Source organism: Enterococcus sp. AZ167 (assembly GCF_051714025.1).
Taxonomy (GTDB): Bacteria; Bacillota; Bacilli; order Lactobacillales; family Enterococcaceae; genus Enterococcus_D; species Enterococcus_D casseliflavus.
The window spans coordinates 57,672-173,014 of the sequence record NZ_JBIORB010000002.1; the positions used below are offsets into that span (position 1 = coordinate 57,672).

The following is a 115,343-nucleotide window of genomic DNA, read 5'->3' on the forward strand; positions in this document are numbered from 1 at the left end:
TGGCCTTTCGAACGGATATCGATGCACTGCCGATCAAAGAAGAGACAGGTGTTTCCTTTGTTTCCAAACATGAAGGGAAAATGCATGCCTGCGGTCATGACGGCCATATGGCAACGATGCTAGGGTTTGCTAAATATTTAGCAACACATCCTGAAGTGATTCGTGGAACGATCGTTTTGATTTTCCAACCAGCCGAGGAAAGCCCCGGTGGCGCTCAATTGATGATCGATGAAGGCATCTTACGAGATTTTGGCGTGGAAAAAATCGTGGGGCTGCATGTCTTCCCAGACTTTCCCGAAGGAGTCATTGCGAGTCGGAAAGGTCCGATGATGGCCCGTAACGGCGAGATCAATCTAACGATCAACGGCACGAGTGCCCATGGTGCCCAGCCTCATCAAGGACATGATGCCATTTTAGCCGCGGCTGCGATTATTCAAGGATTGCATTCGATCATTTCACGCAATATCAGCCCGCTTTCTGCTGGGGTCATCACTTTTGGGAAGATCTATGGGGGAGATGCGGAAAATATCATTCCCGGCAAGGTCGTTTTAAAAGGAACGATGCGGGCGTTTGAAGATGAAGTCTATGAAACGATGACGCGCAGAATCACCACCGTCGCACAAGAAATCGCCAAAGGATATGATTGCACGGCGGATGTCGAATTCGAACATCTTTATCGTGTCGTGGACAATGATCCTGAGATGGTGGAAGTGTTGGAAAAAGTGGTCGGGGAGAGCTACCGAGAAACACCACCATATATGTTGGCAGAGGATTTTTCGATGTACCAAAAGGAGATCCCAGGTGTCTTTTTCTTTGTGGGTACCCGAAATGAAGAAAAAGGCTATGTCCACCCTTTACACAGCAGCAAAATGAATTTTGACGAAAAAAATCTATTGCAAGGCATCGAATGCTACGTTCGTTTGATCGAGGCATTGAACGAGCCGACAGACAAGGAGTAAAGCGATGGCAAAAGAAATCAAGAACAATCACTTATACATTGACGGTTGTGATACTGTTGAGCTGGCAAAAACCTTCGGAACCCCCCTTTACGTGTATTCCGTTTCGGAGATTCGCGAAGAATGCCAAAAGATTCAGGCGCAGTTTTTGACGCGCTACAGCAAGACACGGGCAGCCTATGCCGCTAAAGCTTTCTGCACCACAGCAATGCTGCAAGTGATCAAGTCAGAAGGACTCTCATTAGACGTGGTTAGCGGTGGAGAGCTGTATACAGCAATCCAAGCTGATTTTCCAGCAGAACACATCGAGTTTAACGGGAATAATAAATCGATTGAAGAATTAGCAGCTGCCCTTGATTATGGCGTAGGACGGATCATCGTTGATGGCATTCAAGAAGTCGGCTTGATCCGCGCGTTATGTCAAGAAAAGCAAGTCGTTGCTAAAATTTTGTTGCGCATCACACCCGAGGTTTCGGTCAGCACCCATCAATTTATCTCGACCGGACAAAAAGATTCGAAATTCGGGATTCCTTTAGATGAAGAAATCTTATTTCCGTTAGTGGAAGAAGTGATTCAAGCTCCTGAATTGGATTTCTATGGCCTGCATTTTCATGTCGGCAGTCAATTGTCGGACAATCGCTCACATCTAGCGGCAGTTGATGCGGCTTTGGCCCTTGTCCAAACCATTCATGAACGCTTTGATTATTGGATCAAAGAACTAAATGTTGGCGGCGGCTTTGGCGTTCGATACACAGATGCAGATATTCGCCAACCCTACAGCTACTTTTTAGATCCTGTGATGGAAAAAATCGACGCCTTTTATGCGCAGCACCAGAGCGAACGCCCGACCATCGTTATTGAACCTGGGCGCAGTATCGTCGCAGAAGCAGGTATCAGTTTGCACACCATCGGCAGTATCAAGACATTGCCAGGAATCAGAACATACGCCAGCATTGACGGTGGCATGACAGACAATATTCGTCCTGGTCTTTATCAGGCAACTTACACTGGGATCTTAGCCAACCGCGCTTCCGAAGCTGCGACACAAAAGGTCACCATTTCTGGCAAAGCTTGTGAGAGCACGGACATCTTAGTAAAAGACCTTGCATTACCGCCCGTTGAAACTGGGGATCTGTTTGCTACGTTCGCAACAGGAGCTTATGGCTATTCGATGGCCAGCAGCTACAATAATTTACAGATTCCTGCAGTCGTCTTTGTGGAAAACGGCCAAGCGGAATTAGCCGTTAAACGCCAGTCCTACGAGCAAATGCTGCAAAATGAAGTGGTTCCTTCGTTTCTAAAAGAGGGAGCTTCCAGCAAGTAAAATTTTGAAAAGCAGGTGACAACATGACGATTCCTTATACAAAAATGCAAGGTGCAGGAAATGATTTTATCGTAATCGATAACCGCACATTGAAATTCTCCCATGAACAACTGTCGCAATTTGCTGCTCAGGTTTGCCATCGGAAATTTTCTGTTGGCGCGGATGCAGTCATGGCTGTGGATTTTCCCACAGGAACCGCTGATTTTCGGATGCGGTTTTACAATGCTGATGGGACCGAAGCAGAAATGTGCGGCAACGGCGCTCGCTGTATTGCCCGTTATGCCTTTGAGAAGGGAATTGCTGGCGAGCAGATGACCATCGAAACAGTTGCTGGCGATGTCCCCGCATGGCGCTTGTCGGCAAAACACTACAAAGTAACCTTGAATCCACCCACCGTGACTACATTTGATCAAGCGTACCCGAATCCAATGGTTTCATTCGTGGACTATGTGGAATTGGGTGATCCAGGAATCCCTCATGCGGTGGTTCACTATCCTGGTCTGGCAGAAACTGAGTTGGAACAGCTGGCTGAACTTGCCAAAGAGATACGCTATTGGGAGGTTTTTCCCAAAGGGGCGAATGTCAATTTCTATGAAGAAGATGACAAGGGTGATCTGATCGTTCGCACGTATGAACGAGGGGTGGAAGGTTTTACCTATGCGTGCGGCACAGGTTCTGGTGCCACTGCGTATGTCGTGACCAAACGTCACCAGCAATCGGCAGCGAATGTCTTGCTGCACGTGTTGGGTGGCGAGTTAACGGTAGAAGTTGATGTTGATCAGGGCGCATTAGAATTGATCGGCGATGCGGTTATGGTATCTGAAGGCTTGATTTTAGATGAGAATTTGGCTCTGTAAACACTGTGAAAATTATTGCAAAAAGATGATATTTTCGTGAAAAAAAGAATTGACATTCATTTGAGGCTATCGTATAGTTAAACACAACTTAAAAACACGCGATGATAAGAAGAGTAAGTCAGTTTCGATTGGATCAGAGAGCTCGGATTGGTGAGAAAGAGCACAGCCGTTTGACTGAAGATGGCCTTGGAGCGTTTGGACGTGAGCAAAAGCAAGCGTGCAGCGGGATTGCCCGTTACAGCAAAGCAGTTGATAAACTGATAAGGTTGGCAGCTTGTGCCAATGAATTAAAGGTGGTACCACGAACATGGTTGTTTCGTCCTTTCTCTATGATGGAGAAAGGACGTTTTTTTATTATAAAAAGGGGGAACTAAAAAATGAAACAGTTGAAAAAGGGAATCGTTGGGTTAGTTGCTGCTGCTGTCTTAATTACATTGGCAGCTTGTGGCAATACTAGCAGCACAGAGGATACACAGTCTGCTGAAAACAGTGTAGATGCAGTGGAAGAAAAAGTCGTTGGAGTGGCACCAGGACCATATGGCGATATGGTGACAGAGATGATCTCTCCATTACTGGAAGAAAAAGGGTATCAACTAACGACCAAAGTGTTTAATGATTATATTCAGCCGAACAATGCCTTGGCGAATGGCCAAATCGATGCCAATTTGTTTCAGCATACGGCCTATCTAGAAAAATTTTCGGCAGATAACCAGTTATCTCTTACGGCATTACAAAAAGTGCCAACATTGGGAATGGGCATCTATTCGAAGCAACTGTCCAGCTTGGATGAGTTAGCAGACGGGGCGACTGTTTCGATTGCCAATGATGCCTCAAATTTAGCTCGGACCTTGCAACTGTTAGCTGCCAATGAGTTGATCACCATCGCAGACAATATCGACGAAACGAAGTCAACGGTGAATGATATCGAAGAAAATCCGAAGAATCTGACATTTAAAGAATTAGACACAGCCCAATTGGCTCGTTCGTTAGATACAGTCGATTTAGCTTTAGTACCAGGAAACTTCGCTTGGGCAGCTTCTCTTGATCCTGCAGATGCTTTGGCGTTGGAGTCGTTGAAAGAAGAATATAAAAATGTCTTTGTGGTGTCCACCGAAGAAGAAGACAGTGATTTTGCTAAGGCAGTTACGGAAGTATTAGAAAGTGATGCATTTAAAGAAGCGATTGCCGAATCACCGTTCAGCAACTTTGATCAACCGAAATTTTGGACTGAGTAAGAAGGGCATATCTTATGGCAAAAATAGAAGTAAAACAAGTATCAGTGACATTCACTCATAAAAAACAAATCAAAAAAGCAGTGGATTCCGTTGATTTTTCCGTTCAAGCTGGAGAAGTATACGGGATCGTCGGATTGAGCGGGGCTGGGAAAAGTACCTTGGTTCGTACGTTGAATCTACTGCAGGTGCCCTCTAGCGGTCAAATTCTGATTGATGGTCAAGACATCACGCAAGCCAAAGGCAAACACTTGCGTGAAGTACGACAAAAAATCGGGATGATCTTTCAGCATTTCAATCTGATCCATAATCGAACCATCAAGGAAAATTTAGCCTTTGCTTTGCGCGCTGGTGATTATCCGAAAGATCAGCAAGAAGCGAGGATCAAGGAACTGTTGGAAATGGTGGATCTGCCTCACAAAATTCACGAGTATCCGAATAATTTGTCTGGGGGAGAAAAGCAACGAATCGGCATTGCACGAGCGATTGCCAACGAACCTGAGATTTTGTTGTGTGACGAAGCTACCAGTGCGTTAGATGTTGAAACGACTGAAGAAATTTTGAAATTATTGATCCGAATCAAGGAACAGACAGGCATCACCATCGTCTTTATCACTCATGAATTGGATGTTGCCCGTAAGTTTTTTGATCGGGTGGCAGTGATGGAAAAGGGGCGCATCGTTGAAGAACAAACGACCTATGGCTTGTTCAGTCAGCCTAAACAGCCTATTACGAAAAAACTGGTAGGCCGCTACTTGGATCTGACGCTTCCTGAAGAGATTCTAGCATCTTTCACGCAAGGCGACTTGCTGGAATTGCGCTACCAAGGTGAGTATACGTTAGAACCGCTGATTTCGACTGTAGCGAAAGCCTACGATGTGTCGATCAATATCATCCATGGGAAAATTGAGTATATCAAAAAAGATGTGATCGGTATTTTGTATATCTATTTGACGGGACCTGCCGAAGAAGCAGCAAAAGCCCAAGAACACTTAGCTGCGAACGTCTTTTCTCTAAGAAAGATAGGTGAGAAAAATGGCTGAAACGATTGAGATTTTAAAAACAAACCTGCCTCAAGCACTATGGGAAACATTCTTTATGGTGGGGACCTCAGCAATTATAGGAGTAGTTTTCGGCTTATTAATTGGATTAGTCCTGTTTTTAGTCGGCAGTAACCTTTTTCATAAAAATATTTTCTTGCATCATCTGGCCGATTTTGTCGTCAATGCAATCCGTTCGCTGCCATTTTTGATCTTATTGATTACGCTGATTCCGTTATCAGCGATGCTGATCGGTGATCCTTATACCCCAGCGGGTGGTGCGATTGCTTTATCGATTGCCGCGATTCCTTTTTACGCCCGAATCGCTGAATCCGCATTTGCCGAAATCGACTATGGCGTCCTTGAAGCCAGCGTCGCTTCTGGAGCATCGACGGGACAGATCGTTCGCGAAGTGATTTTACCAGAAAGTCTGCCAGCTTTGATTCGTGGATTTGTGCTAACTTTGATCAGTCTTTTAGGCTACTCAGCGATGGTGGGAACAATTGGCGCAGGCGGCATTGGCGATTTAGCAATTCAGTATGGTTATTATCGCTATGAAACGGCGATTTTGATTGTGGTGATTCTCCTGCTGATTCTTCTGGTACAAATCATCCAGTGGGTCGGCGATGCTTGTGCGAATCATTTCTCAAAATAATATCCAACGCTTTGTAGTTCCTTTTCGAATACACTTGAGTTATCGCTTCTGTTATTACTCTACAGAAGCGATTTTTTTTACTTACAGGTCACTGATTTTTGGTTGCACCTCTAATGGTTTTTCGGTATGCTGATGGTGAGTTGTTTTTTTACAGCGAAAATTATATTTTAAAGGAGCAACACTATGACTCAAATTCCTAACTGTCCAAATTGCCAATCTGAATACGCTTATGAAGACCGTGGGCTGTTTGTTTGTCCTGAATGCGGAAACGAATGGCAAGAGCAACAAGCGATGGAAGAAGCACCCGTATATAAAGATGCCAACGGCAATATTTTAGTCGATGGCGATACAGTAACGGTCATCAAAGACTTGAAAGTCAAAGGCGCATCTGACGCCATCAAACAAGGAATGAAAGTGAAAAACATCAAATTAGTCGAAGGCGACCACAACATTGATTGCAAGATCGATGGCTTCGGCGCAATGAAACTAAAATCAGAATTTGTAAAAAAAGGTTAAAAACAAAATCTTCCAGTCATCTTCATAATTTTTTCACCACTTTAATGGTAAAATAAGGTCAAAGATTAAAAGGGGGAATTTTATCGTGTATGGTATGGGCGGATACGGGTTCGGCTTTTTTTATGACCCGACTTTCATTCTTGTAATTATCGGTATGGTGATTTCGCTAGCAGCGTCAGCGTACGTCAAAAGTACCTTTAACAAATATGACAAAGTCAGAAGTAAAAATAATATTACCGGCACAAAAGCGGCGCAGTACATCTTGCAAAGCCAAGGAATCAATAATGTGGGTGTGCAAGCGATCGCTGGTGATTTGACGGATAATTACAATTCTGGCAACAAAATGCTGAGTTTATCGCAATCCACTGCACAATCAACTTCGGTAGCAGCAATCGGTGTTGCGGCCCATGAGTGTGGACACGCAGTCCAAGATGCCAAAGGTTATTTTCCTTTGCGTTTGCGTCATGCGATCGTACCGATCGCTAATATCGGAACCAGCATCTCGATCCCATTGATTTTGATTGGGGTCCTATTACGAGGATCGTTTCTGATCAACTTAGGCTTGTTGGCTTTCTCATTGGCGTTTATTTTCCAATTAGTGACCTTGCCAGTCGAGTTCGATGCCTCAAAACGGGCGATCCGTATTTTGGCAGATGGTGGCTTGTTAACAGAAGATGAAGTACCACAAGCAAGAAGAGTGCTCTTTGCCGCAGCGTTGACGTATGTCGCAGCTGCCGTAGCAACCTTATTGCAGCTCTTACGTTTGATTATTTTATTCGGTAATAACAACCGTCGGAATTAGAAAATGGAAACAAATAATAACAAAGTGGCTCAATCAAGATTTCTTGGTTGAGCCGCTTTTTGTATGGAATATTATGATTTAACGAAAACTTTTGACAGGTGCTCTGTCCAAAAATCAGTAAAATCTTTGATGGTTCCATCTTTATTTAGCTGTGCCTGTTCAAATACTGATTTATTCTTACCGAATGGATCAATTGCGATAATTGTTCCAATCCCAGCACGCTTGGCAGCAAGCAAACCTGAATAAGCATCTTCGATAACAAGACAATCTGCAGGAGCTAAGCCCAATTTGCCAGCCGCTTTAAGAAAAATATCCGGTTGCGGTTTTCCAGGAAAAGAGCCATCGTCATAGACGATCTTATCCCAATCAAACCAGCGAGCTAAATCGAAAGTATCAAAATAAAAAGCAACATTCTCTTTAACAGTAGCGGTGGCGATCGTTAATGGAATCTGCTGGTCAGTCAGCTGATCAAGAGTCGCTTCAAGCCCCTTTGTCAATTGGAGATCGTTCTTATTTTGCAAGCAAAGCATACGATAATAGCTTTCTTTTTCTTCTGACAATACGGCGATCTCAGAGGCGGTCAAATGTTCTGAAATGAAATGTTTTAAAATCTCCGTATTCGTTCGACCATGGATATTTTTTAAAATATCCTCATCTGATAAACCATCTTTTGTATGATCATGAATCATGTGCAGCCAAGCAGCTTCATGTAGATGAGAGTCCAAAAACATTGTTCCGTTGAAATCAAAAATAATCCCTTTCATAGTTACGCTCCTATAGTGGTATTTTCGGTTGAATCAGCAATTTGCAGATCGACATATTGTGCATAGTGCTCTTGAACCTCTCGCGAGATCTGGCGATCCGTAATGAGTAAATCGAAATCATGTAAATTATAAAACACATAAAAATCATCGCGATTGAACTTTTTGTTATCAACGAGCAGATATTTCTTGCGAGAATTATTTAATGCGATCTGCTGCGCTTCTCCTTCTTCTGTACTGTAAGTAGAAATTGCTTCGTTGTGAACGCCATTTGAACTGATAAATGCTTTTGTAAACTTTAGTCTTCTTAAATTGTCGTTGGTGATTGGTCCAACAAATGCGCCGGTATTTTTACGGAAATCACCACCAATTAGTAAAATTTCTGGTCCATCTGCTTGCGCAAGAATATCAAAAACCGGGTAATTGTTTGTAATAATCCGAATTTTCTTGTTCAGTAAATGGGTCGCCAAAAGTTCGATTGTTGTACCTGGTCCTAAAAAAATTGTTTCGCCTTCTTGAATTGAGGAGGCTGCTGCGGCAGCAATTTCTTTTTTTTCTTGAATCTGCAGAGTGGCTTTTTCGGTGTGAGAAAGTTCTTGATCTAAAGTGTAGGAAAGACTTTGCGCCCCTCCATGGACACGTAGCAGCTTGCCCGATTTTTCTAATTCATCTAAATCTCTGCGAACGGTCATATCAGAAACATCTAATTGATTGATGATTTCATTAACGGTAAGGATTCCTTTTTTATTGACCATTTCTACGATAGTAAACAATCTTTCTTTTTTCAGCATCGTCTTCACCTCTAATTTAAGGATAATCTACCATATAATCGGATAACAGTCAATCTGTTTCAAACAAAAACAAACAATTATTTGCGTGATACATGTTTATTTCAATGGTTTTTATCATTTTTTTCGATTTTTGTGATTATTTATGTTTGTTTTTGTTGACAAATGTTTTGGATGCGATTACAATTCAATCAGTTAGAAAGTGTGGAAACTGATTATAGATTTGAGGAGAGATGTACATGCTTAAATTACCAGAAGATTTTATTTTTGGTGGAGCCACAGCAGCCTATCAGGTTGAAGGAGCCACTAAGGAAGGCGGCAAAGGCGCTGTTGCTTGGGATGATTTTTTAGAGGAACAGGGTAGATTCAGTCCCGATCCGGCAAGTGATTTTTATCATCAATATGCAAAGGATATTGAATTGTGTGAACGATTTGGTGTGAATGGGCTAAGATTATCCATTGCATGGAGTCGAATTTTTCCTGATGGTGATGGGGAACCGAACCCAGAAGGAATCGCTTTTTATCATCGTGTGTTCGAAGAATGTGCGAAAAGAAACGTAACGCCGTTTGTGACATTGCATCATTTTGATACCCCTAAACGTTTGTTTGACCAGGGAGATTTTTTGAATCGAGAAACAATAGAAGCATTCGTTTCCTATGCCATTTTTTGTTTTCATGAATTCAAAGAAGTGAAAGTGTGGAGTACCTTTAATGAAATCTATCCTGTTGCGACCAATCAATATTTGTTAGGCGTTTTCCCGCCAGGAATCAAATATGATTTTACAAAAATCATCGCCTGTCTTCATAATATGATGGTTGCCCATGCACGTGTAGTGAACTATTTCAAAGAAAACGAACTTCCAGGCGAAATCGGTGTCGTTCACTCATTGGAGACGAAATATGCGGCAACAGATGCTCCAGAAGATAAGCATGCAGCCTTTTTAGACGATGCATTGTCGATCCGCTTCTTATTAGATGCTACTTATTTAGGCTATTATTCAACTGAAACCTTGACTGCTCTTGATGAGATATGTGAAGCAAATCAGGCCAGCTATCATTTTCCTGAAGAAGATTTTGTCGAATTGAAAAAAGCCTCCACGCGTAATGACTATTTAGGGATCAATCACTACCAATGCCATTTTGTCAAAGCTTACGATGGAGAAAACGCGATCCATCATAATGGCACGGGTGAAAAAGGGACCTCTGTTTATAAAGTGAAGGGGATCGGAGAACGCATTTATAAAGAAGGAATTCCTCGAACAGATTGGGACTGGCTGATTTATCCAGAAGGGCTTTATGACTTGTTGTTGCGAATTAAAAGCGATTACCCGCATTACAACAAAATCTATATCACTGAAAACGGCATGGGGTATAAAGACCAGTTTGAAGATGGCATCATTATGGATCAGCCGAGAATCGACTATTTGAGAGTCTATTTGGAATCCTTAAGCAAGGCGATAACAGCTGGGGTAAATGTGAAGGGATATTTTTTGTGGTCGCTTATGGATCTTTTCTCATGGACAAATGGGTATAACAAAAGGTATGGCTTGTTTTATGTTGATTTTGAAACCCAGAAGCGTTACCCGAAAGAGTCAGCATACTGGTACAAATTAGTTAGTGAAACCAAAACGATTATTTAATAAGTAATAATGGAGGAAGAAAAGATGAATAAAGAGGAATTACAAATGCTTGGTTTTGAGATCGTTGCTTATTCAGGGGACGCTCGCAGTACATTATTGAAATTATTGAAAGAAGTAAGACAAGGGAACTTTGAGCATGTTGATTCAGCACTGAAAGAAGCCGACGAAAATTTAACCCTTGCACACAATTCGCAAACGAAAATTTTAGCGGAAGAAGCATCGGGAAAAGAGATGGAGATGGGATTCATTTTTATCCATGGACAGGATCATTTAATGACCACTTTGTTGCTGAGAGATCTGATTCAAGACTTTATTGCACTGTACAAGCAGAATCAAGGATAGGAGAAGAACGCTATGGATGGAATCATTAAACAAATCGAAAAAGGGAAACCGTTTTTTGAAAAAATCTCACGCAATAGTTATCTGGGAGCCGTTCGTGACGGATTTTTAACAGCGATGCCGGCTATTTTATTCTCAAGCATATTCATTTTGATTGCTGCGGTTCCTGAGATTTTTGGTTACCAATGGCCTGAAGCTGTCTCCACTTGGTTGTGGAAAGTCTATAATTATTCGATGGGGGTTGTAGGGTTACTTGTTTCAGCAACCACTGCTCGCTGCTTGGCTGATTCGATGAATCGCCGCTTACCGAAAAACAAAGTAATCAACACGACTTCTGTGATGCTGGCTTCTGTGGTAAGTTTCCTGTTGTTAAGCGTCTCTCCAATCGAAGGCGGATTTTCAACGGAATACATGGGGACAAAGGGGCTTTTGGCGTCCTTTGTCGCTGCATTTTTAACAGTTAATTTATATAAGTTTTGTGTGCTGAAAGATATTACCATTAAGATGCCTAAAGAAGTTCCTGGTACGATTTCGCAAACCTTCCGAGATATTTTTCCTTTCTCTTTTTCAGTATTTGCGGCCGTTTTAATTGATTTAGGTATTCGGCAAATTTTCCAAATCTCATTTGCAGAAGCAATCATTACTGTGCTGCAGCCATTATTCACAGCAGCCGACGGTTATTTAGGAATCGCTATTATCTGGGGAGCGATGGCGCTATTTTGGTTTGTCGGTGTTCATGGACCGTCGATCGTGGAACCAGCAATTGCAGCAATTATCTATGCCAATGTGGAAACCAATCTGCAATTGTTCAATTCCGGTGAGCAAGCTTCAAAAGTACTGACAGTCGGTTTAGGAAATTTTGTAGGAACTATGGGAGGAACTGGGGCCACATTGGTCGTTCCTTTTATCTTCTTACTCTTTGCTAAGTCTAAACAATTGAAGGCAGTCGGGAAAGCTTCCTTTATTCCAGTAAGTTTTGCTGTCAATGAACCATTGTTGTTTGCAGCACCCATGATTTTGAATCCTTATTTTTTCATTCCGTTTTTGTTAACACCAGTTGTAAACGTTTGCTTGTTTAAGTTTTTTGTCGATGTGCTAGGCATGAACAGTTTTATGTACGTTTTACCTTGGGCAACTCCGGCACCGATCGGTTTGGTTCTAGGAACAGGCATGGGGGTGTTAGCCTTTGTTTTAGCAGCGGTTCTAATCGTCGTTGACTTCCTGATCTATCTACCATTTTGTAAAGCATACGATGCTGTTTTAGTAGAGCAAGAAGCACAAAAAGCGGAAGTGATCGCAACCGAAGAAGGTGCTTCTGCTGCTATACGTGAGGAAGTACCTGTGGCAGCGAGACAAATTATCAGCGATACAAATAAAGAAATCAATGTGTTGGTGCTTTGTGCTGGAGCAGGGACAAGTGCGATGTTAGCTAATGCTTTAAAAGAAGGTGCATCTGAATCGAAAGCACCGATCAGTGCAATGGCGGGTGCTTATGGTTCTCATTACGAAATGCTGAAGGATTTTGATATGGTGGTCTTAGCACCGCAAGTCAATTCTTACTATGATGATATCAAAGAAGATACCGATCGCTTAGGAATCAAGCTGGTTGCGACAAAAGGAGCAGAATATATCGGATTAACGAGAGATCCTGAAAAAGCCGTTCAATTTATTCTGAGCCAATTTCAATAAAGGAGGAGCAAATGAATGAAAAAGGGAGCTTGGTTGCGTAAAGTCGCTTTATTTGCAGCTGTGATAGGGACTTTGGGGGCTGTTTCAAAAACAGTTGAAGCATCTGCCAGCGAGTTTATTCGCGGAGCAGATATTTCAATCTTGTCAGATATGGAAAAATCTGGTGCAAAATATTATGAAGATGGTATTTCAAAAGATGCCTTAGAGATTCTAAAAAATAATGGTGTCAACTATGTTCGACTGCGTTTGTGGCAGGATCCTTATAATAGTAACGGAGAAAGTTATGGGGCAGGGACAAATGATCTGGAAACGACGATTGCCCTTGCAAAACGAGCAAAAAGTCTTGGACTCAACGTGTTGCTAGATTTCCATTACAGTGATTTTTGGGTTGATCCTGGGAAACAGAATGTTCCTAAAGCGTGGCAAGATCTGAACTTTGAAGAAATGAATACGGCATTGTATGACTATACAAAGAACGTTCTGTCGGAAATGAAGCAGCTAGACGTTTATCCTGATATGGTTCAGATCGGCAATGAACTGAATAGTGGCATGCTCTGGCCTTATGGCAAGTCTTGGGGAGAAGACGGGGGAGAGTTTGATCGATTGGCTACTTTTTTGAAGTCTGGTGTCCAAGCTGTTCGAGACACTCAACCTAAAACAACTCCAGTAATGCTCCACTTAGCTGATGGTGGCGATACAGGAGCATTTACTTGGTGGTTTGATGAAATCACCAGTCGGGGTGTGTCATTTGATTTAATTGGAGTATCGTATTATCCGTATTGGCACGGTTCAATGAATGAACTTCAAACCAATATGAATACGATCAGTCAACGGTATGGCAAAGAAGTGATCGTAGTTGAAACAGCTTATGGGCATACAACAGCGAATGCAGATACTATGCCAAATGCCTTTGGCGAAGCCGAAGCAGCGGCGGGGGGATATGAACCAACGCCGTCAGGACAAGCAGAGTATTTGCTGGATCTAGCCGATCGTATTCAAGCGGTGCCGAATGATCGCGGGGCGGGCTTCTTTTACTGGGAACCTCTTTGGTACAACGGAAACGTGAGTTGGGCAACACAAGCAGGTATGAATTATCTCGGTGTTCAATCCACTATGGGAAACGAATGGGACAACCAGGCGATGTTTGATTTTGCTGGAAACGCCTTGCCAAGCTTGCGTGCGTTTAAACAAGCAGGGACGCAAACAAATCTGGTTAAAAATGCAAGTTTCGAGAGCGATGGACCAACGACCAGTCCTTCTGATTGGCAAACGTGGTTTCAACAAGGAACAGCTGAAGGTACGATCAAAACGGAAGCAGGGACTTTTTTTGGAGACTACAAATTAACTTTTTGGAAGGACCAAGCTTACGAGGCATCAGCTTATCAAAATATTAGTGGCATCAGCGATGGAACTTACACATTGAGTGCCTACGTAATGTCTGGGGGAGAGTTTGATACCAATCAGTTATATATCAAAAATTATGGTGGAGCGGAACTAAATACTGCGGTTGATAAAACCAGTGAATGGACAAAAATTACAATCAAAGACATTCCAATTACAACAGGTGTTTGTGAAATCGGGGTTTATAGCAAGGCTTCAGCAAATGCTTGGACGAACGTTGATTTTGTTTCGTTGGTGAAACAATAGTCTAAGGATTGCTGCGATTGATCCTCAGAGCTCCCTTTCAACCGCATCACTAGCGTAGAAGGCAGGAATCGAACCTGCACCTCGTCTTTGCCAAAAATAACCAGAAATACGTTCCGATCATTTTTACCAAAACGAGTAAAGCGCCAGACTTCATCTACACTTTGTATTATGCCAAAGAGAGTTCAACGATTTCGTAAGAAGCAATGAAAAATTTGCAAAAAGTTGTGCAGAAAACATGAAGGTTGTTTAAGAAAGAATAACCATAGAATTTAGTCGAGAAAAAGAAGGAACCAGCTGTATCAATAAGTAAAGCGGTTTGTCTGGAAACTTCGTTTTTTTCTGAAAAAATCAAATAAAGTTTTCTTGACATTTGCTAGGTGAGAATGTATCATTCTGTTTGGGCACTCTTTACAAGAGTCAGAAAGTGATTTAGAATTTTCGCTCCCTATTCATTTATGGATAGGGAGCTTTTATTATTTTCTAAATGCTTTTCCTGTAAAATAGATTAAAGGAGTTTTTCAGTTTATGACAAAATATATTTTTGTAACCGGCGGTGTGGTTTCTTCTATTGGTAAAGGGATCGTAGCAGCATCATTAGGACGTCTGTTGAAAAATCGCGGCTTGAAAGTAACGATTCAAAAATTCGATCCGTACATCAACGTCGATCCAGGAACGATGAGCCCATACCAACATGGTGAAGTATTCGTAACCGATGATGGAGCAGAGACCGACTTAGACTTAGGTCACTATGAACGCTTTATCGATATCAATTTGAACAAATACTCAAATGTAACAACTGGAAAAATCTATTCAGAAGTTTTGCGGAAAGAGCGTAAAGGAGAATACTTAGGCGCGACTGTTCAAGTGATCCCGCATATCACCAACGAGATCAAAGAAAAAATCATGCGGGCAGCCAAAATGACTGATTCAGATGTGATCATTACAGAAGTCGGCGGTACAGTAGGGGATATTGAATCATTACCATTTCTAGAAGCTTTGCGTCAAATGAAGGCAGACGTAGGTTCAGACAATGTGATGTACATCCATACGACGCTGATTCCTTATTTGAAAGCAGCAGGCGAAATGAAAACCAAACCGACACAACATAGTGTGAAGGAACTGCGCGGCTTAGGGATTCAACCAAATATCTTGGTCGTTCGGACAGAACAACCCGTAGGACAATCAACGAAAAACAAATTGGCACAATTCTGTGACGTGGCACCAGAAGCCGTGATCGAATCTCGTGACGTTGAGACCCTTTATTCGATCCCATTGGCACTGCAAGCGCAAGGCATGGATCAAATCGTGTGTGATCATTTGAAACTGACTGCACCAGCTGCTGACATGACCGAGTGGCAAGCATTGGAAGAAAAGGTACTGAATTTGAAGAAAAAAGTACGCATCGCATTAGTCGGAAAATACGTGGAATTGCCAGATGCTTATCTATCAGTTGTCGAAGCTTTGAAACATTCTGGTTTTGCCTTTGATGCTGACATCGAGATCGATTGGATCAAAGCCCAAGAAATCACACGAGAAAACGTGGATTCTTACTTAGGTGAAGTAGACGGTATTCTCGTTCCTGGTGGATTCGGTGATCGCGGGATTGAAGGAAAAATCGAAGCGATCCGATATGCTCGGGAAAACGATGTGCCATTCTTAGGGATTTGTCTAGGGATGCAAATGGCTTGTGTGGAATATGCCCGCAATGTCGTTGGCTTGGAAAATGCCAATTCCGCAGAAACCGATCCTGAAACAGCCAACAACATCATTGATTTGATGGCTGACCAAGAAAACATCGAAAACTTAGGTGGGACATTGCGCTTAGGCTTGTACCCATGTAAAGTGAAAAAAGGCACCAAAACAGCTGCAGCTTATGACGGAGAAGAAGTTGTTCAAGAACGTCACCGTCATCGTTATGAATTCAACAACAAATACCGTGAAATCTTTGAAGCAAACGGGATGGTTTTCTCAGGTGTATCACCAGACAATCGTTTGGTTGAGATCGTTGAGATCCCAGAAAACAAATTCTTCGTGGGTTGCCAATTCCACCCAGAATTGATTTCTCGTCCAACTCGCCCACAACGCTTGATCAAAGCCTTTGTTGGAGCTTCATTGGATAACCGCCAACCATAATAATCGCTAGCGGCAAACCAAGCAATGAATGTGCGAAACTCCTCATCTCAAGATGGGGAGTTTTTTTGAGTTGCGCCATCCCAGTAGTCCGTAAAAGGTTGAAACTTGCATGAGCGTTGGTAGAAGGTATCCATTTCTGCACACAAAAAACTTCCGTCAAAACGACCGGAAGTTTTTGGCTGATGCATTATTTTTTTCGCTAGCAGTTTGAATGAAATCCGCCAGCGGGAAACCCATGTTGATTTGCTGGTGCCTAGAGAGGATTATTCTTTTAGCTTATACCCTTGATCTAAGAGCATTTCCTCTGTACGTTCCATGCTGATCCCATTTTCGGTGTTTCCTTCGAAACTAACCCCAGGCAATTGTTTCGCTGAATCATAATCCAACTCATCATAATTGATGGTCAATGATTCAGTCGCTTCACTATCTGTATAGTCGAGGGAATAGTCCAACCCTTTGACTTGCTGATACTGTTCTGCAATCGGATCAAGCACGGTTTGTGCTTCTTCTTTAGTCGTTACCCCGATCGCTGAATAAGGCATGACATTGTTCGCAGTCTGAGTTTTTACTTTATCGCCTTCATAAGTGAAGACCAGTTCCATCGAAACCCCATTTTGATCCATTGTGAATGTTTTGGTTTCTTCCTTGGCCCCCGAGCTACAGCTTGCCAAGAAAAGAACTCCGATGACTGCCAAAAATCCAATAAGCGCTTTTTTCATTTTATCCCTCCTTTTTTACATAATAATATAGCCGCTTTCACAAGGCTATTCTTATGCTCAAAAGAGAAGAAGAAAGGATTTGCTGGAAGATTATGATAAAATAACGAAAAAATATGTGAAATTTTTCTCGAATTTTCACATGCCGATTTGTTATCTAACGACCACAGACAGAAGAGCAAAACCTTACAGAATCCTAGACTTTCAGAAAAGATGATGAAAATGCTGGATTTTTATATTTGTGCAATCTTTTTTTGAAAAGAGAAATTCCTCTTTTTAGTAGCAAATACCGCAAATCTTTGCTAAAATAGCATTGTCGGTTAAGCATTGCTTAACAAATAAAGTTTTTCAAAACTTAGGAGGAATTTTTTATGCCAGTAGTATCAGGAGCTGAATTCTTAAAAGCTGCTCGTCAAGGCGGATATGCAGTCGGCGGATTCAACACAAACAACTTAGAATGGACACAAGCGATTTTAAAAGCTGCTGAAGCGAAAAAAGCGCCAGTTCTAATCCAAACTTCAATGGGTGCTGCCAAATATATGGGCGGATACAAAGTTGCTAAAGACATCGTTACAAACTTGGTTGATTCAATGAACATCACTGTTCCAGTTGCAATCCACTTAGACCACGGTGATTATGATGCAGCAATGGAATGTATCGAAGTTGGTTACACTTCTGTTATGTTTGATGGCTCTCACTTACCATTTGAAGAAAACTTGAAATTGGCTAAAGAAGTTGTCGAAAAAGCACACGCAAAAGGCGTTTCTGTTGAGTGTGAAGTTGGTTCAATCGGCGGAGAAGAAGATGGAATCATCGGTTCTGGCGAATTAGCTGACATCGAAGAATGTAAACAAATGGTTGCAACTGGTATTGATTACCTAGCTTGCGGAATTGGTAACATTCACGGTCAATACCCTGAAAACTGGAAAGGCCTTGCTTTTGACCACTTACAAGCAATCGCTGATGCAGTAGGTTCTGATGTACCATTAGTATTACACGGTGGTTCTGGTATTCCTCAAGACCAAATCGAAAAAGCAATCTCAATGGGTGTTTCTAAAGTAAACGTAAATACTGAATTCCAATTATCATTTGCTAAAGCAACTCGTGAATACATCGAAGCTGGCAAAGATAAAGAAGGTAAAGGATTCGACCCTCGTAAATTATTAGCACCAGGTGTTGCTGCAATCGTTAAAGATGCAGAAGAACACATCGACTGGTTCGGTTCAGCTGGTAAAGCTTAATCTTAATCAAAGATCAAAACTCTTAGAATCACCGATTCTAAGAGTTTTTTTGCTTTCCAAGAAAATATTCTTGATGCGGGGATCAAAAATATCCTGCATCTTTTTTCTTTGAGTGATCTGTGCTAAAATTGGAATGGTACACATAAATTAAAAAAGAGTATAGGTGGAATTCCATGAAAAAAATTGTCATCAACGGCAATCGTCCCTTAAAAGGTGAAGTCACCATTAGCGGCGCAAAAAACAGTGCTGTCGCATTGATCCCGGCAGCGATCTTAGCTGATTCACCGGTCATTTTAGAAGGAGTGCCTGACATTCAAGATGTGCACTCATTAATTGAGATTATCGAAATCATGGGTGTGAAGACCCATTTTGAAAACAATACGCTAGAGATCGATCCGACAAACATCGTTTCGATCCCGATGCCTAACGGAAAAATCAATAGTCTACGAGCTTCTTACTATTTCATGGGGGCATTGTTGGCGAAGTTTGGTGAAGGCGTCGTTGGATTGCCTGGCGGCTGCTTCTTAGGTCCGCGACCAATCGATTTGCATATCAAAGGCTTCGAAGCACTTGGCGCAAAAGTCACCAACGAACATGGTGCTATGTATTTGCGTACCGAAGAAGAAGGCTTGACTGGCGAACGGATCTTCCTAGATATGGTCTCCATCGGAGCAACCATCAATGTGATGCTGGCAGCAGTAAAAGCCAAAGGCAAAACGATCATTGAAAATGCCGCACGAGAACCTGAGATCATTGATGTTGCGACCCTTTTAAATAATATGGGGGCGAAAATCAGAGGTGCAGGTACCAATGAAATTCGTATCGAAGGCGTGGAAGAATTGCACGGTTGTCGCCATTCCATCATTCCAGACCGGATCGAAGCAGGAACCTACCTTTCTTTAGCCGCAGCAGCGGGGGAAGGCATTACTGTCAAAAATGTGATTTATGAGCATTTAGAAAGCTACATTGCGAAATTGGAAGAAATTGGCGTACGAATGGATATCAGCGAAGATGAAATCTATGTGCATCCCTCAAAAGACTTGAAACCAGCGACTGTGAAAACCTATCCTTATCCAGGATTTGCCACAGACCTGCAACAGCCGATCACACCATTATTGCTAAAAGCAAACGGAACATCGGAGATCATGGACACGATTTACGCCAAACGGGTCAACCATATTCCTGAATTAGCACGAATGGGCGCACAAGCAACGACAGAAGGCAACATGATTTTTGTTAGCGGACCGAGCCAATTGCACGGAGCAGAAGTTGTCGCTTCTGATTTACGAGCAGGAGCTTGCCTTGTCATTGCCGGATTGATGGCGACTGGCACGACCAGCGTCTTTAATGTCGAGTATATTTTGCGCGGCTATGATCATATCATCGAAAAACTAACGGCTCTTGGAGCTGATATTCAAATGATAGAGGAGTAATTATGAGCGATTATCTTACGATGGCAGAGTTGGAAAACAAAACCTTAAAAGAGATCTACACCTTTGCCAAAGAGTTTCGAATTCCTTATTACAGCCAGATGAATAAAAAAGAATTGTCATTGGCTGTGATACGGGCGCAGGCGGAAAAACAAGGCTTCTTTTATATGGAAGGAATCTTGGATATCGTAGGCCAAGAAGGCTACGGTTTTTTACGCCCAATCAACTACGGACCGAGTGCAGAAGATATCTATATTTCTTCATCACAGATTCGTCGGTTTAGTTTGCGTAATGGTGATAAAGTCGCCGGTAAGGCGCGCCCGCCCAAGGAATCTGAGCGCTATTATGGATTGATGCACGTTGAGTCTGTTAATGGCAAAGATCCAGAAGATGCCAAAGAGCGTCCGCATTTTCCAGCGCTGACGCCGCTTTATCCGAATCGTCATTTAAAATTAGAAACAACGTCAGGACGCCTTTCTACGCGGATGATCGACATGCTGTCGCCAGTGGGTTTTGGACAACGGGGACTGATCGTTGCTCCGCCTAAAGCTGGGAAAACCAGTATCTTGAAAGAAATTGCCAATGGGATCACTGACAACTATCCTGAGGTGGAATTGATCGTTCTTTTGATCGACGAGCGCCCAGAAGAAGTGACTGATCTGGAACGCAGTGTCAAAGGAGATGTTGTTTCTTCAACCTTTGACCTGCAGCCTAGCAACCATACCCGTGTTTCTGAATTGGTACTAGAACGGGCGATGCGTTTGGTAGAAGACAAGCGTGATGTCGTGATTCTGATGGATAGTATCACTCGTTTGGCAAGAGCCTACAACTTAGTGGTACCTCCAAGCGGACGTACACTAAGCGGCGGGATCGATCCAGCTGCTTTGTACAAACCAAAGAAATTTTTTGGTGCTGCCCGTAATATTGAAGAAGGCGGCAGTTTGACGATTCTTGCCACCGCACTGGTGGATACCGGCAGCCGCATGGATGATGTCATCTATGAAGAGTTTAAAGGAACCGGCAATATGGAGCTGCAGCTTTCTCGCAGCTTAGCAGAACGTCGGATCTTCCCAGCGATCGACATCAAGAAATCTGGTACCCGTAAAGAGGAATTGCTGATGAGCAGCGAGCAATTGGAAGAAACCTGGCGCTTACGCAACAACATGTTGGGGGATTCCTTGGAGTTCACAGAACAATTCATTCAATTCTTGCGTAAAACAAAGAACAATGAAGAGTTTTTAGCGGCTTTTCATGATGTCCATTTCGGAGACAAACGGCAAAAAAGAAATATAAAAAGATAATTGCATCTAAAAACCAAACATGGTAAGATAGTCATGTTGTAAAATCGACAAATCAACTCTGGTGAAGCAAATGAGCCAGGGCAAAGGAGAGAAGAAGAAATGAAACAAGATATCCATCCAGATTATCATCCAGTTGTATTCATGGACTCAACTACTGGTTTCAAATTCTTATCAGGTTCTACAAAGAATTCTCAAGAAACTGTTGAGTGGGAAGACGGCAACACGTATCCATTGATCCGTGTCGAAGTAACTTCTGATTCACATCCATTCTACACTGGACGTCAAAAATTCACACAAGCAGACGGACGTGTGGACCGTTTCAACAAAAAATACGGTCTCAAAGACACAAACGCTGCAGAATAAGACAAATAACTGCAAATGTTGTTTCGACAACATTTCAGAGGTTTCCCTTTTACGAGGGAAACCTTTTTTGTTTTTATAGGTAATAGACACGCAACTGCTAAAGCGAAAGAAACCATTCAGAATCTGTTACAAGTAAAGTAAGAGGACTCAATAGATCAGTAAGACAAGAATGTGGAAATTAGCACTATAACGAATCCTATCTAAAAATTTTCTTAAATGAAGCAGTGATCAAGAGTGATTTGTTTTAACCTTCGATTGTTATTGAATATTCAAGCTTCAATTGACTTTTAGCTTAAATAAAATTATCATTAAATTAATAATATCCCTATATAAGTTTATTATTTTGACTTATTTCACCGAATTCAAACGATTTTTTGAGAAAAGTAGATTTTTCCTCTCTTAAGAACCAGTTTTATTCTACATAATTAAAGACCACTTACTAGCTAAGCTTTAACTAATCACATCCAAAACAATCAAGAAAGGAAGAGACATGTTTTCATTTAAGAAAAAGAAGGAAGTTATTAATTTACCAGAACTAAGCAACTTTAATGAACGTACATACCCGAAAAAATTGAAAAAGATTGTGGCTCAATTAGAAACCTGTAAATCTGAGGATTTGAATTATATTGCTGAATGTATTTTATAAAAGATGGGATATACCGTCCAAAACATCGATGGTTACAAAGATGGTGGTATTGATGTGTATGCTTTTTCTAATAATAAAAAGGCAATAGCGGTCCAATGTAAAGCTTGGAATCCGCAAAAGACAACGGAGCGGATCAGTAAGCCACTCGTTGCCGCATTTAAATGGATTTTTCCAGACAAAGGGTTTCCCAATGGGCTTTTCATCACTACACATTTTTTTACAGATCAAGCATTAGAAATAGCCGGTGATAATCTACTGTTGGTTGACAGAAAAAAGCTGATTGAGCTGCTTGCGCATTTTTATCCAGAAATGATCAGTGAGTTATTTTATTATAAAACCTTGACTGAATTAGAAGAATGCAAGAGTTGTAAAAATGGGAAGAAGTTGAAACTTTATAATAAGAAGAAACGCAACTATTACTATATCTGTGAAACATGTGGAGAGTATAGCTCGTTTAATTATTCATCATGAAAAAAAACAAGAGAAAAGCGTAATGAATGAACGGATATCCGTTATTCATTACGCTTTTTTCGCGACTTATGTCACAGTCATTTTTTTTCTCAAATTAATTTTAACAAATGTGTCCTATACGTCGGGTGTAATGACTAAAACAGCCTCGTTTGTTTCGGTAGGTTCGTAGCCAGCTTCCCGTGTTTTTGACGACTTAAAGTGTATTTGAATAGAAGAAAACGTAAGAAATGGCAATCAAGCAAACCAACAATAAACCAGAGAGTGACAGAAAAAGCAGCATGATTCGTTTCTTCTTCAATCCAAGTACAAGTATCACTACATTCAATAGAAAGAAAACAAGTAAAATCGCTAAATATTCCATAACTGGTCCTCTTTTACGTTTTTATTTATCTTACCAGAGATTGGCTGCTTTTCCTAGCAGAAATTGGCTGAAAATGGCTTATTCAAGCGTCTTTCAAAATACTGTAAGTTAAATGAATTAAGGAAAACCAAGAGAACTTTTATGGCTCTGAGACGCTTGCGGCTTGTTTTTGCCAAGCATCATATTTTAACAATAAGTACTCGATCACAAAGAAAAGTGTGGCGGTCGTTTCAAAGGGAGCGATCGCATTTTCGGTTGACTGGATCTCTGGATTTAAAAAGAAAATCGTTTCAGAACAGAGTTTAGAAACCGTTGAGTTTCTCAGCTTCGTGATCCCGATCGTGTTGATGTTGCGCTGTTTCAGTTGCTTTGCTAGTTTGACAACGGTGGGTGACTCACCATTTAAAGTAATCAAAATCACTAAATCATCTGGCTCGATGATGCGATAAAATTGTTCATTGACTGAGATCGCACCAAAATCGTAGACAAGTAGTCCATTAGGCAAAAATAAGAGTTTCATATAATTGGAAACAAGGTTTTGAATGTCCCCTGAACCATAGACAAAGATTCGTTTGGCATGAGCCATCATCTTGCACAATGCTGTAAAATCTTTCTTTTTTAAATTTTCAATCGTTTGAATATGATTGTCGAGAATTTCGCCTTCAATCTCAGAGAGTAGGGCATTTTCTTGTTGTACCTCGTTCTTTAAATGGTATTTGAATTCTGAAAAGCCATCAAAGCCGATTTTTTGACAAAAGCGCATAATCGTCGTCCTAGAAACGATGCACTCCTTGGCTAAATCATTGATGGACATTGCCAAGCAGTGCTTTTTGTGAGTTGTGATGTAGGACCAGATCAAAAAGTCATTCTCGGTTAATCTTGACTGGTAGGTAGTGATACGGTCTTGCAGCATAGGCTATCTCCTCATTTTATCTCTCCATTGATTCTGTGTGACAATTCACATTTTATGTGAAAAAAACCTTTCAAATGTGAGAAACTTTTAAACAACGGAAAAGGGTTTCATAGCATCATTTTAATAGTAAAATGAGAATCAGTAAAGCGCTTAACTAAAAAACGTGAAGGACGAAAAACTATGATGAAAAAAATACAAAGGTTCGGCGGAGCGATGCTGGCACCGGTCATGCTGTTTTCCTTTTTTGGGATCGTTATCGGCTTTTCTCTGCTGTTTTCGAATCAAACGATCATGGGGGACATCGCAGCACCGGATACCCTCTGGTTCAAATTTTGGAATGTGATTGCAGCAGGAGGCTGGACACCCTTCTTCCAATTGCCACTTCTATTTGTAGTAGGGCTGCCGATCAGTCTAGCTAAAAAATACGCCGCCCGTGCTACGATGGAAGCACTCGTTACTTATATCGCTTTTAATTATTTTGTAAATGCAATTTTAACTTTGTGGCCAGAATCATTTGCGGTGGATTTAGCTCAAGGGGCAACTGCTGGTTCTGGGTTGACATCGATTGCGGGAATCATCACCTTAGATACCGGCATGATGGGCGGCTTGCTGATTTCGGGAATCGTTGTCTATCTCCACAATCGCTTTTATGAAAAAGAATTGCCAGAAATGCTGTCGAATTTCAGTGGCTCAGTCTTTGTAACCATGATTTCCTTATTTGCCATGGTTCCTTTGGCAGTACTCATGTGTTTTGTCTGGCCAGTTATCCAAGAGGGAATGAGAAGCATGCAAGGCTTTTTCATTGAATCAGGAAACTTCGGTGTCTTTATTTATCAGTTCTTGCAAAAAATACTGATTCCAACAGGCTTGCATCACTTTGTTTATGCACCGTTTGCCTATGACAGTACGGTTGTCGAAGGGGGAATGGCCGTTTATTGGGCCTCCCACATTGGCGAGTTCCAAACTACTGCGTTTTCGCTGAAAGAGCTCTATCCGTTTGGTGGTTTCTCACTATCAGGAATGTCGAAAGTCTTTGGAACGGCAGGTCTGAGTTTAGCGATGATCCAAGCGGCTCGGCCTGATAAAAAGAAAAAAGTGATCGCATTGATTGCACCGGCAGCATTGACGGCTATTTTGACCGGAATCACTGAACCAATCGAGTTTACTTTCTTGTTTGTTGCACCAGCATTATGGTTTGTTCATGCTTTACTGGATGCTTCGATCGCCACAATCTCCTATGCTTTCGGGGTTGTCGGGGACTTTGGCGGCGGATTGATCAACTGGTTAGGTCTAAATTGGCTGCCCTTGTGGAAATTTCACAGTTCAACTTATATTACCCAAATCATTATCGGGCTGATTTTTACCGCTATCTGGTATTTTGTGTTCTCCTTTATGATCAAGAAGTTCAACTTAAAAACGCCTGGACGTGAGGATGATACTGCAGCAATGCAGTTGTATACAAAAGCAGATTATGACAACAAAAAGCAAGATGAAAAATTACCAAAACATGTGCGGCAAGCACAGGCCTACATGCACTTGGTAGGTGGAAAAGACAATGTCATTGATGTAACGAATTGTGCGACACGCCTGCGTTTGACTGTTAAGGATGCCGCCAAAGTTGCAGATAGTACGCAGTTTCAAGAAGCAGGTGCCTCAGGACTGGTCAACCCGGGAAATGGCGGCATTCAAATCATTGTAGGATTAACGGTACCAACGGTTAGAGAATCATTCGAAGAACTAATGGCCGAATAAAACAGAATCACAAGGAGGAACAAGTACCATGAGTAAGAAAAAAAGTTCAATTTTAATTGCAGGTGGCGGAAGTACCTATACACCATCGCTGGTTATGATGTTATTAGAAAGTCAAGAGCGCTTTCCAGTTAGAAAAATCAAATTCTATGACAACGATGAAAAGCGTCAAGAAACCGTAGCAAAAGCTTGTGCAATCATTATTGCTGAGCGAGCGCCAGAAGTGCAGTTCGAATATTCAACCGATCCAAAGGAAGCTTTTACGGATGTGGATATCGTGATGGCACAGCTTCGTGTCGGCAAATATGCTATGCGGGAACAAGATGAGAAAATTCCTTTCAGGCATAATGTTGTCGGACAAGAGACCTGCGGACCTGGTGGTTTAGCTTATGGCCTGCGCTCGATTGGACCGATCTTAGAACTAGTCGACTACATGGAAAAATACTCGCCAGATGCCTGGCTTTTGAACTATTCTAACCCAGCAGCAGTCGTTGCCGAAGCGACCAGAAGATTCCGACCAAATTCAAGAATCATCAATATTTGTGATATGCCAGTTTGTTTGGAAGATATCATGGCGCGAGTGATTGGGTTGAAGGATCGGAAAGAATTTGAGACGAGCTATTTCGGCTTGAATCATTTTGGTTGGTGGACCAGCATCAAAGACCATGACGGCAATGACTTAATGCCACAGATCAGTGCGCATGTTCAAAAGTACGGCTACACCGAACAAACACAAAAAGGCCAGCATAAAGAAAGCAGTTGGCTGGAAACGATGTGGGCGGCTAAAGATCTGCACGAAATTGAACCAGAATTTTTATCGAATACCTATCTGAAATATTATTTGATGGCTGATGAAACGGTGGCTCATGCGGACAAAGAGTATACCCGTGCCAATGAGATTATTGACGGACGAGAGAAGTATGTGTTTGATGAATGCCGACGAATCGTTGCAAACAACACAGCAGTTGATACAACATTTGCCTCAAACGAACATGCGTCCTTTATTACAGACCTTGCTTGCGCACTAACCTTTAATACGAAAGAACGCATGATTCTTATTGTTGAAAACAACGGCGCAATTGCCAACTTTGCCCATGATGCAATGGTGGAACTACCTTGTCTAGTTGGAAAAGATGGCTACGAAGTCTTGTCGATCGGTGATATTCCAACATTCCAAAAGGGATTGATGGAGCAGCAGATCGCATCTGAAAAATTGGCAGTTGATGCTTGGGAACAAGAGTCTTACCAAAAATTATGGCAGTCCTTTACTATGAACAAAACTGTACCAAGTGCGAAAGTCGCCAAAGAAATATTAGATGAAATGATTGTGGCGAACGAACCATATTGGCCAGAACTAAAATAGGTCCAGCAGGTAAAAGGAAAGGGATCGGCTGAAGGAATTTCCTTCAGCCGATCATAAACAAAGAATGGAAATCAAACACAAATTTCAAGTAATCTATTTTGTTCAATATGCAACGATGGCGATTTTGATGACACAAATCGTTCCTTTTTTAACTGAGCAAGGCTATGATGCGCTTGAAAGAGGCTGGTTTTTAGCCTCCTACAGCATCACGACAATTCTTTTTCAGTTAGTGATCGGCTATTATTCGGACAAGAGCAAACGATTAAAACGTATTTCGATGCTTCTGATGATCTTTCTGGTTTTCTTCTCCATTAGTTTTTATTGGTTAGGAAAAGACCACTGGCTGATCCATCTTCTGGTATTGGCTATTGCGGGTGGATTAGCCAATACAACAGCAACGGTGCTCGATAACTGGGTATTATCGGAGTCCAGTACTTCAAAAAGAATTGCTTCAATCAAAGCAAACGGCTCTTTAGGGTGGAGTATGATGAGTGTCTGCGTGCCATTCTTTTTATTTTCCAATAATTATCGCTGGTTTAGTTTGCCGCTGCTCCTCTTTTTGCTTATCAATTATACATTTTCACGAACGATCCCAGAGAAAAACGCCTTACCGCAAAAGCAAGGAACAGCAACAAACAGCGGTGTCTCGCTGGCAGACATTCTTCTGTTATGCAAAGACCGACGCTTTTTGGTTTATACGGGACTGTTCTTTCTCTTGTACTTGACAATCGTTGCGAACAATACGGTCGTTATCGACAAGCTGATTACAATGGAAAGAGGCAGTGAATTTGTTGGTCTGAAATGGTCGATCCAATCCTTTTGTGAAATTCCAGCGTACCTTTTGCTGAATCGCATGATTGCTAAATGGAAAAATGAGCGCTTGATTTTGATTGCAGGCATATTTTTAACCTTACAATTTTTTGTCTATTGGCTTGCTAGTAGCCCATTCTTACTTTTGGCAGCCAGTTTTCTGCAGTTTTTCACTGTACCGGCATTTACCATCGGCAGTCGAATGATTATCAGTGCTATTACACCGCCAGCTGTTTTTTCTTCTGGACAACTGATATCGATCAGTGTGTACATTGGTGCGGCATCGTTTCTTTCGCCATTAGCTGGCGGCTTTCTTTCGCAGGTGCTGTCCCTCGATACTGCCATCTTTATCTTTGGTTTATTGCCCTTCGTAGCTTTTCTTATCTATTCTAGCTGTCAGAGAACACTGTCGGCAATCTAAGGAGGAATTACGGATGCTTTTTAAAAGAAAAATAGAAATTTGTGCACCGGCAACAGGCCGACTGCTACCGATCGAAGAAGTACCAGATGAGGTATTTTCGTCTAAAATGATGGGAAATGGATTTGCCGTTTCTCATCATCACGGAAAAATCTATGCACCAGCAGCCGGGACGGTTCGAACGATTTTTCCAACACAGCATGCCTTAGCCGTTGAGTTGGTGGATGGCCGTTCCCTTTTGATCCATATGGGAATTGAAACAGTGGCGTTAGCAGGGGAGCCCTTCACGATCGCGGTCCAAGAAAACCAGTCAGTCACGACAGGTGAGTTGCTGGCAGAAATGGATGTAGCAGCAGTTGAGGAAATGGGCAAAGAGACCATGGTGATCGTTGTCTTCATGGAGGAACAAGGCGGGAATTGCCTGCGAACAGATGGCGATATTCAGCAAGGAGAGGCTGTTTTTCACTTGAAATAACCGAATAAAAAAGGAGCGCATTCTCTTAGTTTCAAAGAGAGGCGCTCCTTTTTCTTTACGAACCCGTAGAAATATAATTCTTCAAACCTACTCGCCAAAAGAAGAAGGCGGGAAAGGCAAAGAGTAGACAAACCAAGGGTGATAAGATCCACCAAGGATTAGTTACGCGACCAATGACATACAGAAACGGATAATACTGAAACCAAGCCATCGGCACGACGTAGGTCAATAAACGCAAGACGTGTTTTCCGTAGATACTGAAGGGGTAGCGGCCGAACTCGCGGGCACCATCGGTAAAAATATTCATAAATTCAAGTCCTTGGATCGTAAAGAAGGAAATGGCGGCATACACTAAGAACAATAGGGCGAAAAAGAGGGCGCCGCAGACGATCATCAGAAAAAGAGTCAGGACATTTCCAAAATGCCAAGCAATTCCACTATTAGGAATCGCATAAGCAAACAACAGCAAGGCTTGAATAAAACGGCCGAGACGCGAGAATTCCATTTTGGAAGCTAAGACTTGAAAAATCAAGGAGCGAGGGCGCACGAGTGCTCGATCGAACTCGCCATTACTGATCATTTGCGGAAAAAGATCGAACCCGCGAAAGAAGCATTCCGCAATCGAAAAGGCAAACAAAACCGTTGCAAAGGAAAGTAGGACTTCCTCAAAGGTAAAGCCATCCACTTGATGAAACCGGGTAAACATAAACCAAATGCCTAAAAAAGCAGTAAAGGAGCCTAGAAATTGTCCCAAAGCGGTTAACACAAAGGAAACTTTATACTGCATCTGACTTTTGAGATGGATACAAAAATAATGCCAATAAACCATATTCCTTAACCTCCTTGCACAACGACACGTTTGAGCGCCTGCTGCAGCCAAATTTTTCCGATCACGATCAAAAGTACGAGCCAAAAGGCTTGTAAGAGCAATGCTGAAACCAGCGCCAAGTCAGTCAGATCCCCGTTGTAAATTCGCAGCGGGACGTTTTGCATGGAAGCAAAAGGCAGTAGTTCCACGAATTGGCGAAAAGGCTGCGGAAAGAAAGGCAGAGGAATGACCCCACCAGCTAAAAATTCACCGATGGAGCTGATGACGACCCGCACCCCGATGGAGGATAATGTATAAAAAGTCGAGATGTAGACCAGCTGCGACATAGCGATCACTACACCTAAACTCAGCGCCATGGACAAAAGAAACAAGAACAAGGCAACGATGTTTGCTGGCAGAATTAAACGATAAGGTGCTGGCAGTAAAAAGGCAATCACAAAAATCGGTCCGCAACGCAAGACGGCTTTTGCTAAGCGATTGGCAGCCGATTGGCAAAACCAGCGATTGTATAGATCCATCGGCCGCACAAGTTCATAGGCAATCGACCCTGTGGTGATGGTGTTGAAAATTTCTGCCTCAAAGAACCACAACATAAATAAAGACAAGAAGGCTTGCTGGAGCCAAACATAGGAGACGGTTTGTTGAAAGGTCATGGGAAAGGCACTAGGATCTGCTTGGTAAAAGGCGTGGAATGCCAGAATTTCCATCAAGCCCCAAGCTAGTTGCGTAGCCATCCCGGCAATCGCCGCCGAGCGGTATTGCAAGGTGTTGATAAAGCGGATGCGGAAAAATGCCTGATACTTCCTCATATCTGATACTCCTGATACAGCTTGGCGACCATTTCTTCGGCGGTGATACTGGCAACGGCCAAATCGGTGATCTCGACTTGATTGCTGAGCAGACTGAGCAGCTGAGCGACTGACACTTCTTTGGGATCAAGTTTCAGAACAAGGCGACCAACGTCTTTTTGAAGCAGCTGGACGTTTTCTGGCAGATGAGGTTCATTCCCTTGATAGTCGATCTCCAGCGTTTTGACATCAGAAAAACGATGCTTTAGTTCATCGAGGCGACCATCCAGCAAAATTTGCCCTTTGCCGATTAACAGAATTCGCTGTGTCAGCGCCTCGATATCTTGCATATCGTGGGTCGTCAGGATGACTGTGGTGCCTTTTTCTTGGTTTCTTTTTTTAATAAACTGACGCACGGCAATCTTTGATACAGCATCTAAACCGATGGTGGGTTCATCAAGAAATAAGATTTTGGGGTCATGGAGTAAGGAGGCGGCGATCTCACAGCGCATACGCTGACCGAGACTCAAGGACCGAGCAGGGGTTTTTAAGATCTCACCTAAATCTAGTAAGGTGACTAATTCTTCTAGGTTGCGCTGATAACTAGCAGCGTCGACTTTGTAGATATCACGGATCAAATCAAAGCTATCATTGACGGGGACATCCCACCAGAGTTGACTGCGCTGCCCGAAGACGACGCCGATGTCTTTGACATGTTGAATACGTTCTTGCCAAGGCGTACGACCATTGATGTGACAAATGCCTTGATCAGGGGTCAAAATCCCGCACATGATTTTTATGGTGGTACTTTTTCCAGCACCATTAGGCCCGATGTAGCCAACCATTTCGCCTTCATTGATGGTAAAGCTGATGTCTTGCAACGCATGGACGGTGGTGGTTTCACGAGAAAGAAAGGCTTTGGCTGCTTGGCGAAAGCCGCTTTTTCGCTTGGATACTTGGAAGGTCTTGCTGAGGTGTTCTACTTGGATCATTTGGATTCACTCACTTTCTTTTGACAAACGCGACAAAAAGAGCATTCGAAATCGAATACTCGCAACGAGTTGGTCCAAACGAACATGGTTGGGGCAGCGGTTCGTCAGCCAAACAAAAGTAGGAACAGTGTAGCATAAGAGAGCGCTTTTTTCAAATACTACTTATATTTTTTTGAGAGCAGCGAAAGAAAAAACGTGGTTTGTTGGATAAAATACGCAAAATAACTGTTTTTATTTTTTATTTGTTGTAAATACTGAGGAAACTCAGTATCATTAGAAACAAGCCGATAGCGGCTAAGCAGTTTCTGGATATATGGGGAACCAAGTGATGGGCTGTGTCATGGTTTGTCGTAACCCAATCCTGCAAAATGCAATGAGCAAACGATGGAGGAGAGCATGAAAGCAGTAAAGAACTTATTTATTTTGATTGGCTTATTCTTACTAAGTCAAGTAGGGATGACCGTATTCAGTGTGGTAAAAATCTATTATTTGGAAGCCGGAGAACCGAGGATTCCTGCGATGATGAGCTATGGGTTGATTGCCTTGCTTTTGGCAAACATTGGCCTACTGATGTATTTGGCTCGGAAGCTAGGACTTGCCACCTTTGACTTTGGCTGGTCAACGAAGCGCAACTGGCTATGGATCATCGGTGGTTTTGTTTTAGGTCGAGTCGTTGCTGTTGGTGGTACCATGTATCTGCAGTATATATCGGATCAAGAGGCGACCGCGAATGATGCATTGTTAGGGGAACTGTTTACAGGCGAAAATCCGCTTTTGATCTTCCTATTGATCGCTGTGGCGGCGCCAATCATGGAAGAAATCGTTTTCCGTGGTGGGTTTATCGGCCTTTTATTCAAGAAATACCCGATAGTCGGGATCATTTCAAGTGTAGCCGTTTTTAGTATCATCCATTCCGTCACCAATCTGGTCGAGTTTTTGATTTATGGTGCTATGGGACTGATAATGGCGTTGATTTATGTAAAAACTAAGCGTCTAGAAACAGCCATCGCCATGCATTTTCTCAATAACGCCTTGGCGGCGATCGCAATGATCTTGCTAGGATAAGAAAGTCAGCAAAAACCACCAAATCAAAACGATTCGGTGGTTTTTGTTTACTCTGGCAGCTGTCCTTGTTCAAAGGGCAATTGCGCCAGTTCTTCTGCAGTAAAGAGGAGGTCGCCTTCATCTTCGATAGAAAATGCGACACCAGCTGCTGATTTTTGATAGACGCGCGCTTTATTCATATTACGAAGATAAAGATCCTTGCCTGCATTTAATTCTGGTGCAGCTAAATTGTCTTCGCGATTACTGCGAATGACGATTTTGCTTGTTTGCGTGCCAAAATGAAAACCGCGATGACCAAAAGCCGTTAATTGACTGGCATTTTCGCTGCTGTATTCTTTATAACCCGACAGACGGCCCGTTTTTACCAGCGGCCGATCGATCGTATAAGTGATCAAGTATTCCGTATCTTCAGGCAGCTGAATCACTTGTCCGGTTTCCTGATTCGTTATCTCAGTGGCAGGCAAGTGGTACTTTTTAATAGAAGTGATCGCTAGGTCTTCTTTTGTGAAAAAGACTGGATCGATCCAAAATCCTGCCAGCAAAATCGTACTTAAGCTAATACTGAGAACAGTCAAAAGGGCGATCAATACGAGGCCAATTCGTTTGCGGTGGGTGGTCAGATTGAGTTCTTGGACCATCTGTTTGTCTTCTTTTAATAAATAGTCCAAGGTCAATTCAAAATAGTTGCTCAGCTTGACTACTTGATCTAGATCAGGATAGCTCTTGCCGTTTTCCCATTTTGAAATCAGTTGCCGAGTGACAAAAAATTCCTGCGCCAATTGTTCTTGCGTGAGATTTCGTTTGGTGCGTTCTTCTTTAATAATTTTCCCAATATCCATGTGTCTGTTTTGCCTCCATCATTCTTCTTATATATTATAGCAAACTCTTTTCTATGCGAACGAGGATCTATGAAATTAACGATGCAACAAAGGGTAACATCCTTTATTTATCAATGTTTCTACTTGTTGCACTGTCTTTCTATTCTGGAAGCTTTCAGTGCTGGTCATAAAAAGAAAGGGCCAGTAAAGTGAAGGATGTTTGATCAAATTTGACAGAGAAAGGAGAAACGATTGAATGAAGACAAAACAACCTATGGTTCCAATTGCTACATCCAATTCATCGCTTCCTTACTGGTGATTCTCGTTCACTGTGGTCGACTGGCAGAAAACAACGGGCTTCATTTTTTGTTAAAGAGTCTCTTATGTCGTTTGGCAGTTCCTTTTTTTCTGCTGCTGAATGGCTATTTTTTTCAAAAGAGTACCTGTTCATGGCAGCAATGGTGCAAACGACAACTCAAGCTTTACTTGCGTTGGTCGATCGTGTATCTTCCCTTAGGCTGGTTTTATTTAGGGCAGCAAAATCTTGCTGATTCATTACGGGTCATCGGTTTGGCTACTGGCTTTTTTACAGTAGGGGTCTGGTACCATCTTTGGTATTTTCCAGCGTTGCTCTTTGGCATGTGGTTAGTACGAAAAACTCGCTTTCTTGGCTATCGGCGGCAGTTTTTACTGGCGATCAGTTTGTATGTGATTGGCTGTCTTGAAACGTACAGCAGTTATTTAAGTGGACCTTTATTGGTATGCTATCAAAGCTATCGGACACTATTTTTTACAACGAGAAACGGACTCTTTTATGGGTTTTTATTTTTACTGTGTGGGGTTTGTTTAAGAGAACACCAAAAACACCCTTTTTTTACGAAGCATCTTGGCAGAAAACTCGCGGTCTCTCTTTGCTTATTAGGCATTGAAGGTCGACTGGTGTATCTCAATCAGGGGGACGATAAGAATTTCATGCTGTTTTTTGTGCCGACGACTCTTTTTTTCCTTGCTTGGCTGATCAAGCAGCAACCCCCAAAGCGGACTTGGCAAGCAAAACAAGCAGCTGAGGCTAGTCGATTGATCTTTCTGAGTCACCCGCTGTTTCTAGAAACCGGGAAGGTCTTTTTTCACTCGCAGGGTTTCCGTTGTTCTTTTATACGATAGCATTAACGGGAGCCTTTCTTGGTTTGAGGAAAGTGGGCAGCCGTTTGAAATCCTATACTGTTGGTTTTGCTAAAAAAACAGTTGATGAAAAGAAAAGCGTCTAAAGTATTGCTGTACCAAGGATAATACCAAATTACGCCTTTTTTAAATAGCAGTAGAGTTCTAAGTTTTTCTTCATTTCAGACCCTAGACGTAGGCTTTGCAAGAAAACCTATAGTACAATTACAGCAGTCAGAGGGAAAAAATCCCTGAAAAAGAGATCAACACTTGGAGGATATAGTGATGAAAAAACAGACTCGAAAACCAGCGATGATTTTAGCGACTCTCTTGGTATCTAGCCAAGTTTTATTAGCAGCACCACAAGTTTTTGCTGACGAAACCAATTCAACGACCAGCAGTTCCACTGCAACGAGCAATTCTACCGCAACGACAGCCACTACCGATAGTCAAACAAGTACTTCTGACAGCAGTTCAGATCGTTTGCAAGTCAATGCCGTGGCGATCGGAAATGCCTTGACGAAAGCACAAGAAGACTACACACTTGAACGTCTGGGCATTCAAGGCGAAACACCGATTTATACGACAAACGGTGCTGACTTGATGAAATACATTCCCGATGGTGGCTTTACCGCAGATTGGGCGGTCTATAGCTCGGTCAGAATGCAGACGCTAGAAAGCGGGGCAGGAATCACTGTCGATATCGCGACACCAGATAACATTACCCGCATCACCGCAGCCCAGTATCAAAATGCGGCGCTGACGGCAGGGATCACTGATGCGAAGTTAACGGTTGCTTCTGCTGTACCGATCGACGGTTCCGGTGCGTTAGCTGGGGTTTACAAAATCGTTGAAGAATCAGGCGGCGTCATCAATCAGAATCGAGTAGCTGTAGCTCAAGATGAGATGGATGTGCTTTCTACGATCACCGAAGAGAACAAAGACAAAGAAGGCTATTCCGATGAAGCTTTGAATGCTGCGCAAGAACAAGCGAAAACCGATTTGGCTGCTCAAACCGCAGATGGTACGGAATTGACTCAAGCAGACATTCAAGAGACAGTAGAAAAAGCCTTGAAGGACAACGGACTTGAAGGAATCGTTACGGAAAATCAAATTTCTGAATTGACCTCTTTAATGAGCGACATGCGAGACAACAATATCTTCGATGACTTCATCAAAGAATTGGATCTGTCAGAAGCTCGCAAGCAAATCGAAGAAACCTCTAAGGGCCTTTGGGAAAATATCAAGAGCTTCTTTAGCGGCATCTGGTCTTCGATCACCGGTGTCTTCGGCAATGACTCAAATGAATCAAATAACAGCAGCGAATCAACCGTTGATTCTGGACAATAAGCATTTTACAAAATAACGTATTTCGCTTGTATTAAGAAAAAAGAGAAGCGCGCAGGGGAAGGTGCAGGGACGCTAGTGCACATCTGAGTGCTAACGATGTCCTCTGCTTTCTTTGCTAAAACAGGAGCAGTCTTTATTAAAAAAAGAAGGAGGGCAATCAGATGAATTTTTTAGGCAACGTGATTTGGTTTGTCTTTGGCGGCTTGATCGGTGCGATCTCATGGTTTTTGGCTGGGTGTTTATGGTGTATCACCATCATCGGCATTCCCATTGGTCTGCAATGTTTTAAGTTTGCGACGTTGTCACTCGCACCATTTGGGAAAGACATCGTTTACCGTGGCGGTGGCGTGTCCGTGATTCTAAATATTTTATGGTTGATTTTTTCTGGTATACCACTGGCTTTAGGCCATTTAGCTAGCGCAGTCATTCTAGCCATCACGATCATCGGCATTCCATTTGCGGCGCAATCATTGAAAATGGCGCGCTTAGCGTTGATGCCCTTTGGAGCAGAGATTGTGTCTAGTCGTTATTGATTTACCTAAAAAAAGATAGTCTTAAAAAACCACAAGTTTTTTTGCATATCAACTGTGATTCACAAAAGAATTAGCGAAACGCAGAAAAATTTAAGTTTTTTCTTCCCTTCTCAGGGTTCTTTGATTTTTGAAATGGAGCGCCGAATTTTGGCAATCGATTGTTGTGCTTTGTCTCGATTAATAAACATTAAGATGACATAGAGGGAATCCATGATGCTCAGTTGAGCGATTCTGGATGCCAATGCCTCTGAGCGAAACTCAGTTTCTTCGGAAATAGAGATGAAAACCACGTCGCCGAGTTTGGCTAAAGGGGAAGCAGCATGGCTAGTAATGACGATAATTTTGGCACCATTGTTTTTGGCAACTTGAGCTAGTTCAATGGTTTCTCTTGATTTTCCAGTATGAGAGATAAAAATGCCGCAATCATCTGGCGTCAACAATGAAGCCTCCATCAGTTGGATGTGATAATCACTGCTGTGAAAAACAGTGATCGGCGAGCGCAAAAATTTGTGATAGGCATCGGTTGCCACGATCTCTGAACCACCAACGCCGAAGAAAAAAAGTCGTTTAGATTGATTGATCATTGCAGCAGCAAGCTTTAAATCTTCTTCTTTCAAAAGATTTTTGGTATCAGTCAATGTGGTCATATTGGAATCAAATACTTTTTGAGCCATAGTCAATTCATTATCAGACTTCTGGATATTTTCATGGATCGAAATGGCAGAAAAATCATTTTCCTGCATCAGCATTGCCATTTTGAAGTCTTTAAATCCGTTGTAACCGAGTTTTTTTGTGAATTGAAAAAAGGTCGAATCAGCGATGCCTAATTCATTGGATAAATCACTGATTGAACTGTGGCTGACTTTACTAGGATTTTCCAAAATGTAGTCGGCAATCGCTTGTTCTTTGAGACTTAAGTCTTTATAAAGCGTTTTTATTTGCAGGCGAATCGAAACAGTCAAAGACGGTTACCTCCTTTATATGAACATTATTATCTTTGTATTGTTACGTTACCTCTTTTAAAGAAAAAAAGCAAATAAAAATTATTTTTATTTTTTATATTTACAAAAAAATATTTTTTTGTATAATGAAAGTATGAAATGGAGGCGCTGTCATGGAGATAGGAATTATCGGACTTGGAAAAATGGGATTGAACTTGGCCCTCAATTTAAAAGATCAAGGTTATCAAGTAAAAGGGCTGGATCTTTCGATACATGCGCAGAAAACAGCGCAAGAAGCTGGAATTACACTCTATCAAACGCTAGCTGATTTGACGAATTCTTTTAGCGGCCGACGGGTTTTATGGTTGATGCTTCCTGCGGGAACTGTGACTGAGGGGATTCTTGAAGAACTATGGCCCCTTGTATCAGCGAAAGACATCGTGATTGAAGGCGGAAATTCTAATTACAAAGATTCGATTCGCCGAGCAGCCTGGTTTAAAGAAAAAGAGGTGCATTACTTTGATTGTGGGACTTCTGGTGGGGTTTCCGGAGCTAGAAAAGATGCATGTTTGATGATTGGCGGGAATGAAATCGCTTTTTCAGAGGTGGAATCTTTGTTTGCAGATGTGGCTGTTTTAGGAGGCTACCTTTATGCAGGGGAATCAGGAAGCGGTCATTTTCTAAAGATGGTCCATAACGGTATCGAATACGGAATGATGCAAGCCATCGGTGAAGGCTTTCAATTGATTGAACAAAGTGCCTATGACTTTGATTTGGCTTCCGTCGCAGAGGTATGGAATCATGGATCGGTTATTCGCAGCTGGCTGATGGAAATCGCAGCGGCCCAATTTAATGAGAGCCCTAAGTTGGAGGAATATCGCGGGGTTGTTGCAGCTTCTGGTGAAGCTAGGTGGACTGTGGAAACGGCTTTGGAGATGAATGTTGCTGTACCGACGATCGCTATGAGTTTGTTTATGAGAAATTTGTCCCAAGAAGAAGACAGTTTCTCAGCAAAAGTCGTCTCTGCGCTAAGGAATGGTTTTGGTGGTCACGAGATTGTTGCAAAAGAGTAAGGAGGAAGAATATGGAACAGTTTAAGATCGCTATAGTGAATTCCAGCAGCTTTGGAAAAATCTTTCCGCAACATATCGAGCGGTTGAAAGCAATCGGAACTGTCAGTCATTTCACGTTCGATAGCGAAATCAATGGGAAAGAATTAGCAGAAAAGCTTAAGGGATACAACATCATTATAGCAAGTGTTACCCCATTTTTTACCAAAGAGTTTTTTGAGTATAAAGATGAATTGCTACTGATCACACGCCACGGGATCGGCTATAACAATATTGATTTAGAAGCAGCGAAGGACCACCAAACGATTGTTTCGATCATTCCAGCTTTGGTCGAGCGAGATGCAGTAGCAGAAAATAATGTGACCAATCTATTGGCGCTTCTGCGCTGTACAGTTGAATCGAATACAAAGGTCCGCGAAGATCAATGGGAAAAACGAGCGAACTTTGTCGGACGCGCATTATTTAACAAGACGGTAGGGGTGATCGGTGTCGGCAATACTGGAAGTTGTGTAGTAGAAATATTGAGAAATGGTTTCCGCTGCGAGGTTTTGGCATACGATCCATATAAGTCCGCTTTGCATATTCAAAGCTATGGCGGAAAAAAAGTCGAGCTAGACGAGCTGCTAGCAAAATCAGATATTATTTGTCTATGTGCTAACTTGACGGAGGAAAATTATCATATGATTTCCTTTGAAGAAATTTCAAAAATGAAAGATCAAGTATATCTCTCCAATAGTGCCCGTGGCGCACTTTTGAATGAAGAGGCAATTGTAAGCGGATTAAAAAGTGGGAAAATCGCTGGTCTTGCCACCGATGTCTTAGAGGAAGAGCCTGGTCATAAAGATCATCCGTATTTAGCTTTTGAAAATGTAGTTATGACACCGCATACATCGGCTTATACTATGGAATGCTTAGAAGAGATGGGAAACAAATGTGTAACGGATATTGAACGAATCGTTAAGGGGCTGCTGCCAGACCGTGCTGTTCAAGCGGAAAGTCGGTTTTTGGCTGTATAAAGGAGAGTGAAACTCGTGCTAACGGATTTAAAAGTAAAGGTTGGACCGCAAGTTTATCGTTACCATGAAGGCGCGATCGACTATGTGCCGGAAGTATTAAAAGAGTACAAAGTAAAACGACTGCTGCTCGTACATGGAACGGTTTCATGGGAAAAAGCAAAACCAAAATTACTCTTTTTAGAAGATGCGCATTTGGAAATTTTTTATCATTGCTACACGGGAGAATGCAGCTATTATGGCGCTGGGCTGATTGCTGATCTTGTTGAAGAACTGGCGATAGATTTTATTCTGGGGGTTGGCGGCGGGAAGTTAGCCGACTTAGTGGGATATGCAGCACATGTAGTCAATCGACCCTTTGGACTGATCCCAACATTGGCCAGTAATTGTGCACCATGGACACCCTTGTCTGTCATGTATAAAGAGTCGGGAGAATCTGAAGGAAAGTCGGAACACTATTTAAGACAGGCTGCTTTTTTGATTACCGATCCGACGTTAGTGATCGATGCACCAGTCTCCTACTTCATCGCCGGTTTAGCAGATACGTTGGCAAAGTGGATTGAATCGGAAGCAATCTTAGCCCAACCACATTTGAAAAATGAGCCCTTCTTGCAAATGGCAGGCTATACAGCAAAATTATGCGAAACAGCTATTTTGACACAATCGAAACAAGCGATTGAAGATATGAAGCGGCAGGAAGTGACAGACGCCTTTTGTCACTTGTCGGAGATCGTTATTGCAGTTGCTGGAATGGTAGGCGGGCTAGGCGATAAATATGCCCGCAATGCAGCGGCGCATGCGATGCATGATGCCATCAGTAAATATCTGCCTGAAAGTCATCGTTTTCTTCACGGGGAAAAGGTTGCCTATGGGATGTTTTATCAATTAGCCCTTGAAGAAAAATGGACGGTCATCGATCAGTTGATCCCCTTTTATCAAGAATTGCACTTACCAATGAGTTTACATCAAATGGGTATTTTTCCTGAAGATGCACAAGTCATCGATCAGTTGGTGCAGTTCATAGATTCGAAAGAAAAAGTACACTTGATTCCAGTCTTAATCACCAAAGAACGCTTGAAAGAAGCTGTTCTTGATTTAGAAAACTATTTGAAAGAAGTTTAGGAGGAGGAAAAATGGATACATTAAGTGTTACACAAAGTTTACTGATTGCGCTATGGGTTGCAGCAGTCATGTCTCGTTGGCTCGGCGGAGGCGCCACACTGACTTTACGTTTTTCACCATTGATGACGGGATTAGTTGTCGGACTGGTGATGGGAAATGTGGCTCAAGCCATGATCGTTACTGCCGCTTTACAAATGATTTACATGGGGGTATTTTCTCCTGGCGGATCCATGCCGGCGGAACCTTCGATTGCTGCGGCGATTGCTGTACCGGTAGCTTTGCTAGGAAATCTGCAACCAGAAGCAGCGATTGCTGTTGCCGTTCCTGTTGGGTTGCTAGGGAGTTATTTGTATCAGTTCCGTTTCTTTATCAATACCTTCTTAGGAAAGTATACGGATAAAGCAGTAGAAGATCTTAATGCCAAGGCAATGACGCGTTCAATTATTTTATACCCAACGCTGGCTTCATTTATTTTATTTGTTCCGCTGGTATTTATTGCACTTTATTTAGGCGCTCCACTGATTGCTGATGTCATCAATGCTCTTGAGGGGACAGTCGTTATTCATATTTTAGAAGTAGTCGGCGGCGGATTGGCAGCGATCGGGATTGCAACTACCGTCTATGTGATCGGTCGAAAAGATTATATGGTCTTTTTCTTCTTGGCCTATTTCATGAGTGTAGTTTTCAGTTCGCTGGAAATTACCATGGTCACCTATGCGATTTTTGGCATTTTGATCGCGTTGATTTTTGTTCAGTCACAAAAAGGAAAATTGGTCCCAGCCCCAGAAACGAATACAGCATCACCATCCTTTGATGATGACGATGACTATGATGACGGGTTCTAATCGATAAGGAGGAGCAGTAATGACCGAAACAATTCAAAAAGCGCAAGGCGCACCAGAAGAAATCACGAAGAAAGATGTCACAAAAGCATACCTAAGATGGCATTTCGCCAATGAGATCCCGCATTCATTTGAACGGTATTTATCACCCTCGCTTTTATACGCCATGATGCCGATTTTGCGCAAACTTTACAAAGACGATGAGGCACTGAAAGCTGCCTACAAACGCCAACTGCTGTTTTTCAATACCCAGCTGAGTTGGGGGGGCGGAGTCATCACTGGATTAATGTCTTCGATGGAACAGCAGCGAGCCGAAGAAGAGTATGAGAAAAAAGAAATTTTGATGCAAGATGATTTGATGTACAACACGAAAGCTGGTTTGATGGGTGCTTTAGCAGGAATCGGGGATGCCATCGACTCAGGAACCGTTCAATATATCTTTATTGCGATTGCTGTTCCTTGGGCACAGCAAGGAAGTCCACTAGGTGCGTTGTTCCCATTCATTTGCTTTGCACTGTATCAAGTTTCTCTAGGAATGTTTTTCGCCCGTCAAGCATTTTCGATGGGGCGCAATGCAACTGGTTTGATGCAGAGTACAGGCGTCCAAACCGCAATTGAAACACTGTCGGTTCTCGGTTTATTTATGATGGGGGTTCTGGCTGGAAACTATGTCAAAGTCAGTTCTTCGCTACAGTTTGATATTTCTGGACGAGAATTTATTATCCAAGATATCCTTGATCAGATTGTACCAGGGATCTTGCCGTTAGCAGTTGTAATGGGCGTCTACTGGTTCTATACAAAGAAAGGATTAAAAGTCACGCAAGCATTACTATGGCTGACCTTGATTCTGATTATTTTAGCCGGTGTCGGTATTTTATAAGAAAAGGAAGTGGAAAAAATGGGTGTAGTAAATTTAGCACGAGTAGATGAACGATTGATCCATGGGCAGGTCATGATGACCTTGTCACAAAAAAGCGGAGTCAACTCGATTTTTGTAGTGGATGAGGTAGTAGCTAAGGATAAGTTCATGCGGGAATTATACAAAAATGCCGGTAGCCGCACAGGGCAAAAAACGATCGTCGTTACACCAGAAAAAGCCAAATTTTACTGGGATGAATACAACTTCAAAGATTACAACTGTATTTTGATCGCTAAAACCGTCAGTGTGATGTACGACTTAGTCAAACACGGCGTGCCAATGAAAGAATTGAACATAGGCGGTATCGCCCAAAAAGATCCCGAGAAAGATCTCTTGGTAACGAAATCTGTTTATTTAAATCAAGCTGATGCGCAAAAACTCAAAGAAATGAACGAAGCGTACGGTGTGGAATCAATCTATTTTCAAGCAACACCTTCTGCACCGAAATCAACCCTTAAAGATGTGTTGAAGCAGTTCAATTTGTAATCATTGAGCGCGTTCGTCATCTGTTGAAGAGGAAGGCGGAGGATCTTATAAAAATAGAGTTCCTCCGTCCTTGTCAGTAATTTGTGAATAGGAGAATTCGCCATGAATCAAACAGAAACATTTCGTGATTGGCTTTTTCGTTATCGGTATGTCTACCGATCGCGTTCCACGGATAAAAGCAAACAAAGATTTTTGAAGGCACTCATCGCAGATATCATTCCGTTTCGCAAAGATCTTCAGGTGATTGAGTATGATCACACGAAAAAAAACGCCTCACGCAATTTGTATGTTGGCGATCTGACCAAAGCAAAACGGATCATCTGCACATATTATGATACACCGCCACAGCATTTTGGCGATTACCATTTTTTTGATCGGCAGGAGCAAGGGCGCAAAACAAATCAATTTATTCTGACTGCTTCAGCAGTGATGATTCTTTTTGGGTTGTTGGGTACCTGGCTTTATATCCACTTTGCATCAGGGAGATTTCCCTTGTTGTCATGGCAAACAGCGCTTTTTGCTTTAGGAGTCGGTATTTATTTTCTGCTATTAAATCGCGTAAGCCGCGGGGCAGGATTTGAGCAAAATCTGACCCGCAATACGTCCTCTATCTTAGCGCTGCTGTCACTGATCAGTCAAAACAGTCAAACAGCGACTGCTTTTGCGTTTCTTGATGAAGGAAGTTTTGGAGAACGCGGGTTGGAAGTGTTACGTGATTCAGTAGGGCCGAATGCGAAGATTTATTATTTAGATTCTATCGGCGCCGATGCTCCGATTCGAGCTATCGGCAAGCAATTCAATGAAGGGCAACTGCAGCAGCTGGCGATCGAACACAGTAGTGAAGCGATGGGCAGCATCAACTATCTGTTTTGTGCAGAAAAGCAGCAGGATCAGACGTATGTGTTGCCTAGAAAACAATTAAAGCAAAAAGAGCTGAATAGTAGGAATATGCAAAAAGTCCTTGCGTTATTTGGTTAGGAAGCGAAAAAAGGAGGAACAACATTTGTTAGGAATCGTATTGGCAACTCACGGACAGCTGAGTACTGGTTTTAAAGATGCTGCAGAGGTGATCATGGGCAGTGTCGAAAATATTGCGGTCGTTAATTTGAACCACGGAGAGGATATTCAACTTCTGGGAAACAAAATCCATGAAGCGATCCACGAAACAGATCAAGGGGACGGTGTAGTGGTGTTTGCTGATCTATTGAGTGCGAGTCCCTACAATCAGTCGGTTGTAACGATCAATCAATTAGAAGAACCTCTTCAGGAAAAGACGTATGTGATCGGCGGAGTGAATCTGCCGATGGTATTAGAAGCGATCAATCACCAATTTTTGGCAACACCGATTGAACAGGCGGTGGCAGCAGTGATCGAGCAAGGAGAAAATAGTGTAGCGCTTTGGCACAATTCTTCAGCAGGTGATAGTAGCGAAGAAACTGATGAGGACGATGATTTTTAAAAACGAAAGGATGACAGCAAATGCAATGGGGGTTTCGATGGTACGGGGAAGGGGATACGATCCCGTTAACGAATATTCGACAAATTCCAGGAATGCACGGCATTGTAGGAACACTTCTGAATAAAATGCCCGGAGATGTCTGGGAGATTTCCGAAATCAACGCACTAAAAGCATCAATTGAAAAAGAGCATCTTTCGCTTTTAGGGATTGAGAGTGTGGCGATCCACGATGCGATCAAAGCTGGAACAGAGGAACGGGATCACTACATTGATCAATATATTCAAACGATTCGGAATTTAGCAGCTTGTGATGTACATATGATCTGCTATAGCTTCAAACCAATCTTCGGCTGGGCCAAAACAAATCTATTTTATCAAAACGAGGATGGTAGCTTCTCCTTGCTCTATGATCAAGCCGTTGTGGATGATATGGAACCTAGTGAGATGTATACGCTGATCCATAGCCAATCAAAAGGCTTTCAATTGCCAGGTTGGGAAGAAGAACGACTGAAAAAGTTCCAGCGTTTGATGGCAACTTATGAAGGGGTCACTCAAGAGATCCTCTTTGATAACTTAAGCTATTTCTTAAAGCGGATCATTCCTGTGTGTGAAGAAGTAGATGTGAAAATGGCGATCCATCCCGACGATCCACCTTGGGAAATTTTTGGCTTGCCACGAATCACCAAAAATTTAGAGGACTTGAAAAAAATCATGGCCATCGTGGATTCGCCTTATAACGGGGTAACGTTGTGCACCGGTTCGTTAGGTGCCGATCCAGAAAACGACATGGTGGAGATCGTTCATGCCTTAAAAGGACGCATCAACTTTGTTCATTTCCGCAATGTGTTGTTTATGGGGGAACGTAAATTTAAAGAGTCCGCCCATCTGTCCACCGAAGGATCATTAGATATGTATGCCATCATGAAAGCCTTGGTTGAGGTCGGTTTTGATGGCGTCATCCGTCCAGATCACGGGCGGACGATCTGGGGGGAAGTGGCGATGCCAGGCTATGGTCTATATGATCGCGCGATTGGGATCAGTTATCTTCAAGGGCTTCATGAAGCCGTCTTGAAAGAGCAAATGCAATCGAAGGAAACGAAGGGAGGAAAGAGTGTATGACACTCGATGAACAATTGGCAAAAACAAGGGTATTGCCTCTTTACACTGCAACGGATCTTACCTATTTGCCAGTAGTAGAATCACTGTTGATCGAACATGAACTACCCTTTATTGAAGTGACCTTCCGCAGTGACCTTGCTTTAGCAGCGATTGAAAAACTCTCTCAATCGGGCAAATTGATCGTAGGCGCAGGCACGGTACGCACCTTAGAACAAGCGAAAGCAGCAGTTGAGAAAGGGGCGCGCTTTATTGTTTCCCCTGCTCTTGTACCTGATGTGGTAGAATTTTGTCTTGCCGAAAACATTCCAGTGTTTCCAGGAACAGCTACCCCAAATGACATTCAACGAGCAGCGGCTTATGGCTTATCAGTTGTGAAATTTTTCCCCGCAGATATCTACGGGGGCTTGCCGGCAATCAAAGCCCTCAGCGGTCCGTTTTATGATATTCGATTTGTCCCAACTGGTGGAATCAACCTCGAAAATATGCAAGACTATTTATCTGATCCACAAGTGCTAGCAGTTGGCGGCTCCTTCATTCTTTCAGAATCACTAGTAAAAGAAGGTCGGGAAAAGGCTGACAGCCATTTGGCGCATATAAAATCATTGCTAAGTTGAGCAGTCAGCTGAAAATAAACAAGGTAAAGCAATGGGTGCCAAAGGATTTTGGTACCATTGCTTTTTTATTCGCAGAAAAGTAAAGGAGGTTATAGGATGAAAAAGATAAAACTGGTGATTTTTGATATGGACGGTTTGATGTTTGAAACAGGTCGTCTAGCTTACCGCGCCTATTTAAGAGCCGCGGAGGAATATGATTTTGAAGTTTGCCAAGAAGTTTATTATTACCTGACTGGCAGAACGGAAGCAGATATTCGTAAAGGGATGCAGGATCTTTATGGCAGTACGGTACCAACGGATCGGTGGCGAGCAGCGATGAATCGTCAGAAAGAAGTGATTTTAGCTGAAGAAAAACGGGTATTCAAAAAGCCCGGCCTTCTTGAACTGTTGGAAGCATTAAAAAAACAAGATTGCTTGATAGCCGTGGCATCCTCTTCATCGAAAGAAAAAATCAAGGCGTACTTTGAAATGGAACAGATGCCAGATTGGTTTGATACGGTGGTTTCTGGGGATCAAGTGCGAAAGGGCAAACCTGATCCAGAAATCTTTCTAACAGCTTGCCAACATTTAGGCGTAAAGCCTGAAGAAGCCTTGGTATTAGAAGATTCTCTAGCTGGCATAAAAGCCGCAAAACAAGCCGAGATCCCAACTTTTCTGATTGCGGATGATTTGAGTGCTTTGCCAGTCAAGAAAAATGGGAAGTATCCTTTGCTTAAACAGCCAAAACTTGAGCAAGAAGTAGCTGCACAGGTGAAAACTTTTTCTGATCTGACGGAAGTCAAAGACTGGCTCGTCGTGAATCATTTTTCTTGGGATTGATCGATATTCCAAGAAGTATCAACAAAGCAAAAGGGTATGAAGCAAGAAAGTACGGTGTTTTAAAACAGGCATAGTTTTGTGGAATCAGTAAAACAACAAAGGTTCATTTTGACAATTGGTTTTTTCCTGCTCATTTCTCTATGAAGAAGGGGGAGTTAGAGCGTTTTTCACTAGTTTCTAGGAATGAGGCAAAAGGCTGGCTAGATAAACGAGTAAGATTGTAGCAGCTCACTTTACAGCTAAGTGAAGCTGCTTTTTTTACGCTATTCCTTCAGCAACGAAAAATGAGCATTGTGTTTTAAACGGTATTCTTTTGGCGTCAGTGAGGTCAATGCTTTGAAATTTCGATTGAAGGTTCGCACATTTTGAAAGCCTGCTTGTTCTGCTACTTCCGTAATCGGCAAGAGACTATGGGTCAGCAAAAAAGAGGCATGGCGTATTCTTGCTTGATTCAAAAGCCGAGGAAAGGTGCTTTTCAATTTATCGGTGATCATTCTGGAAACGTAGACGCTGCTATAACCGATACTGCCGCTTAGTTTTTCGAGCGTCAGTTCTTCTTTGAAATGGGATTCGATGTAAACAAGTAGCTGGATCAGGATATCCTCTTGATTTTTGGCTGGTAATAAAGTCGTTTGGTGTTCAAAAAGGTAAAGGACTTGATACAGTGCCGATTTTCGTAAATAGAGGGAATCCGTTTCAAATAAAGGATAGTAGAGCTGCTTGGCAACAGAGGAATCAATGGTGATCACTGGATCTGACAAAGCGAAATCTTTCGTTTTGGCGTAAAAATCTGGAATATACTCAGGTGAAAACACAAGAATATGCAATTGTGATTCCTTAGGGGTTTCAATCGCATGAGTCTGATAAGGCATGACTAATAACACTTGGCCTGTCGTAAGGACATAGGGACTTTCTTCGATTTTGACAACCGCTTCGCCGTCACTACAAAAAAGCAATTCAAAGGAACGATGAAAATGTTCCATGTAATTAAGCGAGTAGGGATGGTAACTGGAAACGCCTAGGTATTCGCCGAAATGGTATTCTTCTAAAATGGTCACGCGATCTATCCTCCATTTTTTGTCTATCGATGTGTGGAAATCGTCCTGCGAATGATAGCGATTTCATTCTATAATTATGACAGTTCAGCTGAAGAAAGTAAATAGAACAATGATTAGTGAATATTTTTAAAATGAGCTGCAGCAGCAAATTTCTTTTTTTTTGTTAGGTATATTAGTAAAGAAAACTTACTAACTGAATGAAGCTCATTCCTACTGACACTCAGTTGAATCACAAAATGCCAAAAAGGGAAAGAGGAGGAAATTTTTTTGATTACCAATCCGATACTAACAGGCTTTCATCCAGACCCGAGTATTTGTCGTGCAGGTGAAGATTATTACATTGCTACGTCGACCTTTGAATGGTTTCCAGGTGTGCGCATCTTCCATTCGAAGGATTTGAAGAACTGGCGCTTGATCAGTACACCAGTCAATCGTGTCAGTCAGTTGAATATGCTGGGAAACCCTGATTCTGGGGGCGTTTGGGCGCCAAACTTAAGTTACAGTGATGGTCGTTTTTGGTTGATTTATTCAGATGTCAAAACACAATCTAATAGTTGGAAAGATGTGAACAATTATTTGATCACCTGTGAAACCATTGATGGGGATTGGTCAGAACCAATTTATATGAATTCTTCTGGTTTCGATCCCTCGTTATTTCATGACGACGACGGCAAAAAATATTTTCTGAACATGGTTTGGGATTATCGCCCGACAAACCATTCCTTTTACGGGATCGCTCTCCAAGAGTTTGATTGGCAAGCCAAGAAATTGGTGGGGCAGCCCAAAATCATCTTCAACGGAACAGAGCGCAAATTGACTGAAGCACCGGTTATGTATAAAGTGAACGGCTATTATTATTTATTGACGGCAGAAGGCGGCACCAAGTTTGAACATGCAAGTACCATCGCTCGTGGGACGCACATCGAAGGGCCTTATGAAGTTCATCCTCAAAACCCTCTGATCAGTTCCTGGGGACAGCCAGAGATCCTGCTACAAAAAGCTGGCCATGGTTCATTTGTGAAAACGCAGACCGATGAATGGTATTTTGTTCACTTAACAGGGCGAGCGCTGAAGTATCCCGAAACGCCCCTCTTAGAAAATCGCGGCTATTGCCCGCTCGGACGAGAAACAGCGATCCAGTCTGTTTATTGGGAAAATGATTGGCCGTATATCACAGGCGGAAACTTTCCAAAAGAGGAAGTCCCACAGCCACAGCTTCCCGAACATCCGTGGGAAACAGAATCAGGCTTTGATGATTTTGAAGAGGCGTCGTTGGCACCAGTGTTTCAAACCTTGCGGATTCCTTTTTCTGAGGAAATCGGTAGTTTGACCGCACGACCAGGGTACTTGCGCTTGTATGGGCGAGAGTCGTTCAATTCCTTGTTCCATCAAGCACTGGTGGCAAGAAGATGGAGCGATTTTCGTTTCGAAGCAACGACTGCCGTCGAATTTTCACCGACCTCGTTTCTACAGTTGGCAGGCATGACGAATTACTACAATACACAAAACTGGTCGGCGATCTACATCACTCATGATGAGACGAAAGGAAGAATCATCACTGTATTGGCAAGCGAGAAGGGCCAACTGAAGAGTCAAAAAGCACCAGAAGTTGTGATACCAGCCGATGTACAAACAGTCTACTTCAAAACGATCGTTAATTATGACCACTATCAATACGCGTACTCGTTTGATCAAAAAGAGTGGCAGGTCATAGATCAGCTATTTGACAGCTTGCAATTGTCTGACGACTATGTAGCAGAACATTACGGTGGGTTCTTTACAGGGGCTTTTGTAGGGATGTTTGCGATCGATACGACCGGCAATCGTTTGGCGGCTGATTTTGATTCATTTGACTATCAAAAAATCGAGGAGGAAGAAAGATGAAAAATTGGAAACGGGTCTTACAAACAATGTCATTGGCGGGCTTAGCAGCTTTTATGCTTAGTGGCTGCGGGAATGGTTCTGGAAACAGCAGCTCAGATAATAGCGCAACGGGAAGTAGTGGCAAGGATGAACTTGTGGTTTGGACCTTTACTTCAGAATTATCAACGATGATCAATGATTACTATTTGCCGGCGCATGACGACTTGGCCTATGACATTCGGATCGTGGAGATTCCGTCTGACCAATTCGAGACCAAGCTCGATCCGATTCTCGGTTCCAAAGATGCACCAGATGTGATTGCTTTAGAATCTGCCTTTGTCAAAAAATATGTGGAATCAGGCATGATGGCAGACCTTGGTTCACTGGGGCTTGATGAAGCCGCGGCAGATACGTATCAATATGTCAAAGACGTAGGGACTTCAAAAGACGGGGTTCTTCATGCCTTGGCTTGGCAAGCTGCTCCTGGCGGGTTTTATTACCGGGAATCGATGGCAGAAGAGCTGCTAGGGATCGATGATCCAGCGGCTGCGCAAGCGGCATTGTCAGACTATGACAAGTTCTATGAGCAAGCCAAAGCAGTCAAAGAAAAAAGTGGTGGAACCACCTATATGATCTCTAGTGTCCAAGATTTGGCAAAGCCTTTTTATGGACAACGCGAACATGGCTGGGTTGAAGACGGCAAATTAGTGATCGACGACAGTTTGTATGACTTGTTGGATGTATCACGAAAATTTGTAGGAGAAGGCCTGACACAAGATACAGAAGGACAATCAGAAGCTTGGTTTGCTGGAATGAATGGCGACAATGTATTCGGTTATAGTTTGCCGACATGGGGGCTGCACTATTGGTTAAAACCAAATGCGACAGCTGCCGATAACTCCAGCTCAACAGAAGGGGACTGGCGCATGATCCAAGGACCGTCGTCGTGGTTCTGGGGCGGCACATGGATCGGTGCTACGGCAAATTCTGAGATGCAAGAAGAAGCTGCGCAATTGGTGGCTTACTTGACCACAGATCAAGCATTTTTAAAACAATGGGCTGAAGATACCGGTGATTTTGTATCAAATGAGCGAGTCGTTGAAGAAATTAAAGGCGAATATGAAGAGGAATTTTTAGGCGGTCAAAACCACTATGCAGAATTTGCCGATATGGTTCAAGACATCAACGCGAAAATTCTGACCGAGTATGACCAAACGATTGAAACCCTCTTTACGGATAGTTGTTTGACACCATATTCAAAAGGTGAAGTGGATCAGGAAACGGCAATCCAAAACTTTAAAGATGCGGTCGTCAATGCTTATCCAGATGTTCAAGTAGATTAGGTGTTGTTGAAACCGGCACCGAAGACGGGGTCGGTTTCAACCTTTTCTAGGTACTATGCGCTGCTTAAAGGGCTTGTCTTTACAGGCAGAAGTTGGCAGTAGAAGAAAAAAATATCAGGGGGATTACGATGCAGAATAAGAGAAGATTTGAACAGTATCATCGCTATGGGCTATTATTTATCGCACCATTTTTTCTAGCATTCTTGGTTTTTCAGCTTTATCCAATTCTCTATACGATTTACCTAAGCTTTACGGATCTAAAAGGGTGGAATCCAGCTGCCAATCTTGTCGGACTGGATAACTATTTTGCGATTTTTCGCAACCCGTTATTTTTAAAATCGATCAGCAATACCTTTATTTTGTGGGGCGTAAACTTTGTCCCTCAAATTGGCTTGGCTCTGTTGCTGGCGGCATGGTTTACCAATATCAAGTTGCGCTTGCGGGGGAAAGGCTTCTTCAAAGTCGCTTTTTACTTACCCAACATCATTACTGCCGCTTCAGTAGCAATCTTATTTTTCGTTTTGTTCAGTTTTCCGTTAGGTCCGATCAACCTAGTCTTGCAGCATTTCGGTGTTTTGGACCAGCCCTATGACTTTTTCCGTAGTGAAACGGGCACTCGGCTGATCGTTTCCTTTATCCAATTTTGGATGTGGTATGGTCAGACCACGATCGTTTTGGTTTCGGGCATTTTGAGCATTGATGATGCTCTTTTTGAATCAGCAATGGTCGATGGAGCCAATGATGGTCAAATTTTCCGCAAAATCACGCTGCCTTTGTTAAAACCAATCTTGCTTTATACATTGGTGACATCTTTGATTGGCGGCTTGCAAATGTTCGACATTCCTTTTTTGCTGACAAACGGCAATCCCAACAATAGTGTCTTAACGATCACGATGTTTATCTACAACCAAGCCTTTACCGGGAGTCGGAATTTCAACGTTGCCGCAACCGCGTCGGTGCTATTACTGGTACTTTCAATCGTATTAAGCACGTTATTGTTTCAATTTTTCAAAGAAAACAGCAAAGTGGGGCGAAAATAAATGGAAAATAGCTATCGAGCAAAACGATTGTTGATCTATGTCTTTTTGGTGTTGCTGACCATCTTAAGTATTCTGCCCTTTTGGGTCGTCTTAGTCAATGCGACCCGTTCAGCAGAACAGATCCAGCAAGGGCTGTCCTTGTGGCCAGGCGGTAATCTCCAATACAACTGGTCCGTCTTAATGGGCAGAGGCTTCAATGTTTTCAATGGGTTTAAAAATAGTTTCTTGATTGCGGCTGGCGCTACCGTTCTCAATGTATATTTTTCGGCATTGACAGCATATGGCGTGATCGCCTATGAGTTTCGTGGCAAGAAAGTCCTGTTTGCTGTCATTCTTGGGCTGATCATGATTCCTCAGCAAATCAGCATGATCGGTTTTTATCAATTTATGAATCGCTTAGGGCTCTTAAATAATTTTCTGCCATTGATTTTACCAGCGATCGCATCACCTGCTACCGTTTTTTTCTTAAAGCAATACTTAGAAACGATCTATCATCCTGATTTGGCAGATTCTGCTCGTTTGGACGGAGCCGGCGAAATCAAAATTTTCCATCGCATCATGTTGCCCTTGATGAAACCGGGCTTAGCCACCATGGCGATTTTCTCGTTCGTGACCTCGTGGAATAATTTCTTGATGCCCTTGATCTTGATCAACGATACGGAAAAGTATACGTTGCCGATGCTGGTCCAATTGCTGAAAACTGATGTTTACCGTACTGAATTTGGCAGTATGTATCTAGGGATCTCATTAAGTATTATTCCTTTATTGCTGATTTACCTGTTTCTATCGAAATACATCGTGGGCGGTGTGACGGCTGGCGGAATCAAAGGATAGCGAGACCTTTTTACCAAAAGAAAACGCTGGACTGAGTCTTCAGTCCAGCATTCATTTAATGGATCACACGGGAGAGATCAAGTGCCGCAAAGCGCAAATTGTTGATATTCAAGAAATGTTTCGCCACTAAAACATTGCCGCCAAATAGCGGGGCCTGATCGCCTAATCGACTGTTTTTGATCTTCGTGTTTTTGGTGAACTGGCTGGTCAATTTTTGTTGCAGCGCCAGTAATAAATCAGGAATTTTGCGATAGACCGAGCTGTTGATATAGACTTCTTCGGGATCAGAAAAAGTGATGACATTGTTTAGCCCAATACTAAGAAACTCAACATTTTGTTGCGCCAATTCGACTGCTGATTTTTCTCCGGCATGATAGGCTTGTGCAAAGGTATCCGAATTAACGAACGCAGTTTTTGTATAGTGACTGTAGGTGTCAAACAAGACTTTGTTCGACGCGTATTGCTCTAAGCAGCCTCGATTGCCGCAAGGGCACAAGTTGCCGTGAGGAAAGAGCGTAGAATGGCCAACTTCCCCCGCCATGCCGTGAGTACCGGTTTGTAGCTGCCCATCAACGATGATTCCGACACCGATCCCACTATGGACGCTGACGCTCAGTAAATTCGTGGAATCAGAAGAAAAACAGTACTCGCCTAAAGCCGTTAGGTTGGCTTCGTTTTCTATATAGACCGCCGTATTGTATTTTTGGCTCAAAGGGGCGATCAAATCAAAGTGTTCCAAGTCGTAGTAGGGGGCAAAGGTGACCGTCTGATTATGAACGATGCCGTGGATCGCCAAACAGATTCCTACTAATCCATGAGTGGTTTGCGGCATTTGCGGCCAAAACTCTTTCATCATGGAATCGATCGTCGCTAGTACATTTTCTTTGGTGATCAATTCATGGGAATGGTCGGCAGAGGCGATCATCTCGCCATTGATATAAGAGAGCATCCCTCGAACATAGTTATAGCCGATGTCAAAGGTAACAGCTAAGCTGCTACGGTGATTGAATTGCAATTGAATCGGTTTGCGACCACCGATCGAAGTGGAATCACCAATGCCGACTTCGCGCACGAAGTCCGTGTCGATCAGTTTTTTGGTTATTTGAGAAACAGACGCTTTATTGAGATGGGTCAAATTTGACACTTCCGCTCGTGACACATTTTCATTGTCAATGATCGTCTTCAATACAGCCGCTTCATTTTGTTCGCGTATGCCCATTTTATTGATAATCATGTGTTCTCCTCTTCGTAGATGTGATTAGTGTTAGTTTACCGTGCAAATTAATATTGTGCAAGCTGAAGAATAAAGAAAAGACGCAGAATGTAGGAGCAGCAGTTTGAGAAGGAAAAACCATGAAAGATTCGTTGAAAGCGCTTGACAGGAATGCGAGAATCGTTTACTATCCAATTAGTTAGTTTTGAATGCTAATTAACCGTTTGAGAGTCAATGGTTAACTGCTTCAAACAGAGGAAGGAGTGAAGAGATGGCTTATTTTTTAGGGTTGGATCTAGGAACAAGTGCGTTAAAAGGCTTAGTTTTTGATCAAACCGGGGAACTCCAAGGAACAGCAAGTGCTGATTATCCATTGTCCTCCCCTAGACCGGGGTTCAGTGAGCAAGAGCCGGTGCATTGGCAAGAGGCGGCAGATAAGGTGATCAAAACCTTGATCCAGCAGATTCCAACGCTGCAAAAGGAATTGATCGGCGTCAGCTTTTCTGGGCAAATGCATAGTCTTGTTTTATTGGATGAAGAAAACCGAGTCATTCGTCCGGCAATATTATGGAATGACGTTCGGACCACCAAACAATGCCAAGCGATCATGGCATCCTTTGGAGAGGAAATAAAAGCAATCACCAAGAATGTTGCTTTGGAAGGGTTCACCTTACCAAAAATTTTATGGGTCCAAGAACACGAGCCTGAACATTGGCAACAAGTTCGTCACATGATGCTGCCAAAAGATTACTTGGCTTTTTGGCTGACTGGGAACTATTCGATGGATTATTCCGATGCAGCAGGTACGTTACTGCTGGATATCGAAAAGAAGTGCTGGTCTGAAGCCATTCTAGAAAAATTCGTAATCGCATCGGATTTACTGCCGCCGCTTTTTGAATCAGCAGCGCCTGTAGGGCAAATGCGAAAAGAGCTGCAAGAAGCCTTTGGGTTTGAACAAGAGGTGACGATCTATGCAGGTGGCGCAGACAATGCCTGTGCTGCATTAGGTTCAGGGATCATCGCCGAAGGTGTCGGCATGGTGTCGATTGGCACGAGCGGTGTGTTCTTATCCTTTGAAGAAGCGCAAGAGGTTGATTATCAAGGAGATCTACACCTCTTCCGTCATGCGATCAAAGACAAGTTGTATTCAATGGGGGTCACGTTAGCCGCTGGTAATTCCTTAAGCTGGTATCGTGATACGTTTGCCCCTAACCAATCGTTTCAGGAATTGCTTTCAGCGATCAGTGAGGTAAACCCAGGGGCAGAAGGCCTGCTGTTTACGCCTTATATCGTGGGCGAACGCACACCGCATACCGACAGCCAAATCAGGGGTAGTTTTATCGGCATCGACACACGGCATCGCGAAAAGCATTTCAGTCGTGCGGTCTTAGAAGGGATCACCTTCTCTTTGAAAGATTCCCAAATGATCATGGAAGAACGGGCACAGCGGAAATTCACCCAGATCGTTTCTGTGGGGGGCGGTGCGAAAAATGCCGAATGGCTGCAAATGCAAGCCGATATTTTTAATGCAGAAATGCTGACTTTGTCTACTGAGCAGGGTCCAGGTATGGGAGCAGCAATGCTGGCAGCAATCGGCAGCGGCATTTATCCAGATGCAGGTGCCTGTGTTAACGCCTTTGTCAAATACGGCAAGGCCATTGCACCGATTCCTGAAAATGTCGCCAAATACCAAGAAATTTATGCGATCTACCGCACCGTCTACCAACAAACCGCACCTATCTGCCATGCATTGGCGCAAATCGAGTAGCGTAATGGCAGCAGGCAATCTACATGATCAAAGCGAGGAATCGTTTTTGGTTCTAAATGATTGGAAACAAGTAAGTTAGTTTATTACACTAAAAAATATAAAATGGAGGCAACAACAATGACTTATTTCCCAGAGATCGAAAAAATCCGCTACGAAGGTCCTAAAACAGACAATATGTTTGCATTTCGCCACTACGATGCCGAAGAAGTTGTTTTAGGCAAGAAAATGAAAGATCATCTACGTTTTGCAATCGCCTATTGGCATACGATGACGCAAGACGGCTCTGATCCTTTCGGCGCACCAGTCAACAAACGGACGTGGATTGGTGACACCGAAATGGAAACGGCGAAAAATCGAGTAGAAGCCTTCTTCGAGATTTGCGAAAAATTAGGGGCAGAGTTCTTCTGTTTCCATGATGTTGACGTGGCACCTGCAGGAGAAACGTTAGAAGAATTTTTCCAAAACTTAGACGAAATCACCGATTTGATCAAAGAAAAAATGGAACAAACGGGAATCAAACTATTATGGAATACAGCAAATATGTTCTCACATCCTCGTTTCAATAACGGCGCTGCTTCCACCAATAATGCGGAAGTTTATGCGTATGCGGCAGCCCAAGTCAAAAAAGGCTTAGACATCTCGAAAAAATTAGGCGGCGAAAACTATGTCTTCTGGGGTGGCCGTGAAGGTTATGAAACCTTGTTGAATACAGACATGAAATTTGAACAAGACAATATCGCCCGTCTATTCAAAATGGCGATCGCTTATGGCGAAAAAATTGGTCATAAACCGCAGTTCTTATTAGAGCCGAAACCAAAAGAACCATCAAAACATCAATATGATTTTGATGCAGCGACAACGATGGCCTTCATTCAGCACTACGGCTTAGAAGGAGATTTCAAATTAAACCTAGAAGCCAATCATGCAACATTAGCTGGCCATACCTTTGAACATGAAATCGCCGTTGCCCGTAGCTATAACGCATTAGGCTCACTGGATGCCAACCAAGGAGATATGCTGTTAGGGTGGGATACGGATGAATTCCCAACCAACGTCTTTGACTCGACACTTGCTTTATACGAAGTCTTAGAAAACGGCGGCATCGCACCGGGAGGAATCAATTTCGATTCTAAAGTCCGTCGTTCGTCATTTGAAATGGAAGATCTGTTGTTAGCCCACATCGCTGGTATGGATACGTATGCCCGAGCGTTGAAAGCAGCAGCGAAACTAAAAGAAGACCGCTTCTTAGACGAGTTGAAGGAAAAACGGTACGCCTCTTTCCAAGAAGGTATCGGAGCGAAGATCGTTGCTGATGAGGAAAGCTTAGAAACACTGACAGATTACGCATTGGCACATGATCAAATCGAATTAGAATCCAGCCACATTGAATATGTGAAATCTCGTTTGAATGATTACCTGTTTTAATAAGAAACGACTGTCGTTCTGAGGAGCGGCAGTTTTTTCACCAAAAAAATATCTTTTGGCAATTGTTACGAATCAACCAACTTATGATACGATAAAATGTAACCGATTTATTTCGGTTTAGGAAATGAAGGAGGCAACTTGATGTTTCACACAAACTTAGATCCTTTCCCAGAAAACTTCTTATGGGGGGCAGCTTCGGCGGCCTATCAAATTGAAGGAGCATGGGCAGAAGACGGTAAAGGTCCGTCGATTTGGGACACCTATGCCCAAATTCCTGGCAATACTTTTGAGGAAACCAACGGCAAAGTGGCGATCGATCATTACCATCGGTACAAAGAAGATGTTGCTTTGATGAAGCAAATGGGCTTGAAAGCCTATCGCTTCAGCGTGGCGTGGTCGCGAATCTTGCCTGATGGCGAAGGCGCGGTCAATGAAGCGGGTGTGGCGTTTTACGAAAAGCTGGTGGACGAATTGCTTCGGCAAGGAGTAGAGCCGATTTTGACGCTGTATCATTGGGACCTTCCCCAGGCTTTGCAAGACAAATACCAAGGATGGGAAGGCCGAGAAACAGCAGAAGCATTTGAACGGTATTGCCGGATCCTTTTTGAACGCCTAGGAAAGAAAGTCACCTATTGGGTCACCATGAATGAACAAAATGTCTTCACTTCTCTTGGGTACCGTTGGGCGGCACATCCGCCAGGCTTGAAGGACTTAAAACGGATGTATGCAGCCAATCATATCATCAACCTTGCCAATGCTAAGGCGATCAATTTGTTCCATGAGCTGGTTCCTCAGGGCAAGATCGGTCCAAGTTTTGGCTATGGCCCGATGTATCCGTTTAGCTGTGACCCAGAAGATGTGCTGGCAGCAGAAAATGGCGAAGCCTTCAACAACGCATGGTTTTTAGATGTCTATTGCAAAGGTGAATACCCGAAATTTGTGTACAAGCAATTAGCCAAAGTTGGCTTGGCTCCTGAAGTCACTCCAGAAGATCAAGCACTATTAAAACAGGCAAAACCTGATTTCTTAGGAATCAATTACTATCACGGTGGGACGTCCCAGCAAAACAATTTGCAAAAGCAGTCAGCTGAAAAGAAAGAATTTTCTAAAGTCGATCCGTATTTGATGCAAGCGGCAGCTGGTGAGTTCTCACCCGAAGAAACCATGTTTGCGACAGCAGAAAATCCTCACTTGAAAAAAACGGATTGGGGCTGGGAGATCGATCCCGTTGGTTTCCGTGTAGCTTTGCGGCGCATCCAAGCCAATTATGACTTGCCGATTTTTATTACTGAAAATGGGTTAGGTGCTATCGATCAATTGACAGAAGACAAACAGATCCATGACCCCTACCGCATCACCTATTTGCAGGAACATCTGGTTGAACTGCAAAAGGCCATCACGGATGGGGTTGAGTTGATCGGCTATTGTGCTTGGTCCTTTACAGATCTACTGAGTTGGTTGAATGGATACAAAAAACGCTATGGGTTTGTTTATGTCGATCGCGACAATCAAAGCGAACGTCAGTTGGCGCGCATCCCGAAAGATAGTTTTTATTGGTATCAAGAGGTGATTCGCACCAACGGGGCAAGTTTGACAAGTGAAACATGATGTAACGAAGGAGTAGCTGAAAATGGAGGTTGGAAAATGCGTAAAGTGTTGATCGTTGACGATGAAGCATCGATCCGAAATGGGCTACCTCTGATCATCGATTGGGAACGTCTGGGGTATCAAATCGTCGGGTCGGCGGAAAACGGCGAAGCTGGCTTGGCAATGATCCGCGAATTGAAGCCAGATGTTGTGATCGCTGATATCCGTATGCCGGGAAAAAATGGTCTTGAGATGGTGCAAGCAGCATCGGAGGAAGGACTTTTGTTTTTTGCCATTATTTTATCCGGCTACTCAGATTTTGACTATGCCAAGCAAGCGTTGCAACTGGGCGCTGTGACCTATTTGCTGAAACCAGTTGATGAAGAAGAGCTGATCGGTATTTTGACGAAAATCGATCAAAAAGCTAAGACCGATCAGCAGAAAAATCAGAAGAGTCAGTTGATGGAGAAATTGTTTGGCGGGGATCAAACGGGAATCAAAGACGCACAAGCCATCAAGCTATTGCGTCTTTCCGAGGAGGCAGATGCCCAAAAGCTGGTTGAGAAATTGCAGGAGCAAGTGGCGCAAGTCGTCACCTTGATCCATCGACATCATCGGTATTTGGTTTTGTTAAACGAGGAGCGCTTTCCCGACGAGGCGATCGATGCGTGGTGCCGTAAAAAAATGGCTCACCAAGAAATCTTGATCTCCCGCTGGTTTGCGGCGCAAGATAACTTGAAGCCATTGATGATCGATATCCAGACATTAAGTAAATTGATTTTCTTATTTCCCAATCAAGTCATTTCTCACCATGTTTTGGATACGACGCAAGAAGCAGAAGAACGAAGTGATTTGCGTGAAGAATTAGTTAAGGCGATTTTGGCAAACGATCCGTTAGAACAGCCGTTATCCCGCTATTATCAAACCTTTTATCATTCATTGGCATTGGAAGAAGAGATCAAATGGCAAATCAATGGTGACATCGAATGGCTGCAGCATCAAATCAGTGAAAAAGTAGCCTTAGCAATCGAATGGTCGACAGACGAAGTGCATCAGCAGATTTTTCTCGCCCAGACGTTTCCAATGCTGCAAGAGGTGATCACCGCAAAACTAGCAGACTTGCAAGCAACAGTCGCCAGCAGTTTGAACCAAATCGATATCATTGCAGAATTGATCCAATACACGAAAAAGCATTATCAAGAAGATTTGACCTTGAAAAAAATCGGGGAACGTTTCAATTACAATAGTGCCTATCTAGGCAAGAAGTTTCGCAAAGAAACTGGGAAAAATTATTTGGCGTTCTTGGATGAAGTACGAATGGAAAAAGCGGTGGAAATCTTGCGTCATTCCAATCTAATGGTCTACGAAGTTGCTGAATTGGTGGGCTACAGCAATGTTGATTATTTCTACAAAAAGTTCAAACAATACCATCAGGTTTCACCGAATGAGTTTCGGAAAAATGAATAACCACAAAGATGTCCGTGATTTTCTACGGACATCTATTTTTTAGGGTAACGATGACTAAATTGCTTGGTAGGCGTTCTTTTTTTTCTTTTATATAATTTAAATGAAACTGTAAGCGCTTTTCGAACGGAGGAGGAGAAATGACAGATGTACGCCTGTGCTTTGATGTAGGGGGGACCTATATCAAATTCGGGGTTTTTACCGAGAAGAATCAATGGCTGGACCGAGGCAAAATCAAAACCCCGAGTAATACGCGGGATGAATTTTTTGCTGCCTTAGCTGCCAAAATAAAAGAAGTCGAGCAAGTGCATGTCATCGAAGGGATCGGGCTGAGTTTTCCTGGTTTCATTGATTCAGTCAATGGCCGAGCGATCATGGCGGGGGCGTTGGCTCCTTTACACGGCTGTGCTGTTGTACAAGAGCTGCAGCAGCGTTTAAACAAGTCCTATCCGATCTGGATCGAAAATGATGCGAAATGTGCTGCTTTAGCAGAACTTTCTACCGGCAATGCTGCTGACGTACAAGATTTTGTCATGATCACATTAGGCACCGGTATTGGTGGCGCGCTCGTTCATCAGCGCCAGTTGATTCACGGACATGGGTTTCGGGCAGGAGAATTTGGAATGATGATCACTGATTTTCAAGCATCTTCTTTTGCGACCCTCCATGATCTAGCTTCAACGAGAGGACTGATTGCTGCCTATCGGCGGGCAAAAGCGATTCCTGAATCAGAGGAGATTTTAGGCGAAACCATCATGCAGCAGTGGTCGAGTGATCCTGAAACGCAGGAGATCCTGAAACAGTGGGCACGTTATGTCGCACTTGCGATTTACAACCTAGCTGTCACGATGAATCCCGAAAAAATACTGATCGGCGGCGGCATCAGCCAACACCCTGATCTATTAGCTATAATCAAACAAGCAATCAATGAGAACCCCCATTGGCCAGATTTCCAAGTGCCGATCGAGACTTGTCGTTACTATAATGATTCTGGTCTGTTAGGGGCGTTGACATTGATCCAACAAGGAGGAAAAAAATGAAATTTTCAGATGGCGGTTGGTTATTTCGTGAAGGATTTGATGTGAAATTTGCGGTACATGTCTACGATGCCCGTAAAGAAGAAAACAAATTGGTTTTATATCTGCCTTATAGCTATGTTGGGCATAAAGGGGCAACGCTGGATGGCGGATTGTTAACGATGGAAGTCACTACCCCTAGAAGCAATATCATTGGGATCACCCTCTATAACTATAAAGGGGTCCAAGCCAAAGCCCCCGATTTTGAATTGATGACAGAAGCGATCACTCCTGATATTTCAGAAGACGAGCAATCCTATGTTTTTCGCTCGGGAGACTTGCAAGTCGTAATCACCAAAGAGGAAAATGTGACAGCTTCGTTTTATTACAAAGAACAGCTGATTACCCAAAGCAAGCCTCGCAGCAAAGCCTTAGTGATCGATCCGCAAGCAAATACCCATATCAGCGAGCAGTTGACTCTGGATGTGGGAGAAACGATCTATGGTTTAGGGGAACGCTTTACTAATTTCGTGAAGAATGGCCAAAGTGTTGATATTTGGAATGCCGATGGGGGGACTGGTACAGAGCAAGCTTATAAAAATATTCCTTTTTATGTAAGTAATAAAGGGTATGGCGTCTTTGTCAATTCACCAGATCGGGTGCAATTCGAAGTGGGGAGTGAAAAAGTTTCGCGTGTTCAATTCAGCAATCCAGGACAATCGCTGCAATACTTTGTGATTGCCGGTGATGAGTTAAAACAAGTGATTCAGCGCTACACTGATTTGACGGGGAAACCGTCGCTGCCGCCTGCATGGTCCTTTGGTTTGTGGCTAAGTACCTCGTTCTTGACGGATTATGATGAACAAACCGTGACGTCTTTTGTAGACGGTATGGCAGAACGTGATATCCCTCTTGAGGTCTTTCATTTTGACTGCTTATGGATGAAAGAATACGAGTGGTGCAACTTCACATGGGATGAACGAACTTTCCCAGAACCTGAAAAAATGCTGCAGCGCTTGAAAGCCAAAGGATTGAAAATCTGTGTCTGGATCAATCCTTACATTGGGCAAAAATCACCCTTGTTTGATGAAGGGATGGCGAATGGCTACTTTTTGAAACGCGCCAATGGAGATGTCTGGCAATGGGACAAATGGCAAGCTGGTTTGGCGGTCGTCGACTTCACCAACCCTGAAGCGATCGCTTGGTACAACAGCAAGCTGCGTGCCTTATTAGACATGGGGGTGGATTGCTTCAAAACGGATTTTGGTGAACGGATTCCCACCGATGCGGTGTACTATGATGGCTCTGATCCAGAAAAAATGCACAATTATTATGCCTATCTATACAATAAGGTCGTCTTTGACTTGCTGAAAGAAGTCAAGGGAGCAGAAGAAGCCATCGTTTTTGCGCGGGCAGCTTCGGTTGGTTCGCAACGTTTGCCTGTACACTGGGGCGGTGACAGTACCTCGGATTATCCATCGATGGCAGAGTCGCTGCGAGCAGGTCTATCCTTTGGATTAGGCGGCTTTGGGTATTGGAGCCACGATATCTCAGGGTTTGAAGCTGGCTCAACTCCAGACCTCTACAAGCGCTGGACACAATTTGGACTGCTGTCTTCCCATAGCCGTTACCATGGCAGCTGGGAATACAAAGTGCCATGGGTCTATGATGACGAAGCCGTGGCGGTAGCTAAAGCCTTTACCAAGTTAAAACTGTCATTGATGCCTTACTTGCAAGCCCAATCGGTGCTAACCGCTCAAACGGGGATTCCGATGATGCGGGCAATGGTCTTAGAGTTTCCTGAAGACGAGATGACCCATCATTTGGATCGCCAATACATGCTGGGGGAACACCTTTTAGTGGCACCCATTTTTAATGATCAAGGAACAGTCTCCTTTTACGTACCGAAAACGAAGGGGCATTGGATCGACTATTTATCTGGCAAAGCATACGAGGGCGGACGCTGGTACCAAGAAACCTATGACTATTTCCACTTGCCACTGTTAGTCCGACCAAATCAAGTCATTATCGAAGGCCATGAACAAACCAAAGCAGTCTATGACTATGCCCAACAGCCAACGATCCATCTTTTTGATCCGCAAGACAAGACCGCTGCCGCTATCTATGATCACCACGGTGAGTGGCTTGGCGAGGTGGCTGTCGAAAGAGTCGATCAAGAACTGATTGTCAAGCTGACTGGCATCCAGCAAGCATTCTTGCAGATACACACGACTGCTGGAAAAACGAGCCATGAGCTGACGGCTGACCTAACCACGATAAAGGAGTTCTAGATGCCCATGCGAACCATCACGAATCCAATTTTACCTGGATTTCATCCAGATCCCAGTATTTGCCGTGTCGGTGAAGACTTTTATCTGGTGACGAGTACCTTTGAATATTTTCCTGGATTACCAATCTATCACAGTAAAAACTTGGTAGACTGGCAGCTGATTGGTCATGGACTTTCGCGACCTGAGCAGTTGCAGCTACCGACGAAAAACCCCAATGCTTTTGGTCTATATGCCCCAACCTTGCGTTTCATCAAGGACCGCTTTTACCTCGTTTGTACCAACGTTGGCGCAAACGAAGGAGGAGAAGGCAATTTTCTGATTTGGACGGATGACATCGCTGGTGAATGGTCTGACCCGATTTGGCTGGACACCCCTGGGATCGACCCAACAATTTTCGCAGATGACGATGGACAGACCTATTACTTAGGCACCCATAAGGAGATCTATCTGCGGACGATCGATTTGGCTTCTGGAGATCTAGGCCCGCGGCAAAACATTTGGACGGGCAGCGGAGCGGCTGATCCAGAAGGCCCCCACTTGTATAAAAAAGACGGTTATTACTACCTGTTGATCTCCGAAGGCGGAACGTCCTATGGGCATATGCTGACCATGGCCCGCAGCCGTTCCTTGACGGGACCCTATGAAGCATGCCCCAACAATCCAGTGATGACCAATCGCAGTACGAATCTGCCACTGCAAGCCGCAGGGCATGCGGATCTCGTGCAAGATACTAAAGGCAACTGGTGGGCAGTCTGTCTAGCAGTACGCCCCATCAGCTATCCTTTGAGGCATTTGTTAGGGCGGGAAACATGCCTACTGCCAGTAGACTGGTCAAACCCATGGCCGGTGTTTGGCGAAGAAGGTCATTTACCAGAAACCATTCAGGTAGACACAGCGGCGGCACCAAAGGAAACACAAAAGAAGAGCAGCAAGCCTGATTACGTGACTTTATTCGAATGGGACCCGACGTTGATTGAAGAAGAGCCGCATGGCTTCTTGCTGCATCCTAATCAGACGGGTCTGTCTGATCAAGGCAAACTCGCGGCTGTGTTCCAACGGCAAACCGCCTTTGATCAACAATTTCAAGCAACCTTTGATTGTCGGCAACTAACGGATGGACAAGCGGGATTGACGGTTTTCTTAAATGCCACCCATCACTATGAGGGCTACTTGGAAAAAACGGCGTCCAGTCAGCAGCTAGTTTTCCGCCGACAAATCGGTTCCCTATGGAAAGTGGAAAAGAAACTGCCTTATGCAGCAGATACAGTCACCTTGCAGCTGAGCGCCGATAAAGAAACTTATCGTTTTTCTGTTGTTGATGAGCAAGGACAAGCACAGCCTTTAGGTAGGGGAGAAACAAAATATCTGACTACTGAAGTTGGTGGTGTCTTTACTGGGATCATGGTAGGCTGCTATGCTAGCGCCTCTTCATCACAACAAACCCTTCGTGTGCGGGATTTCTAATCAATCAAAAGCCCCCCTTCGATTTCTGAAACAGGAATCGAAGGGGGGCTTTGCTGTTTTAGTGAGGAGAAGATGAATCTTGGCTTAGATCGTGGATCCGCAAGGTGACTTGTGTGCCGCTACCCAACACACTCTCGATCGTCAAGCCGTATTCAGGTCCATAAAACATTTTGACCCGATGATTGACGTTGGCTAGCCCAATGTTCTTTTTGGCATGGGTGGAGGGCGTCTTGATTTTTTGCTGCAAGTGTTCGAGTTTTTCTGGCGGTATCCCGGTACCGTTGTCTTGTACCACGATCACCAGATCATGGCCGTCTTTGGTGATCGTCAAACGAACAAACCCTGGATAGGTGATGCCTTCCAAGCCATGGGAGATGGCATTTTCCACCAATGGTTGAATCAGGAGGGGCAATATTTGGACTTCTTTTTGGTCGATCTCATTGGAGACTGAATAAGAAAAGTTGACTCGATCGCCAAAGCGCATCCGCTGGATCTTGACATACACGTGAACCGCATCTAAGGACTCTTCTAAGCTCGTTCGCTTGGTTCCGTGGGTTTCTAGCGTATAGCGCATCGATTTTGCCAGTAACTTGATGGCATAAACGACGTCAGAATTGCCAGAAGTCAGCGCCATCATACGAATCGTTTCTAATGTATTGAACAAGAAGTGGGGGTTGATCTGTCCCGCTAAGATATTAAATTCCATTTGCTGCTGCTGAGTCAACAGCTCTTGCTGTGCCAAACGTGAACGGTAGATCTCTTCTTCTTTTTTCTTGATTCGTTGAATGATCTTATGGAAATCAAGAGAGATCTGAGAAATTTCGTCTTCGCCGCTAATATTTTGAAAGAAATCATAATCCTCGATCGAGGCAAAGTAGACCGCCTGCTGCAGTTGAGAGATTCGCTTGGTAAAGAATCGAGTAAAGAGAAAGACGATGATGAAAGTAGTGATCAAAATCACCAAAACGATCGTGCTCCACCGGATCAGATTGGCGCGTAGATTGCTGTAGGCATTGGTATCCGCACTATAAATCGTGATGATATCTTCTTTGTTACTCATGGGTAAGGTGCTTTTGGTGAGCATCACCTTGGTACCATCATTTTTTAAAAAGGCAGCACTCGTTTGCGGCTCAGAAAGAGCTGTCAGCTGTCCCGGTTCCCCAACTTGATTGATTTTGTCGCTATAAAAGATGACATCATCATTTAACTGTAATTCCAATTCATAGGATGAATTACGAAGTCGGTTACTGAGATAATTGTAATCGACTTGGATCTCCAAAACGGCTGTTTCTTTTGATAAAGGCAAAGGCAACGTTTTATAAAGACTCAAACGATTTGCTTTGTAATCCTCTGGCATCGTCATCAAAAAAGCATCGGGTTGCTTGAGCGCTCGTTGGTACCAGGCGGTCGCTTGAATCGTGTCATCTGCCTGTTGAAAATATTTATAGTTCGGAATGGTTTGATTCGTCGTATAGATAGTTAATTTCGCAATCGAGGTTTGAAGATTTCTGATCTCATCTAGCTGATCATAGCTATTGATGTCCACGATCGCTTCTTGGTCGTCAAGGTAATTGGCAGTTAAAAGCTGACGTAGATGGGTATCATTTGATAAGGAACTCGCCGTGTTTGTCAGCGTGTTTGTTGTATCAAAAAGAACAGATTTGACACGCTGAGCATTCAACTCTGCCAAGTGTTGGTAATTGCCTGTCAGCTGTTTAGTTGAATCGTAGACCAATAAGAGACCTATAGTCACTGTGGATAAAAAAACAACAGGTAGATAAAGAATGAACAATTGTCGCCGAATGGAAAACTGACTCAGACGACGAAAAAGTGAGAGATGACTGATTCTTTTCATGCTTGTTGATTACGAAAGATAGAAAGCAACAGGAACGAACTACAATAAATAACAAAAGAAAAGCCAAAAATCAACAAGAGAAATTTAAACAACGGAAATAAAACAACAAAACAAAACGCAGCGATAGGAATAAGTGCGAGGGCTAACGAACGGATAGGGTCCGCGATCGGTAACAGAAACGCATTTTTTAGTGTTTGCCTAAAGCTGTTTTCATAACGTCCAATTAAGGCAAGGCAATAGACTAACACAATAAACAGATAAATAGCTGTAACAATTAGAACGAAAGCAAAAATACTGGCAAGAATGGTTTTTGAGGAAAACCAAAACAAGCTACTATACAGTAGTGCTACCATGGGGAGCCCAAGAAGGAGAAAACTACCGGTGGCTTTCATAAAGTTTGCTCGTAGCGCTCGCACATAGCCTACAATCAATTCACCACGCTCCTCATCCGCATAACGAATCGTCACTTCATAAAGGGCAGCTGTCGCAGCACCAATCGTAATAATTGGCAAACAGCTAATGATATATAGTAAATTTAACAATGTGAATTGTGAAAAAACGGTGGTTATTTTGTACAGTTGACCATCAGGATTGTACTTCATTTTTATCCCTCCAAAATTGATATATTCCTATAGTACTCGCAAAAAACAAATTTTGAAAGCCTTACCATTCGAGCGGTTTCTAGCGAAAACATTGATATATCAACGTTCTTTATAAATAAAAGAAAAATGAAGTCTAAAATGTACGGATTGACCTCTATTTTTCACAGGTGGCAAATAAGTATTCAGGTGCTAGTATTAAAAATGTAAAAGCGGTTACAAAAAAAGGGGGAGGAAAATGGAAAGTAAACTAAGCAGTGTCCCAAGAAAAAATAAGCGGGTGACACGAGAAGGGAAGATTTTGTTTTTATGTATCGTTCCCTTTCTGATTCTCGTGTTTTTGTTCTCTTATTTTCCTTTGCATGGATGGATTTATTCACTTTATGATTACAAACCAGCATTAGGTTTAGCGCGCAGCGAGTTCGTAGGCTTCAAATGGTTTCGACTTCTTGTCTCTAGTCCAACACAAGTGGATCAGATCGTACAAGTAATGAAAAACACCTTTGCCATGAGTTTTTTAGGGATCGCCACTTCGATCCTACCAGTAGGCTTCGCCATTTTACTGAACGAAATCAAGTGCAAATGGTTTAAAAATTTGGTCCAAACGCTGACCACGCTGCCGAATTTTATCAGTTGGGTTTTGGTGTATACGATTGCCTTTAGCTTGTTTTCTTCAACAGGGCTGGTAAACACGTTGCTGCAAGAATGGGGCTTCGTTACCGATCCAGTCAAATTTTTGGATAGCGGCAATCATACGTGGCTGATGATGTGTCTTTGGAATATTTGGAAAGGCTTGGGCTGGGGTGCCATCATGTATCTTGCAGGCATTTCAGGAATTGACCCCGAATTGTATGAATCGGCACGAATCGATGGGGCGAATCGTTTCCACCTGATGCGTCATATCACACTACCTGCCTTGATGCCGACGTTCCTTGTGATGCTGATGCTGTCTATCGCCAACTTGCTGAACAACGGAATGGATCAGTACTTTGTCTTCCAAAATGCATTCAATCGAAATACGATCCAAGTCCTCGATTTGTATGTCTACAATTTAGGGATGGGCGGAAATAGTCTATCGCTAGCGACAGCGATCAGTATGCTAAAAAGTGTCATTTCTGTTGCCTTGTTAGCCATCGTCAATATTGCTTCGAAAAAAATTCGGGGGACATCCATTATTTAGAAGAGGAGGATATCAATGGAACTATCGATTAGTGAAAAGAAAAAGGCGAAAAAAGTACGCAAACGTGAAAATCTGACGTTTAGTATTCTCAACTATACCTTTTTCTTTTTGATTACGTTGATTTGCGCGTATCCCTTTTACTACTTGATCATTAATTCAATCAGTAATAATGAGTTGAGTGCGTTAGGCCAAATTCGCTTTTTTCCACAAGAGATCCATTTTGAAAACTATAGTCAAGTGTTACAGCTAAAAGGATTGCCTCTAGCCGCAACGGTTTCGGTGGCTAGAACGGTGATTGGTACCGCCGCGACTGTCTTAGCTTCAGCCTTCTTAGGCTTCATGTTTACCCAAGAAAAAATGTGGAAACGAAAATTTTGGTATCGCTTTGTCGTGATTACAATGTATTTCAATGCAGGGTTGATTCCATTATTCATCACGATGAAGACATTAGGTTTAACGAATAACTTTTGGGTCTATATTTTGCCGGCTGTCGTTCAGCCCTTTAATATCATCTTGGTGAAAACCTATATTGAGTCGATCCCCAAATCATTGCAAGAAGCAGCTGAAATGGATGGAGCTGGCATCATTCAAGTATTCTTTCGGGTAATTTTACCCAACTGTACACCGATTTTAGCAACAGTAGCGATTTTCTCGGCAGTGGGTCAATGGAATTCCTTCCAGGATACACTGATTTACATTACGGATCAAAGTCTCTACTCCTTGCAATACCTTCTTTATACGTATATCAATCAAGCCAATTCGTTGGCACAAATGGTCAAAAATACCTCGGGATCACTTTCCAGCATCGCTTCAGCAGCAACAACGCAGACGCCGACGTCGATCCGCATGACCGTTTCAGTCATTGTTGTTTTACCAATCATGTTCATTTATCCGCTATTCCAGAAGTATTTTGTTAAAGGAATTATGTTGGGTGCGGTGAAAGGCTAATAAAAAGAAAGAGGAAAGAAAATGAAAAAAATGTCCAAATATGTAGCAACAGGTTTGTTAGGCATGACATTGCTAGGTAGTTTAGCCGGCTGTGGAGGAGCAGCTGAATCTGAGACAGATGCTGCTTCCAGTGAAAGTGGCTACGATGAAACGATCACGATCGATGTCTATAATGGGCTAGCCAACTATATGGGAATGCAAGAAGGGTGGTTTGCCAAAATCGTGCGGGATAAATTCAATATGGAATTGAACATCATCGCACCAAACGTTGCTGGAAACGGTGATACCCTTTATCAAACGAGAACGGCAGCAGGCGATTTGGGTGATTTGATCATTGTTGATAATGGCCAACAATACAACGAATTGGTTGAAGCAGGTTTGTTGACCGATGCGAGCGAGTATTATGAAACTATGGAAAACGTTCAGCGCTTCGATGCGGCTGTTCAAAATCTAAACAAAGATGCCGATGGGCTGTATGGCTTTCCAACTTCTGTTTCTACCTTAAAGGCCACCGATCCTTCAGAAGGATTAGACCCTACATTTGGTGCTTACGTGCGTTGGGATCTTTATGGGGAGCAAGGATATCCAGAAATCGGGACATTGGAAGACCTGCTTCCTGTGATTCAAAAAATGCAAGAAGACAATCCAACAACAGATTCTGGCAAAAAAGTGTATGGGTTTTCTCTATTCAGCGATTGGGACGGCAACATGATGAATGCAGGCAAACAGCTTGTCACCTACTATGGGTACGATGAATCAGGATTTGTCTTGGCAAAAGCCGATGGATCTGATTATCAAAGCATTCTCGATAGTGACTCTGAATATATTCGTGCACTTAAGTTTTACTTCGAAGCCAATCAAATGGGCTTAGTTGACCCAGAATCAACGACGCAAAATTACGATACACTTTTTGCAAAATTCCAAGAAGGACAAGTGTTATTCTCATGGTGGCCTTGGTTAGGTCAAGCGGCCTTTAATACGACCACGAACTTGACTGAAGGAAAAGGCTTTATGTTGGCACCGATCCAAGATCAAAAAATCTTCTCTTATGGTGCGGAAGTATACGGTGGCAAACAATTTATCGGGATCGGTTCTAATGCCGAAGACCCAGAGCGAATCGCAGCCTTCATTGACTGGCTCTACTCATCAGAAGGTGTGTTAGCAAATTCTTCTCAAACAAGCGGCAGTAGTGGTCCAGAAGGGTTGACTTGGGAAATGAAAGACGGCGAGCCTGTCTTAACTGAGTTCGGAAAACAAGCATTGCTAGATGGTGATGGGGATGTGCCAGAAGAATACGGTGGCGGAAGTTACAAAGATGGCGTATCTGCACTCAACGTCAATACGGTATTACCGATCGATATCAATCCTGATACAGGCTTCCCTTATGCTTATACGATGTGGGAAAGCTACCAAAATGAAACAACCGATCCTGTAAAAGAAGATTGGTCAAAAAATATGGGTGGTGCAGAATCCACCATTGGCTATTTAGAGGAGAACGACCAATTGTTAGTTGCCCCTGGTGCCAGCTATGTAGCGCCAGAAGATAGTTCAGAGATCTCTACGTTGCGTAACCAAGCCAAAGCGACGATCATCGAGTACTCTTGGCGAATGGTTTTTGCCAAAGATGAAGCAGAATTTGATCAATTGCTAAAAGAAATGCAAGAAACAGCAGATGGTCTTGGCTATCAAACCGTTTTGGAATTTGACATGAACAATGCAAAAGATCAAAACGAAAAACGGATAGAAGTAGCGAAAGAATTTGGGGACTAATCAAAAACAAACAAAGAATCGCTCGAGTGATTTGCCAACGGTTCCTTGGCAAAAGTGAGTATACAGCCTTTGGATAAGCAATCACTTAAGAAGATTGATCCAGCACCAGCGGATCAGTCTTCTTTCTTTAAGGAGGAAAACAATGATAGTGGATAAAAAAGATCGTTTGCTTTTTATGGGGGATTCGATCACAGATAGCAATCGAAATTATCAAGCGATACCCGCAGGTTGGTCTTCATGGGGGGACGGCTATGTTCATCTGATCAACGCCTATACCACAGCATTACTCCCGCAAATGGAATTAATGATCGTCAACCGGGGTGTCAGTGGGGATACGGTTGTCGATTTGAAGAAGCGCTGGAAGGATGATGTGTTGGCATTTCATCCAGATTGGGTAACGATCATGATCGGTGTGAATGATGTGTGGCGGCATTTTGATGGAACCTTTGCTCAAACGGAACTAGTGGGGATCGAGAGATTTGAATCAGAGCTGCGTGATTTGATCGAGCAGACCTTGCCAAATGTCAAAGGTATGATTCTTTTGAGCCCGTTTATGGTTGAAGCCAACAAAGAAGATCCATTAAGAAAAATGCTTGCCAATTACCAACAAGTGCTTGCCAAAGTAGCGCAAGAGTATGGTATCCTTTTAGGGGATACGCAGGAAAAGTTTGATGATTTTTTGCTTTATCAATCATCCTATGTCTTAAGCAGTGATCGCGTGCACCCCTCGACTGCAGGACATGTGTTGATTGCAAAAACATGGCTGGAAACAGTCGGTATTTTGGAGGAAAAACAATGATCACAGTAGAAACGATCCAGCAAGTCGCACATCAAGGCCCCTTTTTTCCAAATTGGCAGTCATTGGGCGCTTTTGTTCTACCGGAATGGTTCCGCAAAGCAAAATTTGGGGTCTTCATTCATTGGGGACTGTACAGTGTTCCAGCCTTTCACAATGAATGGTATTCAAGAAATATGTACATCAAAGGCCATCCAGAATATGATCACCATATTGAAACCTATGGTCCACAAAAAAACTTTGGCTACAAAGACTTTATTCCGATGTTTACCGCAGATAAATTTGATGCAAATGAATGGATTCGCTTGATCAAACAAGCCGGTGCCAATTATCTTTTTCCCGTTGCAGAACATCACGACGGGTTTCAGATGTATAAAAGCGAACTGTCTGAATGGAATGCGTCAGTTATGGGGCCGAAAAAAGATATTCTTGAGGAACTAAAAGAAGCAGCAGAGGAGCAAGGCCTGCATTTTTGTACCTCATCTCATCGTGCCGAACATTGGTTTTTTATGGGACACGGTAAGGATTTTGACAGTGATATCAAGGAGCCGTTGGCAAAAGGCGACTTTTACTGGCCAGCGATGCCCGAGCCAGACCATGAAAGTCTCTTTAGCGAGCCATACCCGTCAAAAGAATTTTTAGATGATTGGCTGCTTAGAACCTGTGAACTCGTCGACAACTATCAACCAGAGCTGCTGTATTTTGATTGGTGGATCCAACATGAAGCCTTCAAGGAGCATTTGCAACTTTTCGCTGCTTACTATTACAATCGTGGGGCTGAATGGGGCAAACAAGTTGGTATTTGCTACAAGCACGATGCCATGATGTTTGGTAGCGGTATCGTGGAGATTGAACGGGGGAAATTTGCCGAACCACAACCTTTTTACTGGCAAACAGACACAGCAATCGCTCGTAATTCATGGTGCTATACCACGACATTGGATTATAAAACAACACGTGAGATTTTACAGGATTTGATCGAAGTCGTCAGTAAAAACGGCAATCTCCTTTTGAATATCGGGCCGAAAGGGGATGGTTCGATCCCAGAAAAAGATCAAGCGATCTTAAAAGAAATCGGTGCGTGGCTGGATGTAAATGGTGAAGCCATTTATGAAGCGAAACCATGGCGCAAAGCAGGGGAAGGGCCCACGACCGTAGTTTCGGGCCAATTTCAAGAAGCACAGGCGACGACATACACGAGCCAGGATTTCCGCTTTACGGTTCAGGGGGATTCGTTGTATGCGATTGGCATGGCAAGTCCTGAGAATGGCCACGCAAGGATCCAAGCACTGGCACAATCCAAAGACCAAAATTTGCCAGAATTTCACGGCATCATCAAAACCGTCACGATTCTAGGATACGAAGAACAGCCTGTTGATTGGCAAGTGACCGATGAAGGCTTGCAACTAACTTTTGAACCAATTGAAACCGACCAACCAATTGTCTATAAAATTACAATGAAATGAGGCGCAACCCGTGATACATGAAAAAAGATCTGCACTTTTACCAGAAAGCCAAGCAAGTTTAACTACCTATGTCATCGAAAATTCTCCTGAAATGGAACCAGATCGTGTCCGACCAGCGGTCATCATCTGTCCTGGCGGCGGCTATGAAATGTTGTCGGATCGTGAAGCGGAACCTATCGCCATCAAAATGATGAGCTTTGGTTTCCAAGCCTTTGTGTTGCATTATAGTATCAAACCGGCTGTCTATCCGTTAGCCTTAAAGGAATTGGCTGCTGCCGTTCGTCTTGTCCGCACCAATCATGACACCTGGCACGTCGATCCTGAAAAAATCATCGTTGCTGGTTTTTCAGCTGGTGGCCATTTAGCTGCTAACTTGGGTGTGTCTTGGCAGCAACCTTTTCTAGCAGAGGCTTTACAAGGAGCCAATGAAGAATGGCGGCCTAACGGGTTACTGTTGAGCTACCCAGTATTATCTAGTGGAGAACTTGGGCACCAAGATTCCTTCCGTTCATTATTAGCAGATCGTTACGAAACAGAAAAAGCCGCCTTGTCTTTAGAGACTTTAGTCAATGAACAGACACCACCAACGTTTCTTTGGCATACGTTAGAAGATGGATTAGTCTTGGCAGAAAACAGCCTCCTTTTTGCCGAACAGCTGCGCAAATTTAATATACCTTATGAGCTACACATTTTCCCTCGGGGCGGTCACGGGTTAAGTTTAGGAACGCCAGAAACCGCCAACAGCGATCAACACGGGATCGAAGCGTCGGTTGTCCGTTGGCCAGAATTATTTGCTGATTGGGTAAATTGGAATTTTTGAGAAACGTTTAATGATCGAAAGAAATAAGCCATTGTCTGCTCAGTTCAGACAATGGCTTTTCTTTTCGTTGTTATCAGATAGTTTATTCAGCTGAAAAGACAACCGTTCCTTGATAAAAACTTTTGCTGACGAAGCCTTTGCGGGCAACGAATTCTGCCGTACAAGCAGCTGGTGTCAGCAAGAAATCAGCCGAATCACCAACCTTAGGCCATTGCTGCGTACCGTTTTTATCTAAGGGCACTTTGCCATCAGTAACCAGACCTAGGGCTTGCGTCAAGTCTTCCTGACTTTTGACGGCAAAAATCTCTAAATAGCGCGCCAGCTTTTCTTGTAAAGAACCGTCGCCAAGAGAAGACCAAGAATCATAGACATTGTCGCAACCGATATGAACAGCCACGCCATAGCTTTGCAATTCCTTCAGTGGCGGGATCGTTCCTGGGCTGATGGGAATACTTGAAATGATATGGATTTCTAAGTCTGCTAAGGCTTGAAAGACTTCTTTGCGTTCTTCTCCCTCAAAGTCATTTAGACCAAAGGCGTGACTGATCGCTACTTTTCCTTGCATATTGAATTCCTTCGTCAAACGAATCATTTCTTTGACGGTCGCTCTGCCAGCTTCTTGCCGATCATGAAGATGGAGGTCAATACCGACATGCCCTTTTTGAGCAAGTTCAAAAGTTGTCCGTAAGGAAGTTTTATAATCTTGATCGAGTGTATAAGGATCAACACCGCCAATATAAGAAGCTTTGCCCGTTGCTAAGGCTTCTTCAATCAAAGAAGCTGCATTTGAGCGCAATAAGCCATGTTGTGGGAATAAGACCAACTCCGAGCCAAAAGGTTGTTCGGCGACTAATTCAGTGATCGCATCAAAATAACGCAGCTGAGTCATTGGTTCAATATCGATATGTGAGCGGAACATCACCGCACCGTGAGGTAGTTCTAAATCAATCAGCGCTTGTCCGCGTTCTTTGATTGATAACGGTAAGGCATCTAATTGGGGAATCTCAGTTTCAAATCGTTCCACCAAGCTAGCTGCTGGCGTTACTGGACGCCAAGGAGTACCTAATTTACTTTTGTCCAAATGACAATGTTTTTCGATCAATCCTGGCAACAATAACTGATTTTCCCCATCAATGATCGTCGCCTCACTTGATGCCTGCCATTCAGTCATCGGCACGATCTCCGCTATTTTTCCATCATTGATCCCGATTGCTGTATTTTCTGTTTTGGTTCCATAAGACCAGTCGCCTTCTTTTAAATAACTCGTCTCAAGTTGAACATTTGTAAGCCATAAATCCAAGAAATCGCCTTCTTTCGTGTTTGCTTCATGGTATCATACATTCGCTGCTCGGCTCTAAAGAGATGCTTGTGGCAAAAGGACTAAGAGCTGAGCCTTGCAATCATTGGCTAGAAGTGTAGGATAGAAACTAAGTGAAGATAACGAGGAATAAACCAAAAGACTTGGAGGATAAAGGATGAAGAAAAACGACTTTCTATTGACAGCTGATGAGCTGTCCCATCAGAAAATGGAGTATCTAGAAACATTGTTCGCTTTAGGAAATGGGCAAATCGGCGTCCGTGCAGGGCATCCTTTGAAGGTCAATCAACTGTATCCAGGAAATCCTGGGGCGTTTGTCAACGGCTTTTTTGACAGCGAGCCGATTCAGTATGGCGAATGGGCTTATGGGTATGCAAAAGAACATCAAACGATTTGCAAATTGCCAAACTTGCGTGGAGTTATTTTGAAAATCGGCGAGGAGGATTCTTCGGTTGAGGAATGGCAAGTCGAACGCACTCAAATGAGTCTTGCATTAGCTGACGGGATTCTGACGGAAAGTTATCGGATCACTACTCCGACCGGAAAGTCTTTTGAGTTGGGGTTAACTTCGTTTGCGTCAATGACGCGTAGTGAACTCTATGTTTGCCGCTATGAAGTGATAACAGCCGATTTTTCAGAACCGATCGAACTATCCCACACATTAAATCAGCAATTCTCTGTCAATAAAACAGATGATCCTCGAGTTGCCAGTAAGAATCATCAATTGGAAAAAGAACAAATGGGCGCATACCAAGTATGGACAGCACCAAATAGTCAAAAGCAAATCGCTATTCGGCTGCATCAAGAAAAGCAGTATTTGACAGTTGGAGAACCGTCAACTTCGATTTTTCAGGTCAAATTGCTGCAAATTATTGGTGAGACACCATTTGAGCAGAGAGTCGACGAGTTTTCTGTCTTATTAAAAGAACAAGCGGATTACTATCGATCTTTCTGGCAAGCCAGCGATATTCAAATCGTGGGGGATGACTATTTGCAAAAAGGGATCCGTTTCAATTTGTTTCATTTGAACCAAGGTGCAGGGCGTGATGGGAAAACGAATTTCGCCGCAAAAGGGCTGACGGGTGAAGGATATGAAGGACATTATTTTTGGGATACAGAAATGTATCTACTGCCTTTCTTCATTTATACGAACCCCGAGATAGCCAAAAGCTTGCTTTCCTATCGTGCAAGTATTTTGCCGCAAGCCAAAAAACGAGCAAAAGAATTGAATCAAGCTGGGGCATTGTTTGCTTGGCGTACGATTGACGGTAATGAAACGAGTGCCTATTATCCAGCAGGTACAGCACAACTGCATATCAATGCCGATATCGTTTATGGCTTTCAATTATATGAACGTATCACGGGTGATCAACCCTTTATTGAAGAAATTGGTAAAGAAGTCGTTTTTGAAACAGCGAAATTCTGGTTTCATTATGGCACGTTTGTTGTAAAAGAAGGACAAGAGCGGTTTTGTATTCATGGAGTGACAGGACCAGACGAATACAGCGCTTTGGTAAACAACAATTTTTATACAAACAAAATGGTACAAAATAACTTACGCTATGCGGTCGAATTAGCCAAACGATACCATGTCTATCAAGAATTGATTGCCGATTGGGAAAAAGCAGCTGACTTGATGTACTTCGGTTACGATGAAGAACGGCAGCTAACGAAACAAGATGATTCCTTCTTAGATCAAGCGCTGTGGCCATTTGAGGAAACACCTGCTGAGAATTATCCGCTTCTGCTTCACTATCATCCAATGATCATTTATAAGTATCAAGTATGCAAGCAAGCAGATACTGTTTTAGCAGAGATGCTGTTTACCCATGAATTTTCAGCAGATCAATTAACAAGAGACTATGACTATTACGAGCAGGTGACGACCCATGACTCCTCGTTGTCTCGTTCCATCTTTAGTGTGATGGCTAGCCGAATCGGCGACACTGAAAAAGCGTATCGCTACTTCATGGATACCGCACTGATGGATCTCAATGATTTGCAAAAGAATGTTGTAGATGGTGTTCATGCAGCCAATATGGGTGGCAGCTGGTTGAGTTTGATTTATGGTTTTGCTGGTCTGGCCTATGATCGCGGACTTCACTTGGCGAATCATTTGCCACAGAAAATCGAATCACTGACATTTACGATCACTTATCAGCAAGAAGCAATCAGAGTGAAGCTTCAAGGGGGAGAAATCGAATGCCAGTTACAGCCGAATAGTAAATTAAAGGTGGTGGAGGATAAGAATGGCCTTTGGATTAAATAGAGGACTTGCTTATAATGATTACCTACTATCAAGAATAGAAAAAATAATAAGACTACAATCAATAGTAGAGGAATTTAGATGATATACAAAAAATCCCATACCGCACTTTTGATCATCAGCAATACGATCACGATCATCCCTTATCTTTATTTTTTATCTTTGAGCAAAGAGCAGTCGCTAAGTGCAGCATTAGCCTTTGCGCTCTTTTATACCTTTCGCATGACAGGGGTCTTTTTCTTACAGACGCTTACGGCGCTTTTTGCACCATCGCTGTTAGCAGCAAGTGTCTTGATCGGCGGCGCCGGCGCATTGGTGGGTATCTTGAGCACTTGGTGGAGCGTGGCACTCTTGCCAGCTGCTGGTTTGTTGGGGATCAGTGCTTCTTGGCTGCCCCCAGCTGACCTGATGGTACGCCAAAAAGCCAAGCTCACTGAACAGCCGCTGAAAAATGATTGGAAGGAGGCGCTGTTCTATCTTTTGGTTTTACTCTTTGCCTTACGGTTGCCTGATGACCTTCAAGGCATTGGTCTATTTGGCAGTTATTTTGCACTCTTTGTGCTGGCAGCTAAGAGTAGTCAAACCTTCAACAACCTTCCAAAAAGACCGTTGATGCAGCGCAACCAGTTATTCAACAAGCAGTTTTTGTTGTATTTCTTTTTCTTTCTCTTACTGTTTGGCTTGCGAGCAGCAAGATTGATCAAGTCGAATGCCCTGTTTGAGTGGGCGATCACTGGCTTCTTGTTTCTCTTTGCTTTGCTGCTGATCACTTTAACGAAACGCAGCCGCTCGTGGAAACAGCCACTTCATCTAAATGTGCTCACCTTCATTCGTGGGGTGATTGGAAACTTTCTTTTTCTTTTCGGCTCGGTGTATGTTACCGGTCGATTTGGAGCACAAGCGCTAAGCACGCACGTTTACTTACCATATGCACTGGGCCTTTTTGGCGCGATGTTTCTCGGAGGAAAACTCGCTCATCGTTTAGAAAAACAGCTGGTACCAACATATTTACTTGGGCTGATGGCAGGTGTTCTTCTGTTCAGCAGCGACACACTGATTCCAATAAGTTTATTCGTCATTAGCTTCTTTAATGCGGGATTGAATCAATGGCTTACGAAACAGTATTTGGCGGCAAAACCGGAAGCAATCGAGCAGCAGAGTTTAGCCAAGTATGCCACACAAAGCAAAGGGAGTCTGGTACATCAATTTCTTTTGATGACACTCCTGTTTGTCATTCTTCGTTTTGAACATCAGCCGCTGGCTTTCTTGTTTCAGCTATCAGGAACGACGGCAACGAATCAGACCTCAAGGATTCAAAGCTTTTTAGAGCCAGCAAAATGGGGCTCGATTGCAGGAGTACTCTGTTTGCTAGTAGGCGGACTGGTGGTATTTCGCCGACAATCAAAGAAAACAAAAGAATAAGCGTCTTTAGCAGTCACTATCTTGATTCAAGACAGTGGCTGCTTTTTTTGAAATCGCATAAAAACCGAACGTTCAGCGTTTTATCTTCCTTTATGATAGTGAATTTTATTGCACTATTTTCGAATAGCGTTAAAATAAGAACATCGTGTTAGTGAAAAAGGAACATTAAATGAACGGCTTTTTCCTGACAATGTCTTAGAGAACGGGGGAAATCAAACAAATGGCAACCATTCGCTATTTTAAAGGAGATGTTTTCCATACGCCAACTGATGGAAAACTAGAATATATAGAAGAAGCTTTGATTCAAGTCGATGACGCAGGGATCATCACGAAAGTTACTGCCAAAACAGATCAAGAGTATGAGGCAGAGCTGGCAAAAGCATCAGAGAATCTTCAGGCTTTATCCGAAGGCCAGTGCTTTTTACCAGGATTTATCGATCTGCATGTCCACGCACCACAATGGCCGCAAGCAGGGATCGCGTTAGATGAACCGTTAAATGTCTGGTTAGATGAATGCACGTTTCCACTGGAGGCAAAATATGCCGATCCAGCATTTGCCAAAGCTGTCTATCAAGATTTGGTGGCACAGCTATTGGCAAGAGGAACGACAACGGTTCTTTATTTTGCAACGATCCATCTAGAAGCGAGTCTTCAATTGGCGAAGACTTGTGCCGCTCTTGGTCAACGGGGATTAGTCGGAAAAGTCGTTATGGACGATCCTCAAGCCAATCCTGCTTTTTATCGGGATGCGTCAACAGAAGAGGCATTAGCGGATACAGAACGTTTTATTCAAGAAGTACAAGCAATCGCAAAGACCGCACCTCAAGGCGTTTATCCTGTGGTCACTCCGCGATTTGTCCCCAGCTGTACCGATGAAGGCTTGGCAGGGTTAGGCGCATTGGCTCAAAAATATGATGTCCATGTTCAGACCCACTGCAGTGAAGGGCAATGGGAACATGACTTTGTCCAAGAACGATTTGGCAAAACGGATACCGAAGTGCTGCAAGATTTTGGCTTGTTGCGTGAAAAAGCAGTGATGGCTCATGGCAATTTCATCAGCCCAGCTGACGGCGCCCGTTTTGTCAAAACCGGCGCCGCAGTTGCGCACTGTCCCATTTCAAATGCCTACTTTGCCAATGGCGTGATCCCAATCAAGCGCTTGAAAGAACAAGGAGTCACGATTGGTTTAGGAACGGATATCTCCGGCGGTTTTTCACCGAGTTTGTATGACAACATCAAACAAGCTGTGATGTCTTCGAGAATGTTAGAAGATGGCGTGGATGTCACGCTTCCTCAAAACACACGAGGAATAGCAGATTCTCGTATATCCGTGATCGATGCGTTCTCATTGGCGACAAAAGGCGGCGGTGAGGCACTGAAATTACCAGTAGGTGTCATCAAAGAAGGGTATGCGTTTGATGTGCAAGTGATCGATACGCGACAAAAAGAAAATCCTTTGCCTGACTTCGGTGTGTTCACCTCACCCGAAGCAAGATTACAAAAAATCCTGTACTTAGCAACGATGCAAAATATTCGCCAAGTCTGGGTCCAAGGAAAAAAAGTACACGAAAAATGAGGAGAATGAGACAGTGGAATCAACGAAAAACAAACATTTAACGATCGGAATGAACGAAGACATTCCCTTTGGTCAAGCAGTACTTTTAGGATTACAGCATGTGTTGGCAATGGACGTGTATGTGCCGCCATTTATTATCGCAACCGCGGTGGCGATGTCCTCTTCAGACGCATCAGGTTTGATCCAATCGACCTTTTTAGGAGCAGGGATCGCTTCTTTGATCCAAGTCCTCTTTTTCTTGAAATTACCCGTATGTCAAGGACCATCCTTTGTACCCGTTGGAGCGATCATCGGTATTTATTTTGGTGCCAACGGCATGGACACGGTGTTAGGTGCCAGCATTGTTGGTGCCGCAGCAGTCATTTTACTAGGTTTTACTGGCATCTATAAGTATATCGTTCGTCATTTTATTCCTACGATCGTCAGTGGAACGATCATCATGATCGTTGGTTTGACGCTGCTGCCAACGGCATTTACTAGCAATATCTATCCTGCCACTGAAACACTAAGTGCCAATCAAAACATGTTGTTAGCTGCGATTACTGCTGCGATTTTGATCTTGTTTTCCATGTTAGGCGATTATTTTCCAGGAATGGGAAAATACTTCCGAATCAGTTCGGTCATTATTGCTTTGGTTATCGGTACCGTGATTGCTTCCTTTATGGGAGGCGTTGATTTTCAGTCGGTGGCGGATGCTTCTTTCTTTAGTCTGCCAAAACTGGTATTTCTAAACTATGGCCTGCATTTTGATGTTTCAGCGATCTTAACGATGCTAGTGATCTATATGGTTCTCCTAGCAGAAACAACAGGAACTTGGTATGCGGTCAGTTCTGTGACAGAAGAACCTGTTACGGATGAACAGATCAATAAAGGCGTGATCGGTGAAGGGTTAGGCTGCTTGGTTGCCGCCTTAGTTGGAACGACCCCTGTAACTGGTTATTCTACCAATGCAGGAATCATTTCGATCACAGGGGTTGCTAGTAAAAAAGTCTTTGTGATGGCGTCCATTTGGTTTATCCTATTGTCCTTCATGGGAAAACTTTCAGCCTTGATTCACGCAGTACCTTCTGCTGTCATCGGCGGCGTGTTCGCGGTCGTCTGCGTCATTATTTTGTTGAGCGGCTTTCGGGTCATTAAGAATGAAGAGTTTTCCGAGCGGGAGTTGTATATTATCGGGGTACCGTTGATTATTGCCATCGGCTTGTTGTTTATGCCAGCAGAAATCAAAGAATCCGCGCCTCAATTCTTACAATATTTATTAGATTCACCGATTGCTTTAAGCGCTATTGCGGCGATCGTCATGAATAAATTGATCCCAGTGAAGAAAAAATAAGAAGTAAATGAGGAATGAGACCTTGTCTCGTTCCTTCTTTTGTTACAATCCTGTGTAAAAAGAGGGTTTTTTGTAATATAGGAAAGGTTTTCTAAGGTTAACTGGTTTACCTGAAAATAAAATAACTGTAATGTTAAAAATTACAGCAGAGTAAAGCTTGATATGATAGGATTCTCAAATTCTTACGAAACGTAAGGCAACTGTCGTTTTCGTAATCATCTGTAATGAATTCTTTACCTATGAAATATTCTTCGATGTTAGACTTGTTTATGCGCTTGAGTCATCTCAAATGACGCAAAATGAGTTTCAAAGAAGGAGATTTAATTATATGAAGTCTTTAAAAACTGTTTTACTTAGTACAGCTGTCCTTGCCGGTTTCGGCCTTTTCTTAGGTGGGAAAGACGCCTTTGCAGACGAACAATACACTGTTCAATCTGGTGATACTTTATCAACAATCGCTACTAACTTTTATGGTTATAGCTCTGATGATACGATCAATGCGATCGTTGAAGCAAACGAGATTGCTGATAAAAACTTGATTTTTGTTGGGGAAGCATTGATCATCCCTACAGATGGCACTGCAACTTATACAGAATCTGCAAGCACGACTGCTGCAGCAAGTGTACAACAACCAAGTGAACCAGCAGCTTCACAATCAAGCAACACACAATCTGCTGCAAGCACACAAAGCAGCTCAAGCTACAGCTCTTCAGCTAGCGGCTCAGAAGCTTCAGCAAAAGAATGGATTGCAAACAAAGAATCTGGTGGTTCTTACACAGCGACAAACGGACAATACTATGGCCGTTACCAATTAACCAACTCTTACTTAAATGGTGACTATTCAGCTGCTAACCAAGAAAAGGTTGCCGATGAATATGTAGCATCACGTTATGGTTCTTGGTCTGCTGCCAAAGCATTCTGGGAAGCAAATGGTTGGTACTAAGATTCTCAAATGAATCTTGTCCATGACATCTAGTAATCAATTGCCCTTATTGGCGAGTACAACTTACTCGCTGATGAGGGCTTTTTTGTGTCTTCTGAGAAAGGTGAATGAGTGTAACGCCGCTTTCAGCTGCATGTAACGTCATTATCAGTCGACATGCCACTGATAAAAAATCCCTTTTTCCACGACAACCATGTATAATAGTAGGAAATAGAGCAGCAAGCGATTCAATCTGTCAAAATTGAGACAGAAAATGGCGATTTTGATAACAGAAAGTGGGGGACACACAATGAGTACATCGATTGAAGAAAAAATTGCACAAAAAATGCAGCGATTTCAAGCATTTTGGGAAGGCTTGCCGGGAGCCAAAGTCTATTATCGCGAAGATTGGGATGCAATCTACTTTGATTTAGTAGGAAAGCAGTTTGGAATCATGAGTCCACAACCAGAAGAAACAGCGTTTTTGACTTTGAAAAATCTGCCCGAGGTCAACGAAACGCTGCGAGAGCAATTTCCTGACGTCATCATTCCAGGGTATTATGCCAATAAGACCCATTGGAATACCATCAAGTTGGCATCTGATGCCTTGATGGAAGAAAACATCGAACAAATGATTTTGGTTTCCTACGATTTAGTCAAACAAAAACTGACAAAAAAACAAAAAAGTGAGCTGGAAAACAGCGAATCGTAAGTCAAAGATTTAGCGACAAAAAATAATGAAACCAGTATCGAGGATCATCATAATCCCTTTACTATTCGTTATTTTCGACAACATTTATGCAATATTTTCAAAGAGCTTTCATGAAAGCTCTTTTTGTTTTATTTGTTCGCTTGTTTCCCGTCGGGATCCATGGTAAATTGTTGTGCAACCGAAATTTTTTGGCAGTCTTTTCTGCTAAACACAAAGGAGTGGTACGTATATGGATCTGGTCTTACGCCATGTCAAAAAGTACAAAGCGGCAACCGGCATTGCCTTATTATCGGTCATTTTAATGGTCGTTGCTGCATTATGGCAGCCGAAGCTCTTGCAGCAAGTGCTAGAATCAATTATTACCGAAAACAATGATGAAATGAAAAAAATTGGTGTGCAGCTGATTGGGCTAGCATTGCTAGGCCTTGTTGCAGGGATCATCAACACGATTTTTTCTGCGAAAGTGGCGCAAGGCGTTAGTGCCGATATTCGGGAAGAGATGTTTCGGAAAATCCAGACATTCTCATTTGGTAATATCGAAACCTTCACGGCAGGAAACCTAGTGGTGCGCTTGACCAATGACATCACGCAAATTCAAAACTTAGTGATGATCTCGCTGCAATCGTTGTTTCGCATCCCGTTCTTATTTATCGGTGCCTTCATTTTGGCGATGACAACCATGCCACAACTTTGGTGGATCATCGTCTTACTAATTATCGCTGTCCTAGTGATTACGGCACTCTCCTTTACACGGATGGGCAAACACTTTATGATCATCCAGAACTTGATCGACAAAATCAATGGGATTGCCAAAGAAAATTTGATGGGGATTCGTGTGGTGAAATCTTTTGTTCAAGAAGAAAACCAGCTACAAGGCTTTTCCAAAGTCAGTGAAACGTTAACGAAGCATAATATTATCGTAGGAACCCTGTTCTCTGTAATGATCCCCTCCTTTATGCTGGCAGCCAACTTAGCCGTCGTCGGCGCGATCTTCTTTGTCAGTGATCTAGCGAAAGATGATCCAACCTTGATTGGGGGAATTGCCTCATTCATGAATTATTTGATGCAAATTATGATGGCGATCATTATCGGCGGCATGATGATGATGATGACATCGCGGGCTGCAGTTTCGCTTAAACGGATCAAAGAGATTCTAGATACCGAACCGGATCTGCAATACCAAGATGTCCCAGAACAAGAGTTGTCTGGAAGTGTCGCTTTTGAAAACGTCAGCTTCCGTTACCCTGGGGATGAAAAAAATGCCCTAACGGCTATCAGTTTTACCATCAAACCTGGAGAAATGATTGGGATCGTAGGGGCGACTGGTGCCGGCAAATCAACACTGGCGCAGCTGATTCCTCGTTTGTTTGACCCAACGGAAGGTGTCGTGCGAGTTGGCGGCGTTGACTTGAAAGAAGTCAATGAACAAAGCTTGCGTAAAACGGTCGCTTTTGTCTTGCAAAAAGCGATCCTCTTTTCAGGAACGATTGCCCAAAACTTGCGGCAAGGGAAAAAAGACGCCTCAGAATCTGAGATGTCTCGCGCAACGGAAATCGCCCAAGCCAGTGAATTTATTCAAAAATTGACCGCTGGGTTTGAAGCGCCGGTCTCCGAGCGCAGCAGCAATTTTTCTGGAGGGCAAAAGCAACGCTTATCGATTTCTCGAGGGGTGATCGGTGAACCGAAAATTTTGATTTTGGATGATAGTACGAGTGCATTAGACGCTCGTTCGGAAAAATTGGTTCGCGAAGCGTTTGAAAAACAATTAAAAGACACGACAACGATCATCATCGCGCAAAAGATTGCCTCTGTTGTGAAAGCCGACCGCATCTTCGTTTTAGATAATGGACGTCTGGTTGGTGAAGGAAGCCATGAATTTTTAGCCAATAACAATGCCATCTATCAAGAAATCTTCGCAACACAGAAAGGAGAGGAGTAACCATGACAGATTTGTTCAAAGCGAGTAAATTTTTCTACCATTACTTAAAACAATACAAGTGGTCGTTTCTATTCATTTTTGTGACGGTGATTCTGGCAACGTATCTGCAAGTGCAAGCGCCAGTCTTTGTCGGAGAAGCGTTCCAAGAGTTGGCGAATTATGTTGGCGGTTTGATGCAAGGGGTCGATGATAAATCAGCTTTTCTATCGATCATTTGGAAATTGTTGATTTTTTATGTCTTAGCCAGTGCAGCCAATTTTGTTTATAGTATCTTGTTCACGCAAGTGGTGGGGAAATCAACCAACAGAATGCGGATCGGTTTATTTAATAAACTGGAAAAATTGACGATCAAATTCTTTGATTCTCATCAAGACGGTGATATTTTGAGCCGTTTTACCAGTGACTTGGATAACATCCAAAACAGTCTGAACCAAGCATTGTTGCAAGTGCTGACCAATGTAGTCTTAATGGTGGGAATCTTGATCATGATGTTCCGTCAAAACGTGGAATTGGCATGGGCAACGATTGCTTCTACCCCGATTGCGGTGTTGATTGCGGTGATCGTAATCCAAAAAGCCCGCAAATATGTCGATCTGCAACAAGATGGAGTCGGAAAATTAAACGGCTATATCGATGAAAAAATCAGTGGTCAACGAATCATCATCACCAATGGACTGCAAGAAGAAACCATTGATGGTTTTCTGGTCCACAACCAACAAGTCCGCGAAGCTACCTACAAAGGGCAAGTGTACTCTGGGCTGCTTTTCCCCTTGATGCAAGGGATGTCCTTGTTGAACACGGCAATCGTGATTTTCTTTGGTGGCTGGTTAGCATTAAACGGTGACTTAGAACGTTCCGTTGCTTTAGGATTGGTTGTGACCTTTGTCCAGTATTCGCAGCAGTATTATCAACCATTAATGCAGATCTCTTCTGGTTACAGCATGATTCAGTTGGCGATCACCGGTGCGCGCAGAATCAATGAAATGTTTGATGAACCTGATGAAGTCAAACCAAAAGACGGGATCAAAGTGAAGGGCATCAAAGAGGCGGTTGCTTTGAATCATGTGGACTTTGGGTATGACAGTCAAAAATTGGTCCTAAAAGATGTCTCGATCACGGTCAACAAAGGCGAAATGGTCGCATTAGTCGGGCCGACGGGTTCAGGAAAAACGACCATCATGAACCTGTTGAATCGCTTCTATGATGTGAATGGTGGTTCTGTGACCTTTGACGGCATCGACATCCGGGAGCTAGACTTGGATCTGCTGCGTTCTCAAGTGGGAATCGTTTTGCAAGAATCCGTGTTGTTCTCAGGGACGATTCGCGAAAACATTGCTTTTGGGAAACCAGAAGCGACTGAAGCCGAAGTCATTGCAGCAGCGAAACAAGCCAATATCCATGAGTTTGTTATGACGTTGGAAAAAGGCTATGACACGGAGATCACCGAAGAGAATAATCTTTTCAGTACTGGTCAAAAACAATTGATGAGTATTGCCCGAACGATTTTGACCAATCCAGAATTGTTGATTTTGGATGAAGCCACCAGTAACGTTGATACCGTGACCGAAGCGAAAATTCAACGAGCAATGGATGAAGCAATCAAAGGACGAACAAGTTTTGTGATCGCCCATCGCTTGAAGACGATTTTGAATGCCGACCGCATCGTTGTCTTGAAGGATGGCAAAGTCATTGAAGAAGGCAATCACCATCAATTGGTGGCGGCTGACGGCTTTTATGCAGAACTGTATCACAATCAATTCGTTTTTGAATAAGCGCAAACCAACGTAAAATTATCAAGAAGACACTAGCAGGACAGCCCGCAATTTCGTCAACCAATCGACGAAACAGCGGGCTGTTTTTTTTAGGTTAAAGCAAGCGCTTCTTATGACGACAATGTTTATGAGCAGTTAGTGGTATAAGGGGTCCGTTATTCTGATAAACAAAAAAGACCAGCCTTAAGCATGGTCTTCTTTTGTTTTTAGTGATACGCAGCGGTTTGAGTCAACCACTCAATAAAATGGTCTGGCTGTTGCGTATCCTGTGCCACGATATTCCACTGCTGGTTTTTGCAGCGGGTGCATTCATGCAGCAGCTGATAGCCTTTTTTGGAATGTTGGCGATAGTCAATCGGTCGCATCAAGCCATGGCAAGTATTTTGACGATCACCCGGGCGAATATCCACGTGTAACGAGTAGAGACACTGGGGACAATGGTTGCGGTAAGAACCATTGGTCAAGGGTGCCACAGGCGTACTGCAGTTTTTACAAACAAAGGTCGTATTTTCATCTTTTCTCATTTTGCTTTCCTCCAAAAGAATGATTTCTTTTGAGAGAAAAGGGTTCCGTTCGTTCTTCATCAGGCTTCTTTGGCTAGGGACACATTCACCGTTCGTAACGATTACTTCTGCTTCCAGCTTCATGCGATTTCGCAATCCGTACCACGCTTAGTTTTTTCGTTTTGTGCTAAGCACTGTGTTGCGGCAGCCCACAACCCAGCAGTAAGTGTAGTCCAAAGTCACTGTCATTGGCGTCGTCCCCTAGAAAGCAATTGAGGAATGCTTTTTCATCGAGTACCTCCTATGTGTTTATGAGGGTATTATAGCAGAAATAAAGTTGGAATTCTAAGAAAGATAAAACCTGATCGTAATCCCTTCTTTGTTAATTTTATCTTTAAAAACAATAATGTGCAGATAACAATGCTGTTTTATGACAAAATATTTCGTATAGGTTTCGCTCGATTTTATTTTGGTCACTGAAGAAGAGACACGGAATCACAAAATGAAGGAAGGATGACCTAACGAAAGGAGAACAAAAATGTTTGGTACGAACAAGAAATCCGAAAATTCGAATGGCACACAAGGCAAGAAACGAAAAAAGCGTTTGACTGTAGAAAATCTGATCAACCAATATCTTGAAGAAAAAGAGATCCATGAATTGAGTGATGATCTGTCTGTCCAAATCTTTAATGACTTATCTGCACACCGAATACATTTCATGGAGATCCCCAACCTTAGTTACAAAAATCTCGGAGCAGCTATCCAAATCGATCAAAACTGGATTAAAATCAAGCAACAAGATACGATCATCAAACAGCAGGCAGAGATCATTCAGCTTTTGAAAGAAACACGATAGAAGAAAAGTATTTTTTCAATTAAAAAACCGAAGAACGAGCTGAGCGGTTCTCCTTGAAAAGGAGGGCAGCTAGCTGGTTCTTCGGTTCCTTGTTGACAATGAAAGATCAATAGTACTCCCCGTGGCGATAGTCCCATGAGTTGAAGTGATCAGAAAGGTACATTTGGATTTTTTCAACATCGAGTCCTTTACGGATCAAGACAGGTGCGGGAGTGATGGAGCGTTGGTCTCCTTGCTCAGGAATCAAGTTGCCGTCTTTATCAACGAAAGAAACCATGACTCCTTGCTCATAGCGGGTTTCCAGCGTTTTGTCTGGTTGGATCGATGCAACATAGTCATTGCCTTCAATGATTAGATCGGCTTCTTGCGCGATTTGTTCGCCGATTCCTTCAACAAGTCCGCGGTTTCCTTTGCCTGAAGGGTTCGCTGAGCTGGCGAAAAGCAATTTCTTTTTCTGATCCCAAAGTTCTTTTGAAATCTGCTCACCAGGGACACCGAATTTGATCACAAAACAGCTGGTTCCCCGAACGTCCGTCATCAATTCTTCTGAACCATCGTTTGGGATATAGGCTTTTCCTGATTCTTTCCAAGGCAAAATCGCGCCGAATAACACGTCATTGTTCCAGCAAGTTTCGTAAACGGCGGCGGTTTCCGCATTTAATTCGGCTAATTCATGTAGCTGTTCCAATGAGCTGCAAAGAACGACGCCTGGTTTGTTACGCTTGCGATTCTTTGCTGAAAACTTGCGTTCCAGCCCTTTTTTATCAGAGACGGCAATGATATAGCCGACTTTGGTTGGGCAAACGATCACTTTGCCTTCTTCATTCAAATAGTTGATCGCACGTTGATTTGGTTCTCCTGTCCATGGGACTTGTTTTGTTTCTTTCACTCTCTTCATCCTCCCTGTCTTCCAATGAATCGCCGTCATGAAAAATATAACGGAATATTCTGAAAATTCTGATTGAATATGGTTACCCTTGATGATAAGGGAATCAATCTGTGTAGTCAAGGGGATTTACACCAGAATGTAAAAAGAGAGGAAGAGGAAAACCGTATATACGTCATTAGAGAATAGAGTGAATGATTGACAGCGACACTATTTTTTTCCGCTTTGTATGAAAAAATTGACTGTTTTTCATGTTATTTATATGGGAAGATAGGCTTATAGATAGAAGAACGCAATCAAAAGAATAGTTTTTTTGTGAAAGATGAGGAATATCATGAGTGAAAAGAAAAAAATACGCAAGCTTTTGTTGGCATCGATTGTCGCTGGGAGTATCTATGGTGGCGGTGCCTTGCTTTTTGGGTTGCTGGTCAGTTATAACGTCCTCTTGTTAGATGGGGTCTATACATTGATTGGTGCAGTGATGTCACTGATTGCTTTGTACGTGGCAAAATATATCCAAGCCCAAGATTTTGAACGTTTCCCATTCGGTAAAGAGGCATTGATGCCATTAGTGGTATTTATTCAATATAGTATCATCCTGCTGATCTCAATTTATGGGATCATTGAGTCTGCCTTTAGTTTGTTACACGTCAGTGATGGCATGATTGATCCAATCGGTTTGTATTTCTCGCTGGTTGGTACGATCTACTGTTTCTCTTTTTACTTGTACTTAAAAAAGAAACCACTGACCCATCCCTTTTATTGGGTGGAACTAGAACAATGGCGTTTCGGCTTTTTCTTTAGTCTGGGTGTCGTCGGTTCATTTCTTGTGTCCTGGCTGATCCAAGCCAGTCCCTATGGGGATTTTGCGATGTATGTCGACCCAATCATCTCCATCGGGATCACCTTGTTCTTTATCCAGCTTTCGATAAAAGAGTTGAAAGCAGCGATTTTAGAATTGACTTCTTCTACTCCAAAAGAAGAACTGCGGGAGACTATCATGACGATCGTTGAAAAAGAATTGCGCGCAGAAGAAGTGGTGGACTTTGTGTTACGTACCGCCAAAGTCGGTAATCAAGTCATTGTGGAATTAGATGTAGTGATTTTACCTGCAACTCCTCTCGATACAGTAGGTCAGCAAGATCTCTTGCGAGAACGATTGAATCAGGCAATCAGCCAACAGATTTCCGGTTATTCCCTCTGGCTAAACATAAATTTTGTCGGTGACATCAAATGGGCGTATAGTGAGGAGTAAGAATGGCTGCAAAGCAGCTTGAATAAACCGTTTAAATGACAGAGAAAAGAGGAAACAAATGACAATTCTGAAAACCTATGGAAAAATCACCGCAGCACTTTTCTTGTTAGCGGCAAGCATCAATTTATTTTTAGGACCGCATCATGTGGCAGCTGGCGGTGTCAGCGGAATCGGTATTTTATTAGAGTCAGCACTCGGTTGGGATCGAGCGGCTGTGATCATGGTCTTGAATATTCTCATGCTTATTCTTGCCTATGCCTTTTTAGGGAAGGGGCCTTTTTTGAAAGTCCTCTATGGTAGTTTTGCTTTTCCAGTAGCAATTGCTTTAGTCCCAGAATATATGGTGGCTGAAGACCGGTTGCTTTCCGTGATTTTTGGCAGTGCGATTTTTGCTTTAGGGGTAGCGATTTTGTACAAAAATCAGTCTTCCAGCGGTGGCACAACGATTCCACCGCTGATTTTCAAGAAATACTTTAATTTGAATCCAGCGATTGGCTTGCTGGCGACCGATGCGATCGTTGTTTCCATGAATTTGTTCGTTTTCGGGTTTGAAGAGTTCTTGTTTGCGATCTTATCGATCGTGATCACCTCTGGTGTGATGACCTACATTGAAACCGGCTTTAACCGAAAGAAATCTATTATGATCTTAAGTGAGAACCACGTGAATGAGATTCGAGAAGCGGTCTTTGATAAAACAGCTCGGGGTGCGACCTTGTTGGCTGCCCAAGGCGGCTACCAGCAAGCCGACAAGCAAGTGCTGCTGATCGTTGCCAGCGACCAAGAGTTTATGCAGATCAGACAAATCATTGAGACTATTGACCCAAAAGCGTTTGTGATCGTCAATAATGTCTCAGAAGTACTGGGGCAAGGTTTTAGTTATCACCCGATCGAATGATCGTATTCTCGCTTGTTCAGCGTACGAAACCACCCTCGTCAAGTAGGCTATCTACTCGACGAGGGTGGTTTTTAAGGTCCATGGTTTTCAAATAGCTTTACTCCGTAAAGTAATCGGGAAAGGCTTTTTCCACAAAAATCAGATCGTTATCAATGACATCAATGTGTTGTCCGACCAAGGGAGCAATTTTGGCTTGGTCTTTTTCTTTTAAGGTTGCTAAGATTTCTTCATGATCTCGCAAAATAATTTCCCAAGACAATTCCTCCACCTCTAAACGTAAGAAGCGGAAGCGATTTAATGGAAGATTGATCGTTTGCAGCCAATTCCAGACATTTTCTTTGTCGGCGATTTTATAAATCAACTGATGGAAGGCCTCGTCGAGTTGGAAAAACTCGATTTCATCCTTCAATTGGGCATAGGTCCGCTGCAAAATAACGAGTTTTTCTAGTTCTTTCAGCTGTTCTTCTGTAACGGCTTGGCAGGCCGCTACGAATACTTCTTTTTCAAGCGTCTCTCTGACAAAACGGGCTTCTTCAATTTGTTTGATGCTGATTTTAGAAATATAGGTGCCACTTTGGGGAACGACATGGATCAGTGCTTCACGGCGCAGACGAATAATTGCTTCACGGATCGGCGTCCTACCGATGGTTAGCCGTTGCTCCAATTCCTTTTCAGATATTTTTTGACCGGGAATCAGTTTGGCGGTTAAGATCAACTCTTTGATTGATTCATAAGCTTGTGATTGAAAATTTGTAGGGTTCAACATAAACGCTTCTTTCTGTATCAGGCATTCAATTCCCTTCGAAAGAATAACTCTGAAGAAATATGCCTAGGGATAGTTTTGAGTAATAAAACTAGTATATAAGTTGAATAACCTTTTGTAAAGGCTTGCAATTCAGTATGGAATTAACTAGAATACTAATATATCAGTTTTATGAAAAAGGAGGAAGTAGGATGTTTGATTTTGCTGCCTTGAAGCAGGCAGGAGTTACGATGCCGGTCGTTCCCAAAGAAGTGAGGGATCAATCAGATACTCAATTTCAATGGCTACACTTTGGTGGGGGAAATTTGTATCGGGCATTTCACGCAGAAGTAGCCCAAACGTTGATCGATCAACAAGCGTTGTCAAAAGGAATCGTAGTGTGTGAAACCTTTGATGAACAAGTGATCGATCAAGTGTACGCGCCATACGAGAATGACATTTTAGAAGTGATCATGCACGAAGGGGGACGGTTGGAGAAAAAATTGCTCCAGTCAACGGCGGCTAGTTATTATTGCCATCCTTCCCACACTGCGAGTTATGAGCATATACGCAAAGTATTTCGTGAGCCGTCACTACAATTGGTCACCGTAACAATCACAGAAAAAGGCTATGGTTTAAAAGACAGTCAGGGGAATTTTTTACCTGTCGTCCAAGCGGATCTCGCTGCGGGTCCTCATCAGGTCAACCATACAATGAGCATTTTGGCTAGCTTTTTATGGGATCGTTTTCAATCAGGGGCTCTTCCGATCGCTATGGTCTCTACCGACAATTTTTCGCAAAATGGGCTCCGTTTCCAAGCGGCGATTGTCACCATCGCAAAAGAGTGGCAAAAGCTGGGGCATATTTCAGAAGCGTTTGTCCGATACTTAGAAAACAACGCGCAAGTGACGTTTCCGTGGTCAATGATCGATCGGATCACGCCAAATCCTTCAACAGCAGTTGCAGAAGAATTAGCAGCAGCTGGCATTCAGCAGCTGCCAGTCATTCGGACCGATAAAGGAACGATGATCGCTCCGTTTGCTAATACAGAGGCGACTCATTATTTAGTGATTGAAGATGATTTCCCGAACGGTCGCCCGAATTTAGACAAAGCGGGGGTGATCTTGACGAGTCGAGAGATCGTAGACAAAACCGATAGTATGAAAGTCACAACTTGTTTGAATCCACTGCATACGGCAATGAGTTTGTTCGGCTGTTTACTCGGCTATACATCCATTGCTGCGGAAATGACCGATCCAGATATTGTCGCTTTGATCAAAGGAATCGGCTATCGTGAAGGCTTGCCGGTAGTGGAAGATCCTGAGATCATTCAGCCAAAGAAATTTATCGATGAGGTGGTCGGTCTTCGTTTACCGAATCCGCTGATTCCTGACACCCCACAGCGCATCGCCGCAGACACCTCACAGAAAATCGCCATCCGTTTTGGTGAAACCATCAAAAAGTATGTGGAGAAAGAAGGCTCGGCTTCTGAGCTGACTTTTATTCCTTTAGCGATTGCTGGCTGGTTGCGCTATCTCTTAGCGATCGATGATGAAGGCCATCCATTTGTCCCAAGTCCTGATCCCCTCTTAGCAGAATTGCAAGAGATTTTACATGAGTGTCAGTTGGGGTCAGCCGCCGATGTTCAAGAGATCATTCGACCAATCTTAGCAAATCCGCAGATTTTTGGTTTGGATCTCTATCGAGCAGGAATCGCTGAAAACGTGGGTCACTTGTTCACTAAGATGCTAACAGGAACCGGCGCAGTTCGTAAAACATTACATGAAACAGTAGAAGGGATCGAATAAAAAATGGAAATGACATTTCGTTGGTATGGAAAAGAATACGATAAAATCAAGTTAGCAGATATCCGTCAAATTCCTGGGATGAAAGGCATCGTCGGCACACTTTTTGATTTGCCTGCTGGGGCAGTTTGGCCCAAAGAACGGATCAAGGCGCTCGTTGAAGAAGTCGAAGCAGCTGGACTTTCTCTGAAGGTGATCGAAAGTGTCAATATTCATGATGACATCAAGATTGGCTTGCCTTCGAGAGACCTGTATATCGAAAACTACAAAGAAACGATTCGTAATTTGGCAGCATACGGGATCGAAGTGATCTGCTATAATTTTATGCCGATTTTTGATTGGATCAAAACGGATCTCGATTATCGTTTAGCCGATGGTTCTTCTACGATGGCATTTGAAAAAGCAGGGATCGACAAAGACCCAGAAGAGATCGTCAAAGAAGTTGAGGAGTCAAGCTCTGGCTATACCTTGCCAGGCTGGGAACCAGAACGTTTGGCACATGTCAAAGAATTGTTTGCTGCGTATAAGGATGTCGATGATGACAAATTAAGAGAAAACTTTGCTTATTTCCTAAAAGCCATCATTCCCACCTGTGAAGAGGTCGGCATCAAGATGGCTGTTCATCCAGATGATCCTCCCTATTCGATTTTTGGTCTGCCGCGTATCGTTAAAAACCGTGATGATCTGGATTGGGTCTGCAACGTGATCGACAGTCCGTCAAATGGTATCACACTTTGTACTGGCAGTATCGCCGAAGACCCAGCCAATAATGTCTATGAGATTTTGGCTGAGTTTTGTCGCCGGGATCGGATTCCTTTTGCCCATGTTCGTAACATTCAATACTTGGGCAATGACAAAGACTTTTATGAAGCACCGCATCTCTCCTCTGAAGGCTCGTTAGACATGTATCAGATCCTAGAAGCGATGTACAAAAATGGCTTTGACGGCTATATTCGACCAGATCATGGGCGAATGATCTGGGGAGAAACGGGACGTCCAGGCTATGGCTTATATGATCGGGCGATCGGCGCTTCTTACTTATTAGGGTTGTGGGAAGCCATCGACAAGAGCGTGGGGCGTTAAGAAAAGGAGCGAAGAAATGTTTTTAACTGACGATTTTATTTTGAAAAACAGCTTTGCCAAAGAGTTATACCATGGGTATGCAAAAAAGCAGCCGATCATTGATTACCATTGTCATTTAGATCCGAAAGAGATTTTCGAAGACCAAAACTTCACCAATCTGACCCAAGCGTGGCTGGCGGGGGACCATTACAAATGGCGCTTGATGCGAGCCAATGGTGTTGCAGAATCTTTGATCACTGGCGATGCTGACGACTACGAAAAATTCTGTGCTTGGGCGCAGACCTTGGAGGCTTGCATTGGCAATCCATTATATGTCTGGACCAATTTGGAATTGAAGCGAATCTTTGGTATTGATGAGCGGTTGACACTAGCCAATGCAGCAAGCATTTGGGAAAAAGCCAATCAACAGTTGCAGACGAAGGAATTTTCACCACGAGGGCTGATCAAAAAGATGGCCGTTGAGGTGATCTGTACGACGGATGATCCCATTGATTCGTTGACGTATCATCAAAAGCTGGCAGAAGAATCCTTTGCTGTGTATCCTACCTTTCGTCCTGACAAAGCAATCAATCTGCAGAATTCAGAATTTCCAGCATACCTTAAGCAATTGGCTGCAGCTGCGAGCAAAGAAATCACTAGCTATCAAACGCTGGTTGAAGCATTGACCGTACGTATTTTTTACTTCCAGCAACTGGGCTGTCGTTTAGCAGATCACAGTCTATCACGTCTTGGAGAGGAAGCCTACGATACCGCTGCACTTGAAGCGATTTTTCAGAAGCGTTTGACCACTGGGACACTGACTAATGAAGAAATCAGACAGTTTCAAACCGGCTTGCTGATTGACTTGATGCGCCAATACGAGAAGCAAGGCTGGACCGCGCAATTGCATCTGATGGCGACTCGCAACAACAATCAAAAACTTTTCCAACAACTAGGACCTGATAGCGGCGGTGATGCAATGGGGGACGACCGTCTAGCGAGCGGCTTAAGTCGGACATTGGCGCAGCTTCAGGCGGAAAGCTTACTGCCGAAGACGATTTTGTATTCACTGAACCCCAAAGATTATCCAGTGTTGACTGCGCTGATGGGGGCGTTCCAAGAAGAGAGCAAAGGCAAGCTGCAATTAGGCTCTGCTTGGTGGTTCAATGATACGTATTCTGGTATGCGGCATCAGTTGACGACCCTAGCAGAAGGCGGGATTCTTGGAAACTTCGTCGGCATGCTGACGGATTCTCGCAGCTTTTTGTCTTATCCACGCCACGAGTATTTCCGGCGGATTTTGTGTCAGGTGATCAGTGAATGGGTAGAAGACGGACAACTGCCAGCAGATGAAATATATTTAGGGCAGATCGTCGCAGATATCTCTTATCACAATGCGAAAACCTACTTTGATTTTCCAAACTAATGACTACTCGATTCGTTTTTGGCTTGCTAGAGAAGGAATCGAGTGTTTGTATGGCTATTGCTAAAGTTGCGTCTGTTCATTTACTATTGGCAGGGAATCCAGTACTATGATAGAAAGAATCAAAGAAGGAGCGAACAGTATGAATCCATTCTATGAAGAAGTCTATGCGCTGGCGCGGCAGATCCCTTTTGGTAAAGTCGTCTCCTATAGTCAGATTGCGTGGAAATTGGGACAAATCAACGGCGCGCGAGCAGTCGGTCGAGCGATGCGCTTGAGCCCTCAGGATGTCCCTGCCCATCGAGTCGTGCGGGCAGATGGCGTCTTAGTTGGTCCCTCCGCCAATGGGCGAAAAGCAGCACTCGTCGATGAAGGGGTGGTCTTCAAAGCCAGTGGTCGTATCGATATGAAGGCTTGCAGTTGGTCCATGAGCGAGATCGCTCCCGCTCAAATGAAGGAGCCATTATGAAAAAACGTGAATTTATCGTGCAAGATCTGTTGAGTAAAATCTATCAGGAAGAATTTTCTGCCGGCAAATTACCCAACCAAAGAACCCTTGCGCAAACCTATGGTGTTTCGCGGTTTACGATCCAGCAAGCAATCAAAAACCTTGAAGAGATCGGGATCGTCAAAGTGGTACAAGGTTCAGGGATTTTTATCCATGAAAAATGGGTCAAAAACCCAATGATATTTAATTCCTTGACCCGCACCCCTTATGACCGCATCCATTCCAAAATGATTTCCTTGAATAAGGCGGCAGCAACGTTGGATGAACAGCAGATTTTCCAAATAGGCCCAGACGAGGAAGTCTGGACCTTTGAACGAGTGCGGATCGTCAATTACAAAATCGAACAGCTGGAAACGTCTAAATTGCCCGTCAGCCTATTTCCCGAATTGACACAAGAAATCGTGGAGCACTCGATCCAACGCTATGTCGAAAGCTGCGGATACCGCATTTCCCACTACATCACAAGCTATACCCCCATCACCACATCGACCGCGCAATCGGGCATTTTATTGTGCAAGCGGGGGACACCGGCAATGCAGATCAGCAATCGGGCGATTTTAGAAGACGGACGCGTGTATGAGTTCAGCAATATCGTTGCCATTGATTATGCCGTGACCTACATCCGTCCCTTTGACCGTGAGATCCATCGCTCACGCATCGATTGATTTTTAGGAAAGCAAATGTGCTAGTTGCGTCGTCTTTACCCAGAGAGAACAAAGACATCCCCTGTCGATTGGACAGGGGATGTCTTTTGTTGTGTTTAAGGAGTGATCAAAGTGCCGTCTGGTGTACGGCTCTGGGTCCATTCATGAGGACGGTAAACCACGGGAAATTCCGAAGCTACTGCTTCATCGAACGTGATTCCGATCCCACTTTTCTCGATGGGATAAAAATAGCCGTTTTCAGGTTGTGGACTACCACCAAAGACCGACTGGGTATTTGCTGGGATCGCAATCGTTTCTTGGATCGCGGCATTGTGGAGATGGATATTTAGATGGGTGTTGACGGCTAAGCCGACAGGGCTGATATCAGACGGCGTATGCCAAGCGATCCGAATGCCCATTGCATCGCAGAAGTGAGCCAATTTCAATGCTGGCGTGATCCCACCGATTTGTGAGACATGGGCACGCATAAAGTCAATCTGTTGATTTTTGACTAGCTCTTGCCATTCCATCGGATTATTGAACAATTCGCCGGTCGCGATCGGGGTCGCCGACTGGCTGCGGAGTTGCTGCAACCACTTGTTTTGATCCGGCGGCAAAATATCTTCTAGGAAAAAGAGATTGAAAGGCTCAGCGGCTTTTGCAAATTGAATCGCTTGGTTTGGATGCAACCGTTCATGCACGTCATGCAGCATTTGAAATTGATTGCCGTATCGTTCTTGGATCGCAGCAAACATTTTCAGTGTTGTGTCCATGTAGTCTGTTTGATCAAAATAGGAACCAGCGATGGGCTGATCGGGTGTTTGCAGTTGGCTAGGATTTCCACCATAAAAGCCTAATTGGCAACGGATATAGCGATAGCCCTCAGCCAAGAAGCGATCGATTTCTTGATAAAGGTCTTCGAGATTATCTGCCACGGCATGGGTATAGGCGGGAATCGCCGTACGCGCTTTTCCACCTAACAGTTGATACAATGGCATATCGGCTAATTGTCCCTTGATGTCCCATAAAGCCATGTCGACTCCTGAGATGGCATTGTTGGTGATCGGACCATTCCGCCAGTAAGAATTGACATTCATCACTTGCCAAAGATCTTCGATTTGATTGGCATCGCGGCCAAGTAAGAGGGGGCGTAAATACTCGTCAACGACGGTTTTTACGGCTAGTGGGCGAAACTGGAAGGTTGCACAACCTAACCCAGATACGCCTTTGTTCGTTTCTACTTTAACGACAACAAGGTTATGACGATCAGGTTTGATCGCAAAGGCTTTGACGTCGGTGATGATCGTTGGTGTCATTTCATTCACTCCAATTTTTGTCTCTAGTTGCTATAGCCATTGAAACATGCTTGGCAACCGCTGTCAATTTGGTCTAATAAAAACTGGATATACACCATAAAACCAGTCCAATTTTTGCCTATTTTATAATAAAACGTTGATATATAGCGTTTTTATTCTGGTTTTATCAAAAAAGGACTGGTTTTACAAGTCTGTGTGAGCATGCTACTATGTGTGTGAAAACGGAAACACCTGAAAGGGCGCCCGTCAAAAGGATCAGGACCGTTAGCAAACAACAGGGGGAAAAAAAGATGACCAAAGAAGACATCGTAAAACAGATCATTAAAGATGTTGGCGGATCAGACAATATCAACAATGCATGGCACTGTATGACTCGCTTGCGTTTTGATTTAAAGGATGAGAAAAAAGTCGACTATGCGGCGTTAGAAAAAACACCCAAAGTCGTAGGAACAAAATATCAAAGCAATCAGCTGCAAGTAGTGATAGGAACGGATGTTGCTGATTATTATGCACCTTTAGCCAAAGAATTAGGACTTGATGAAGCGAACCAAGGGGAAACATCAGAGAAAAAAGGAGCCGTTTCCTTATTTATGGATACCGTTTCTGGCGTTTTTGGTCCGATCGTTCCAGCTATCGCTGGCGCAGGAATGATCAAAGGATTGATGGCTGGATTGGTGGCATTGAATGTCATCTCTAATCAAACAGATACCTATTTAGTGATCGACATGATTGCGAGCGGCGTATTCACATTCTTGCCATTTTTTGTTGCTGCTTCTGCCGCTCGGATTTTTAAAACCAATCAATATTTAGCGATCGCAATCGCGGCAACGCTGCAATTTCCAACGATGACCAATGCGGTAGCCGAAGGGAGCATTTCCGCCTTTCGTTTGTTCGGCGTATTGCCAGTACCCGTCTTTAACTATGCAGGGACAGTGATTCCGATTATCTTTGCCGTGCTGGCGCTCAGCTATATTTACCGTTGGGTCGATAAACTCTTACCACAAGTGCTGCGTACTGTGTTTACACCGACGATTTCGTTGTTTGTCGCTGGTATCTTGACATTAACGGTCATTGGCCCAATCAGTATCCATCTAGGAAACTTATTGGCTGCTGGCGTGGCTGGATTATTCACTATCTCGCCTGTCTTAGCAGGAATCGTGGTAGGGGCGATTCGACCAATCGCAATCTTCACGGGACTGCATCATGCCATGACCCCGATCGCTTTGCAAAACTTTGCCAATCAAGGATATGATATGCTGATGCCAATGATGTTTATGGCAAATATGGCAATCACCGGCGCAACAGCAGCTATTTATTTCAAAGTTAAAACCAAAGAAGAAAAATCGATCATTCTATCGTCGGCGGTTTCAGGCTTGTTAGGGATCACAGAACCTGCGTTATTCGGGATTTTGTCGAAGTATAAAAAAGCCTTTATCGCAGCAACAGTTGGTAGTTCTGTAGCTTCTGCCTTCATCAGTTTCTTCGGTGTTCGTATTTATGGGTACATTCTTTCAAGTATCTTTAGTTTGCCAGCCTATATCGGGGAATACTTTATCTACGCCGTTTTGGGGATCATCTTGGCGATCGGCTTATCCTTTGCCATGAGCTGGTTCTTGGTACCAAATCAAGCAGCAGAAGGCGATCGTTACACCAACGAAGTGGATCTGCATGCCGTGACCCATGGTGAATACGTCCCATTAGAAGATGTACCAGATGAAGTTTTTTCAACGAAAATGATGGGAGAAGGCTATGCCATCGAGTCACAAGATGGCCAAATCTTTGCACCAGTCAATGGCGAAGTCACCACTGTGTTCCCTTCAAAACATGCCGTCGGGATCAAGACCCAAAACGGCGTTGAAGTTCTTGTGCATATGGGGATCGATACAGTTTCCCTTGGCGGTCAAGGCTTTGAAGTCTTTGTCAAAGCTGGGGAGCAAGTCACTCCGCAAACCAAACTGGCACAAATGGATCTGCCGTTTATCAAACAGCAAGGCAAAGAAACCATGGTGATCGTTTTGATCACCAACATGGATCGCGTGCAGCAATTTTCTGGAAGTACTGATTTAGAAGGCAGACACCAAGCCGGTGCATTACTGGAAAAAGTCGTTTTGAATGCCTAATAAAAGAAAAAAGATGAGCTTCGTTAACGAAGTTCATCTTTTTTTCTTTGCAATTAACTACGCAGCCCGTGGCCTTTTTGGATCAAGTACCAGCATACGCTGTATAAGACGACAATGAACAAGACTAAAATACCGATGGATAGGAAAATCGGGACATCGATGGTGCCCAAAAAGCCGTAACGGAAACCAGAGATCATATACACGATCGGGTTGACTTTGGAGATCGTTTGCCAAATTGGCGGCAGCATGCTGATGGAGTAAAAGACGCCTCCAAGATAGGTCAATGGTTGTAAAACAAAGGTTGGCACGATGGAAACATCGTCAAAGGATTGGGCGAAGATCCCATTTAGCAACCCTGCTAATGAAAATAAGATGGCGGTCATGACAAGGGTTAGGACAACGATGACCCAAGAATAAACATGTAATGGGACGAAGAAAAGGGAAATGATGGTCACCAATGTGCCCACCAAGATACTACGTCCAAGTCCGCCAAAGACAAAGCCCCAAATGATGACGTGGGTAGGGACCGGCGCCACTAAGAGTTCCTCAATGTTTTTTTGAAACTTCTGTGAAAAGAAGGAAGAAGACACATTGGAGTATGAACTGGTGATCGTCGACATCATGATCAGCCCAGGAACGATAAATTCCATATAAGAAAAGCCGCCCATTTCGCCGATACGGCTGCCGATCATTTTCCCAAAGATAATAAAGTATAAGGAAGTAGTGATGACGGGTGGGACGAGGGTCTGCACCCAAATCCGTAAATAGCGGTTGGTCTCTTTGACCGCTAAACTTTTTAAGGCTGTAAAATAAAGACTAAACATGGTTTTCCTCCGCTTCGTGTGATTCTTCGGTGATTTTCAAAAATAGTTCTTCCAAGCGATTGGATTTGTTGCGCATGGAGAGGACATTGATCCCTTGCTGGCTGAATTGAGCAAAAAGATCGTTGACGCCTTGATCTCGAGCGACTTCAACAGCGATGGTCTGTTCATCTTCCATTTGGATCGGATACCCAGTGATCGTTGGTGCTTGTTTGATCGGTGCGATATCAAAAAGAAAGGTTTCAAATTGCAGTTTTGCCAATAAGGACTTCATGCTGGTGTTTTCGATCAGTTCACCAGATTGGATGATCCCGATGTTGCGGCAAAGCATTTCCGCCTCTTCTAAATAATGGGTCGTCAAAATGATCGTTGTGCCCTTTTGGTTCAATTCCCGCAAAAAGCTCCACATTTCTCGCCGTAATTCGATATCGACACCTGCCGTCGGTTCATCCAAAATCAATAGCCGTGGTTCATGCATCAGGGCACGAGCAATCATCAAACGGCGTTTCATCCCGCCCGACAGCATCCGCGCACGAACATTGCGTTTTTCCCACAAATTCGACTGCTTCAAGTATTTTTCGCTGCGCTTGATGGCTTCGTTGCGAGGGACACCATAATACCCAGCTTGATTGACAACGATCTGCTGGACCGTTTCAAAGGGATTGAAATTGAATTCTTGGGGAACCAGACCAATCTGTTGTTTGACTTGGACCAATTCTTTGTCTAAATCGTAGCCGAAGACTTTGACGCTTCCCGAAGATTTATTGACAAGAGAGGTGATAATGCCGATGGTGGTGGACTTTCCAGCGCCGTTTGGGCCTAACAAGGCATAAAAGTCGCCTTCTTCCACCGTCAAATTTATGCCCCGCAACGCTTCAACGCCGGTAGCATAGACTTTGCGTAAATCGGTTAGTTCTAGTGCATAGGTCATGTTTGTTTGAACTCCTTCTATGTATGATGGTTTATTCTATCATTTTTTTTCAAGAAGAACCGCATGATTTGATTTTTTTCATTTGATTAGATAACAATTGTTGCTAATCGATGAAAAGTGGGAAAGAGGCAAAAGAAAAAACGACCATTTGATCGTTTTTTCGATAAAGTCGATTGTTAGCATAAATACCGTTCTGGTCGTTCTGTCTGACCTAATAAGTAATCGACAGAAACATTATAGAGGGAAGCTGCATGTAGCAGCGTCAATACATCGGGTAAGCGATCGCCTGCTTCGTATAAGGTGTAATCGGGGTAAGACACATCGAGATGCTGGCATACTTCTTTTGGGCTCAATCCGCGTTCTTCTCTTAAAAATTTGAAGCGGCAACGCAAGGTGTCTAATAAAAAAGCTTCTTCTAATGTCACTTTGCGGTCCTCCTTAAAAAATAGCGCTTTTTTTCGCACTGTTCTCTTTTTATTGTACCAACAAAAGCAAAATATGCGAAGTGATTCACATGAAGGGCGATCAGTTTTTGTCAAAAAGTGAAACAAATGACTTGCTCTGAGACGCGTTTCATACAGTATGCTTGATTTATAAAAAGGAAGGCGGGATGGAAACATGAATACATACATGAAGAAAAATGGTGCAGAATGTTGTTATGTGACGTTGGCATTTGATGGACAACAACTGGTATTGACGAAGCCAAAAGGGTTCTTTCAAGAACGGTTAGTAGAAATTCCTGTGGATGAGATCAGTCACTTGACGTGTGATGAACACTTCGGGTCTCAGCGCATCGGATTTATCCATCACAACGATTACTATGAATTTTATACATGTGGGCTAAGTGTGATAGACTATATGAAAGAACAATTATTCGTTTAAGGAGCAGTGAGTCATGGCAAACATTCGGGATATTGCACGCTTGACCGGCTATTCGGTCTCAACGGTTTCACGAGTCATTAATAACAATCCTTATGTCAGTGAAGAAAAGCGTCGTAAGATCCTGGCTGTCATGGAAGAGGTCAACTATATTCCGAATTACACGGCGCGGGCATTAAGTGTCGGCAAAACCAAAAATATCGGTGTGATCCTGCCGTTTGTCAATCATCCCTATTTTGATCGATTATTGAGCGGCATCACGACAGCAGCGTTTGCTCGTGGCTATAAGGTGACGCTTTTAGCCACGAGCTATGATCCGCAAGTAGAGGAAGCGTATTTGCAAGAATTTGCGGCGAAAAGTTTTGATGCTTTGATCATTACTTCGCGGGCGAATCCGATCGAAACCTTATTGCCTTATCGTTCTTACGGACGCATCGTCTTTTGTGAAAATATCTCGTATTTGACTGACGGCTGCACCTATATCGATCGAGAGGAATCGATCAAGGAGGTCTTCACGTATTTTAAGGAAAAAGGCATCCAGAAAATCGGCGTGACATTGGGACGTAGCCGCAAGCTCAGCAGCAATTCAAAAATCACGGTCCGTTTGGCTCACGACTATTTTTCGACCTTTTCCGAAGACTTGATTTTTTGGGATTGTTTGACGGAAGAAGATGGCAAAGAAGCGGCTGCTTATTTTGCAGATAAAGGGGTCGAAGCGATTTTCACCAATGGGGATCATGTTGCTGCTGGGATCCAGTCGCAGGCGCCGGGAGAATGGCTCGTGATTGGACGGGACAATCTATACATCAGCGAGCTGCTGCAGCTTTCAACGATCGATCATCACTTGCAAGCTTGCGGGGAGACTGCCGTCCAATTGGCGGTAATGGAAAAAAGCGGCAACTATCGCATGCCTTATGAGTTCATCAAACGATAGCTACAGACGAAACGATGCGCAAACAGTGCCCCTGAGCGGGCAGTGCTTGCGCATCGTTTTTTTAATGGGATTTGGTGTAATGGTCAATGATCTGTTTCAACAGCTGCGCGCTGCCGACGCCTGCTTTTTGATCGTAATAGGCGGTAAAACGCTCGTCTTGAACGTACATTTCCCCTAAAGATCGGTGATATTCTGCTGAGTAAAAGGGCGCTGCTTGTTTAAGCCATGCTTGATGCGCAGCAAAAGCCTTTTCGGCTTTGTCAGAAGGGATTCGTTTCCCTTCCTTTTCATTCAATAGCTCTTTTATCAGCTGCAATAAGCGGTTTTCGTTGTCGGTCAGTGCTTGATAATCGACTTGGGTCATCTGCTGCCACTTTTGGTTGCTTTGTTCGATGATTTCCTCACCGTAGGCTTCTCGTAATTCGGCACCGTAGTTCGCTTCGTTTTCACGAATTTTTTGTTCCTTAAAATAACTGAATTTCTCTTGATCGGTCATCGTCTTTTCTCCTTCATAATAATCAATTGTTTGCGCTAAGGTGGTCAAAAGACTGTCCAGGGCTGCTCGCTCTTGTAAAAGCTGTTGGTAATGCTGCAACAAGACCGTTTGGATCGATTCTTGTGGCTCATCCAAGATTCCGCGGATCGTTTCTAATGACAGCCCAAAAGACTTAAAATATAAAATCTGCTGTAGGCGATCGACTTCCTGTCTCCCGTAGATACGGTAACCAGCTGAGTTGGTGCGTTGCGGTTGTAACAACTTGATCTGATCATAATACCGCAGGGTACGGCTGCTGACTCCTGACAGTTTAGCTAAGGCACTGATCGTATATTCCATCGGCTTTTCCCTCCTTACACCTGTATCCTAAAGGTTGACGTAACGACAAAGTCAAGAAAATTTTTTTGCGTTTTTTAAAATGTGCTATAATTATAACAAAGAAAGGAAGATAAGATGCAAATAGTTTTTTCTGATATTGATGGGACGTTCCAAGAAATGGGGCACCCGATTCATGAGATCAATAAAGAAGCCATCCGTTGTTTGCAAGACCAAGGGGATCACTTTGTGTTTGTCACAGGGCGAGGATTTGAGCTTGTTCAAGATATGATGGCGGAAGAAGGCCTTTCCTGCGATGTGATTTTTGGAAACGGCGCTGGTCTGATGGTAAAAGGAGAAGCGCCTGTTTTGACGCATACTTTGCCCTATAAAACATTGGCGCAAGTGATTGGTATCTTAGAAACAGAAGAGGTTTTTTATTTCTTACATACTGACCATGGCATCATTTCCCCACAAGCGCATTTGTATGAAGCGCAGTTTCAAGAAAGCCGCAAGCAGTTACTCGCGGAGTTAGGGGAGCGAGGACAAATCATCGCTGACTACAAATATGAGTTCTTTTACAACGAATGTCTTCATAAAGACGACGTGCTGCAGTTTATGAAGGAACATCCAGAGATAAAGGTCATCAAAATCGAACTGATGGAAGCGTCAGACGAAAAAAGAGAACGGCTGCGGGAGATGATCCAATCAGAAACGGCTGCGATTTTTCAATCCTTTGTCCAAACACTGGAGATCGTTGATCCATTGGCGACCAAAGGTGCCGCGATCCGTTCCTTTTTAGAAGCTTTTCCCGCTGCCAAAAGCTACGGGATCGGTGATGGTGAAAATGACCTTGCGATGTTTGAAGCGGTGGATGTTTCTTTGGCTGTAGCAAATGCCAGCCCAGCGATCAAAGCAGTTTGTGATCGAACCATTGAGCGCGCGGAAGACGGCGGTGTTGGCCGCTTTATTTTAACAGAATTAGTTTCGAGAGAGGATGTTGTGCATGAAGTTGATTGAAACCCCAGTAAACCAAAATCTAAATATGGAAACTTTTTACCCGAACATCTCCAAGTATCTATTCGACAAAATAGCGATCAAATACTATAAATTGTACTCGCTTGATCGGACGCAGATTCTCTATGTGGATAGTTTTGATACGATTTCTTTAGTATTGATCAATAATAAAAAGAAAATCAGTCGGGAAGAAGTCGACACAGCGATTCATCGTTTGCTGAAGGTCGATCGCAAAGACGTGACCGTCAATGTTAATATTCGTAAAGAAATGGAAGCAAGAGGCATCACCTTTTCTAAACCGAGGAAAGATGTCATTCTTGTTCAATTGCCTGTGAAAGAATAGTAGTTGAAAGAAGTTGGGACATGCACGTTGCAAGAGCAATCAAACGTTGAACAAAGGGGCGACCTTACACGCGCGCAGGAATGATGCGCCAATAAGTAGGAGGCTGACCCATGCTTTTGAGCAATTTGTTCTCAGGTGGATTGCCTTGTACTAGCAAAAACCCAACTTTTTTTTGAAAAAAACAAGATTTTCTGTCTTTTGTGTTTTTTTTGCTATAATGAGAAGAAGTAAGCTAGAGGGAGTAAGAACATGCAGAAATTATTTAAAGATGACAGCTTGACGCTGCACACCGATCTCTACCAAATCAACATGATGCAAACCTATTGGGAGTTAGGCAGAGCCGATCGTAATGCGGTGTTTGAATGCTATTTCCGTGACATGCCTTTTGAAAACGGCTATGCGATCTTTGCCGGTCTGGAACGATTGATCGACTATTTGAACGATTTATCCTTTTCAGAAACGGATATTGCCTACTTGCGAGAAATCGGCGGCTATCCAGAAGCCTTTTTAGAGTATCTAAAGGAGTTCAAGTTTGCTTGTACCGTTCGTTCTGCGTTAGAAGGCGATTTAGTCTTCAACAATGAACCGATCATTCAAGTAGAAGGGCCGTTGGCACAAGCACAGTTGATCGAAACGGCGTTACTGAATATGGTCAATTTCCAAACACTGATCGCCACGAAAGCGGCCCGCATCAAATCCGTGATCGGCACGGATCCCTTGTTGGAATTTGGTTCACGGCGGGCACAAGAATTGGATGCAGCCATTTGGGGGACCCGAGCGGCTTATATTGGTGGAGCAGATGCGACGAGTAATGTGCGGGCAGGGAAGATTTTTGGCATCCCAGCCAGCGGAACCCACGCCCATTCCCTCGTGCAATCCTACGGCAATGACTATGATGCATTTATGGCGTATGCCCAAACCCACAAAGATTGCGTATTCTTAGTCGATACCTATGATACATTGCGCTTAGGTGTGCCAAATGCGATTCGTGTGGCCAAAGAGATGGGGGATAAGATCAATTTCTTAGGTGTGCGGATCGACAGCGGCGATATGGCGTATATCTCGAAAAAAGTCCGTGAACAGCTGGATGAAGCGGGATTCACGGAAGCCAAAGTCTATGCTTCCAATGATCTAGACGAAAATACGATTCTAAGCTTGAAAATGCAAAAGGCGAAAATCGATGTGTGGGGTGTTGGCACCAAGCTGATCACCGCTTACGATCAACCGGCATTAGGCGCGGTTTATAAACTGGTGGCCATCGAAAATGAGCAGGGTGAAATGATCGACACCATCAAATTATCCAGCAATGCTGAAAAGGTTTCGACCCCTGGGAAAAAACAAGTTTGGCGGATCACCCGTAAATCTGACGGCAAGTCAGAAGGCGATTATGTCACGCTATGGGAAGAAAATCCACAAGCAGCAGACGAACTGTTCATGTTCCATCCTGTTCATACCTTTATCAACAAAACAGTGACGAACTTTGATGCGCGACCATTATTGCAAGACATCTTTGTGGATGGCCAGCAAGTGTATCAAGTGCCTGACTTAGAACACATCAAAGCCTATGCGACGAATTGCTTGGATTCCCTTTGGGACGAGTACAAACGTGACTTGAATCCACAGAAATACCCAGTCGATCTTTCGCAAGAATGCTGGGATCATAAAATGCGCACGATTGAAAAAGTACGCAAACAAACCAATGGCGCGATTTTGTAATCCGCAACTGCGCTGGTCCTAGGATCAGTCAGCTGCTTCAAAAAATAAGAGGAGGCGTTTCTATGACCATGCAACAAGAAATTATCAAAGAATTAGGAGTCTTACCGACCATCGACCCGAAAGAAGAAGTTCGTAAGAGTATTGATTTTTTAAAGGCGTATCTGCAAAAGAATCCGTTCTTGCATACGTTTGTCTTGGGGATCAGTGGTGGACAAGATTCGACGTTAGCTGGACGGCTTGCGCAATTGACGATGGAGGAAATGCGCAGCGAAACTGGGAATCCCAACTATCAGTTCATAGGGGTACGCTTACCTTATGGGGAACAAGCAGACGAAGAAGATGCCAAAAAAGCGCTAGCGTTTATCCAACCAGACATTGAGCTGCGGGTAAACATCAAAGCCGCCGTCGATGCGCAAGTACAAGCGGTGGAAGAAGCAGGGTTAGCGGTTTCCGACTTTAACAAAGGCAATATCAAAGCCCGTCAACGGATGATCACGCAATATGCCATTGCGGGTGAAAAAGCAGGGGCTGTTCTGGGAACAGATCATGCTGCGGAAAACATCACCGGCTTCTTTACGAAGTATGGGGATGGCGGAGCCGATATTTTACCACTATTTCGTTTGAATAAACGCCAAGGCCGTCAACTCTTGCAATACTTAGGCGCGCCAGAAGCGTTGTATACAAAAGTCCCAACTGCGGACTTGGAAGATGGCAAACCTTTAGTGGCAGATGAAGCAGCTTTAGGAGTGACCTACAACGACATCGATGACTATTTAGAAGGCAAGGAAATTTCGGCTGAAGCCCAACAAACCATTGAAAACTGGTGGAACAAAACGCAACACAAACGCCACTTGCCAGTCACGATTTTTGATGATTTTTGGAAATAAACGAAACCAGTGATTGAGTTCCATTCGGATAGAAAGAAGAGTCTAGGGGGCAAGAAACCTTAGACTCTTTTTTTATGAGGCTTGCTTTCTTTAAAAATAACAAAAGCTTCTTACCTCGGCTTTACTTTCTTGCCTCAAAAGCATAAAATACGAGGGTACCTAGAATGTGTAGAAAAGGAGGAATGTTCCTTCGTGAAAATAAATAGCCATCCTTATCTGAAGATCGCATTAAAAGGCATCGCCATCGTCCTGTTGATCATTTTCAGTAATTTATATTTGCAATGGTGTCAAAACAATCTTTCCGTTGAATTAGCTCTGAAATTTGCCTTTTCGTGGCATACAGCAAAGTTTTTCTTGGCTTGTGGGGTGCTACTGCTGGTGTATGGGGTGTTTGCCAGCTTGGCAGGTTCGGTACTGATCGGGGGCATCTTTTATAGTGTTGTCATCGGAATTTTAGGGTATGCCAACCACACGAAGATGGTCTATCGCCAAGAACCAATCTATCCCGATGATTTAAAGATGGTCACTCAATTCGACCTTCTTCGAACCATGATCGGCAATGGCGCCTTTTTCTTAGCCATCCTCTTCGCTCTGGCGGCGATCGGAGCGATCGGCTGGAGTATCTATCGCAGCCGCAAATTAAACCTGCGTTTGCAAGTGATGCGAGGAGCGGTGCTGGTCGTATGCTCGCTGGGCTTAGTCTATGTTTCTCACTTCAATGACAGCAACAACCTTTTACGCAAAGCCTACAATCAGACGGCGCTCTGGATTCCGTATTCACAAAAAATGAACTACTACAATACGGGATTTATCGGTGGGTTTTTGTACAACCTGCGGGTAGATGCCATGACGAAGCCTGAGGGGTATTCAAAAGAAGCGATCCAAGCGATTGCGGACACCTACAATGCACAGGCTGCGGAGAAAAATCAAGACCGTGAAAGTGAAGCACCAAATATCGTCTATGTGATGAGCGAGAGCTTTTCCGACCCGAGCCATTTAAATGGCTTGTCGATCACCGGCGATCCGTTGAAAGACTATTACCACGTCGCCGATCAAACCATCAGTGGAAAAATGCTTTCGCAAAATTATGGAGGCGGTACGGCAAACATCGAGTTTGAAGCGTTGACTGGTTTTGCCATGGGCCTATTGAATCCACAGATGACAACGCCTTACACGATGCTGGTGCCGAAATTGACGCAACTGCCATCCTTGGTTTCTTTCTTGGAACAGTCCGGGTATACGGAAACGTCGATCCATCCTTACGATACATCGATGTACAAACGCAAGGATGTCTATGGCGTGATGGGGTTTGAACAGTTTATCGATCAAGAGACGATGACCTATACCGACAAAATCGAAAATAATCCTTATATTTCTGATGAGGCGGCCTACAAAGAAGTGCTGGCATTGTTGGAAAACGATCAGCAACCGCAATTTGTCCATTTAGTGACGATGCAGACCCATATGCCGTATGCTGGTAAATACGATACCTTGAATTACCAAGCAAGCGGTCCGGGCAATATGGCTTCTTTGGAAAACTACCTGCAGGATATCTCCTACAGCAGTACAGCATTGAAAAACTTTGTAGCTGAATTAGAACAGCTGGATCGGCGAACGCTGGTCGTCTTTTGGGGGGATCATTTACCAGGCATTTATGCCGATGAGATCAAGGAGCAAAATGAAACGGCTGCCCTGCATGAAACGGAGTTTTTGATGGTCGATTCGCAAGGGAATTTTGCACCAGAAGATGTACCAGTAACAAGTCCCTTTTACTTTGCGCCGAACCTATTAGAAGCCAGTGACCAACCAACGAGCGGGTTTTACCAGTTGTTATTGGCCTTGCAAGATGAGCTGCCAGCTTTTGAAATGGGTCAATATTATCAAGGCGGGCAATGGCAAACGACCCTTGCATTGGACCAAGAGGCCCAAGAAATCTATGATGCCTACAATTTGATCCAATACGATGTGTTACAAGGAGAGCAATACAGTTTAGCTACTGGTTTGTTTGACTAACTGAAATGTAAAATAGCACCTTATCCCAGTGTTAGTCACAGGATAAGGCGCTTTTGTTTGTATGAAGTTATAAATCCTGCCATTTACGGTTTTGATCAAAATCATTGGCGGCGGCATAGGCGTCTTGAACGATCGTTTCAGGGTAGCCCATGACTTTTAAGAGGGCGATTGCATTGCGGCTCAAGGCAGGACCGGATTTGACCTTGTAATCAAAGGAGATGCCGTCATCTTCCGTGACTTGTTCAGAAAAATGGATGTTGCAGCAGTCATTTTTCAATATTTCAGTCAGCTCAATATCATGAGTGGCGACAAATGCCAATGATGGGTAGGCTCGCAGCCAATGGATGATGCTGGCAGAAGCAGCGATCCGTTCCACCGTATTGGTTCCTTTTAAAATCTCATCAACAAAACAATAGCAGCGCTGGTTCGTGGCAACGGTGTCTAGCAGGCGTTTGATGGATTTGATCTCTGCTACGAAATAGCTGTCGCCTTCAAATAAATCATCTTCGACAGCCATCGAGGTAATGACGTGACCGGGAACCATCGTAAAGGTTTCGGCAACTGCTGTCTGGATCGTTTGTGCCAAGACGCAATTGATGGCGATGCTTTTGACATACGTCGATTTGCCCGAGGCATTGGAGCCAGTCACGAGGGTATTGTGGGTCCAAGCAACATCATTCATGACTGCTTCACTTAGAAGCGGGTGATACGTACCCGTTGCTTGTACACCTCCGCTTGTTTGGAAGGTCGGTAGGCAAGTGATGGGCATATACGTGCGAAAATTTAAAATGGCGGCTGCGACTTCCAATTTTCCCAGCAAATTCCACAGATCGATGGCTGCTTGTTGGTGCTTTGCCAGGGTAGTAGTGACCGTTTGATAGAAAATAAACGGCAGCATAAAAATGATATTGATGTATTCAAACAACATGTCTCCTTCGCTGCCGTTTTTGGCACGAAACGAAAAGGCGAAACGAGTGATCTTTTTTAATGGTGCCAAGGATTGTTTGATCTCATCTTGGAGGGGCGTGTTGATTTTAGCGATCTGACTGCCACAGGCAATCGTTTGAACCAAATAGCGCATGCTGTTCAGTTCTGTTTCCAGCTTGGCTTTTTTGATGGAGTAATAGATCGTATTGAAAACGACACTGACCAACGTCAACAGGATGCCTTGGACAAACCCCAGCAGGAGCAGCAAGATGCCGACTAACGGCAGCACACCTAAAAAGACAAAGAACGGCAGAGAGCCGATCGATTGCGCAGCTTCATTGGCCAAGTAGGCTTTTGAGAAATTATCATCTTGTTTTCCTAAACGAGCAAACGTATATTGGGATTGTTCGCGTGCGGCACTGTCAGCAGCAAAAAAGTCGATCAATTTGGTCAGCTGTTTGTCCGTCTTGAAGCGAAAATTGCGTAATTGCTGGTACAATGCTTCTGAACCAACACTGGAAAACGTCAGATTAATGGACTCAAACAACGAAAAGCCATCCAAGTCATACCAAGTGATGTCATCGACCTCGCTATCAAAATCGTGAAACTTCTTCTCAGTCAGCCAAGCCTTTTTCAAACTCGCTTCTTTATCAAAGCGGGGCTGACGGGGAAGCTTTCCCCAAGCAAGCCGAACGTAACGGCGTACTTTGTATCGATTCCAGATATCTAATGCGGTCAAGATGAGAGTGCTGGCGAGTATGATCAAAATGACCATCGTTTGTGGTTCCATATGCAAAAGTCCTCCTAATGGCTAATGAATGCTGGCTAAAGTTAAGTGTTGCTGTGGGCAGGATCGATTTCTTTCAAACAAGCATAGATCCGTTCAATATCTTGGGTCGTGCCTCGCAGCTCGAAATCCGCTAAGAACGGGATCGAAAATTGCTCCGCATATTGCTTTGCGGTCAAGCAATATTGATAATTGAAGTTTTTGTTGCCACTGCCGATCACGCCTAAGCAAAGAGCTGCGTTGTTTTCATAGTCAATGTATTCCCGCATGGTTTCTGTGAGAATCTCCTGATTGCCGTTATCGACGCCATTTCCACCTTCTAAATAGGTAGGGACAAAAACCACATAAGGTTCGTCTTCTTGTTCAAAGAAACTATTGTCATGAATTTCTTTGGCTTCCCAAGTACTCGGAGTGTCTTGCTGATCCGCATAGGCCAACAAGCGGTTGACGAATGCACGGGTATTTCCAGAGATTGAAATATAAAGTAGTTTCATTTTTTTCATCACCTTCCGCTTTCTAGTATAACAGAAACCATTTATGAAAAGAGGAGAACTTCGGCAGTCTTTTCTAGTAAAATGCAGCCAAAGGCTTTAAACTGAGAGAGGAGTCCAATACAAAGGAGTGGCAATAATGTTTTCAAAAATGCATCATGTGGCGATCATCGCCAGTGATTACCAGCAGACCAAAGAATTTTATGTAGAGAAATTAGGCTTTGAAGTGATTCGTGAACATGCGCGCCCAGAAAAGAAAGATGTAAAAATCGACCTGCGCTTTGGGGAATCAGAAATAGAACTGTTTGTGGTGGAAAACCCACCAGCAAGACCAAGTTTCCCCGAAGCAGCTGGCTTGCGGCATTTGGCATTTGCGGTGGAAAATATTGAAGCAGTCGTGGCAAAGTTAGCCGCCAAAGGAATTGCGTGTGAACCGATTCGTTTCGATAACTTTACGAATAAGAAAATGACCTTTTTCCAAGATCCAGACGGCTTGCCGTTGGAATTGCATGAATAAATAAGGAAAACTTTGTGTGGATCCTTTGTCGATTCAACTTGGTTTTTCTTGAGAGAATTGTTATTCTATGTATAGAAGTAAGGAGGAGAAAACGTGATAAGATTTGCAAAAAAAGAAGATCGCTTTGTCATGGCTGAACTCGTTTTAGTCATTTTAAAGGATATGGAATTGCCGTTTGTCAAAGAGATCGGTGAAGCAAAGACCTTAGAGATCTTGGCAGATGCCATGCTAGAACCCGACTATCGTTACGGCTTTCGCCGTGCGTTGGTCAATGAGATCGACGGGGAGGTTGCTGGGGTCGCCTTTGGATACCCAGACAAAGAAGAGGCGACGATCGATCAGCCTCTAGATAAAGTGCTGGAACAGTACGGTTTGAGTAAAGACATGAAGCTGTTTATCGATGAAGAAACCTTACCAAATGAATGGTACTTAGATACCATCTGTGTGGCTGAGAAATTTCGCGGCAAAGGTGTCGGCTCAGCCTTATTAGAAGCGTTGCCGAAAATTGCTTCTAGAGATGGCTATGAGGTGATCGGCTTGAGTGTTGACCGAGCAAATCCCCATGCGAAGCGGCTCTATGAAAAGCATGGCTTTGAAGTCGTGGCCCAAAGAGAGATCA

105 protein-coding genes and 1 other annotated feature (2 of these 106 cut by a window edge) are annotated in these 115,343 nt (G+C 43.4%); of the genes, 81 read left to right on the plus strand and 24 right to left on the minus strand.

The annotated features are described in order from the left end of the window. The 8 genes from IGJ05_RS11840 to IGJ05_RS11875 all read left to right on the plus strand — a co-directional run. A protein-coding gene (locus tag IGJ05_RS11840) for a M20 metallopeptidase family protein (RefSeq protein WP_081116039.1) crosses the window boundary here: on the plus strand, nucleotides 1-959 show its 3' portion. 211 nt of this gene lie to the left of the window's left edge; the window shows 959 of its 1,170 coding nt (coding positions 212-1,170); its start codon lies beyond the left edge, outside the window; it ends in the stop codon at nucleotides 957-959. Between the two features lie 4 nt (nucleotides 960-963). Beyond that, nucleotides 964-2,280 carry a diaminopimelate decarboxylase gene (lysA, locus tag IGJ05_RS11845; protein ID WP_005228260.1) on the plus strand — a complete coding sequence of 439 codons (1,317 nt, stop codon included), beginning with the start codon at nucleotides 964-966 and terminating at the stop codon, nucleotides 2,278-2,280. A 23-nt stretch (nucleotides 2,281-2,303) separates the two neighbouring features. Continuing rightward, the gene (dapF, locus tag IGJ05_RS11850; RefSeq protein WP_010749976.1) at nucleotides 2,304-3,137 is read left to right on the plus strand and encodes a diaminopimelate epimerase; all 834 of its coding nucleotides are present in this window, start codon (nucleotides 2,304-2,306) and stop codon (nucleotides 3,135-3,137) included. A gap of 92 nt (nucleotides 3,138-3,229) precedes the next feature. After that, nucleotides 3,230-3,464 (plus strand) — a binding site (T-box leader). Between the two features lie 50 nt (nucleotides 3,465-3,514). Further along, nucleotides 3,515-4,372, plus strand: coding sequence for a MetQ/NlpA family ABC transporter substrate-binding protein (locus IGJ05_RS11855; protein ID WP_266167169.1), 858 nt, complete (start codon nucleotides 3,515-3,517; stop codon nucleotides 4,370-4,372). 14 nt (nucleotides 4,373-4,386) lie between these two features. Then, nucleotides 4,387-5,412, plus strand: a complete 1,026-nt coding sequence (locus tag IGJ05_RS11860) for a methionine ABC transporter ATP-binding protein (RefSeq protein ID WP_010749974.1) — start codon at nucleotides 4,387-4,389, stop codon at nucleotides 5,410-5,412. Then, on the plus strand, nucleotides 5,405-6,064 hold the full coding sequence (locus IGJ05_RS11865; RefSeq protein WP_010749973.1) for a methionine ABC transporter permease: 660 nt from the start codon (nucleotides 5,405-5,407) through the stop codon (nucleotides 6,062-6,064). Before IGJ05_RS11860 ends, IGJ05_RS11865 begins: the two co-directional genes overlap by 8 nt. 183 nt (nucleotides 6,065-6,247) lie before the next feature. Further along, complete coding sequence (locus tag IGJ05_RS11870) at nucleotides 6,248-6,580, plus strand: zinc ribbon domain-containing protein YjdM (protein WP_266167170.1); 333 nt, start codon at nucleotides 6,248-6,250, stop codon at nucleotides 6,578-6,580. A gap of 94 nt (nucleotides 6,581-6,674) precedes the next feature. After that, the gene (locus IGJ05_RS11875; RefSeq protein ID WP_005228270.1) at nucleotides 6,675-7,382 is read left to right on the plus strand and encodes a zinc metallopeptidase; all 708 of its coding nucleotides are present in this window, start codon (nucleotides 6,675-6,677) and stop codon (nucleotides 7,380-7,382) included. Nucleotides 7,383-7,453: 71 nt separating this feature from the next. Here IGJ05_RS11875 and IGJ05_RS11880 read toward each other — a convergent pair whose 3' ends face one another. Further along, nucleotides 7,454-8,146 carry an HAD family hydrolase gene (locus IGJ05_RS11880; protein ID WP_010749970.1) on the minus strand — a complete coding sequence of 231 codons (693 nt, stop codon included), beginning with the start codon at nucleotides 8,144-8,146 and terminating at the stop codon, nucleotides 7,454-7,456. A 2-nt stretch (nucleotides 8,147-8,148) separates the two neighbouring features. Further along, nucleotides 8,149-8,934, minus strand: coding sequence for a DeoR/GlpR family DNA-binding transcription regulator (locus tag IGJ05_RS11885; protein ID WP_010749969.1), 786 nt, complete (start codon nucleotides 8,932-8,934; stop codon nucleotides 8,149-8,151). Nucleotides 8,935-9,170: 236 nt separating this feature from the next. Between IGJ05_RS11885 and lacG the strand changes: the two genes are divergently transcribed. The 5 genes from lacG (at nucleotide 9,171) to IGJ05_RS11910 (ending at nucleotide 16,379) form a co-directional block, all read left to right on the plus strand. After that, the gene (lacG, locus tag IGJ05_RS11890; RefSeq protein WP_010749968.1) at nucleotides 9,171-10,571 is read left to right on the plus strand and encodes a 6-phospho-beta-galactosidase; all 1,401 of its coding nucleotides are present in this window, start codon (nucleotides 9,171-9,173) and stop codon (nucleotides 10,569-10,571) included. A 24-nt stretch (nucleotides 10,572-10,595) separates the two neighbouring features. Further along, nucleotides 10,596-10,913: a PTS lactose/cellobiose transporter subunit IIA gene (locus IGJ05_RS11895; RefSeq protein ID WP_010749967.1), complete on the plus strand. Its 318-nt coding sequence runs from the start codon at nucleotides 10,596-10,598 to the stop codon at nucleotides 10,911-10,913. Nucleotides 10,914-10,925: 12 nt separating this feature from the next. Further along, the gene (locus IGJ05_RS11900) at nucleotides 10,926-12,599 is read left to right on the plus strand and encodes a PTS lactose transporter subunit IIBC (RefSeq protein ID WP_010749966.1); all 1,674 of its coding nucleotides are present in this window, start codon (nucleotides 10,926-10,928) and stop codon (nucleotides 12,597-12,599) included. 15 nt (nucleotides 12,600-12,614) lie between these two features. Then, the gene (locus IGJ05_RS11905; protein WP_081116040.1) at nucleotides 12,615-14,246 is read left to right on the plus strand and encodes a glycoside hydrolase family 53 protein; all 1,632 of its coding nucleotides are present in this window, start codon (nucleotides 12,615-12,617) and stop codon (nucleotides 14,244-14,246) included. Between the two features lie 525 nt (nucleotides 14,247-14,771). After that, nucleotides 14,772-16,379, plus strand: coding sequence for a CTP synthase (locus tag IGJ05_RS11910; protein ID WP_060791466.1), 1,608 nt, complete (start codon nucleotides 14,772-14,774; stop codon nucleotides 16,377-16,379). 263 nt (nucleotides 16,380-16,642) lie between these two features. Here IGJ05_RS11910 and IGJ05_RS11915 read toward each other — a convergent pair whose 3' ends face one another. Then, nucleotides 16,643-17,098: a YehR family lipoprotein gene (locus tag IGJ05_RS11915; RefSeq protein WP_005233973.1), complete on the minus strand. Its 456-nt coding sequence runs from the start codon at nucleotides 17,096-17,098 to the stop codon at nucleotides 16,643-16,645. A 368-nt stretch (nucleotides 17,099-17,466) separates the two neighbouring features. On the opposite strand from IGJ05_RS11915, the gene IGJ05_RS11920 reads away from it, so the two are divergent. The 6 genes from IGJ05_RS11920 (at nucleotide 17,467) to IGJ05_RS11945 (ending at nucleotide 23,020) form a co-directional block, all read left to right on the plus strand. After that, nucleotides 17,467-18,336: a class II fructose-bisphosphate aldolase gene (locus IGJ05_RS11920; protein WP_005228297.1), complete on the plus strand. Its 870-nt coding sequence runs from the start codon at nucleotides 17,467-17,469 to the stop codon at nucleotides 18,334-18,336. Between the two features lie 173 nt (nucleotides 18,337-18,509). Continuing rightward, nucleotides 18,510-19,769 carry a UDP-N-acetylglucosamine 1-carboxyvinyltransferase gene (locus tag IGJ05_RS11925; RefSeq protein ID WP_005228299.1) on the plus strand — a complete coding sequence of 420 codons (1,260 nt, stop codon included), beginning with the start codon at nucleotides 18,510-18,512 and terminating at the stop codon, nucleotides 19,767-19,769. Between the two features lie 2 nt (nucleotides 19,770-19,771). Next, a complete protein-coding gene (rho, locus tag IGJ05_RS11930; protein WP_005228301.1) occupies nucleotides 19,772-21,067 on the plus strand; it encodes a transcription termination factor Rho in 1,296 nt (431 codons plus the stop codon). A 99-nt stretch (nucleotides 21,068-21,166) separates the two neighbouring features. Continuing rightward, nucleotides 21,167-21,430: a type B 50S ribosomal protein L31 gene (locus tag IGJ05_RS11935; RefSeq protein WP_005233979.1), complete on the plus strand. Its 264-nt coding sequence runs from the start codon at nucleotides 21,167-21,169 to the stop codon at nucleotides 21,428-21,430. A gap of 649 nt (nucleotides 21,431-22,079) precedes the next feature. After that, on the plus strand, nucleotides 22,080-22,547 hold the full coding sequence (locus tag IGJ05_RS11940; RefSeq protein WP_266167171.1) for a restriction endonuclease: 468 nt from the start codon (nucleotides 22,080-22,082) through the stop codon (nucleotides 22,545-22,547). A gap of 227 nt (nucleotides 22,548-22,774) precedes the next feature. Further along, nucleotides 22,775-23,020: a hypothetical protein gene (locus tag IGJ05_RS11945; RefSeq protein WP_016608418.1), complete on the plus strand. Its 246-nt coding sequence runs from the start codon at nucleotides 22,775-22,777 to the stop codon at nucleotides 23,018-23,020. A gap of 27 nt (nucleotides 23,021-23,047) precedes the next feature. Here IGJ05_RS11945 and IGJ05_RS11950 read toward each other — a convergent pair whose 3' ends face one another. Beyond that, nucleotides 23,048-23,821, minus strand: a complete 774-nt coding sequence (locus tag IGJ05_RS11950; RefSeq protein ID WP_010749961.1) for a MurR/RpiR family transcriptional regulator — start codon at nucleotides 23,819-23,821, stop codon at nucleotides 23,048-23,050. Nucleotides 23,822-24,001: 180 nt separating this feature from the next. Here IGJ05_RS11950 and IGJ05_RS11955 point away from each other — a divergent pair, with 180 nt between their 5' ends. From IGJ05_RS11955 to IGJ05_RS11970, 4 genes are all read left to right on the plus strand, one after another. Then, nucleotides 24,002-25,573 (plus strand): alpha-glucoside-specific PTS transporter subunit IIBC, encoded by a 1,572-nt coding sequence (locus IGJ05_RS11955; protein WP_266167172.1) that lies wholly within the window; start codon nucleotides 24,002-24,004, stop codon nucleotides 25,571-25,573. Between the two features lie 28 nt (nucleotides 25,574-25,601). Next, nucleotides 25,602-26,933, plus strand: a complete 1,332-nt coding sequence (locus IGJ05_RS11960) for a 6-phospho-alpha-glucosidase (protein WP_010749959.1) — start codon at nucleotides 25,602-25,604, stop codon at nucleotides 26,931-26,933. Between the two features lie 64 nt (nucleotides 26,934-26,997). Next, nucleotides 26,998-28,164 carry an MFS transporter gene (locus IGJ05_RS11965; protein WP_010749958.1) on the plus strand — a complete coding sequence of 389 codons (1,167 nt, stop codon included), beginning with the start codon at nucleotides 26,998-27,000 and terminating at the stop codon, nucleotides 28,162-28,164. Between the two features lie 13 nt (nucleotides 28,165-28,177). Then, on the plus strand, nucleotides 28,178-28,636 hold the full coding sequence (locus IGJ05_RS11970; RefSeq protein WP_081116043.1) for a PTS sugar transporter subunit IIA: 459 nt from the start codon (nucleotides 28,178-28,180) through the stop codon (nucleotides 28,634-28,636). Nucleotides 28,637-28,691: 55 nt separating this feature from the next. On the opposite strand, the gene IGJ05_RS11975 is transcribed toward IGJ05_RS11970, so the two are convergent. From IGJ05_RS11975 to IGJ05_RS11985, 3 genes are read right to left on the minus strand one after another with little or no spacing between them, the layout of a single operon-like run. Further along, the gene (locus IGJ05_RS11975; RefSeq protein WP_005228413.1) at nucleotides 28,692-29,465 is read right to left on the minus strand and encodes an ABC transporter permease; all 774 of its coding nucleotides are present in this window, start codon (nucleotides 29,463-29,465) and stop codon (nucleotides 28,692-28,694) included. Between the two features lie 5 nt (nucleotides 29,466-29,470). Then, entirely contained in the window at nucleotides 29,471-30,274 is an 804-nt protein-coding gene (locus IGJ05_RS11980) for an ABC transporter permease (protein WP_010749956.1), read from the minus strand. After that, entirely contained in the window at nucleotides 30,271-31,245 is a 975-nt protein-coding gene (locus IGJ05_RS11985) for an ABC transporter ATP-binding protein (RefSeq protein WP_005234036.1), read from the minus strand. The genes IGJ05_RS11980 and IGJ05_RS11985 overlap by 4 nt, the downstream gene beginning before the upstream one ends. A gap of 396 nt (nucleotides 31,246-31,641) precedes the next feature. Here IGJ05_RS11985 and IGJ05_RS11990 point away from each other — a divergent pair, with 396 nt between their 5' ends. After that, the gene (locus tag IGJ05_RS11990) at nucleotides 31,642-32,310 is read left to right on the plus strand and encodes a CPBP family intramembrane glutamic endopeptidase (RefSeq protein WP_010749955.1); all 669 of its coding nucleotides are present in this window, start codon (nucleotides 31,642-31,644) and stop codon (nucleotides 32,308-32,310) included. A gap of 47 nt (nucleotides 32,311-32,357) precedes the next feature. Here IGJ05_RS11990 and IGJ05_RS11995 read toward each other — a convergent pair whose 3' ends face one another. Then, nucleotides 32,358-33,149: a helix-turn-helix domain-containing protein gene (locus tag IGJ05_RS11995; RefSeq protein ID WP_010749954.1), complete on the minus strand. Its 792-nt coding sequence runs from the start codon at nucleotides 33,147-33,149 to the stop codon at nucleotides 32,358-32,360. A 231-nt stretch (nucleotides 33,150-33,380) separates the two neighbouring features. Between IGJ05_RS11995 and IGJ05_RS12000 the strand changes: the two genes are divergently transcribed. The 3 genes from IGJ05_RS12000 (at nucleotide 33,381) to IGJ05_RS12010 (ending at nucleotide 36,172) form a co-directional block, all read left to right on the plus strand. Continuing rightward, nucleotides 33,381-34,292, plus strand: a complete 912-nt coding sequence (locus IGJ05_RS12000) for an acyltransferase family protein (RefSeq protein ID WP_438725246.1) — start codon at nucleotides 33,381-33,383, stop codon at nucleotides 34,290-34,292. Nucleotides 34,293-34,574: 282 nt separating this feature from the next. Further along, nucleotides 34,575-35,639: a DUF1002 domain-containing protein gene (locus IGJ05_RS12005; RefSeq protein ID WP_081116047.1), complete on the plus strand. Its 1,065-nt coding sequence runs from the start codon at nucleotides 34,575-34,577 to the stop codon at nucleotides 35,637-35,639. Between the two features lie 161 nt (nucleotides 35,640-35,800). Further along, a complete protein-coding gene (locus IGJ05_RS12010; RefSeq protein ID WP_010749951.1) occupies nucleotides 35,801-36,172 on the plus strand; it encodes a YccF domain-containing protein in 372 nt (123 codons plus the stop codon). A 110-nt stretch (nucleotides 36,173-36,282) separates the two neighbouring features. On the opposite strand, the gene IGJ05_RS12015 is transcribed toward IGJ05_RS12010, so the two are convergent. After that, entirely contained in the window at nucleotides 36,283-37,134 is an 852-nt protein-coding gene (locus IGJ05_RS12015; protein WP_005228428.1) for a MurR/RpiR family transcriptional regulator, read from the minus strand. A gap of 152 nt (nucleotides 37,135-37,286) precedes the next feature. Between IGJ05_RS12015 and gnd the strand changes: the two genes are divergently transcribed. The 11 genes from gnd (at nucleotide 37,287) to IGJ05_RS12070 (ending at nucleotide 46,575) form a co-directional block, all read left to right on the plus strand. Continuing rightward, the gene (gene gnd / locus IGJ05_RS12020; protein WP_005228429.1) at nucleotides 37,287-38,186 is read left to right on the plus strand and encodes a phosphogluconate dehydrogenase (NAD(+)-dependent, decarboxylating); all 900 of its coding nucleotides are present in this window, start codon (nucleotides 37,287-37,289) and stop codon (nucleotides 38,184-38,186) included. A gap of 11 nt (nucleotides 38,187-38,197) precedes the next feature. Beyond that, the gene (locus IGJ05_RS12025) at nucleotides 38,198-39,199 is read left to right on the plus strand and encodes a D-isomer specific 2-hydroxyacid dehydrogenase family protein (RefSeq protein ID WP_010749950.1); all 1,002 of its coding nucleotides are present in this window, start codon (nucleotides 38,198-38,200) and stop codon (nucleotides 39,197-39,199) included. 15 nt (nucleotides 39,200-39,214) lie between these two features. Beyond that, on the plus strand, nucleotides 39,215-40,318 hold the full coding sequence (locus tag IGJ05_RS12030; protein ID WP_266167174.1) for an iron-containing alcohol dehydrogenase family protein: 1,104 nt from the start codon (nucleotides 39,215-39,217) through the stop codon (nucleotides 40,316-40,318). 11 nt (nucleotides 40,319-40,329) lie between these two features. After that, the gene (locus IGJ05_RS12035; protein ID WP_005228432.1) at nucleotides 40,330-41,163 is read left to right on the plus strand and encodes a PTS mannose/fructose/sorbose/N-acetylgalactosamine transporter subunit IIC; all 834 of its coding nucleotides are present in this window, start codon (nucleotides 40,330-40,332) and stop codon (nucleotides 41,161-41,163) included. Nucleotides 41,164-41,182: 19 nt separating this feature from the next. After that, nucleotides 41,183-42,040, plus strand: a complete 858-nt coding sequence (locus IGJ05_RS12040; protein ID WP_266167175.1) for a PTS system mannose/fructose/sorbose family transporter subunit IID — start codon at nucleotides 41,183-41,185, stop codon at nucleotides 42,038-42,040. 18 nt (nucleotides 42,041-42,058) lie between these two features. Beyond that, nucleotides 42,059-42,565, plus strand: a complete 507-nt coding sequence (locus IGJ05_RS12045) for a PTS system mannose/fructose/N-acetylgalactosamine-transporter subunit IIB (RefSeq protein ID WP_005228434.1) — start codon at nucleotides 42,059-42,061, stop codon at nucleotides 42,563-42,565. Nucleotides 42,566-42,667: 102 nt separating this feature from the next. After that, nucleotides 42,668-43,543 carry a hypothetical protein gene (locus IGJ05_RS12050; protein ID WP_005228435.1) on the plus strand — a complete coding sequence of 292 codons (876 nt, stop codon included), beginning with the start codon at nucleotides 42,668-42,670 and terminating at the stop codon, nucleotides 43,541-43,543. 25 nt (nucleotides 43,544-43,568) lie between these two features. After that, a complete protein-coding gene (locus IGJ05_RS12055) occupies nucleotides 43,569-44,024 on the plus strand; it encodes a PTS sugar transporter subunit IIA (protein ID WP_087627935.1) in 456 nt (151 codons plus the stop codon). 20 nt (nucleotides 44,025-44,044) lie between these two features. Then, entirely contained in the window at nucleotides 44,045-45,142 is a 1,098-nt protein-coding gene (uxuA, locus tag IGJ05_RS12060) for a mannonate dehydratase (protein WP_087627934.1), read from the plus strand. Then, entirely contained in the window at nucleotides 45,139-45,756 is a 618-nt protein-coding gene (locus IGJ05_RS12065; RefSeq protein WP_266167176.1) for a bifunctional 4-hydroxy-2-oxoglutarate aldolase/2-dehydro-3-deoxy-phosphogluconate aldolase, read from the plus strand. The genes uxuA (IGJ05_RS12060) and IGJ05_RS12065 overlap by 4 nt, the downstream gene beginning before the upstream one ends. 96 nt (nucleotides 45,757-45,852) lie before the next feature. Beyond that, on the plus strand, nucleotides 45,853-46,575 hold the full coding sequence (locus tag IGJ05_RS12070; protein ID WP_266167177.1) for an HAD family hydrolase: 723 nt from the start codon (nucleotides 45,853-45,855) through the stop codon (nucleotides 46,573-46,575). A gap of 263 nt (nucleotides 46,576-46,838) precedes the next feature. Here IGJ05_RS12070 and IGJ05_RS12075 read toward each other — a convergent pair whose 3' ends face one another. After that, nucleotides 46,839-47,633: a helix-turn-helix transcriptional regulator gene (locus IGJ05_RS12075; RefSeq protein ID WP_266167178.1), complete on the minus strand. Its 795-nt coding sequence runs from the start codon at nucleotides 47,631-47,633 to the stop codon at nucleotides 46,839-46,841. A 267-nt stretch (nucleotides 47,634-47,900) separates the two neighbouring features. On the opposite strand from IGJ05_RS12075, the gene IGJ05_RS12080 reads away from it, so the two are divergent. From IGJ05_RS12080 to IGJ05_RS12095, 4 genes are all read left to right on the plus strand, one after another. Beyond that, nucleotides 47,901-49,517 (plus strand): glycoside hydrolase family 43 protein, encoded by a 1,617-nt coding sequence (locus tag IGJ05_RS12080; protein WP_266167179.1) that lies wholly within the window; start codon nucleotides 47,901-47,903, stop codon nucleotides 49,515-49,517. Beyond that, a complete protein-coding gene (locus IGJ05_RS12085; RefSeq protein WP_266167180.1) occupies nucleotides 49,514-50,839 on the plus strand; it encodes an ABC transporter substrate-binding protein in 1,326 nt (441 codons plus the stop codon). The genes IGJ05_RS12080 and IGJ05_RS12085 overlap by 4 nt, the downstream gene beginning before the upstream one ends. Nucleotides 50,840-50,967: 128 nt before the next feature. Next, nucleotides 50,968-51,879 (plus strand): carbohydrate ABC transporter permease, encoded by a 912-nt coding sequence (locus tag IGJ05_RS12090; RefSeq protein WP_015510298.1) that lies wholly within the window; start codon nucleotides 50,968-50,970, stop codon nucleotides 51,877-51,879. Further along, complete coding sequence (locus IGJ05_RS12095) at nucleotides 51,880-52,713, plus strand: carbohydrate ABC transporter permease (protein WP_005228444.1); 834 nt, start codon at nucleotides 51,880-51,882, stop codon at nucleotides 52,711-52,713. A gap of 55 nt (nucleotides 52,714-52,768) precedes the next feature. On the opposite strand, the gene IGJ05_RS12100 is transcribed toward IGJ05_RS12095, so the two are convergent. Continuing rightward, a complete protein-coding gene (locus tag IGJ05_RS12100; RefSeq protein WP_266167181.1) occupies nucleotides 52,769-53,947 on the minus strand; it encodes an ROK family transcriptional regulator in 1,179 nt (392 codons plus the stop codon). 250 nt (nucleotides 53,948-54,197) lie between these two features. Here IGJ05_RS12100 and xylB point away from each other — a divergent pair, with 250 nt between their 5' ends. The 7 genes from xylB (at nucleotide 54,198) to IGJ05_RS12135 (ending at nucleotide 64,941) form a co-directional block, all read left to right on the plus strand. After that, a complete protein-coding gene (xylB, locus tag IGJ05_RS12105) occupies nucleotides 54,198-55,694 on the plus strand; it encodes a xylulokinase (RefSeq protein ID WP_266167182.1) in 1,497 nt (498 codons plus the stop codon). 117 nt (nucleotides 55,695-55,811) lie between these two features. Then, on the plus strand, nucleotides 55,812-57,119 hold the full coding sequence (gene xylA, locus IGJ05_RS12110) for a xylose isomerase (protein WP_005228447.1): 1,308 nt from the start codon (nucleotides 55,812-55,814) through the stop codon (nucleotides 57,117-57,119). Nucleotides 57,120-57,260: 141 nt separating this feature from the next. Then, on the plus strand, nucleotides 57,261-58,727 hold the full coding sequence (locus tag IGJ05_RS12115; protein ID WP_266167183.1) for a glycoside hydrolase family 1 protein: 1,467 nt from the start codon (nucleotides 57,261-57,263) through the stop codon (nucleotides 58,725-58,727). Nucleotides 58,728-58,763: 36 nt separating this feature from the next. After that, nucleotides 58,764-60,173, plus strand: a complete 1,410-nt coding sequence (locus IGJ05_RS12120; protein ID WP_086337915.1) for a response regulator — start codon at nucleotides 58,764-58,766, stop codon at nucleotides 60,171-60,173. A 137-nt stretch (nucleotides 60,174-60,310) separates the two neighbouring features. Next, on the plus strand, nucleotides 60,311-61,210 hold the full coding sequence (locus tag IGJ05_RS12125; RefSeq protein ID WP_015510293.1) for an ROK family protein: 900 nt from the start codon (nucleotides 60,311-60,313) through the stop codon (nucleotides 61,208-61,210). After that, nucleotides 61,207-63,477 (plus strand): alpha-xylosidase, encoded by a 2,271-nt coding sequence (gene yicI / locus IGJ05_RS12130; protein WP_266167184.1) that lies wholly within the window; start codon nucleotides 61,207-61,209, stop codon nucleotides 63,475-63,477. Before IGJ05_RS12125 ends, yicI begins: the two co-directional genes overlap by 4 nt. Further along, entirely contained in the window at nucleotides 63,478-64,941 is a 1,464-nt protein-coding gene (locus tag IGJ05_RS12135; protein ID WP_266167185.1) for a glycoside hydrolase family 43 protein, read from the plus strand. It abuts the gene before it with no gap. Between the two features lie 58 nt (nucleotides 64,942-64,999). Here IGJ05_RS12135 and IGJ05_RS12140 read toward each other — a convergent pair whose 3' ends face one another. Continuing rightward, entirely contained in the window at nucleotides 65,000-66,796 is a 1,797-nt protein-coding gene (locus IGJ05_RS12140) for a sensor histidine kinase (protein WP_266167186.1), read from the minus strand. Further along, nucleotides 66,793-67,398 carry a YesL family protein gene (locus IGJ05_RS12145; protein WP_005234068.1) on the minus strand — a complete coding sequence of 202 codons (606 nt, stop codon included), beginning with the start codon at nucleotides 67,396-67,398 and terminating at the stop codon, nucleotides 66,793-66,795. Before IGJ05_RS12145 ends, IGJ05_RS12140 begins: the two co-directional genes overlap by 4 nt. Before the next feature lie 235 nt (nucleotides 67,399-67,633). Here IGJ05_RS12145 and IGJ05_RS12150 point away from each other — a divergent pair, with 235 nt between their 5' ends. The 6 genes from IGJ05_RS12150 (at nucleotide 67,634) to IGJ05_RS12175 (ending at nucleotide 74,375) form a co-directional block, all read left to right on the plus strand. After that, on the plus strand, nucleotides 67,634-68,575 hold the full coding sequence (locus tag IGJ05_RS12150) for an ABC transporter permease (protein ID WP_005228459.1): 942 nt from the start codon (nucleotides 67,634-67,636) through the stop codon (nucleotides 68,573-68,575). Between the two features lie 15 nt (nucleotides 68,576-68,590). Then, nucleotides 68,591-69,523, plus strand: a complete 933-nt coding sequence (locus IGJ05_RS12155; RefSeq protein ID WP_005228460.1) for a carbohydrate ABC transporter permease — start codon at nucleotides 68,591-68,593, stop codon at nucleotides 69,521-69,523. A gap of 21 nt (nucleotides 69,524-69,544) precedes the next feature. Then, a complete protein-coding gene (locus IGJ05_RS12160) occupies nucleotides 69,545-71,293 on the plus strand; it encodes an ABC transporter substrate-binding protein (RefSeq protein WP_123833626.1) in 1,749 nt (582 codons plus the stop codon). Nucleotides 71,294-71,435: 142 nt separating this feature from the next. Continuing rightward, the gene (locus IGJ05_RS12165; RefSeq protein ID WP_010749930.1) at nucleotides 71,436-72,092 is read left to right on the plus strand and encodes an SGNH/GDSL hydrolase family protein; all 657 of its coding nucleotides are present in this window, start codon (nucleotides 71,436-71,438) and stop codon (nucleotides 72,090-72,092) included. After that, nucleotides 72,089-73,555, plus strand: coding sequence for an alpha-L-fucosidase (locus IGJ05_RS12170; protein ID WP_266167187.1), 1,467 nt, complete (start codon nucleotides 72,089-72,091; stop codon nucleotides 73,553-73,555). The genes IGJ05_RS12165 and IGJ05_RS12170 overlap by 4 nt, the downstream gene beginning before the upstream one ends. A 10-nt stretch (nucleotides 73,556-73,565) precedes the next feature. Beyond that, on the plus strand, nucleotides 73,566-74,375 hold the full coding sequence (locus IGJ05_RS12175; protein WP_266167188.1) for an alpha/beta hydrolase: 810 nt from the start codon (nucleotides 73,566-73,568) through the stop codon (nucleotides 74,373-74,375). Between the two features lie 82 nt (nucleotides 74,376-74,457). On the opposite strand, the gene IGJ05_RS12180 is transcribed toward IGJ05_RS12175, so the two are convergent. Further along, nucleotides 74,458-75,675 (minus strand): amidohydrolase family protein, encoded by a 1,218-nt coding sequence (locus IGJ05_RS12180; RefSeq protein WP_266167189.1) that lies wholly within the window; start codon nucleotides 75,673-75,675, stop codon nucleotides 74,458-74,460. A 175-nt stretch (nucleotides 75,676-75,850) separates the two neighbouring features. Between IGJ05_RS12180 and IGJ05_RS12185 the strand changes: the two genes are divergently transcribed. From IGJ05_RS12185 to IGJ05_RS12220, 8 genes are all read left to right on the plus strand, one after another. Further along, nucleotides 75,851-77,962, plus strand: coding sequence for a glycoside hydrolase family 65 protein (locus IGJ05_RS12185; protein ID WP_266167190.1), 2,112 nt, complete (start codon nucleotides 75,851-75,853; stop codon nucleotides 77,960-77,962). A gap of 78 nt (nucleotides 77,963-78,040) precedes the next feature. After that, the gene (locus IGJ05_RS12190; protein WP_266167191.1) at nucleotides 78,041-79,381 is read left to right on the plus strand and encodes a hypothetical protein; all 1,341 of its coding nucleotides are present in this window, start codon (nucleotides 78,041-78,043) and stop codon (nucleotides 79,379-79,381) included. A gap of 220 nt (nucleotides 79,382-79,601) precedes the next feature. After that, complete coding sequence (gene guaD / locus IGJ05_RS12195) at nucleotides 79,602-80,957, plus strand: guanine deaminase (protein ID WP_144771318.1); 1,356 nt, start codon at nucleotides 79,602-79,604, stop codon at nucleotides 80,955-80,957. 49 nt (nucleotides 80,958-81,006) lie between these two features. Then, nucleotides 81,007-82,290 carry a uracil-xanthine permease family protein gene (locus IGJ05_RS12200; protein ID WP_086338707.1) on the plus strand — a complete coding sequence of 428 codons (1,284 nt, stop codon included), beginning with the start codon at nucleotides 81,007-81,009 and terminating at the stop codon, nucleotides 82,288-82,290. 328 nt (nucleotides 82,291-82,618) lie between these two features. Next, nucleotides 82,619-83,233 (plus strand): LysM peptidoglycan-binding domain-containing protein, encoded by a 615-nt coding sequence (locus IGJ05_RS12205; RefSeq protein WP_005228480.1) that lies wholly within the window; start codon nucleotides 82,619-82,621, stop codon nucleotides 83,231-83,233. A 289-nt stretch (nucleotides 83,234-83,522) separates the two neighbouring features. Then, a complete protein-coding gene (locus IGJ05_RS12210) occupies nucleotides 83,523-83,924 on the plus strand; it encodes an MmcQ/YjbR family DNA-binding protein (protein WP_438725251.1) in 402 nt (133 codons plus the stop codon). 229 nt (nucleotides 83,925-84,153) lie between these two features. Beyond that, nucleotides 84,154-85,863 (plus strand): ABC transporter ATP-binding protein, encoded by a 1,710-nt coding sequence (locus IGJ05_RS12215; protein ID WP_438725252.1) that lies wholly within the window; start codon nucleotides 84,154-84,156, stop codon nucleotides 85,861-85,863. A 2-nt stretch (nucleotides 85,864-85,865) separates the two neighbouring features. Continuing rightward, nucleotides 85,866-87,635: an ABC transporter ATP-binding protein gene (locus IGJ05_RS12220; RefSeq protein ID WP_266167192.1), complete on the plus strand. Its 1,770-nt coding sequence runs from the start codon at nucleotides 85,866-85,868 to the stop codon at nucleotides 87,633-87,635. A 206-nt stretch (nucleotides 87,636-87,841) separates the two neighbouring features. Here IGJ05_RS12220 and IGJ05_RS12225 read toward each other — a convergent pair whose 3' ends face one another. After that, nucleotides 87,842-88,159 carry an RNHCP domain-containing protein gene (locus IGJ05_RS12225; RefSeq protein WP_170927546.1) on the minus strand — a complete coding sequence of 106 codons (318 nt, stop codon included), beginning with the start codon at nucleotides 88,157-88,159 and terminating at the stop codon, nucleotides 87,842-87,844. A gap of 517 nt (nucleotides 88,160-88,676) precedes the next feature. Here IGJ05_RS12225 and IGJ05_RS12230 point away from each other — a divergent pair. Beyond that, nucleotides 88,677-88,994: a hypothetical protein gene (locus IGJ05_RS12230; protein WP_266167193.1), complete on the plus strand. Its 318-nt coding sequence runs from the start codon at nucleotides 88,677-88,679 to the stop codon at nucleotides 88,992-88,994. A gap of 106 nt (nucleotides 88,995-89,100) precedes the next feature. Here the strand turns inward: IGJ05_RS12230 and IGJ05_RS12235 are convergent, their stop codons facing one another. Then, nucleotides 89,101-89,892 (minus strand): L-threonylcarbamoyladenylate synthase, encoded by a 792-nt coding sequence (locus IGJ05_RS12235; protein WP_034859003.1) that lies wholly within the window; start codon nucleotides 89,890-89,892, stop codon nucleotides 89,101-89,103. A gap of 322 nt (nucleotides 89,893-90,214) precedes the next feature. Here IGJ05_RS12235 and IGJ05_RS12240 point away from each other — a divergent pair, with 322 nt between their 5' ends. Together IGJ05_RS12240 and IGJ05_RS12245 are read left to right on the plus strand one after the other, a co-directional pair. Continuing rightward, the gene (locus IGJ05_RS12240; RefSeq protein WP_266167194.1) at nucleotides 90,215-91,135 is read left to right on the plus strand and encodes a cation transporter; all 921 of its coding nucleotides are present in this window, start codon (nucleotides 90,215-90,217) and stop codon (nucleotides 91,133-91,135) included. A 58-nt stretch (nucleotides 91,136-91,193) separates the two neighbouring features. After that, nucleotides 91,194-92,030 carry a YitT family protein gene (locus IGJ05_RS12245; RefSeq protein WP_005234105.1) on the plus strand — a complete coding sequence of 279 codons (837 nt, stop codon included), beginning with the start codon at nucleotides 91,194-91,196 and terminating at the stop codon, nucleotides 92,028-92,030. A gap of 97 nt (nucleotides 92,031-92,127) precedes the next feature. On the opposite strand, the gene IGJ05_RS12250 is transcribed toward IGJ05_RS12245, so the two are convergent. Beyond that, nucleotides 92,128-92,796, minus strand: coding sequence for a GntR family transcriptional regulator (locus tag IGJ05_RS12250; protein WP_151195146.1), 669 nt, complete (start codon nucleotides 92,794-92,796; stop codon nucleotides 92,128-92,130). Nucleotides 92,797-92,984: 188 nt separating this feature from the next. Between IGJ05_RS12250 and IGJ05_RS12255 the strand changes: the two genes are divergently transcribed. From IGJ05_RS12255 to IGJ05_RS12275, 5 genes are all read left to right on the plus strand, one after another. Beyond that, nucleotides 92,985-94,580: a mannitol dehydrogenase family protein gene (locus IGJ05_RS12255; protein ID WP_266167196.1), complete on the plus strand. Its 1,596-nt coding sequence runs from the start codon at nucleotides 92,985-92,987 to the stop codon at nucleotides 94,578-94,580. Nucleotides 94,581-94,583: 3 nt separating this feature from the next. Beyond that, entirely contained in the window at nucleotides 94,584-95,660 is a 1,077-nt protein-coding gene (gene uxuA / locus IGJ05_RS12260; protein ID WP_115232719.1) for a mannonate dehydratase, read from the plus strand. Nucleotides 95,661-95,676: 16 nt separating this feature from the next. Then, nucleotides 95,677-97,065, plus strand: a complete 1,389-nt coding sequence (uxaC, locus tag IGJ05_RS12265) for a glucuronate isomerase (protein WP_266167197.1) — start codon at nucleotides 95,677-95,679, stop codon at nucleotides 97,063-97,065. Nucleotides 97,066-97,204: 139 nt separating this feature from the next. After that, a complete protein-coding gene (locus IGJ05_RS12270) occupies nucleotides 97,205-97,531 on the plus strand; it encodes an MGMT family protein (protein ID WP_074933265.1) in 327 nt (108 codons plus the stop codon). Further along, on the plus strand, nucleotides 97,528-98,235 hold the full coding sequence (locus IGJ05_RS12275) for a GntR family transcriptional regulator (protein WP_005234110.1): 708 nt from the start codon (nucleotides 97,528-97,530) through the stop codon (nucleotides 98,233-98,235). Before IGJ05_RS12270 ends, IGJ05_RS12275 begins: the two co-directional genes overlap by 4 nt. Before the next feature lie 95 nt (nucleotides 98,236-98,330). Here the strand turns inward: IGJ05_RS12275 and IGJ05_RS12280 are convergent, their stop codons facing one another. Next, nucleotides 98,331-99,530: an enolase C-terminal domain-like protein gene (locus IGJ05_RS12280; RefSeq protein WP_266167198.1), complete on the minus strand. Its 1,200-nt coding sequence runs from the start codon at nucleotides 99,528-99,530 to the stop codon at nucleotides 98,331-98,333. 290 nt (nucleotides 99,531-99,820) lie between these two features. Here IGJ05_RS12280 and IGJ05_RS12285 point away from each other — a divergent pair, with 290 nt between their 5' ends. Further along, on the plus strand, nucleotides 99,821-101,650 hold the full coding sequence (locus tag IGJ05_RS12285; protein ID WP_266167199.1) for a glucose PTS transporter subunit IIA: 1,830 nt from the start codon (nucleotides 99,821-99,823) through the stop codon (nucleotides 101,648-101,650). Nucleotides 101,651-101,703: 53 nt separating this feature from the next. Here IGJ05_RS12285 and IGJ05_RS12290 read toward each other — a convergent pair whose 3' ends face one another. The 3 genes from IGJ05_RS12290 to IGJ05_RS12300 all read right to left on the minus strand — a co-directional run bounded on the left by IGJ05_RS12290 (nucleotide 101,704) and on the right by IGJ05_RS12300 (nucleotide 103,827). Next, the gene (locus tag IGJ05_RS12290; protein ID WP_266167200.1) at nucleotides 101,704-102,474 is read right to left on the minus strand and encodes an ABC transporter permease; all 771 of its coding nucleotides are present in this window, start codon (nucleotides 102,472-102,474) and stop codon (nucleotides 101,704-101,706) included. Continuing rightward, the gene (locus IGJ05_RS12295; RefSeq protein WP_005228500.1) at nucleotides 102,467-103,402 is read right to left on the minus strand and encodes an ABC transporter ATP-binding protein; all 936 of its coding nucleotides are present in this window, start codon (nucleotides 103,400-103,402) and stop codon (nucleotides 102,467-102,469) included. Before IGJ05_RS12295 ends, IGJ05_RS12290 begins: the two co-directional genes overlap by 8 nt. 176 nt (nucleotides 103,403-103,578) lie before the next feature. Beyond that, complete coding sequence (locus IGJ05_RS12300) at nucleotides 103,579-103,827, minus strand: helix-turn-helix domain-containing protein (protein WP_005234115.1); 249 nt, start codon at nucleotides 103,825-103,827, stop codon at nucleotides 103,579-103,581. Between the two features lie 193 nt (nucleotides 103,828-104,020). Between IGJ05_RS12300 and IGJ05_RS12305 the strand changes: the two genes are divergently transcribed. Beyond that, a complete protein-coding gene (locus IGJ05_RS12305; protein WP_005228502.1) occupies nucleotides 104,021-104,284 on the plus strand; it encodes a hypothetical protein in 264 nt (87 codons plus the stop codon). Between the two features lie 13 nt (nucleotides 104,285-104,297). Next, nucleotides 104,298-105,215 carry a LacI family DNA-binding transcriptional regulator gene (locus tag IGJ05_RS12310; RefSeq protein ID WP_266167201.1) on the plus strand — a complete coding sequence of 306 codons (918 nt, stop codon included), beginning with the start codon at nucleotides 104,298-104,300 and terminating at the stop codon, nucleotides 105,213-105,215. Between the two features lie 61 nt (nucleotides 105,216-105,276). Here IGJ05_RS12310 and IGJ05_RS12315 read toward each other — a convergent pair whose 3' ends face one another. Then, on the minus strand, nucleotides 105,277-106,050 hold the full coding sequence (locus IGJ05_RS12315; protein ID WP_151195151.1) for a MerR family transcriptional regulator: 774 nt from the start codon (nucleotides 106,048-106,050) through the stop codon (nucleotides 105,277-105,279). A 114-nt stretch (nucleotides 106,051-106,164) separates the two neighbouring features. Here IGJ05_RS12315 and IGJ05_RS12320 point away from each other — a divergent pair, with 114 nt between their 5' ends. The 5 genes from IGJ05_RS12320 (at nucleotide 106,165) to IGJ05_RS12340 (ending at nucleotide 112,002) form a co-directional block, all read left to right on the plus strand. Then, the gene (locus IGJ05_RS12320; protein ID WP_005228505.1) at nucleotides 106,165-107,046 is read left to right on the plus strand and encodes an HAD-IIB family hydrolase; all 882 of its coding nucleotides are present in this window, start codon (nucleotides 106,165-106,167) and stop codon (nucleotides 107,044-107,046) included. Next, nucleotides 107,033-107,386: a DUF1827 family protein gene (locus IGJ05_RS12325; protein WP_010749898.1), complete on the plus strand. Its 354-nt coding sequence runs from the start codon at nucleotides 107,033-107,035 to the stop codon at nucleotides 107,384-107,386. The genes IGJ05_RS12320 and IGJ05_RS12325 overlap by 14 nt, the downstream gene beginning before the upstream one ends. A 249-nt stretch (nucleotides 107,387-107,635) precedes the next feature. Then, nucleotides 107,636-109,102, plus strand: coding sequence for a nicotinate phosphoribosyltransferase (locus tag IGJ05_RS12330; protein WP_010749897.1), 1,467 nt, complete (start codon nucleotides 107,636-107,638; stop codon nucleotides 109,100-109,102). Nucleotides 109,103-109,164: 62 nt separating this feature from the next. Continuing rightward, nucleotides 109,165-109,989 carry an ammonia-dependent NAD(+) synthetase gene (gene nadE / locus IGJ05_RS12335; protein WP_010749896.1) on the plus strand — a complete coding sequence of 275 codons (825 nt, stop codon included), beginning with the start codon at nucleotides 109,165-109,167 and terminating at the stop codon, nucleotides 109,987-109,989. A gap of 192 nt (nucleotides 109,990-110,181) precedes the next feature. Beyond that, nucleotides 110,182-112,002 (plus strand): LTA synthase family protein, encoded by a 1,821-nt coding sequence (locus IGJ05_RS12340; RefSeq protein ID WP_438725257.1) that lies wholly within the window; start codon nucleotides 110,182-110,184, stop codon nucleotides 112,000-112,002. Nucleotides 112,003-112,069: 67 nt separating this feature from the next. On the opposite strand, the gene IGJ05_RS12345 is transcribed toward IGJ05_RS12340, so the two are convergent. Both IGJ05_RS12345 and nrdI read right to left on the minus strand, forming a co-directional pair. Next, nucleotides 112,070-113,719, minus strand: a complete 1,650-nt coding sequence (locus IGJ05_RS12345) for a MutS-related protein (RefSeq protein ID WP_266167203.1) — start codon at nucleotides 113,717-113,719, stop codon at nucleotides 112,070-112,072. 41 nt (nucleotides 113,720-113,760) lie between these two features. After that, nucleotides 113,761-114,210: a class Ib ribonucleoside-diphosphate reductase assembly flavoprotein NrdI gene (nrdI, locus tag IGJ05_RS12350; protein WP_438725258.1), complete on the minus strand. Its 450-nt coding sequence runs from the start codon at nucleotides 114,208-114,210 to the stop codon at nucleotides 113,761-113,763. A gap of 136 nt (nucleotides 114,211-114,346) precedes the next feature. Between nrdI and gloA2 the strand changes: the two genes are divergently transcribed. Together gloA2 and IGJ05_RS12360 are read left to right on the plus strand one after the other, a co-directional pair. Further along, nucleotides 114,347-114,724, plus strand: coding sequence for an SMU1112c/YaeR family gloxylase I-like metalloprotein (gene gloA2 / locus IGJ05_RS12355; protein ID WP_266167205.1), 378 nt, complete (start codon nucleotides 114,347-114,349; stop codon nucleotides 114,722-114,724). 93 nt (nucleotides 114,725-114,817) lie between these two features. Further along, nucleotides 114,818-115,343, plus strand: the 5' portion of a protein-coding gene (locus IGJ05_RS12360) for a GNAT family N-acetyltransferase (protein WP_005228513.1). Its footprint extends 41 nt past the window's final position; the window shows 526 of its 567 coding nt (coding positions 1-526); its start codon is at nucleotides 114,818-114,820; the stop codon falls past the right edge of the window.

Excerpts from the sequence above, each read along its gene's own strand:
- IGJ05_RS12290 (WP_266167200.1), bottom strand. The coding sequence starts at position 102,474 with ATGTTTAGTCTTTATTTTACAGCCTTAAAAAGTTTAGCGGTCAAAGAG.
- gnd (WP_005228429.1), top strand. The coding sequence starts at position 37,287 with ATGGAGATAGGAATTATCGGACTTGGAAAAATGGGATTGAACTTGGCC.
- IGJ05_RS12225 (WP_170927546.1), bottom strand. The coding sequence starts at position 88,159 with ATGAGAAAAGATGAAAATACGACCTTTGTTTGTAAAAACTGCAGTACG.
- IGJ05_RS12325 (WP_010749898.1), top strand. The coding sequence starts at position 107,033 with ATGAAGTTGATTGAAACCCCAGTAAACCAAAATCTAAATATGGAAACT.
- IGJ05_RS12070 (WP_266167177.1), top strand. The coding sequence starts at position 45,853 with ATGAAAAAGATAAAACTGGTGATTTTTGATATGGACGGTTTGATGTTT.
- IGJ05_RS12315 (WP_151195151.1), bottom strand. The coding sequence starts at position 106,050 with ATGGAATATACGATCAGTGCCTTAGCTAAACTGTCAGGAGTCAGCAGC.
- IGJ05_RS12275 (WP_005234110.1), top strand. The coding sequence starts at position 97,528 with ATGAAAAAACGTGAATTTATCGTGCAAGATCTGTTGAGTAAAATCTAT.
- IGJ05_RS12035 (WP_005228432.1), top strand. The coding sequence starts at position 40,330 with ATGGATACATTAAGTGTTACACAAAGTTTACTGATTGCGCTATGGGTT.
- IGJ05_RS11885 (WP_010749969.1), bottom strand. The coding sequence starts at position 8,934 with ATGCTGAAAAAAGAAAGATTGTTTACTATCGTAGAAATGGTCAATAAA.
- IGJ05_RS11990 (WP_010749955.1), top strand. The coding sequence starts at position 31,642 with ATGAAAGCAGTAAAGAACTTATTTATTTTGATTGGCTTATTCTTACTA.
- IGJ05_RS12235 (WP_034859003.1), bottom strand. The coding sequence starts at position 89,892 with ATGAAGAGAGTGAAAGAAACAAAACAAGTCCCATGGACAGGAGAACCA.
- IGJ05_RS12025 (WP_010749950.1), top strand. The coding sequence starts at position 38,198 with ATGGAACAGTTTAAGATCGCTATAGTGAATTCCAGCAGCTTTGGAAAA.
- IGJ05_RS11975 (WP_005228413.1), bottom strand. The coding sequence starts at position 29,465 with ATGGTTTATTGGCATTATTTTTGTATCCATCTCAAAAGTCAGATGCAG.
- IGJ05_RS12280 (WP_266167198.1), bottom strand. The coding sequence starts at position 99,530 with ATGACACCAACGATCATCACCGACGTCAAAGCCTTTGCGATCAAACCT.
- IGJ05_RS12160 (WP_123833626.1), top strand. The coding sequence starts at position 69,545 with ATGAAAAAAATGTCCAAATATGTAGCAACAGGTTTGTTAGGCATGACA.
- IGJ05_RS11980 (WP_010749956.1), bottom strand. The coding sequence starts at position 30,274 with ATGAGGAAGTATCAGGCATTTTTCCGCATCCGCTTTATCAACACCTTG.
- yicI (WP_266167184.1), top strand. The coding sequence starts at position 61,207 with ATGAAATTTTCAGATGGCGGTTGGTTATTTCGTGAAGGATTTGATGTG.
- IGJ05_RS12155 (WP_005228460.1), top strand. The coding sequence starts at position 68,591 with ATGGAACTATCGATTAGTGAAAAGAAAAAGGCGAAAAAAGTACGCAAA.
- uxuA (WP_087627934.1), top strand. The coding sequence starts at position 44,045 with ATGCAATGGGGGTTTCGATGGTACGGGGAAGGGGATACGATCCCGTTA.
- IGJ05_RS11965 (WP_010749958.1), top strand. The coding sequence starts at position 26,998 with ATGGAAATCAAACACAAATTTCAAGTAATCTATTTTGTTCAATATGCA.
- IGJ05_RS12145 (WP_005234068.1), bottom strand. The coding sequence starts at position 67,398 with ATGAAGTACAATCCTGATGGTCAACTGTACAAAATAACCACCGTTTTT.
- IGJ05_RS12045 (WP_005228434.1), top strand. The coding sequence starts at position 42,059 with ATGGGTGTAGTAAATTTAGCACGAGTAGATGAACGATTGATCCATGGG.
- IGJ05_RS12210 (WP_438725251.1), top strand. The coding sequence starts at position 83,523 with ATGAGTACATCGATTGAAGAAAAAATTGCACAAAAAATGCAGCGATTT.
- IGJ05_RS11920 (WP_005228297.1), top strand. The coding sequence starts at position 17,467 with ATGCCAGTAGTATCAGGAGCTGAATTCTTAAAAGCTGCTCGTCAAGGC.
- uxaC (WP_266167197.1), top strand. The coding sequence starts at position 95,677 with ATGTTTTTAACTGACGATTTTATTTTGAAAAACAGCTTTGCCAAAGAG.
- IGJ05_RS11860 (WP_010749974.1), top strand. The coding sequence starts at position 4,387 with ATGGCAAAAATAGAAGTAAAACAAGTATCAGTGACATTCACTCATAAA.
- uxuA (WP_115232719.1), top strand. The coding sequence starts at position 94,584 with ATGGAAATGACATTTCGTTGGTATGGAAAAGAATACGATAAAATCAAG.
- IGJ05_RS12255 (WP_266167196.1), top strand. The coding sequence starts at position 92,985 with ATGTTTGATTTTGCTGCCTTGAAGCAGGCAGGAGTTACGATGCCGGTC.
- lacG (WP_010749968.1), top strand. The coding sequence starts at position 9,171 with ATGCTTAAATTACCAGAAGATTTTATTTTTGGTGGAGCCACAGCAGCC.
- IGJ05_RS11950 (WP_010749961.1), bottom strand. The coding sequence starts at position 23,821 with ATGCTGCAAGACCGTATCACTACCTACCAGTCAAGATTAACCGAGAAT.
- IGJ05_RS11925 (WP_005228299.1), top strand. The coding sequence starts at position 18,510 with ATGAAAAAAATTGTCATCAACGGCAATCGTCCCTTAAAAGGTGAAGTC.
- lysA (WP_005228260.1), top strand. The coding sequence starts at position 964 with ATGGCAAAAGAAATCAAGAACAATCACTTATACATTGACGGTTGTGAT.
- IGJ05_RS11900 (WP_010749966.1), top strand. The coding sequence starts at position 10,926 with ATGGATGGAATCATTAAACAAATCGAAAAAGGGAAACCGTTTTTTGAA.
- IGJ05_RS12170 (WP_266167187.1), top strand. The coding sequence starts at position 72,089 with ATGATCACAGTAGAAACGATCCAGCAAGTCGCACATCAAGGCCCCTTT.
- IGJ05_RS12250 (WP_151195146.1), bottom strand. The coding sequence starts at position 92,796 with ATGTTGAACCCTACAAATTTTCAATCACAAGCTTATGAATCAATCAAA.
- IGJ05_RS11880 (WP_010749970.1), bottom strand. The coding sequence starts at position 8,146 with ATGAAAGGGATTATTTTTGATTTCAACGGAACAATGTTTTTGGACTCT.
- gloA2 (WP_266167205.1), top strand. The coding sequence starts at position 114,347 with ATGTTTTCAAAAATGCATCATGTGGCGATCATCGCCAGTGATTACCAG.
- IGJ05_RS12010 (WP_010749951.1), top strand. The coding sequence starts at position 35,801 with ATGAATTTTTTAGGCAACGTGATTTGGTTTGTCTTTGGCGGCTTGATC.
- xylA (WP_005228447.1), top strand. The coding sequence starts at position 55,812 with ATGACTTATTTCCCAGAGATCGAAAAAATCCGCTACGAAGGTCCTAAA.
- IGJ05_RS12310 (WP_266167201.1), top strand. The coding sequence starts at position 104,298 with ATGGCAAACATTCGGGATATTGCACGCTTGACCGGCTATTCGGTCTCA.
- nadE (WP_010749896.1), top strand. The coding sequence starts at position 109,165 with ATGACCATGCAACAAGAAATTATCAAAGAATTAGGAGTCTTACCGACC.
- IGJ05_RS12330 (WP_010749897.1), top strand. The coding sequence starts at position 107,636 with ATGCAGAAATTATTTAAAGATGACAGCTTGACGCTGCACACCGATCTC.
- IGJ05_RS12285 (WP_266167199.1), top strand. The coding sequence starts at position 99,821 with ATGACCAAAGAAGACATCGTAAAACAGATCATTAAAGATGTTGGCGGA.
- IGJ05_RS12230 (WP_266167193.1), top strand. The coding sequence starts at position 88,677 with ATGTTTGGTACGAACAAGAAATCCGAAAATTCGAATGGCACACAAGGC.
- IGJ05_RS11875 (WP_005228270.1), top strand. The coding sequence starts at position 6,675 with ATGGGCGGATACGGGTTCGGCTTTTTTTATGACCCGACTTTCATTCTT.
- IGJ05_RS12245 (WP_005234105.1), top strand. The coding sequence starts at position 91,194 with ATGACAATTCTGAAAACCTATGGAAAAATCACCGCAGCACTTTTCTTG.
- IGJ05_RS11940 (WP_266167171.1), top strand. The coding sequence starts at position 22,080 with ATGGGATATACCGTCCAAAACATCGATGGTTACAAAGATGGTGGTATT.
- rho (WP_005228301.1), top strand. The coding sequence starts at position 19,772 with ATGAGCGATTATCTTACGATGGCAGAGTTGGAAAACAAAACCTTAAAA.
- IGJ05_RS12140 (WP_266167186.1), bottom strand. The coding sequence starts at position 66,796 with ATGAAAAGAATCAGTCATCTCTCACTTTTTCGTCGTCTGAGTCAGTTT.
- IGJ05_RS11870 (WP_266167170.1), top strand. The coding sequence starts at position 6,248 with ATGACTCAAATTCCTAACTGTCCAAATTGCCAATCTGAATACGCTTAT.
- IGJ05_RS11945 (WP_016608418.1), top strand. The coding sequence starts at position 22,775 with ATGGCAATCAAGCAAACCAACAATAAACCAGAGAGTGACAGAAAAAGC.
- IGJ05_RS12200 (WP_086338707.1), top strand. The coding sequence starts at position 81,007 with ATGAACGAAGACATTCCCTTTGGTCAAGCAGTACTTTTAGGATTACAG.
- IGJ05_RS12005 (WP_081116047.1), top strand. The coding sequence starts at position 34,575 with ATGAAAAAACAGACTCGAAAACCAGCGATGATTTTAGCGACTCTCTTG.
- IGJ05_RS12190 (WP_266167191.1), top strand. The coding sequence starts at position 78,041 with ATGATATACAAAAAATCCCATACCGCACTTTTGATCATCAGCAATACG.
- IGJ05_RS11915 (WP_005233973.1), bottom strand. The coding sequence starts at position 17,098 with ATGAAAAAAGCGCTTATTGGATTTTTGGCAGTCATCGGAGTTCTTTTC.
- IGJ05_RS11895 (WP_010749967.1), top strand. The coding sequence starts at position 10,596 with ATGAATAAAGAGGAATTACAAATGCTTGGTTTTGAGATCGTTGCTTAT.
- IGJ05_RS11910 (WP_060791466.1), top strand. The coding sequence starts at position 14,772 with ATGACAAAATATATTTTTGTAACCGGCGGTGTGGTTTCTTCTATTGGT.
- IGJ05_RS12305 (WP_005228502.1), top strand. The coding sequence starts at position 104,021 with ATGAATACATACATGAAGAAAAATGGTGCAGAATGTTGTTATGTGACG.
- IGJ05_RS12240 (WP_266167194.1), top strand. The coding sequence starts at position 90,215 with ATGAGTGAAAAGAAAAAAATACGCAAGCTTTTGTTGGCATCGATTGTC.
- IGJ05_RS12205 (WP_005228480.1), top strand. The coding sequence starts at position 82,619 with ATGAAGTCTTTAAAAACTGTTTTACTTAGTACAGCTGTCCTTGCCGGT.
- nrdI (WP_438725258.1), bottom strand. The coding sequence starts at position 114,210 with ATGAAACTACTTTATATTTCAATCTCTGGAAATACCCGTGCATTCGTC.
- IGJ05_RS12120 (WP_086337915.1), top strand. The coding sequence starts at position 58,764 with ATGCGTAAAGTGTTGATCGTTGACGATGAAGCATCGATCCGAAATGGG.
- IGJ05_RS12115 (WP_266167183.1), top strand. The coding sequence starts at position 57,261 with ATGTTTCACACAAACTTAGATCCTTTCCCAGAAAACTTCTTATGGGGG.
- IGJ05_RS11995 (WP_010749954.1), bottom strand. The coding sequence starts at position 33,149 with ATGGATATTGGGAAAATTATTAAAGAAGAACGCACCAAACGAAATCTC.
- IGJ05_RS12320 (WP_005228505.1), top strand. The coding sequence starts at position 106,165 with ATGCAAATAGTTTTTTCTGATATTGATGGGACGTTCCAAGAAATGGGG.
- IGJ05_RS12165 (WP_010749930.1), top strand. The coding sequence starts at position 71,436 with ATGATAGTGGATAAAAAAGATCGTTTGCTTTTTATGGGGGATTCGATC.
- IGJ05_RS12215 (WP_438725252.1), top strand. The coding sequence starts at position 84,154 with ATGGATCTGGTCTTACGCCATGTCAAAAAGTACAAAGCGGCAACCGGC.
- IGJ05_RS11970 (WP_081116043.1), top strand. The coding sequence starts at position 28,178 with ATGCTTTTTAAAAGAAAAATAGAAATTTGTGCACCGGCAACAGGCCGA.
- IGJ05_RS12100 (WP_266167181.1), bottom strand. The coding sequence starts at position 53,947 with ATGATTATCAATAAAATGGGCATACGCGAACAAAATGAAGCGGCTGTA.
- IGJ05_RS11935 (WP_005233979.1), top strand. The coding sequence starts at position 21,167 with ATGAAACAAGATATCCATCCAGATTATCATCCAGTTGTATTCATGGAC.
- IGJ05_RS11855 (WP_266167169.1), top strand. The coding sequence starts at position 3,515 with ATGAAACAGTTGAAAAAGGGAATCGTTGGGTTAGTTGCTGCTGCTGTC.
- IGJ05_RS11960 (WP_010749959.1), top strand. The coding sequence starts at position 25,602 with ATGAGTAAGAAAAAAAGTTCAATTTTAATTGCAGGTGGCGGAAGTACC.
- IGJ05_RS12125 (WP_015510293.1), top strand. The coding sequence starts at position 60,311 with ATGACAGATGTACGCCTGTGCTTTGATGTAGGGGGGACCTATATCAAA.
- IGJ05_RS12095 (WP_005228444.1), top strand. The coding sequence starts at position 51,880 with ATGGAAAATAGCTATCGAGCAAAACGATTGTTGATCTATGTCTTTTTG.
- IGJ05_RS12345 (WP_266167203.1), bottom strand. The coding sequence starts at position 113,719 with ATGGAACCACAAACGATGGTCATTTTGATCATACTCGCCAGCACTCTC.
- IGJ05_RS12220 (WP_266167192.1), top strand. The coding sequence starts at position 85,866 with ATGACAGATTTGTTCAAAGCGAGTAAATTTTTCTACCATTACTTAAAA.
- IGJ05_RS11985 (WP_005234036.1), bottom strand. The coding sequence starts at position 31,245 with ATGATCCAAGTAGAACACCTCAGCAAGACCTTCCAAGTATCCAAGCGA.
- IGJ05_RS12135 (WP_266167185.1), top strand. The coding sequence starts at position 63,478 with ATGCCCATGCGAACCATCACGAATCCAATTTTACCTGGATTTCATCCA.
- IGJ05_RS12090 (WP_015510298.1), top strand. The coding sequence starts at position 50,968 with ATGCAGAATAAGAGAAGATTTGAACAGTATCATCGCTATGGGCTATTA.
- IGJ05_RS12050 (WP_005228435.1), top strand. The coding sequence starts at position 42,668 with ATGAATCAAACAGAAACATTTCGTGATTGGCTTTTTCGTTATCGGTAT.
- dapF (WP_010749976.1), top strand. The coding sequence starts at position 2,304 with ATGACGATTCCTTATACAAAAATGCAAGGTGCAGGAAATGATTTTATC.
- guaD (WP_144771318.1), top strand. The coding sequence starts at position 79,602 with ATGGCAACCATTCGCTATTTTAAAGGAGATGTTTTCCATACGCCAACT.
- IGJ05_RS12065 (WP_266167176.1), top strand. The coding sequence starts at position 45,139 with ATGACACTCGATGAACAATTGGCAAAAACAAGGGTATTGCCTCTTTAC.
- IGJ05_RS12040 (WP_266167175.1), top strand. The coding sequence starts at position 41,183 with ATGACCGAAACAATTCAAAAAGCGCAAGGCGCACCAGAAGAAATCACG.
- IGJ05_RS12185 (WP_266167190.1), top strand. The coding sequence starts at position 75,851 with ATGAAGAAAAACGACTTTCTATTGACAGCTGATGAGCTGTCCCATCAG.
- IGJ05_RS12150 (WP_005228459.1), top strand. The coding sequence starts at position 67,634 with ATGGAAAGTAAACTAAGCAGTGTCCCAAGAAAAAATAAGCGGGTGACA.
- IGJ05_RS11865 (WP_010749973.1), top strand. The coding sequence starts at position 5,405 with ATGGCTGAAACGATTGAGATTTTAAAAACAAACCTGCCTCAAGCACTA.
- IGJ05_RS12295 (WP_005228500.1), bottom strand. The coding sequence starts at position 103,402 with ATGACCTATGCACTAGAACTAACCGATTTACGCAAAGTCTATGCTACC.
- xylB (WP_266167182.1), top strand. The coding sequence starts at position 54,198 with ATGGCTTATTTTTTAGGGTTGGATCTAGGAACAAGTGCGTTAAAAGGC.
- IGJ05_RS11955 (WP_266167172.1), top strand. The coding sequence starts at position 24,002 with ATGATGAAAAAAATACAAAGGTTCGGCGGAGCGATGCTGGCACCGGTC.
- IGJ05_RS12270 (WP_074933265.1), top strand. The coding sequence starts at position 97,205 with ATGAATCCATTCTATGAAGAAGTCTATGCGCTGGCGCGGCAGATCCCT.
- IGJ05_RS11905 (WP_081116040.1), top strand. The coding sequence starts at position 12,615 with ATGAAAAAGGGAGCTTGGTTGCGTAAAGTCGCTTTATTTGCAGCTGTG.
- IGJ05_RS12085 (WP_266167180.1), top strand. The coding sequence starts at position 49,514 with ATGAAAAATTGGAAACGGGTCTTACAAACAATGTCATTGGCGGGCTTA.